Annotated in this window: 103 protein-coding genes, 1 tRNA gene and 2 other RNA genes (2 of these 106 only partly in view); 66 read left to right on the top strand and 40 right to left on the bottom strand. The window is 57.1% G+C overall.

What is annotated here, in order from left to right; translation table 11 throughout:
• Positions 1-1,329: the 5' portion of a putative bifunctional diguanylate cyclase/phosphodiesterase gene (locus tag ACO6TI_RS26815; protein ID WP_082442870.1), read on the bottom strand. The gene continues 843 nt to the left of window position 1, outside the view; the window shows 1,329 of its 2,172 coding nt (coding positions 1-1,329); the start codon lies at positions 1,327-1,329; the stop codon falls past the left edge of the window.
• Between the two features lie 265 nt (positions 1,330-1,594).
• On the opposite strand from ACO6TI_RS26815, the gene ACO6TI_RS26810 reads away from it, so the two are divergent.
• The 3 genes from ACO6TI_RS26810 (at position 1,595) to ACO6TI_RS26800 (ending at position 4,122) form a co-directional block, all read left to right on the top strand.
• The gene (locus tag ACO6TI_RS26810; RefSeq protein ID WP_104703606.1) at positions 1,595-2,287 is read left to right on the top strand and encodes a J domain-containing protein; all 693 of its coding nucleotides are present in this window, start codon (positions 1,595-1,597) and stop codon (positions 2,285-2,287) included.
• Entirely contained in the window at positions 2,284-3,048 is a 765-nt protein-coding gene (locus ACO6TI_RS26805; RefSeq protein WP_104703754.1) for a peptidoglycan recognition protein family protein, read from the top strand. Before ACO6TI_RS26810 ends, ACO6TI_RS26805 begins: the two co-directional genes overlap by 4 nt.
• 480 nt (positions 3,049-3,528) lie before the next feature.
• Complete coding sequence (locus tag ACO6TI_RS26800; RefSeq protein WP_209003698.1) at positions 3,529-4,122, top strand: transglycosylase SLT domain-containing protein; 594 nt, start codon at positions 3,529-3,531, stop codon at positions 4,120-4,122.
• A 111-nt stretch (positions 4,123-4,233) separates the two neighbouring features.
• Here ACO6TI_RS26800 and ACO6TI_RS26795 read toward each other — a convergent pair whose 3' ends face one another.
• A complete protein-coding gene (locus tag ACO6TI_RS26795; protein WP_422383725.1) occupies positions 4,234-4,908 on the bottom strand; it encodes a pyridoxamine 5'-phosphate oxidase family protein in 675 nt (224 codons plus the stop codon).
• Between the two features lie 82 nt (positions 4,909-4,990).
• On the opposite strand from ACO6TI_RS26795, the gene ACO6TI_RS26790 reads away from it, so the two are divergent.
• A complete protein-coding gene (locus ACO6TI_RS26790) occupies positions 4,991-6,472 on the top strand; it encodes a PLP-dependent aminotransferase family protein (RefSeq protein ID WP_422383724.1) in 1,482 nt (493 codons plus the stop codon).
• Here the strand turns inward: ACO6TI_RS26790 and ACO6TI_RS26785 are convergent.
• The 4 genes from ACO6TI_RS26785 to ACO6TI_RS26770 form a co-directional block, all read right to left on the bottom strand.
• Positions 6,461-7,123 carry a 3-oxoacid CoA-transferase subunit B gene (locus tag ACO6TI_RS26785; protein WP_029060913.1) on the bottom strand — a complete coding sequence of 221 codons (663 nt, stop codon included), beginning with the start codon at positions 7,121-7,123 and terminating at the stop codon, positions 6,461-6,463. The two genes, ACO6TI_RS26790 and ACO6TI_RS26785, sit on opposite strands and share 12 nt — an antisense overlap.
• A complete protein-coding gene (locus tag ACO6TI_RS26780; RefSeq protein WP_104703609.1) occupies positions 7,113-7,775 on the bottom strand; it encodes a CoA transferase subunit A in 663 nt (220 codons plus the stop codon). Before ACO6TI_RS26780 ends, ACO6TI_RS26785 begins: the two co-directional genes overlap by 11 nt.
• A gap of 117 nt (positions 7,776-7,892) precedes the next feature.
• On the bottom strand, positions 7,893-8,489 hold the full coding sequence (locus tag ACO6TI_RS26775) for a TetR/AcrR family transcriptional regulator (RefSeq protein ID WP_422383723.1): 597 nt from the start codon (positions 8,487-8,489) through the stop codon (positions 7,893-7,895).
• A gap of 50 nt (positions 8,490-8,539) precedes the next feature.
• Positions 8,540-9,106, bottom strand: a complete 567-nt coding sequence (locus ACO6TI_RS26770) for a carboxymuconolactone decarboxylase family protein (protein ID WP_055118018.1) — start codon at positions 9,104-9,106, stop codon at positions 8,540-8,542.
• 258 nt (positions 9,107-9,364) lie between these two features.
• Between ACO6TI_RS26770 and ACO6TI_RS26765 the strand changes: the two genes are divergently transcribed.
• The 3 genes from ACO6TI_RS26765 to rnpB all read left to right on the top strand — a co-directional run bounded on the left by ACO6TI_RS26765 (position 9,365) and on the right by rnpB (position 11,252).
• Positions 9,365-9,988 (top strand): Crp/Fnr family transcriptional regulator, encoded by a 624-nt coding sequence (locus tag ACO6TI_RS26765; protein ID WP_422383722.1) that lies wholly within the window; start codon positions 9,365-9,367, stop codon positions 9,986-9,988.
• A gap of 68 nt (positions 9,989-10,056) precedes the next feature.
• Positions 10,057-10,782, top strand: a complete 726-nt coding sequence (locus ACO6TI_RS26760) for an SDR family NAD(P)-dependent oxidoreductase (RefSeq protein WP_422383721.1) — start codon at positions 10,057-10,059, stop codon at positions 10,780-10,782.
• Between the two features lie 73 nt (positions 10,783-10,855).
• An RNA gene (gene rnpB / locus ACO6TI_RS26755) (RNase P RNA component class A) lies at positions 10,856-11,252 on the top strand.
• Between the two features lie 11 nt (positions 11,253-11,263).
• On the opposite strand, the gene ACO6TI_RS26750 is transcribed toward rnpB, so the two are convergent.
• A complete protein-coding gene (locus ACO6TI_RS26750; protein WP_281927351.1) occupies positions 11,264-12,751 on the bottom strand; it encodes a flavin-containing monooxygenase in 1,488 nt (495 codons plus the stop codon).
• A 30-nt stretch (positions 12,752-12,781) separates the two neighbouring features.
• A complete protein-coding gene (locus tag ACO6TI_RS26745; protein ID WP_055118016.1) occupies positions 12,782-13,228 on the bottom strand; it encodes a cupin domain-containing protein in 447 nt (148 codons plus the stop codon).
• 162 nt (positions 13,229-13,390) lie between these two features.
• On the opposite strand from ACO6TI_RS26745, the gene ACO6TI_RS26740 reads away from it, so the two are divergent.
• From ACO6TI_RS26740 to ACO6TI_RS26625, 24 genes are all read left to right on the top strand, one after another.
• Positions 13,391-14,386, top strand: a complete 996-nt coding sequence (locus ACO6TI_RS26740; protein ID WP_104703614.1) for an AraC family transcriptional regulator — start codon at positions 13,391-13,393, stop codon at positions 14,384-14,386.
• 238 nt (positions 14,387-14,624) lie between these two features.
• Positions 14,625-17,648 carry a hypothetical protein gene (locus tag ACO6TI_RS26735; protein ID WP_422383720.1) on the top strand — a complete coding sequence of 1,008 codons (3,024 nt, stop codon included), beginning with the start codon at positions 14,625-14,627 and terminating at the stop codon, positions 17,646-17,648.
• Positions 17,649-18,101: 453 nt separating this feature from the next.
• Positions 18,102-18,569, top strand: coding sequence for a division/cell wall cluster transcriptional repressor MraZ (locus ACO6TI_RS26730; protein WP_055117351.1), 468 nt, complete (start codon positions 18,102-18,104; stop codon positions 18,567-18,569).
• Positions 18,566-19,606, top strand: a complete 1,041-nt coding sequence (gene rsmH, locus ACO6TI_RS26725) for a 16S rRNA (cytosine(1402)-N(4))-methyltransferase RsmH (RefSeq protein WP_348314867.1) — start codon at positions 18,566-18,568, stop codon at positions 19,604-19,606. Before ACO6TI_RS26730 ends, rsmH begins: the two co-directional genes overlap by 4 nt.
• A 2-nt stretch (positions 19,607-19,608) precedes the next feature.
• Positions 19,609-19,965, top strand: a complete 357-nt coding sequence (gene ftsL, locus ACO6TI_RS26720; RefSeq protein WP_029060904.1) for a cell division protein FtsL — start codon at positions 19,609-19,611, stop codon at positions 19,963-19,965.
• A gap of 10 nt (positions 19,966-19,975) precedes the next feature.
• The gene (locus ACO6TI_RS26715) at positions 19,976-21,688 is read left to right on the top strand and encodes a peptidoglycan D,D-transpeptidase FtsI family protein (protein ID WP_055117347.1); all 1,713 of its coding nucleotides are present in this window, start codon (positions 19,976-19,978) and stop codon (positions 21,686-21,688) included.
• Between the two features lie 98 nt (positions 21,689-21,786).
• Complete coding sequence (locus tag ACO6TI_RS26710; RefSeq protein WP_196999662.1) at positions 21,787-23,256, top strand: UDP-N-acetylmuramoyl-L-alanyl-D-glutamate--2,6-diaminopimelate ligase; 1,470 nt, start codon at positions 21,787-21,789, stop codon at positions 23,254-23,256.
• A complete protein-coding gene (locus ACO6TI_RS26705; protein WP_422383719.1) occupies positions 23,253-24,683 on the top strand; it encodes a UDP-N-acetylmuramoylalanyl-D-glutamyl-2,6-diaminopimelate--D-alanyl-D-alanine ligase in 1,431 nt (476 codons plus the stop codon). Before ACO6TI_RS26710 ends, ACO6TI_RS26705 begins: the two co-directional genes overlap by 4 nt.
• A 10-nt stretch (positions 24,684-24,693) precedes the next feature.
• Positions 24,694-25,779 (top strand): phospho-N-acetylmuramoyl-pentapeptide-transferase, encoded by a 1,086-nt coding sequence (gene mraY, locus ACO6TI_RS26700; protein WP_055117341.1) that lies wholly within the window; start codon positions 24,694-24,696, stop codon positions 25,777-25,779.
• Between the two features lie 5 nt (positions 25,780-25,784).
• Positions 25,785-27,185: a UDP-N-acetylmuramoyl-L-alanine--D-glutamate ligase gene (gene murD, locus ACO6TI_RS26695; RefSeq protein WP_422383718.1), complete on the top strand. Its 1,401-nt coding sequence runs from the start codon at positions 25,785-25,787 to the stop codon at positions 27,183-27,185.
• Positions 27,185-28,342, top strand: a complete 1,158-nt coding sequence (locus ACO6TI_RS26690) for an FtsW/RodA/SpoVE family cell cycle protein (RefSeq protein ID WP_055117336.1) — start codon at positions 27,185-27,187, stop codon at positions 28,340-28,342. Before murD ends, ACO6TI_RS26690 begins: the two co-directional genes overlap by 1 nt.
• Positions 28,343-28,361: 19 nt before the next feature.
• Positions 28,362-29,468 carry an undecaprenyldiphospho-muramoylpentapeptide beta-N-acetylglucosaminyltransferase gene (murG, locus tag ACO6TI_RS26685; protein WP_282045079.1) on the top strand — a complete coding sequence of 369 codons (1,107 nt, stop codon included), beginning with the start codon at positions 28,362-28,364 and terminating at the stop codon, positions 29,466-29,468.
• The gene (gene murC / locus ACO6TI_RS26680) at positions 29,465-30,865 is read left to right on the top strand and encodes a UDP-N-acetylmuramate--L-alanine ligase (protein ID WP_422383717.1); all 1,401 of its coding nucleotides are present in this window, start codon (positions 29,465-29,467) and stop codon (positions 30,863-30,865) included. The genes murG and murC overlap by 4 nt, the downstream gene beginning before the upstream one ends.
• Before the next feature lie 11 nt (positions 30,866-30,876).
• Positions 30,877-31,848, top strand: a complete 972-nt coding sequence (murB, locus tag ACO6TI_RS26675; protein ID WP_422383716.1) for a UDP-N-acetylmuramate dehydrogenase — start codon at positions 30,877-30,879, stop codon at positions 31,846-31,848.
• Positions 31,849-32,775: a D-alanine--D-alanine ligase gene (locus ACO6TI_RS26670; RefSeq protein ID WP_055117327.1), complete on the top strand. Its 927-nt coding sequence runs from the start codon at positions 31,849-31,851 to the stop codon at positions 32,773-32,775.
• A gap of 23 nt (positions 32,776-32,798) precedes the next feature.
• Positions 32,799-33,677 (top strand): cell division protein FtsQ/DivIB, encoded by an 879-nt coding sequence (locus ACO6TI_RS26665; RefSeq protein ID WP_208992943.1) that lies wholly within the window; start codon positions 32,799-32,801, stop codon positions 33,675-33,677.
• Positions 33,674-34,996, top strand: a complete 1,323-nt coding sequence (gene ftsA / locus ACO6TI_RS26660) for a cell division protein FtsA (protein WP_055117325.1) — start codon at positions 33,674-33,676, stop codon at positions 34,994-34,996. Before ACO6TI_RS26665 ends, ftsA begins: the two co-directional genes overlap by 4 nt.
• A 115-nt stretch (positions 34,997-35,111) precedes the next feature.
• Entirely contained in the window at positions 35,112-36,896 is a 1,785-nt protein-coding gene (ftsZ, locus tag ACO6TI_RS26655; RefSeq protein ID WP_055118014.1) for a cell division protein FtsZ, read from the top strand.
• A gap of 255 nt (positions 36,897-37,151) precedes the next feature.
• Complete coding sequence (gene lpxC / locus ACO6TI_RS26650) at positions 37,152-38,096, top strand: UDP-3-O-acyl-N-acetylglucosamine deacetylase (protein ID WP_055117323.1); 945 nt, start codon at positions 37,152-37,154, stop codon at positions 38,094-38,096.
• Between the two features lie 284 nt (positions 38,097-38,380).
• Entirely contained in the window at positions 38,381-39,175 is a 795-nt protein-coding gene (locus tag ACO6TI_RS26645) for an outer membrane protein assembly factor BamD (protein WP_235808876.1), read from the top strand.
• 69 nt (positions 39,176-39,244) lie between these two features.
• Complete coding sequence (gene recN / locus ACO6TI_RS26640; RefSeq protein WP_055117318.1) at positions 39,245-40,912, top strand: DNA repair protein RecN; 1,668 nt, start codon at positions 39,245-39,247, stop codon at positions 40,910-40,912.
• Between the two features lie 8 nt (positions 40,913-40,920).
• Positions 40,921-43,089: an NAD-dependent DNA ligase LigA gene (gene ligA / locus ACO6TI_RS26635; protein WP_422383715.1), complete on the top strand. Its 2,169-nt coding sequence runs from the start codon at positions 40,921-40,923 to the stop codon at positions 43,087-43,089.
• A gap of 419 nt (positions 43,090-43,508) precedes the next feature.
• Positions 43,509-45,566: a methyl-accepting chemotaxis protein gene (locus ACO6TI_RS26630; protein ID WP_422383714.1), complete on the top strand. Its 2,058-nt coding sequence runs from the start codon at positions 43,509-43,511 to the stop codon at positions 45,564-45,566.
• Between the two features lie 337 nt (positions 45,567-45,903).
• A complete protein-coding gene (locus ACO6TI_RS26625; protein WP_422383713.1) occupies positions 45,904-48,339 on the top strand; it encodes an ATP-dependent helicase in 2,436 nt (811 codons plus the stop codon).
• A gap of 416 nt (positions 48,340-48,755) precedes the next feature.
• Here ACO6TI_RS26625 and ACO6TI_RS26620 read toward each other — a convergent pair whose 3' ends face one another.
• A complete protein-coding gene (locus ACO6TI_RS26620) occupies positions 48,756-49,253 on the bottom strand; it encodes a hypothetical protein (protein WP_422383712.1) in 498 nt (165 codons plus the stop codon).
• A gap of 189 nt (positions 49,254-49,442) precedes the next feature.
• Between ACO6TI_RS26620 and ACO6TI_RS26615 the strand changes: the two genes are divergently transcribed.
• Together ACO6TI_RS26615 and ACO6TI_RS26610 are read left to right on the top strand one after the other, a co-directional pair.
• Positions 49,443-50,171, top strand: coding sequence for a response regulator (locus ACO6TI_RS26615; RefSeq protein WP_055117304.1), 729 nt, complete (start codon positions 49,443-49,445; stop codon positions 50,169-50,171).
• Positions 50,164-51,504 (top strand): ATP-binding protein, encoded by a 1,341-nt coding sequence (locus tag ACO6TI_RS26610; RefSeq protein ID WP_422383711.1) that lies wholly within the window; start codon positions 50,164-50,166, stop codon positions 51,502-51,504. Before ACO6TI_RS26615 ends, ACO6TI_RS26610 begins: the two co-directional genes overlap by 8 nt.
• Here the strand turns inward: ACO6TI_RS26610 and ACO6TI_RS26605 are convergent.
• Positions 51,501-52,067: a tetratricopeptide repeat protein gene (locus ACO6TI_RS26605; RefSeq protein WP_196895372.1), complete on the bottom strand. Its 567-nt coding sequence runs from the start codon at positions 52,065-52,067 to the stop codon at positions 51,501-51,503. The two genes, ACO6TI_RS26610 and ACO6TI_RS26605, sit on opposite strands and share 4 nt — an antisense overlap.
• 134 nt (positions 52,068-52,201) lie before the next feature.
• On the opposite strand from ACO6TI_RS26605, the gene ACO6TI_RS26600 reads away from it, so the two are divergent.
• A complete protein-coding gene (locus ACO6TI_RS26600) occupies positions 52,202-53,092 on the top strand; it encodes a 50S ribosomal protein L11 methyltransferase (protein ID WP_055117298.1) in 891 nt (296 codons plus the stop codon).
• Positions 53,093-53,295: 203 nt separating this feature from the next.
• On the opposite strand, the gene ACO6TI_RS26595 is transcribed toward ACO6TI_RS26600, so the two are convergent.
• Positions 53,296-53,499, bottom strand: coding sequence for a hypothetical protein (locus ACO6TI_RS26595; RefSeq protein ID WP_035898125.1), 204 nt, complete (start codon positions 53,497-53,499; stop codon positions 53,296-53,298).
• A 248-nt stretch (positions 53,500-53,747) separates the two neighbouring features.
• On the opposite strand from ACO6TI_RS26595, the gene ACO6TI_RS26590 reads away from it, so the two are divergent.
• Complete coding sequence (locus tag ACO6TI_RS26590) at positions 53,748-55,562, top strand: aminopeptidase P family protein (RefSeq protein ID WP_350184815.1); 1,815 nt, start codon at positions 53,748-53,750, stop codon at positions 55,560-55,562.
• A gap of 140 nt (positions 55,563-55,702) precedes the next feature.
• On the opposite strand, the gene ACO6TI_RS26585 is transcribed toward ACO6TI_RS26590, so the two are convergent.
• Together ACO6TI_RS26585 and ACO6TI_RS26580 are read right to left on the bottom strand one after the other, a co-directional pair.
• Complete coding sequence (locus ACO6TI_RS26585; protein ID WP_055117295.1) at positions 55,703-57,346, bottom strand: chloride channel protein; 1,644 nt, start codon at positions 57,344-57,346, stop codon at positions 55,703-55,705.
• A 123-nt stretch (positions 57,347-57,469) separates the two neighbouring features.
• The gene (locus ACO6TI_RS26580) at positions 57,470-57,958 is read right to left on the bottom strand and encodes a thioesterase family protein (RefSeq protein WP_422383710.1); all 489 of its coding nucleotides are present in this window, start codon (positions 57,956-57,958) and stop codon (positions 57,470-57,472) included.
• Between the two features lie 141 nt (positions 57,959-58,099).
• On the opposite strand from ACO6TI_RS26580, the gene ACO6TI_RS26575 reads away from it, so the two are divergent.
• Together ACO6TI_RS26575 and ACO6TI_RS26570 are read left to right on the top strand one after the other, a co-directional pair.
• Positions 58,100-59,515 (top strand): FAD-binding oxidoreductase, encoded by a 1,416-nt coding sequence (locus tag ACO6TI_RS26575; protein WP_196895375.1) that lies wholly within the window; start codon positions 58,100-58,102, stop codon positions 59,513-59,515.
• Positions 59,516-59,695: 180 nt separating this feature from the next.
• Positions 59,696-63,511, top strand: coding sequence for an AsmA-like C-terminal region-containing protein (locus ACO6TI_RS26570; protein ID WP_422383709.1), 3,816 nt, complete (start codon positions 59,696-59,698; stop codon positions 63,509-63,511).
• A gap of 12 nt (positions 63,512-63,523) precedes the next feature.
• Here ACO6TI_RS26570 and ACO6TI_RS26565 read toward each other — a convergent pair whose 3' ends face one another.
• From ACO6TI_RS26565 to ssrA, 4 genes are all read right to left on the bottom strand, one after another.
• Complete coding sequence (locus tag ACO6TI_RS26565; protein ID WP_104703633.1) at positions 63,524-63,736, bottom strand: ribbon-helix-helix domain-containing protein; 213 nt, start codon at positions 63,734-63,736, stop codon at positions 63,524-63,526.
• A gap of 5 nt (positions 63,737-63,741) precedes the next feature.
• A complete protein-coding gene (locus ACO6TI_RS26560; RefSeq protein ID WP_104703634.1) occupies positions 63,742-63,951 on the bottom strand; it encodes a DUF4169 family protein in 210 nt (69 codons plus the stop codon).
• Between the two features lie 15 nt (positions 63,952-63,966).
• Positions 63,967-64,545 (bottom strand): SspB family protein, encoded by a 579-nt coding sequence (locus ACO6TI_RS26555; RefSeq protein ID WP_055117282.1) that lies wholly within the window; start codon positions 64,543-64,545, stop codon positions 63,967-63,969.
• Between the two features lie 183 nt (positions 64,546-64,728).
• Positions 64,729-65,098, bottom strand: a transfer-messenger RNA (tmRNA) gene (gene ssrA, locus ACO6TI_RS26550).
• A 122-nt stretch (positions 65,099-65,220) separates the two neighbouring features.
• On the opposite strand from ssrA, the gene ACO6TI_RS26545 reads away from it, so the two are divergent.
• The 4 genes from ACO6TI_RS26545 to ACO6TI_RS26530 all read left to right on the top strand — a co-directional run bounded on the left by ACO6TI_RS26545 (position 65,221) and on the right by ACO6TI_RS26530 (position 67,673).
• Positions 65,221-65,649, top strand: a complete 429-nt coding sequence (locus ACO6TI_RS26545) for a MarR family winged helix-turn-helix transcriptional regulator (RefSeq protein WP_422383708.1) — start codon at positions 65,221-65,223, stop codon at positions 65,647-65,649.
• Positions 65,650-65,723: 74 nt separating this feature from the next.
• Positions 65,724-66,119: a hypothetical protein gene (locus ACO6TI_RS26540; RefSeq protein ID WP_422383707.1), complete on the top strand. Its 396-nt coding sequence runs from the start codon at positions 65,724-65,726 to the stop codon at positions 66,117-66,119.
• A gap of 13 nt (positions 66,120-66,132) precedes the next feature.
• The gene (locus ACO6TI_RS26535) at positions 66,133-66,690 is read left to right on the top strand and encodes a class I SAM-dependent methyltransferase (RefSeq protein ID WP_422383706.1); all 558 of its coding nucleotides are present in this window, start codon (positions 66,133-66,135) and stop codon (positions 66,688-66,690) included.
• Between the two features lie 188 nt (positions 66,691-66,878).
• A complete protein-coding gene (locus tag ACO6TI_RS26530; RefSeq protein ID WP_422383705.1) occupies positions 66,879-67,673 on the top strand; it encodes a thymidylate synthase in 795 nt (264 codons plus the stop codon).
• Positions 67,674-67,715: 42 nt separating this feature from the next.
• Here ACO6TI_RS26530 and ACO6TI_RS26525 read toward each other — a convergent pair whose 3' ends face one another.
• Entirely contained in the window at positions 67,716-68,402 is a 687-nt protein-coding gene (locus ACO6TI_RS26525; protein ID WP_422385337.1) for an alpha/beta fold hydrolase, read from the bottom strand.
• Between the two features lie 90 nt (positions 68,403-68,492).
• Positions 68,493-69,884: a multicopper oxidase domain-containing protein gene (locus ACO6TI_RS26520; protein WP_422383704.1), complete on the bottom strand. Its 1,392-nt coding sequence runs from the start codon at positions 69,882-69,884 to the stop codon at positions 68,493-68,495.
• A gap of 197 nt (positions 69,885-70,081) precedes the next feature.
• Here ACO6TI_RS26520 and ACO6TI_RS26515 point away from each other — a divergent pair, with 197 nt between their 5' ends.
• Positions 70,082-71,155, top strand: coding sequence for a serine hydrolase domain-containing protein (locus tag ACO6TI_RS26515; protein WP_422383703.1), 1,074 nt, complete (start codon positions 70,082-70,084; stop codon positions 71,153-71,155).
• 113 nt (positions 71,156-71,268) lie between these two features.
• Here ACO6TI_RS26515 and ACO6TI_RS26510 read toward each other — a convergent pair whose 3' ends face one another.
• From ACO6TI_RS26510 to ACO6TI_RS26500, 3 genes are all read right to left on the bottom strand, one after another.
• Positions 71,269-72,141, bottom strand: a complete 873-nt coding sequence (locus tag ACO6TI_RS26510; protein WP_422383702.1) for a dienelactone hydrolase family protein — start codon at positions 72,139-72,141, stop codon at positions 71,269-71,271.
• Positions 72,138-72,791, bottom strand: coding sequence for a GntR family transcriptional regulator (locus ACO6TI_RS26505; RefSeq protein ID WP_422383701.1), 654 nt, complete (start codon positions 72,789-72,791; stop codon positions 72,138-72,140). The genes ACO6TI_RS26510 and ACO6TI_RS26505 overlap by 4 nt, the downstream gene beginning before the upstream one ends.
• 202 nt (positions 72,792-72,993) lie before the next feature.
• Positions 72,994-73,467, bottom strand: coding sequence for a hypothetical protein (locus ACO6TI_RS26500; RefSeq protein WP_422383700.1), 474 nt, complete (start codon positions 73,465-73,467; stop codon positions 72,994-72,996).
• Positions 73,468-73,794: 327 nt separating this feature from the next.
• On the opposite strand from ACO6TI_RS26500, the gene ACO6TI_RS26495 reads away from it, so the two are divergent.
• The gene (locus ACO6TI_RS26495) at positions 73,795-75,360 is read left to right on the top strand and encodes a hypothetical protein (protein WP_422383699.1); all 1,566 of its coding nucleotides are present in this window, start codon (positions 73,795-73,797) and stop codon (positions 75,358-75,360) included.
• Positions 75,361-75,382: 22 nt separating this feature from the next.
• Here ACO6TI_RS26495 and ACO6TI_RS26490 read toward each other — a convergent pair whose 3' ends face one another.
• From ACO6TI_RS26490 to gatC, 4 genes are all read right to left on the bottom strand, one after another.
• A complete protein-coding gene (locus ACO6TI_RS26490) occupies positions 75,383-76,480 on the bottom strand; it encodes an NAD(P)/FAD-dependent oxidoreductase (protein ID WP_422383698.1) in 1,098 nt (365 codons plus the stop codon).
• Between the two features lie 82 nt (positions 76,481-76,562).
• Complete coding sequence (gene gatA / locus ACO6TI_RS26485; RefSeq protein WP_422383697.1) at positions 76,563-78,047, bottom strand: Asp-tRNA(Asn)/Glu-tRNA(Gln) amidotransferase subunit GatA; 1,485 nt, start codon at positions 78,045-78,047, stop codon at positions 76,563-76,565.
• A 12-nt stretch (positions 78,048-78,059) separates the two neighbouring features.
• Complete coding sequence (locus ACO6TI_RS26480; RefSeq protein ID WP_108873688.1) at positions 78,060-78,533, bottom strand: GNAT family N-acetyltransferase; 474 nt, start codon at positions 78,531-78,533, stop codon at positions 78,060-78,062.
• Between the two features lie 16 nt (positions 78,534-78,549).
• Entirely contained in the window at positions 78,550-78,837 is a 288-nt protein-coding gene (gene gatC, locus ACO6TI_RS26475) for an Asp-tRNA(Asn)/Glu-tRNA(Gln) amidotransferase subunit GatC (RefSeq protein WP_055117194.1), read from the bottom strand.
• 261 nt (positions 78,838-79,098) lie between these two features.
• Here gatC and ACO6TI_RS26470 point away from each other — a divergent pair, with 261 nt between their 5' ends.
• The 4 genes from ACO6TI_RS26470 (at position 79,099) to ACO6TI_RS26455 (ending at position 82,210) form a co-directional block, all read left to right on the top strand.
• On the top strand, positions 79,099-79,656 hold the full coding sequence (locus tag ACO6TI_RS26470) for a TetR/AcrR family transcriptional regulator (RefSeq protein WP_158705517.1): 558 nt from the start codon (positions 79,099-79,101) through the stop codon (positions 79,654-79,656).
• Positions 79,657-79,822: 166 nt separating this feature from the next.
• Complete coding sequence (locus ACO6TI_RS26465; RefSeq protein ID WP_055118002.1) at positions 79,823-80,317, top strand: YHS domain-containing (seleno)protein; 495 nt, start codon at positions 79,823-79,825, stop codon at positions 80,315-80,317.
• Positions 80,318-80,540: 223 nt separating this feature from the next.
• Complete coding sequence (locus tag ACO6TI_RS26460) at positions 80,541-81,338, top strand: siderophore-interacting protein (protein WP_209003693.1); 798 nt, start codon at positions 80,541-80,543, stop codon at positions 81,336-81,338.
• A gap of 260 nt (positions 81,339-81,598) precedes the next feature.
• On the top strand, positions 81,599-82,210 hold the full coding sequence (locus ACO6TI_RS26455; protein WP_422383696.1) for an MliC family protein: 612 nt from the start codon (positions 81,599-81,601) through the stop codon (positions 82,208-82,210).
• 93 nt (positions 82,211-82,303) lie between these two features.
• Here ACO6TI_RS26455 and ACO6TI_RS26450 read toward each other — a convergent pair whose 3' ends face one another.
• The 4 genes from ACO6TI_RS26450 to ACO6TI_RS26435 all read right to left on the bottom strand — a co-directional run bounded on the left by ACO6TI_RS26450 (position 82,304) and on the right by ACO6TI_RS26435 (position 86,022).
• On the bottom strand, positions 82,304-82,927 hold the full coding sequence (locus ACO6TI_RS26450; RefSeq protein ID WP_196877319.1) for a LysE family translocator: 624 nt from the start codon (positions 82,925-82,927) through the stop codon (positions 82,304-82,306).
• Positions 82,928-82,975: 48 nt separating this feature from the next.
• Positions 82,976-83,725, bottom strand: a complete 750-nt coding sequence (locus ACO6TI_RS26445) for a pyridoxine 5'-phosphate synthase (protein WP_055117185.1) — start codon at positions 83,723-83,725, stop codon at positions 82,976-82,978.
• Positions 83,726-83,915: 190 nt separating this feature from the next.
• Positions 83,916-85,589: a DUF4166 domain-containing protein gene (locus ACO6TI_RS26440; protein ID WP_422383695.1), complete on the bottom strand. Its 1,674-nt coding sequence runs from the start codon at positions 85,587-85,589 to the stop codon at positions 83,916-83,918.
• The gene (locus tag ACO6TI_RS26435) at positions 85,582-86,022 is read right to left on the bottom strand and encodes a thiol-disulfide oxidoreductase DCC family protein (RefSeq protein WP_422383694.1); all 441 of its coding nucleotides are present in this window, start codon (positions 86,020-86,022) and stop codon (positions 85,582-85,584) included. Before ACO6TI_RS26435 ends, ACO6TI_RS26440 begins: the two co-directional genes overlap by 8 nt.
• A 245-nt stretch (positions 86,023-86,267) precedes the next feature.
• Here ACO6TI_RS26435 and ACO6TI_RS26430 point away from each other — a divergent pair, with 245 nt between their 5' ends.
• The 4 genes from ACO6TI_RS26430 (at position 86,268) to ACO6TI_RS26415 (ending at position 90,035) form a co-directional block, all read left to right on the top strand.
• Positions 86,268-87,482, top strand: coding sequence for a GTP-binding protein (locus tag ACO6TI_RS26430; protein ID WP_422383693.1), 1,215 nt, complete (start codon positions 86,268-86,270; stop codon positions 87,480-87,482).
• Positions 87,479-88,102: a DUF1826 domain-containing protein gene (locus tag ACO6TI_RS26425; RefSeq protein WP_108873694.1), complete on the top strand. Its 624-nt coding sequence runs from the start codon at positions 87,479-87,481 to the stop codon at positions 88,100-88,102. Before ACO6TI_RS26430 ends, ACO6TI_RS26425 begins: the two co-directional genes overlap by 4 nt.
• 246 nt (positions 88,103-88,348) lie before the next feature.
• Positions 88,349-89,167 (top strand): VPLPA-CTERM sorting domain-containing protein, encoded by an 819-nt coding sequence (locus tag ACO6TI_RS26420; RefSeq protein WP_422383692.1) that lies wholly within the window; start codon positions 88,349-88,351, stop codon positions 89,165-89,167.
• Positions 89,168-89,582: 415 nt separating this feature from the next.
• Positions 89,583-90,035 carry a hypothetical protein gene (locus tag ACO6TI_RS26415; protein ID WP_422383691.1) on the top strand — a complete coding sequence of 151 codons (453 nt, stop codon included), beginning with the start codon at positions 89,583-89,585 and terminating at the stop codon, positions 90,033-90,035.
• Between the two features lie 57 nt (positions 90,036-90,092).
• Here the strand turns inward: ACO6TI_RS26415 and ACO6TI_RS26410 are convergent, their stop codons facing one another.
• Together ACO6TI_RS26410 and serA are read right to left on the bottom strand one after the other, a co-directional pair.
• Entirely contained in the window at positions 90,093-90,404 is a 312-nt protein-coding gene (locus ACO6TI_RS26410) for a DMT family transporter (protein ID WP_055117173.1), read from the bottom strand.
• 163 nt (positions 90,405-90,567) lie between these two features.
• A complete protein-coding gene (gene serA / locus ACO6TI_RS26405) occupies positions 90,568-91,812 on the bottom strand; it encodes a phosphoglycerate dehydrogenase (RefSeq protein ID WP_055117171.1) in 1,245 nt (414 codons plus the stop codon).
• Between the two features lie 218 nt (positions 91,813-92,030).
• Here serA and ACO6TI_RS26400 point away from each other — a divergent pair, with 218 nt between their 5' ends.
• Positions 92,031-92,774: a hypothetical protein gene (locus ACO6TI_RS26400; RefSeq protein ID WP_422383690.1), complete on the top strand. Its 744-nt coding sequence runs from the start codon at positions 92,031-92,033 to the stop codon at positions 92,772-92,774.
• 22 nt (positions 92,775-92,796) lie between these two features.
• On the opposite strand, the gene ACO6TI_RS26395 is transcribed toward ACO6TI_RS26400, so the two are convergent.
• Entirely contained in the window at positions 92,797-93,132 is a 336-nt protein-coding gene (locus ACO6TI_RS26395; RefSeq protein ID WP_104703685.1) for an ArsR/SmtB family transcription factor, read from the bottom strand.
• Between the two features lie 58 nt (positions 93,133-93,190).
• On the opposite strand from ACO6TI_RS26395, the gene ACO6TI_RS26390 reads away from it, so the two are divergent.
• Together ACO6TI_RS26390 and ACO6TI_RS26385 are read left to right on the top strand one after the other, a co-directional pair.
• A complete protein-coding gene (locus tag ACO6TI_RS26390; RefSeq protein WP_350184783.1) occupies positions 93,191-93,631 on the top strand; it encodes an SRPBCC domain-containing protein in 441 nt (146 codons plus the stop codon).
• Between the two features lie 12 nt (positions 93,632-93,643).
• Entirely contained in the window at positions 93,644-94,126 is a 483-nt protein-coding gene (locus ACO6TI_RS26385; protein ID WP_422383689.1) for an SRPBCC family protein, read from the top strand.
• Between the two features lie 73 nt (positions 94,127-94,199).
• Here ACO6TI_RS26385 and ACO6TI_RS26380 read toward each other — a convergent pair whose 3' ends face one another.
• From ACO6TI_RS26380 to ACO6TI_RS26370, 3 genes are all read right to left on the bottom strand, one after another.
• Positions 94,200-95,015 (bottom strand): arylamine N-acetyltransferase family protein, encoded by an 816-nt coding sequence (locus ACO6TI_RS26380; protein ID WP_281932119.1) that lies wholly within the window; start codon positions 95,013-95,015, stop codon positions 94,200-94,202.
• A 73-nt stretch (positions 95,016-95,088) separates the two neighbouring features.
• Positions 95,089-95,661 carry an acetolactate synthase small subunit gene (ilvN, locus tag ACO6TI_RS26375; RefSeq protein WP_055117159.1) on the bottom strand — a complete coding sequence of 191 codons (573 nt, stop codon included), beginning with the start codon at positions 95,659-95,661 and terminating at the stop codon, positions 95,089-95,091.
• Between the two features lie 27 nt (positions 95,662-95,688).
• On the bottom strand, positions 95,689-97,464 hold the full coding sequence (locus ACO6TI_RS26370; RefSeq protein ID WP_196917284.1) for an acetolactate synthase 3 large subunit: 1,776 nt from the start codon (positions 97,462-97,464) through the stop codon (positions 95,689-95,691).
• A 611-nt stretch (positions 97,465-98,075) separates the two neighbouring features.
• On the opposite strand from ACO6TI_RS26370, the gene ACO6TI_RS26365 reads away from it, so the two are divergent.
• Together ACO6TI_RS26365 and ACO6TI_RS26360 are read left to right on the top strand one after the other, a co-directional pair.
• Positions 98,076-98,151: transfer RNA gene (locus tag ACO6TI_RS26365), tRNA-Lys, on the top strand.
• 54 nt (positions 98,152-98,205) lie between these two features.
• Entirely contained in the window at positions 98,206-98,358 is a 153-nt protein-coding gene (locus ACO6TI_RS26360) for a hypothetical protein (RefSeq protein ID WP_422383688.1), read from the top strand.
• A gap of 68 nt (positions 98,359-98,426) precedes the next feature.
• On the opposite strand, the gene ACO6TI_RS26355 is transcribed toward ACO6TI_RS26360, so the two are convergent.
• Positions 98,427-99,083: a GntR family transcriptional regulator gene (locus ACO6TI_RS26355; protein ID WP_029060841.1), complete on the bottom strand. Its 657-nt coding sequence runs from the start codon at positions 99,081-99,083 to the stop codon at positions 98,427-98,429.
• A gap of 201 nt (positions 99,084-99,284) precedes the next feature.
• Between ACO6TI_RS26355 and ACO6TI_RS26350 the strand changes: the two genes are divergently transcribed.
• From ACO6TI_RS26350 to ACO6TI_RS26310, 9 genes are all read left to right on the top strand, one after another.
• A complete protein-coding gene (locus tag ACO6TI_RS26350) occupies positions 99,285-100,391 on the top strand; it encodes a Gfo/Idh/MocA family protein (RefSeq protein WP_422383687.1) in 1,107 nt (368 codons plus the stop codon).
• A 76-nt stretch (positions 100,392-100,467) separates the two neighbouring features.
• Positions 100,468-101,478 (top strand): TRAP transporter substrate-binding protein DctP, encoded by a 1,011-nt coding sequence (gene dctP / locus ACO6TI_RS26345; RefSeq protein WP_422383686.1) that lies wholly within the window; start codon positions 100,468-100,470, stop codon positions 101,476-101,478.
• Between the two features lie 30 nt (positions 101,479-101,508).
• Entirely contained in the window at positions 101,509-102,069 is a 561-nt protein-coding gene (locus tag ACO6TI_RS26340) for a TRAP transporter small permease (RefSeq protein ID WP_422383685.1), read from the top strand.
• Positions 102,066-103,361, top strand: coding sequence for a TRAP transporter large permease (locus tag ACO6TI_RS26335; RefSeq protein ID WP_422383684.1), 1,296 nt, complete (start codon positions 102,066-102,068; stop codon positions 103,359-103,361). Before ACO6TI_RS26340 ends, ACO6TI_RS26335 begins: the two co-directional genes overlap by 4 nt.
• Before the next feature lie 11 nt (positions 103,362-103,372).
• Complete coding sequence (locus ACO6TI_RS26330) at positions 103,373-105,232, top strand: bifunctional sugar phosphate isomerase/epimerase/4-hydroxyphenylpyruvate dioxygenase family protein (protein WP_422383683.1); 1,860 nt, start codon at positions 103,373-103,375, stop codon at positions 105,230-105,232.
• 108 nt (positions 105,233-105,340) lie between these two features.
• Complete coding sequence (locus ACO6TI_RS26325) at positions 105,341-106,153, top strand: citryl-CoA lyase (RefSeq protein WP_104703767.1); 813 nt, start codon at positions 105,341-105,343, stop codon at positions 106,151-106,153.
• 350 nt (positions 106,154-106,503) lie between these two features.
• Complete coding sequence (locus ACO6TI_RS26320) at positions 106,504-107,418, top strand: sugar phosphate isomerase/epimerase family protein (protein WP_104703694.1); 915 nt, start codon at positions 106,504-106,506, stop codon at positions 107,416-107,418.
• Complete coding sequence (locus ACO6TI_RS26315) at positions 107,399-108,808, top strand: aldehyde dehydrogenase family protein (RefSeq protein WP_422383682.1); 1,410 nt, start codon at positions 107,399-107,401, stop codon at positions 108,806-108,808. The genes ACO6TI_RS26320 and ACO6TI_RS26315 overlap by 20 nt, the downstream gene beginning before the upstream one ends.
• A 14-nt stretch (positions 108,809-108,822) precedes the next feature.
• A complete protein-coding gene (locus ACO6TI_RS26310) occupies positions 108,823-110,589 on the top strand; it encodes a thiamine pyrophosphate-binding protein (protein WP_422383681.1) in 1,767 nt (588 codons plus the stop codon).
• 227 nt (positions 110,590-110,816) lie between these two features.
• Here the strand turns inward: ACO6TI_RS26310 and ACO6TI_RS26305 are convergent, their stop codons facing one another.
• Positions 110,817-111,410, bottom strand: a complete 594-nt coding sequence (locus tag ACO6TI_RS26305) for a hypothetical protein (protein WP_281929414.1) — start codon at positions 111,408-111,410, stop codon at positions 110,817-110,819.
• 239 nt (positions 111,411-111,649) lie between these two features.
• Entirely contained in the window at positions 111,650-112,855 is a 1,206-nt protein-coding gene (locus ACO6TI_RS26300; protein WP_422383680.1) for an N-acetylglucosamine-6-phosphate deacetylase, read from the bottom strand.
• A gap of 87 nt (positions 112,856-112,942) precedes the next feature.
• Here ACO6TI_RS26300 and ACO6TI_RS26295 point away from each other — a divergent pair, with 87 nt between their 5' ends.
• Positions 112,943-113,713, top strand: a complete 771-nt coding sequence (locus ACO6TI_RS26295; protein WP_422383679.1) for a DeoR/GlpR family DNA-binding transcription regulator — start codon at positions 112,943-112,945, stop codon at positions 113,711-113,713.
• A gap of 265 nt (positions 113,714-113,978) precedes the next feature.
• On the opposite strand, the gene ACO6TI_RS26290 is transcribed toward ACO6TI_RS26295, so the two are convergent.
• Positions 113,979-115,343, bottom strand: partial view of a peptidoglycan-binding protein gene (locus ACO6TI_RS26290; protein ID WP_422383678.1) — the 3' portion only. The gene runs 84 nt beyond the window's last position; only the last 1,365 of its 1,449 coding nucleotides appear in the window; the start codon falls outside the window, past its right edge — the gene reads right to left on this strand; its stop codon occupies positions 113,979-113,981.

Raw genomic sequence — 115,343 nt, 5'->3', positions numbered from 1 at the left:
CTGGTAGACGAGCTTGAACTGGTCAAGTTTGAGTGCCTTGGCGAGCCCGTTTTCGACTTCCTGTCGCTTTTGGGCTTCCGCGTCCAGACCGGGCGTATACCAGGAGAATGTGGACCGACCGTTGTGTTTGGCATGATAAAGCGCAAGGTCCGCGCAGTGAAGAAGACGGGAAACCCGCCAGGAACCGTCTGTGGCACGCGCAATGCCAATGGAGAGCGAAAGCTTGATATCCTTGCCATCGATAATGCAGGGTGCGGAAGTCGCTGCAATCATGTCTGTGGCAAGTCGCGTCATGCGTGCCGGATCTGAGATCGATGTCAACAAAACTGCAAACTCGTCACCTGACAGGCGTGCCACAAGGTGTTTGTGGAAGACCGTCTGCAAGCGTTCAGCGACGATCTGCAAAAATACATCTCCAATACCGTGACCGTGCGTATCGTTGATTTCCTTGAACTTGTCGACATCGATCAGCATGACGCCGACATTCGACGCCTTGGCCTGTGCACTACGCAGTGCTCCAGCGAGCCTGGCATTGAACACAGCCCGATTTGGCAGGCCCGTCAGAGTGTCATGATGGGCAAGGTACTGAATGTTACTGTTCGTGCGGACCTGATCATAAAATCGCATCCAGAGCAGAATGGCGGCCAACGCGAAGGAGAGCAGGCACAGCACGCCGATTGCCGCGCTGATTGACCAGATCAATCCTGAAAGGTTTTCCAGAATACCCGTTTGCGTCACCAGCAGAACGAGACTGGGTTCGACGACATCCGCTCGTTTCGGATTGTAGACGACAATGGCATTGGAACCGAACGCTCCGAGCCAGGTCATGTCCGGAACAACGGTCAGGGCCCGGTCCGAATTGAAGGCGGCCCAGGCGTGATTGAGGGTGCGAACAGACGTAAGTTCATTCTTTGCGAGCCAATCTATCTGCGCAAAATCCGGAAGGTTCGGATTTTCGGCGGACGCGCCCGCCGGATAGACAAGCGCCTGGTTCAGAATGATCGAGTCAGCATGATGCCGTGCCAGCATCTTTTGGAATTTTTCGCGTGTTTCACCAGACATCCGGGCGGCAGCGCTGCTTTCGGCAGGTGGTGAAAGGCGTAATCCTTCAAGCTTCTGGCTGGACTGCGGTTCGAGCTCAACAGCGTAAGTTGCCAGAGCGGTCTGGATATCGGTTTGCTGGTCAGCATAGTTCTGCTCCAGACCACTCACCAGGAGCCAGTGAGTGAGCAGGCGATTGCTGACATAAACCCCAAGCGCCAGCGCAAGCACCAGCGACATGGATACCAAAAATATGACAATGTTGCTTCTGACGAGTGGGATTGCCATCCGGCTTGGTACCGTTTTTCGAACACTTGTATCGCGATCGTAAGCAGAAATCCTTTAACCATCATGAATCTGAGGACATTCTCTTTAGGTTTTAACGAACTTGCAGAGAAGCTGTGGAATTCGCTGCCGTTTCAGGAATGCGTGCTTCGTTCAGCCTTGCTTCTAGTCAAAGCTGACAAGTGCCGATAAGAGTGTGAAGAAGCTTTGATTCGCCACGAACCGGCGGGTTTTGTCGCGCCGTTTTGGACATAGTGGGAGCTTGTAGGTGAGCGTCTGGAGCAGTATCGGCAGCATTGTCAGCTCGATCGGAACTGGCGGCGCTCAAATTATCGACCGGCTCGTGCAGCTTGTCCTGGCGCGCCCGGAAGGCACAAACAGTGTCGGCTTCACCGTCGCGATGATCGCACTTTCCGCAAAAATGGCCAAAGCCGACGGTGTCGTCACGACCGACGAGGTTCTTGCGTTCCGCGAACTTTTCGATGTGCCGCCCAGCGAAGAACGCAATGTTTCAAGGCTGTTTAACCTGGCGCAGGAAGATGTCGCCGGCTTTGAAGTCTACGCAAAGAAGCTGGCCGATCTTTTCCCATATGATCACAAGACCTTGCTCGATATACTCGATGGGTTGTTCCACATTGCAAAAGCTGACGGTGTCGTACACGAGAGCGAAGTAGGCTACCTTTCCAAGGTGGCCGAAGTTTTCGGTCTGGATGAGCGGGAGTTTGGCAAGGTTCTGGCCCGGCATGTTCGGAACGACGGTAATCCGTACGTGGTACTCGGATTGGGACCGGAAGCCAGTGACGCGGACTTGAAGTCCCATTACCGGCGGGAAGTCCAGGAGACGCATCCCGACCGTCTCATCGCACGGGGTGTCCCGGAAGAGTTTGTCCGAATTGCAAACGATCGACTGGCAGCCCTCAACGATGCATGGGCAAAAATCCGCGCGGAAAGGGGCATATGAACGTCGTGACGGACACCGGTGTCGATGCAAGGGTGCATCCATCACCAAACCACGGGCCGCGGGCTCAGGATGCGCCGATTGACATGCTCGTTCTTCACTATACCGGCATGGAGAGCGCTGAGTTGGCGTTGCAACGATTGTGCGATCCGCGTACGGAGGTCTCCGCCCACTATTTTGTCTACGAAGATGGGACCATTCTTCAATGCGTTCCAGAAGCAAGGCGTGCATGGCATGCAGGACGCAGTTTCTGGAAAGGCGAGAAAGACATCAATTCTCGGTCGATTGGGATCGAAATCGTCAATCCTGGCCACGAATTCGGCTATCGCCCGTTTCCGGAAAGTCAGATTGAAGCGGTTGTCAGGTTATCGAAGGATGTCTGCCTGCGTCACGACGTGCTTCCCTGGATGGTTCTTGCACATTCGGATATCGCGCCTGACAGGAAAGAGGATCCCGGGGAGAAGTTTCCCTGGAACAGGCTTGCTGAAGCCGGTGTCGGACTTTATGTCGAACCGCACGCGATTGTCGCCGGATTGCTGATGCAGGAAGGCGACAGAGGTCAACCGGTGGAAGCCTTGCAATCGATGCTCGGGCTTTACGGCTATAATGTCGACATCAATGGTGTCTTTGATGAAAAGACACGTCATGCCGTGAAAGCATTTCAGCGTCACTTTCGGCAGGAAAAAGTTGACGGCGTCGCAGATCATTCGACCATCGAAACGCTTAATCTGCTTCTGCGGCGATTGCCGACTTTCTCGGTGTAGGTCGGAAGCCGGTCACACAAGACCGGGAAGGCCAGGCTACCGGATGCCGTTCACAATAGGTGCATCGACCCACCCGTCACCATCGATTTTTCTATTTTGCACCGCAACAAATTAGATAACTTTGCTGCAGTGCGTCATGAATGGTCTTCAGTTTGTCTGCAAATTGCCGGATGCACGGCAAGATTTCGTCACAAACCCCGTTTTTTTCCGATTTGGGCCTGATTTTTTGGTAAATTTCTGTAACAATTTGAAATAAAACGTGATTGGATTGCGCTAAATTTCGTCCCACAGGTCCTGCATTTCTCCGCTCCGAAATTAACCAGAATGAAAACCAAAAGGGCTGGACGAATGTTACGGTCATTCAATAAACTAACTGGGGCGCTTTGCCTTTTCGCCTTTGCAACCACTACGATTGCACCCGTCGCGATGGCAGCCGGTTCGGGGTCGGACCCGATCCTCCACGTCATCGACCCTGAAAAAATGAAGAAGAGTGCCGAGAAGCTGGCATCAAGGGAACAGGTGGGCTCCGGTTCGGACCCGATCCTGCATGTCATTTCTCCGAACACCGAAACTTCCAAGAACAAGAAGGCGACCAAAACCACCGCCAAGAAGTCCAGTCCGAAAAAGACCAAAAAGAAAGCGCAGGTCAAACCAGCTTCTTCCAAGAAGACGGTCAGAGCGGCAAATGCTCCGGCCAAGAAGCAGGAGTTTTCCAGGTTGATCCGCAAGGCAGCAGCGAAACACGGTGTTCCCATCAGAATTGCGAAAGCGGTCGTGGAAGTGGAAAGCAACTTCAACCCGAGAGCACGCGGCCGGGCGGGTGAGGTTGGGCTGATGCAGATCAAACCTGCAACCGCGCGAGGTATCGGCTACCGTGGATCCACGAAAGCTCTTTACGATCCGGCGACAAATATCGAGTGGGGCATGAAGTATCTCGCCGGTGCCCATGAACGGGCCAACGGTGATCTTTGTGGCACGATCCTGCGTTACAATGCGGGTCACTATGCGAAGCGGATGAATCCAGTCAGCCGTCGGTATTGCAGCAAGGTCAAGCGCCTCATGTCGTCCAGCTGATCTTTTGACCAGGTAAGTGAGGTCATTGATTTCTAACAGGATGATTGACCTTACCGGGATATAAAACCCCGCTGCAGAGGCAGCGGGGTTTTTTGTTTGCCACCAGCTATTTCATGCAAACTTTCGTCTGGCTGCCGGGATCGACTCCGGTACAAGAGTGCCTTCCGGGACGTCGTATGCATCGAAAGGCTGCCCGAGTGCAGTTGTGACGGGAACCACACCTGCCCAAAGGTCTGTTCCCAGGTCTTCCGTGTCATCAACCGGCCCGCCTGTCCGGACCTTGGTGCTGACATGCTCCATGTCCATGACAAGGACCCCGGTTGCCTTGTGTTCCTTCGCCATCATTGCGCGGCATTCATCCCAGCGACCGGGTAGAATATGATCCGTGATCGCGGCGAGTGCCTCAATCTGTTTGTCGTGATCCTCCACAAGGTGTGCGGTACCATGCACAATGGCGCAGCGGTAGTTCATCGAGTGGTGGAAAGCAGAGCGCGCGACAACGAGGCCATCTATGAGGGTCACGGTCAGGCTTGCCGGAACACCTTTCGCATTGTCCTTGATGATCCGTGTTGTGCTGGCGCCATGAATATACAGCTTGTCACCAATCCTGGCGTATGCCATCGGAATTACCATTGGCTTGTTTTCGTGTATGAAACCGCAATGGGCCACAAGACCGGCATCAAGGATTTCATTGGCAAGAGCGCGATCATAGCTGCCTCTGTTCATCTGCCTGATCTTTGCATAGCGCGGCAGGTTCGTGGCCTTGCGCTTCTCCAACGTGGACATGGGTATCTCCTGATCCAGGTTTGTCTTGTGCTGCCTGGTTTCTTCGATAAACTGGACTTGTAAAAGATCCGGTTTTTAAAAAATGACAGAACCAGTTTTTCCCGAGGGTATTCTGACGCTAGAACGTTCCGGAAGGGTTCCCCTGGCCGAACAGATTTATCGAGGATTTCGCGATGCAGTGCGCAGTGGCCTTCTTGTCTCGGGAACCAGGTTGCCGTCCACCCGCAGGCTTGCGTCGACGCTCGACGTCGCACGAAACACGGTGAATGCGGCTTACGACCTGCTTCAGGCGGAGGGTATCATTTCGGTGAAGGCCGGCGCCGCTCCCAGGATCACCGAGGGATTTCCCCTGGAAGGAAATACGGGCATTCGAGTTGCGCCGGCTTTCAAGTCAAACCTTTCCGGCCGTGGTCTTGCCATGTCGACGAACGTTCGCGGCGAAGCCTGGGCCTCACGTGATGGTGCGCTGCAACCCGGTGCGCCTGCACTCGATAGCTTTCCCTACGAGGAGTGGGCACGGTGTCTGCGCCGTGCTGCGAGGATGGAACGCAGTCCTGATCTGCAGTATCGGAATTATTCGGGTGTTCCTGTTCTCAAGGAACAGCTTTCGCGTCATTTGGCTGCCGAAAGAGGTGTACGGACCGAGCCCGCGCAGATCCTGATCACCAGCTCGATGCAGGCCAGTCTATCGCTGTTGTCAATGGCTTTGTCGGATCCCGGCGATGAAGCGTGGTTGGAAGAACCCGGTTATCTGGGTGCACGCACTGCATTTCAGGTTGCCGGTTTGAGCATTCGCCAGCTTCCGGTCGATGACCAGGGTGCTGATGCGGAACGCATGCCGGCTACCGGTGTCTCCCCGAAACTGATTTACGTGACACCATCCCACCAGTATCCGCTGGGTGTCCGCATGCCGCTGGGCCGCCGGTTGTCCCTGCTCGAAGCGACCCGGTCGGCAGGCGCCGTCATTCTGGAAGACGACTATGACAGCGAATTCCTGTTTTCAGGGCGCCCGGTCGCCGCTCTTTATGGCCTTGCGGAAGAAGGACAGGTCGTCTACCTCGGCACCTTTTCAAAAAGTCTGATGCCAGGCCTTCGCCTGTCTTACTGCGTTGTTCCACCCCAACTGGTCGAGCCGCTTCAACAACTCATGCGCAACATGGGATGTGCTGCCAGCGTTCAGATTCAGGTAGCGCTGGCACAGTTCATGGATAGCGGCGCCTACAAGAAACACCTGAAACATATCCGGAAGATTTACGCGGAGCGCGGGGCTCTGCTCGTCAGGACGTTGAACGAACGTCTCGGCAACAGGGTTGAAGTGGAAGCGCCAAGCGGAAACGTTCAGGTCGCGATGATGTTTCGCGAACAGGTAGATGACAACGCCCTGGCGACAGCAATGCAGGAAAGGGGTTTTGCGGTGTCCCCGCTTGGCAATTGTTATCAGGGCAAGGAGCGCAAGTCCGGCCTGATCATCGGATTTGCGGATGCCAGCGCAAGACAGATAACTCAGGGTGTCGATACCCTGGGAACGTTGCTCGATAGTCAAGCAACGGTCTCAACTTTCTGAAAACAGGGACATTTTGGGAACGTCCCCTTGAACGATAAGCTTGGCTTCCGTTGCTGAAATGACGTCGTCGACGCTGGCCCCCGGGCCGACTTCCTTCAGAACCAATCCATCTTCGGTCGGTTCTATCACCGCCATTTCGGTCACGATAAGGCTGACGCGGCGCCGGGCAGTCAACGGCAGATTGCATTCGCGCAGGATCTTCGGTTTGCCCCGGGCCGTATGAACCATCGCAACGATCACATGTTTTGCACCGGCAACCAGATCCATCGCCCCGCCCATGCCTGGAACCATCTTGCCCGGGATCATCCAGTTGGCAAGATATCCGCGTTCATCGACCTGAAGTCCGCCGAGCACTGTCATGTCCAGATGCCCTCCACGGATCAGGCCGAAACTCATCGCGCTGTCGATCGATGCAGCGCCGGGAACAGCGGTGACGAAGCCGCCACCGGCATCGGTCAGATCCGGATCTTCCATGCCCTCGGGCGGGCGGGCCCCAAGCCCGATGACCCCGTTTTCCGCCTGAAAGAAGACATGAACCTCTTTGGGAAGATAATTTGCAACCATCGAAGGCAACCCGATACCGAGATTGACCAGTGTGTCCGGCTCGATTTCCTGCGCCACGCGCCGCGCGATGATTTCCTTAGCTTCCATCGGGCTGTCTCTCCAGTAGATGATCGACCAGGATTCCAGGTGTTTTCACGCTGTCAGGTGAAATGACGCCGATCGGGACTATCGTCTGGGGTTCCGCGATAACGGTCTTTCCCGCCAGAGCCATGATGGGATTGAAATTGTGTGCAGTGAGCGAGTATTCCAGATTGCCAACATAATCCGCCTGGTGAGCGGCAATCAGTGCAAAGTCTCCATGGATTGGTTCTTCGAGCAGAAAATCCCTGCCACTGACAGTGACAATCTGCTTGCCTTCTTCAACCAACGTTCCGAGGCCTGTTGGGGTCAGAATCCCGCCCAGGCCGACACCGGCTGCCCTGATCCTCTCCACAAGCGTCCCTTGCGGCACCAATTCAACGTCGATTTCGCCGGAAATCATTTTTTGCTGGGTCTCGGGGTTCAGGCCGATATGTGAGGCAACGACCCTGGTAAGACAGCCTGCCGTGACAAGCTTGCCGATACCGCGCCCAGGCATTGCGGTATCATTGGCAACAATCGTCAGGTCGTTGATGCCTCTGGCAACGATTGCATCTATCAACCTGTGTGGCGATCCAACGCCCATGAAGCCGCCGATCAGCAGCGTTGATCCATCCGGAATTAGCTCAGCAGCTTCCGCTGCCTTGATCGCCTCTTTCATGAGCACGTTCCCACAATCCAACCTGTCATCAGCAGGTTAGCGCTTGTCATGCTGGTTGGACAATGAAAATTGTGCGTCGCGGTAGTCCACGGGATCGCGGCAGTTACAGCACAGGTGTCAGTTTGCGGGCTGCTGCCCTGAGTTTTCGACAGCATTTGCCGCATGATCTGCAGCAGCAAGAATTTTGTCGCTGTCCTGACCGTTTCGGGCGAGCGCATTGAGGCCAAGAAGGCAGGAAAGGGCAAAGGCCGCAAGTTCACGGGCTCTCTTCTCGTCGGGAATACCATTTTGCCGATGGAGCGTGTGGAAAATGCGGTCTTCGAGCACGTTCATCCGCTCGCGCACAAGCGGCGACGTCTGTCCCGTCTCACTTTCTGGACTTCCGGATGAGGTGAGCAACAGGCAACCACGCGGCGTGTTCCGGCTCATGAACAGTCCGACGTGGCGGATGAACTGCGCCACGGCACGGCGTGGATCTGCTTCCGTTTTCAGGTGTGCCAGGCCGAGTTCCGTCGCCTCATTCCAGTATTTGTTCAACACAGTTGCAAAGACATCGTCCTTGCACCCGAAAGCCGCATAGAAGCTGCCGCGTTTTATTCCGGCCACCTGCTGCAGATCGTCGATGGATGTTCCCTGGTATCCTTTTGTCCAGAACACGTCGACGAATGCATTAAGGGCAACGTCCATGTCAAAAGATTTGGGTCGTCCGGCCATTTTCCCTCGTCTGGACTGGCTCCGGCAATTTTTTGCCGGAGCCGATCAGTTTACTCCGCAGCGATGACAGCCGGATTCCATTCGAATTTCCGGAAAGGGGCGTCAACTGGCGTGTCTGCCAAATGGTTCACATAGTTTGACATGACTTTCTGTGCAACGCCAAGAATGACGTCGAGGATCTGTCGCCGGGTATAGCCCGCTGCAAGAAATGCGTTTGTGTCCTCTTCTGAGACCACGCCACGCTGACGAACCACCTTGAGCGTGAACCGGCGCAGCGCCTCGAGTTTTTCATCCTCAAGCGGAGCCCCGTTTCGCAAGGATTCGATGAGACCGGCATTTACCTTCTGCATGTGCGCGATCGCCGTATGCGCCGGGACACAATAGTGACAGGCGTGTTCGACGTTTATGGCCATCCACACGACGGTCTGTTCGACGACCGAGAGGCTTGTCTGCTGAAAAAGTTCGTGCAGTTTCTGATAGGCCTCAAGATGTTGAGGAGAGTCTGCCATCACGGCGTGAAGGTTCGGAATCATTCCGAAGTCCTTGAGGGAATTGTCCAGAAGTGGACGGCTCTCGTCAGGTGCGGATTCCAGCGTGTGAAGTGTGAAATCGGTCATTTGCATCTCCTGTTTCGGCGTCATTCGACGTCGTTACCGTTTGTCGGTAACCGCGATGTAGGTATTCTGTACTTAGTAGTCAAAAATAAAATCGAACTCCGGAATCGCAAGAATCCGCGGTTCTTGGAACTCTTCAAGTAATCGTGAATTTGACGGTGATACGCTTGGCTTCTTGTCGAGTGAGAACGACGAGGGCTAAGCTGAAGACCAAGATCCGACAAAGGACCAAGGGTCGGAGAGCCGGAGGACAAAGCGCGAATGACTGTCATCCAGGAAAGTCAGGAGACACAAACAGCCCTTCGGGATTTCGGCCGCTGGCTGCTGCAGTCCGGTGGTTTGCCCGCCGACAAGACAGAAGATCTGCTGATGAAGTCCAGGGCCTTGCATTGCAGGTCTGGTGAAACCGTCTTTTCGGCTGGAGACACACTGGAAGAGCTGTTTTTCGTCAATTCCGGACTGGTCCGGTATTACTACCTCACACCCGAGGGGAAAGAGTACAACAAGAATTTCGTATCCTCCGGCAGTGTCGTGACAAGTCTGTCTTCCTTTCTGGAGGCAAAACCGGCACCGTTCTTTACGGAGGCTCTTGAGGACACTGTTCTTGTTGCAGTGCCAATCGAACTGGCAAGGAATCTGGCGTCCGATGACATCGACTGGGAACGGCTGGTCGGCCGTTTCGTCAGGGCCCTTGCCATTCAAAAGGAGCAACGGGAGGCATCTTTCCTTTTGAAGAATGCCGAACAGAGATACGAGGCATTTCTGAAAGATTTCAGCGCGTTAGCCATGCGACTGCCACAATATCACATCGCTTCCTATCTCGGCATCACCCCGGTCGCTCTTTCACGAATTCGGTCCCGTCTTGCTTGTCGGCGCGTTTCTTAACCCCGGTTAATGCAGATGGTTTCAGCACTGAACATGATGCCCTCACATTGACCTGAGGACGCATTGGCATGAACAAAACCATCGTTATCACCGGCGGCGCAATCGGATTGGGCCGGGAACTCACGCGACTTTACTGCGAAAGGGGGCATCACGTCGTGATTTGTGGCCGTACGCGATCGGCATTGGAAGAAGTCAGGTCTGCCCATCAGAACGTGACTGCCGTTTGCGCGGATCTCGCGGCACCGGAAGGCAGACGGCACTTTCTGGAGGAGATCCATGCTCTTGAAATCGAAGTCGATCTGCTGATCCACAATGCGGCGCTTCAATTCACGTATGACTTCGTGAAGGGCTGCGTGCCGGTTGAAAGGATTGAAACCGAGCTTCTGGTCAATCTCCTGTCGCCCATGGAATTGACGACGGACCTGCTCCCCTTGTTGAAAACATCAGGGGGCGCCCGTGTCGTCTTCATCTCATCAGCCCTTGCCCGCGTTCCCAAGCGGTCCGCACCGGTTTATTGTGCCAGCAAGGCTGGATTGTCGGTTTTTGCCATGGCGCTGCGGTATCAGCTCGAAGACACCGGGATTCGCGTCTCGGACGTTGTTCCGGATCTGATTGTGACCCGGATGGCACGAGGCCGCGGAGACAAGGCGCTTTCAGCGTTTGAAGCTGCCGGGAAAATAATAGCGGGCCTGGACAAGGGCAAGGATGAAATTCGACTGGGCCGCGTGCCGATATTGTACCTGTTGCACAGGTTTGTGCCAGGCCTTGCCTACAAGGTGTTGAAGGCTGCATAAGCTCCACAAAAACAGCTGCTTGGATCACTCCTTTGCTTGACCTCTGTCTGAAAGCCACTTAAGTCCGCAGGCGCCAGTCGGCCGGACAGCCGCTGCTGCAAGTGTCGAAAGACCGCAGGAGAGGAAAGTCCGGGCTCCAAGGAAACACGGTGCCGGGTAACACCCGGCGAGGGCGACCTCAGGGAAAGTGCCACAGAAAGCAAACCGCCTCGGCTTGCCGGGGTAAGGGTGAAAGGGTGGAGTAAGAGCCCACCGCGCTACTGGCAACAGCAGCGGCACGGTAAACCCCACCGGGAGCAAAACCGAATAGGGGCAGTGCGGTCCGGAAGCAATTCCGGGCCAGGCCGGTTTCCAGGCCAGCTGTCCGGGTTGGTTGCGTGAGACGCCTGGTGACAGGCGTCCCAGATGAATGGCTGTCGCGTCCGCGAAAGCGGGCCTTACAGAACCCGGCTTACAGGCCGGCTGGCAATTCGTTTCTCATTCACCCGGCCGTGTATTGCGGCGCGCTTGCCAGGAACTCACCATAGGACGCTGCATCCGGATAGGAGAATTGTTCTGCTATCGGGTTGGACCGTTTTGTCTTGCCCGCCCCCATGTCAGACAGCAGTTCGTCGAAATGACGGAAGTGGAACGGTGCTGAACAAAGGCCACCGTAAACCTTTGCCGCCGGACGCTCCTTGCGGCGCCAATCAAGCATTTCTTCAATATTGCGGTTCATGTCTTCATCGCTTGGCTGGTTGGCAAGTTTGCCGTCCGCATAGCGAACGAGCCAGTTCGCGATCATTTCGGCGGACAGGATCGTGCAGAAGCTGGAATTGAACCCGACAAACCCCATGTCCGGCATGTCAGGATTTACGGCGAGACGATACACACGGTATTGACCATCATGCTCGATCAGCTTGTCCTGGTACTCCTGAGCCAGGTAGGGCACGCCAAGTTTCCACCCAACCGCTAGAATAGAGAGGTCGCAGGGCACTTTTTCACCGTTCGTCAGAACAATTTGATCCTCCTCATATCGCTCGAATGATCCCCTGACCGGTTTGATCGAACCGTCCTTGAAGCCTTCGAACAGGCCCGGGGTCACGATGGGGAGCGAGCAGGATGCATCCTTTTCAATCGGTGTGTCGGGCACCATGTCCCATTTTTTCAAGCCGAGCTGCAACTTGAGAAGGGTCTCAAGGCCGCGGAAGTTGGCCCAGATCAGCGGCTTGAACGCGGTAAAGAGAGCCTTGCCCAGGGGGGATGGGCTCCACCCGTTGAACTGCTGCTCCTGCGCCCGCATGTACAAAAGGCGCTTGAAATTGATACCGCCGACGAAATACGGCACGCGCCACACGGGTTCCCGATAGACGAGTGTTACGGATTTCGCGCCGTTTGCTGCCGCGTTGACGGCAATATCGGTTGCGGACTTGGAACCTCCCAATACGACGACACTTTTCCCTGTCACCGTGGTCGGATCGGTGTATTCCGAGCTGTGGATGACATCACGACCCGTGGCCTGAAACGCGTCCTGGCCCGGATGGGTGATTATGTTCTTGTCAGAGAACTGTCCGGTGCAGACCGCGACAAAATCAAAGTCCTGCGTCCAGGTTTTGCCGGCCGCTTCCAACGTAAGCGTCCAGCCGGGCAGGCCGTCGTTTCTGCGGTCCATGGATTGAACGTTCGTGTTCAGCTGAAACAGCCTGGCCAGTTTGTGTTTGTCCGCATAGGCATGAAGATAGGCATGGACCTGTGGCCCCTTCGGCCATTCGGGATATTCGTCCGGCATGGCAAGATCGGTGTATCTGTAAAGATCTTTCGGGGACTGGGTCTGGACGCCCGGATAGGAACGGGACAGTTCCCAGACACCGCCAAAATCGTGGCTTCGCTCAAATCCGAACACCCGATGGCCGCGTTCATCGAACGCCTTGGCCGCGGCAAGACCACTCACGCCGCCGCCGATGACAGCGACGTTCTTTCGTTTCGTCATTTTGATCTCCTCGCTGAATTTTCGCGCAGGTCAGGCCTGGTCCGGCGGTGGGAGGAAGTCGACTTCGTGCAGGGCCGACAGTCTGACCAGTTCCTGCGGATCGGTAACGCCATTCAGCGCGCCGAATAGGTCGAAGAGCTTGCGTGTCGGTGCGACTCCGAAGATGCAGGTCGCGGTTTTGCCGGACCGATTGTAAATACCGTGGGCTTCACCCATCGGCATTCTTACCGTGTCTCCGGCCTTTGCCACGTGGGTCTCGCCGCCCATCTCGACCTGCAATTCACCCTCAAGCATGACGATCCATTCATCCTGTGTCGGGTGGATGTGCGGTGGGACGAATGTTTCTGCCGGAACAACAGCGTGCCAGATGAACGCATTGGTGCTGTGCAATTTTGGTGTGTAGGTATGCCCGACGACATTCCAGCTTATGTCGCCCAGGCTTCCGTCAGCGGATGTGATGCCAGCTCCGTTTTGCATTTTGTTCCCCTCCATTGTGCAGTGTGTTGGCGGAAAAATGCTAAACTGACTTCTCGAAATTGTTTTATCCAGATTGCGAAAAAAACTGACCGGATGCAGTAAATTGCCGCATTGTCGGATCCGAATGCTTGAATGAATTTCCTGCTCACGGCATGATTTGTCATGTCCCAGGCCGCGCATAGACCGCCATTGAGTAACTACCGGTGTTTTGAAACGTTTGACGTTGACGAAGCCCGGGAAATCGTTGCGCGCAATTTTTGCAGCCACAGGCTTGATCGAATGTCCTCGGGGGATCGGTTCGATGCCTGCCAGAACAGGGTCGATGGCGAAAGACTCTCGCTGAACTACATTCGCTACGGTGCCGATGTGACCATCGATCCGGGCGAACTTTCGGAATTCTATCTGATACAGATTCCGATCACAGGCACGGCGCAAGTCAGGAACGGAATTCGATCCGTTTACTCAACACGTTCCGTCGGGGTTGTTTTGAACCCGGACCGACATACCACGATGCGTTGGCACGAAGGCTGTGAACAGGTTCTGGTCCAGATCGAAAAATCCTACATGCGGGATATCGCCGTCAGGATGACGGGTGTGGACGTGAACTCGGTCCGTTTCTCGCCAGGGTTGGATTTGAACCATGAATCCATCGCCTCATGGGCATGGCGCCTGCGCGCTTTGTTCGGGGCGGCGGAGGCCGGACAGGCTTTTCACGGGTCTGACCTTCAGCAGCAAAGTCAGCTGGAAGAGGCTTTGGTGATGTCGTTGCTGGAGGTGCAGCCCAGCACTGTTTCGCACTTTCTCGGAGAACGGCGCAGCGGCGCCTCACCTGCGATCCTGAAACGGGCGTTGTCGCTAATCAACGAGCAATTCGGGCAAGACATCAGTCTTCTGGATATCAGCGCTTTCGCCGGAACAACGCCCCGCAATCTGCAGATCCTCTTCAAGCGGGAGTTGGGATGTACGCCAATGGAAAAACTGCGGGACGTTCGGTTGAATTTTGCGCGATACCTGCTGGTATCAAGCGGTAAACATCAATCCGTCGCGGACATTGCCGAAAAGTCCGGGCACCGCCACGCGGGGCGGTTCTCACTGGCATACAAAGCTTGTTTCGGCGAATCTCCAAAGGAAACTCAACGCCGCCGCCCGTTCGGATAGTTCAAGCCGTTCCGTACCTGGGTCATGTATTGCTTCATGAAAACTTTTCTCTGAATTTACGGAAGATTTCGTTCGGTCGCGTGTTTTATGTATTACGCAAAATTTCGTGAGACTAAATATGATAAAATTGTGTCTTCGAGGTCATTTTAAAACCTTTAACATTTAATGTTTTGTCCATGTTGTTGTCTTTGTTCCTTCCTAATCTTGATTCGTTGTATTCAATACAGGTGGGATCGAAATGGAAGGGACGTTCGAGGACTTTTTGGCCGCGTTGTTGGCGTTTGAGTCGGGTTGGGACAGGGGCCGCTACAGCGCCGGCGTCATTCAGGACTGGCAGCTCGACCAATGGGCGGGTGGTGCGGTTGAAACCCATTTTCCGCAATATACGAGCTGGTCGCAGTTGACCGACACGGAATGGGAAACCATGGCGTACCGGTCCATGAATTCGCTCGGGTTTGTCGGTTTTCAGTTCGGCGAAGCGTTGCTCATTGATCTCGGCTATTATGACGATGACGTCTTCTACGGAAACGGGGCAGCTTCCAATACTTGGGACGGAAACTGGACTGGCAAGAATGGCGTGAATTCTCTGGAAGAATTCATGACCAGGGACGCACAGAACGTCGCGATCCAGGAGGCGTTCGGCTACAATCTTCAGGTTCTGGAAACGCAGTTGGCCGGGAGCGGACAGTCGCTGAGCGATTTCATCGGTCAGACGACGAGCTACACCCAGAACGGCCAGACCGTCACAGTCGACCTTACGTTGACCGGTATTCTCGCCGCAGCTCATCTGCGCGGTGCATGGGGGACCGCGACGCTTCTGCAAGGCGGGGCCGTCAGCACGGACGAATACGGCACATCGATCCTGCAATACATAGATCAGTTCGGCGGCTTCGAGGCCCCTTCGATCGGGCAGATGATTGCCTTTTACGAAGATCGCCTGACCGGCGACGAAGGTCTCGGCACACCGGGCGAGACGCCCGGAACCGGTACGCCGGGCCAGCCGGACAGTGACGGCGGCAATGGCGGTGCCGGCGTCACCGAAAGCGATGCGGATGTCGTGATTACCTGGTCCTGGGGGCAGAACGAGGTTGTCACCGGTTTCGACCCGTCATCGGGTACAATCTTTATCGACTGGATCGGCGCCGATGACCTCGAGGTTTCCGAGACGGTTGAGGGTGTCGTGTTTGCAATCCCGTCCAACAACCAGACAACAACCCTCTCGGGTGTCCGGCTGAGTGAGCTGAGCGGGGAAAACTTCACGATCCTTGATACAACCACCGCCGCAGAAGTTCTGGGACTTGTTGGCAACGGATCAGGGATCCCTGATACACCGGATGAGCCTGACACACCTGTCGAGCCGGACACGCCTGTCGAGCCGGACACGCCAGACGAACCGGAAACACCTGACGAGCCGGATACTCCCGATATGCCTGCTCCGCCGGTGACGCCGGACAGCTGGAACGGTACGGCCAGTGTCACGGCGGCCACGGCGACGCTGGCAATCACATGGTCCTGGGGAACAAACAGGAGTGTTGCCGACTTTGATCCGCAAAACGACACGATCTTTATCGACTGGTTTGGACCGGACGCGATCAATGTCGACGAAGTGGGCGGGAATGTTGTCTTCACAATGGCGTCGAACAATCAGACGCTGACACTCGAAGGCCTCGCTCTTAGTGATCTTTCACCGTCGAATTTCACCATCATGAGTGAAGCAACAGGCAGGGAGCTTCTGTCTCTGGTCGGCAGCGATCCCGTTGCTCCAGGCGATCCTGTTGACCCGGGTACGCCTGACGCACCGCAAATGATCATGATCCAAACGGACAGCCCGTCGCGGGTGATCGACAACTTCAATCCGGCAACCGACATGCTTCATCTGGAAGCGGGTGTGATAGCCGAGCGGCTTGAGTTCGCCGGATATCCGACGACGATTGCCGATGTTTCCGCTGGACTGACCGTGCGTGTGCTGACACCGACGGGTGAGATTGCCAGCGAAACGGTTCTGGTCGGTGTTGATGCTTCCGATCTCACCTTGAACAATTTCATGGTCGCCGAGGAATCAGCGTTGAACGAAGTTGCGACGCTTCTGGGACAGTCCGTGGTTACACCTGACACGGGAGGCTTTGACGTCGTATATGACGCCGATGGTTCCAATCCTCCTGTTCCGTCCGGTACAAGCGATTTGGGTGGGGTCAAATGGGCTGCCGACTTCGGGGCAGATGACATAATAGGGTTCAACCCGGCCTCGGACGAGATCGATTTCGGTAATGCTTCCGTGCATGGACTTGTTCTGAACATGACGGCGAACGGCGAGCCGGTTATCGACAATCCATGGGGACCCGACATGCAGATCCTTCAGGGCGTCCAATTGTCGGAATTGTCTATCGAGAACTTCGGTGTCGTCGGGAACGAGCATCTGCGTCAGGACGTAGGAGGTATCTTGTCTTGGGAGGGCAATATCGGACCACGGGATGCGGATACCGTCTATATCCGCTCACATGAATACGTTGCTTCGGAAGTGATCGAAGGTTTCGACCCGGCAACACAGAAAATCAGCTTCCTCTATTTTGGAACCCGCGAACGCCTTAGCGTCGAGGATACGCCTGAAGGAATGGTGATCAGTTCATTGCCGAGCGGTCAAAGCTTTGTTTTCCCGGCAGTTTCGAAAGGGGAACTCATTGCAGGAAATGTCGAGTTCCACCACGATCAGGTGATGGAAGACAACCTTGAAGCGCCGTTCGGCTTCGACCAGAACGATGTTACTCTTGTTTCGCGCACCGCTCTTCTGACCCCTGATGCTCCTCCTGGTGAAACGACGGACGGTCACCAGATCCGAGACGGTGTCGGCGCAGTTCCGGATCAACCCGATGCTCCGGATGATCCTGAAACGCCGGATACACCGGAAACGCCTGTTGTGACCCCGGTAACTGACAGTGACATTGTGCTCGGGGAGGGTTCTGATACGGTGCTCGTGACCTGGGAATGGGGTCGGAAATTCGCTGTAAAGGCCTTCAATCCCGCGGAGGATTCATTAAATTTTACCGGCCTGCCGGCTTCTGATGTCCGGATCGAGGAAGTCGGCGCCGACCTGAAGATCACTGTCGAAAACAATGGCGGTCATAGCTTGTTGCTTGAAGGTCTGCAGGCTGAGGACCTCTCGATTGCCAACCTGGCAGCGGCCGACTGGAACCAGGTTGTCACGGATACGGGTGGCGTCTTGGATCAACTTGAAGCGCTCGGCAACAACGATGTGCTTGCCTGATAACAGAAACGGCTTCTCTGGAGCACAGCGCCGCGCACCTGCGCGGCGTTTTTTGTTCTCCACAGGTCATTCAAAAGCATGGTCTGCTGGGCAGTTCTTGCCGGGTTGCGCGTGACGGGGCATCAAAACCTCCGTAATCCTGCGAATCCGATTCTCGCATTCTGTCAAGGCTTCATTAAGCATGTTTCGACTAACCTCATCCGATGAGGGCGTGTGCGATCAAATCGAGCCAAAATCCAAGAGATTCCATTGACCGCCCATGTTCTCCCATGGTATCCCATAAGGACCCAGAAAGGGGAGGGCGGGCCCATTTCAGCAGGGCCTGGGACATCAAATTTACGGCTCGGCAAGAGCCGGTTTTGCAAAATGCATGTCCTTAGGCCGCACGCTGGCCGTTTCTTCTCAGAGGTGATTAGGGAATTTGACGGTTAGGAACCCGTCTGAAGGGGATTTATGTCCGGTTTTGTTTCTCACTTTACCAACCGGCTGGATGCCAAGGGTCGCGTGTCGATCCCGGCACCCTTCCGCGCGGTGCTGGCGAGAGACGGATTTGAAGGCCTTTATTGCATCACCTCTGCCCATTGCGACGCGGTCGATGCCGGCGGCAACGAACTTCTCGCCGAGATCAACAAGCGTTCGGAGGCATTCGCGAAGCTCTCGCCGGATCATGACGCACTTGCAGTCGCGCTTTTCGGGGCAAGCGAAAATCCCAAGATAGACGGAGATGGACGCATGACCATTTCCGACATGATCCGTGACCACGCGGGTATCACCGACCAGGTCACCTTCGTCGGCATGAACTACAAGTTTCAGATCTGGGAGCCGGCAAAGTTCCGCGAGTACCGTGCAGAGGCCCAAAGGCGCGCGCTCGCGATGCTGTCGGGGCAGGCCCCCGTACCTTCACAAGGAGAGCCGGCATGATGGCGCTCGGCGACAGAAATGCTGCATCTGCCGCTGGCGGACTCGAGCGCCATGTACCGGTTCTCCTGAGTGAAGTCCTCAAGTGGCTTGATCCGCGACCGGGCGAAGTGATCGTCGACGGAACGTTCGGAGCGGGTGGTTACTCGCGTGCGATGCTGGCACGCGGAGCCAGTGTTATCGGGATTGACCGGGATCCAGACGCTATTTCTGCCGGACAGGCTCTGGTCAGTGAGGCAGAGGGCAGCCTGATGCTGGTTTCCGGACAGTTCGCCGATCTGGATGAACTCGCCCGCTCCCAGGGACACGACAGGGTTGACGGCGTTGTTCTCGATCTTGGTGTTTCGTCCATGCAGCTTGATGAGGCCGAACGTGGATTTTCATTCCTGCGTGACGGTCCTCTCGACATGCGCATGGAACAGGCCGGTCCGTCCGCAGCCGATGTCGTCAATGAACTCCCGGTCAGAGACCTGATCCGTGTCGTCGGACTGCTCGGTGAGGAAAAACGGGCGACTTCGGTTGCTCACGCAATCGATACGGCGCGCAAGGAAAAGCCATTCTCCCGCACGTTGGAGCTTGCCGATCTGATCGAGAAAGTGCTCGGCCGCTCACCCAAGAAGGCGCAGATCCACCCTGCGACCCGCACGTTTCAGGCGTTGCGGATCTATGTGAACGGCGAACTTCATCAGGCCGCGACGGCTTTGGGCGCTGCCGAGCGTCTCCTGAAGCCGGGTGGCCGTCTTGTTCTGGTGAGTTTTCATTCCCTGGAGGATCGCATCGTGAAGCGTTTCTTTCAGGACCGGACCCGGACGCGAGGCGGTGGGTCCAGACACATGCCGGAAGAGGAAGTTCCTCCGGCAACATTCGAGCTCATGACCCGCAAGGCGGTTGAGGCTACGAGCCTCGAGAGGGATGAAAACCCGCGTGCGCGCTCGGCAAAGCTCAGGGCAGGGCGGCGCACGGACGCGCCGGCGCGTGAATTGGATATCCATGCTGCGGGCGTGCCGCGTCTTGCAGATTTTCATGGTCTAGGGGGCTGAAGATGGTTCGGACGCTGAACATTTTGTTCATTCTGGCAGTCGTGATCGGCGCGGCAACCGTTTACGACATGAAGCTGGCCGCGACCAAGTCAGCCGAGAAAGTCGCCGAGCTGCAGCGTCAGATCAACGAAGAGCGCAACGCGATCCGGCACCTCAAGGCGGAATGGAGCCTGCTGAACAAGCCGGACCGCCTGCAGGGCCTCGTGGAACGCTACAACGACTATCTCCAACTTGAGGCTCTTGATGTGAAGCAGATCGTGGCTCCGGCCGATCTTCCCGCGCGCCCAGTCATGCTTGAGCCCATTGGTGGCTCCAATCAGATGGGCGGCTATGCCGGCTCATCTGCTGCGATCCAGTGAGGGCTGACGGATGACGATAGTTAGCGAACCGGCAAGCTTCCTGCAGATCAAACGCTCAAACCCGCGGGTCGTACGCGGATCGGTCTCGTCGAGTGCGGTGAAATCGCGGGTCTACGTGGCGATGCTGGCATTTGCCTGTGTCTATGCCGCAATCGCCGGTCGGCTTGTCCTTCTGGCCCAGATGGAGGAAGCGCCTTCACGAGCCTGGATTTCCGCGCAAGATTCCGTGTCCGCGTCCCGTCCGGATCTGATCGACCGGAATGGTGAAATCCTGGCAACGGATATCAAGACCGCTTCTCTGTATGCTGAACCGCGCCGCATTCTGGATGTCGACGAAGCTGTCGAGGGATTGATCCGTGTCTTGCCGGAACTGGATGAAGGATTGGTACGCCGCCGTCTCGAAAGCGGCGCCGGCTTCGTCTGGCTGAAACGAGAAATGACGCCCCACAAGGCCGAAGAGGTGCACAATCTCGGCCTTCCGGGCATTGGCTTCCTTTCCGAGAACCAGCGCTTTTATCCGGGTGGGCCAACTGCCGGGCACATCGTCGGGTCCGTGAATGTCGACAATCAGGGCCTTGCCGGGATCGAAAAATACATCGATGACGAGTGGCTCGCCGATCTGCAGTCGCTCGGGTTCGCCTCCAACAGAACCATGGAACCTGTAAGACTGTCTGTCGATCTTCGAGTTCAGCATGTTGTTCGCGACGAATTGGTCAAGGCGATGGACCGCTACAAGGCGATTGCTGCCGCGGGAATTGTTCTGGATGCCAAGTCCGGCGAAGTGGTCGCCATGTCTTCACTGCCTGACTATGATCCGAATGACAGGTCGCAGGCGCTCCAGAAAGACAGGTTGAACCGTGCGACCGGCGGTGTCTTCGAAATGGGATCGGTTTTCAAGACCTTTACGACTGCCATGGCGCTTGATTCCGGTGCGGTTTCCATCAATGACAGCTTCGATGCGACACGTCCGATCAGGGCTGCCGGTCGGACGATCACGGATTTCCACGGGAAAAACCGCATCCTTTCAGTGCCGGAAATTTTCATCTATTCGTCCAATATCGGCACCGCCAAGATGATGCTTGCGACCGGGGTTGCGCGCCAGAAGGAGTTCCTGGGACGACTGCATCTGACCAGCCGGCTGAAAACGGAACTGCCTGAAAACGCTGCTCCGCTACTTCCGCCGAAGTGGAACGAACTTGCCGCAATGACGATTTCCTTCGGGCACGGACTGTCTGTCACTCCTATGCAGACGGCTGTTGCCGCCGCGGCCGTGGTCAACGGTGGCACCCTGCTGCCGCCAACTTTCCAGCCGAGAAGCGAGGAGGAGGCCCAAGCTCTTGGAAAACAAGTTCTTTCTGCGGATGTCAGCCGCATGATGCGCTATCTGCTCCGCCTCAATGTCCTTTCCGGATCCGGGCGCCGTGCCGACGTTCCCGGCTATACGGTTGGCGGAAAGACCGGCACGGCAGAGAAAATTGAAAACGGCCGTTATGTCAGAAACAAGCGAAGGAATTCATTCCTGTCCGCTTTTCCGATGGACGACCCGAGATACGTGGTTCTGATTGTTATCGACGAACCGAAACCGGAACGCGCAGGGATCGGAGCGACGGCGGGGCTGAACGCGGCACCGACCGTCGCCGCGGTCGTCCGCAGGGCAGCTCCGATGCTGGGTGTGATGCCGCGTTTCGGCAAGGGGGATGAACCGATTGAGATTTCCTATTAAGGAGACAAGGGAGAAGTCGTGATTTCCGGCGGGGTCGCAGCCGCAATCCGGATCCAGGGCTTCTGAATGACGACGCACAAACCGAACGATCAGGTGAGATGGAGCTTGAATATTTGGCCGAGGGCACAAGTTTGCCAGACTCGGCGAGTGGACTAAAAATTTCTGGACTTACGGCGGATAGCCGGAACGTCGAGCCGGGTTTCCTGTTTGCCGCCCTCAAGGGTGCCAGGACAGACGGGAGCCTGTTCGCGCCGGGTGCCGTCGAGGCCGGGGCTGTTGCGTTGTTGTGCGCTAAGGATGCGGAACAACAGCTGCGTGCGGCCATCCCCGAGAATATTGCCGTTATTGCGGCTGAAGAACCGCGGCAAGTGTTTGCGAAAATGGCTGCGAGGTTTTTCGGTGCCCAGCCTGATGTTGTCGTTGCCGTTACCGGAACAGCCGGCAAGACTTCCGTTGCGCATTTCGTACGTCAGATATTCCAGTCTGCGGGTCATCCGGCCGCAAGCCTCGGGACGCTGGGTACGATCAAACCTGATGGCATCAGTTATGGCGGGTTGACGACCCCGGACCCGGTAGCGCTTCACAGGGAGCTTGCCGAACTGGAAGCCGAAGGCATCAACCACGCAGCCCTGGAAGCGTCGTCCCACGGACTTGATCAATTTCGCCTGGATGGAGTGCGGCTGACTGCGGCAGCTTTCACAAATCTGGGCCGCGACCATATGGACTATCACGCGACCATCGAGGACTACCTTTGCGCCAAACTCCGTCTGTTTGAGGATTTGTTGCCGGATGGTGGAACAGTTGTCGTGGATCCCGCTGAAAAATATGCAGACCGGGTCCTGGACGTTGCCGGCCGGCGCGGACTGCCGGCTTTCACGGTAGGTGAGACAGGCCGAGACCTGAAACTGACAGGAATACGTGCGGTCGGAGCCGGACAGGAACTGACGCTGCAGACAGCGCGTGGCGAATACAAGATCACGCTACCGCTGATCGGGCGCTTTCAGGTGTCCAATGCCTTGATTGCAGCCGGATTGGCGATTGCGGCTGGAACCGACAGCGGCTTGGTCCTGCGGTCTCTGGAAAATCTGAAAGGTGCACCGGGTCGACTGGAACTTGCAGGCAGGACGGCTTCCGGCGGACTGGTCTTTGTCGACTATGCCCATAAGCCGGACGCGCTTGACAATGCACTTGCTGCGCTGAAGCCGTTTGCGACCGGAAAATTGTCCGTTGTCGTGGGCGCGGGTGGTGACCGGGATCCGGGCAAACGCGAGCTCATGGGCGCTGCTGCCTCCCGAAACGCGGATCTGGTCATTGTGACTGACGACAATCCACGCTCAGAAGATCCGGCGGTCATCCGCAAAGCCGTCATGTCAGGCGCTCCGCAAGCAATTGAGATCGGCGACCGATTTGACGCTATTGCCGAAGGAATTCATCGGCTCAATGCGGGCGATATCCTGTGCGTTGCAGGAAAAGGTCACGAAACCGGCCAGATTGTTGGCGACACAGTGATTCCCTTTTCCGACCACGAAGCTGTGCAGCGTGCCATCAGCCTTGAAGGAGACACATGAGCGACCCTCTTTGGAAACTGGACTCCTTTGTCGAAGCTGCGGGTGGCAGCCTCAAGGGGGACGTTGGCGAGGAAATCATGGGCGTCTCGATCGACAGCCGGTCGCTTGAGCCGGGAGACGCATTTATCGCCATCAGAGGAGACCGCCTCGATGGGCACGATTATGTCGCGGCCGCTCTGGAAGCTGGAGCGGCACTTGCAGTTGTTGCTGAAAGCCGGATGTCCGACCTGCCGGAAGACGGCCGTTATCTTGTTGTTCCCGATCCGCTGGAGGCGATGCGTCTTCTCGGCATTGCGGCCCGTGAACGTTCACATGCCAAGATTATCGCCGTAACCGGCTCCGTGGGAAAAACCGGAACCAAGGAAGCACTCAGGCTGACGCTCGAGCAATCCGGAAAAGTGCATGCATCCGTTGCGTCGTTCAACAACCATTGGGGTGTGCCGCTGACACTTGCCCGCATGCCTGCAGATACTGAATTCGGCGTCTTTGAGATCGGTATGAACCATGCCGGTGAAATAACGCCGTTGGTCAGGATGGTTCGGCCGCATGTGGTGATCATCACGACCGTGCAGGCGGTGCATCTGGAGTTCTTCGAGTCTGTGGAGAAAATCGCGCAGGCGAAGGCGGAGATATTTGACGGATTGGAACCGGGCGGAATTGCCATCCTGAACAAGGACAATCGGCAATACGATCTCCTGAGATTCCTGGCGGCCGCGGCGGGCGTCTCTCATGTCCAGACCTTCGGTGAAGACCCCGGCGCTGACAGCCATACCGAGAACGTCGTGTGTTATGCCGGTGGATCCAGTGTTGACGCCTCGATTGCCGGGACGGAAATCACCTACAAGATCGGCGCTCCCGGGAGGCATCACATCAAGAACAGTCTGGCGGTTCTGACAGCGGTCCAGGATGTCGGTGCGGACCTTGCGAAAGCGGGGCTTGCGCTGGATGCAATGCGCGCCCCGCGAGGACGCGGCGAAGTCAGCCATCTGAAGATAGATACCGGTGAAATCACGCTGATCGACGAGAGCTACAACGCCAATCCTGCCTCGATGCGCGCTGCGCTCGCGGTGCTGGGTGAGACGCCTGTTTCCCGCCCGGGACGCCGGATTGCCGTTCTTGGGGATATGCGCGAGCTTGGCGTCGATGCCGATCGTTTGCATGCAGGCCTGCTGGGACCCGTTACCGACGCCGGGATCGACGGTGTCTATTGCGCGGGCCCGCATATGCATACGCTCTGGGCACAGCTCCCGCATGAATTGCGTTCGCACTATGCCGAAGATGCAAAAGGTCTGGAAGACGCCATTTTGAGGGACGCGCGACCCGGCGATGTCGTTATGATCAAGGGATCGCTCGGAACTCGCATGGGACCGCTTGTCGAAGCCCTGAAGAAGGAATACCCGCCCGCGGATGACACCGCGGCGGCATAAAGGATAGCTGATGTTTTATTTTTTGGGGCAGTTCGCTGATCAGATTTCCGCGCTGAACGTGTTCAGATACATCACGTTCCGGACCGGTGGCGCCATCATGACGGCGCTCTTTTTTGTTTTTCTGTTCGGTCCGAAGATCATTTCAAGCCTGAGGATCCGACAGGGGCACGGTCAGCCGATCAGAGCCGACGGACCGGAAAGCCACCTTCTGAACAAGAAAGGCACCCCGACCATGGGGGGGCTGATGATCCTTTCCGGAGCGTTGGTTGCAGCGCTTTTGTGGTCGGACCTGTCCAATCCCTATGTGTGGGTCGTCATAGGTGTGACCCTCGGTTTTGGCGGCATCGGTTTTTACGACGATTATCTGAAGGTTTCGAAATCGTCGCACAAGGGTTTCGGCGGCAAGGCGCGTCTGGGCCTTGAATTCCTGATCGCTGCTGTGGCCGCTTTCGTTGTGACTGTCCTGGATACGTCCGAGTTTTCAGAAGCGATCACGTTTCCGTTTCTGAAGGATTTCACGTTGAACCTCGGACTGGTTTTCATTCCGTTTGCTGCTTTTGTAATGGTGGGTGCAGGCAATGCTGTAAACCTGACCGACGGGCTTGATGGCCTCGCGATCGTCCCGGTGATGATCGCCTGTGCATCCTTCGGTCTGATTGCCTACCTGTCCGGCAATGCTGTTTTTGCGAGTTACCTTCAGATCCATCATGTCTCGGGAACCGGAGAGCTTGCCGTCATTTGCGGTGCTGTGATCGGGGCAGGTCTCGGGTTTCTGTGGTTCAATGCACCGCCGGCCGCCATCTTCATGGGTGATACCGGGTCCCTGGCACTTGGTGGCATGATCGGTGCTATCGCGGTCGCCACGAAACATGAAATCGTTCTCGCGATCATCGGTGGCCTTTTTGTTCTGGAGGCGGTGTCGGTCATCGTGCAGGTGATTTCGTTCAAGCTGACCGGCAAACGGGTCTTCCGGATGGCGCCGATCCATCACCATTTTGAAATCATGGGGTGGACGGAAAGCCAGGTCGTGATCCGGTTCTGGATAATCGCGGTTGTTCTCGCCCTGGTCGGGCTTGCCACACTCAAGCTGAGGTAGTCCGAATGATACCCATCACCACATTTGAAGGCAGGAAGGTCGCGTTGTTCGGGCTCGGGGGCTCCGGACTGGCGACTGCCCGTGCCTTGAAAGCGGGTGGTGCGGATGTGGTGTGTTACGACGACAATGATGCGCGCGTGCAGCAGGCAGCCTCCGAGGGGCTGACAACGTTGGATCTTCGCAATTTGGACTGGGATGGCGTTGAGGCGCTCGTGCTTGCTCCCGGTGTCCCGCTGACGAATCCGATTCCCCACTGGAGCGTGGATCTTGCCCGCGATGCCGCTGTTGAGATTGTCGGCGATGTCGAACTGTTCTGCCGCGAGCGGCGCAAGCAATGTGCAACTGCGCCGCTGATCGCAATTACCGGCACCAACGGCAAGTCGACGACGACCGCACTTGTGGCGCATCTGTTGAAGGAGCTCGGGCTGGATGTTCAGGTCGGTGGCAACATCGGCACACCCGTGCTCGATCTGGAACCGCTGCAGCCGGGGCGCCACTACGTCGTCGAGTGCTCCTCCTACCAGATCGACCTGGCACCAACGCTCGACCCGAGCGTCGGGATCCACATGAACCTGTCACCCGATCACCTTGACCGGCACGGCACGATGGAAAATTACGCAGCAATCAAGGAACGGCTTGTTGCGGGTTCCAGGGTGGCTGTCGTCGGTGTCGATGACGGACTGTCGTCTGCGATCGCCGATCGACTTGAACTGGCGCACAAGCCCGTTTGCAGGATCGCCGGAGAACGGGAGTTGACCAGCGGGATCTATGCCCGTTTTGGCAGGCTTTACGAAGCGCACAACGGCAGTCAGTCGGAAGTCGCTTTGCTGGGTGGCATCGACAGTCTGCGCGGTGATCACAATGGTCAAAATGCAGCCGCTGCCTTTGCGACGCTCAGGGCACTGGAACTGCCGGCTGACAGGATTGCTGCGGCCATGAAGACATTCCCCGGCCTTCATCACCGCATGGAAATCGTTGCAAAACGTGGACGGATCCTGTTCGTCAACGATTCGAAAGCGACAAATGCGGAGGCCGCCGGCCGCGCGCTTTCCAGTTTCGACAGGATTTACTGGATCGCCGGCGGCCGCGCCAAAGCGGGTGGGATTGCGGTGCTCGACGAGTATTTCCCGAAGATCGCGAAGACCTTTTTGATTGGAGAAGCAGCGGAAGCGTTCTCAAAGACGCTGGAGGGCCGCGTCCCGTTCAAGATCAGCGGCACGCTGCCCGAGGCGGTGATCGATGCCGCCGGGGAGGCTGCAGAAGATGGCGCGGATGAAATTGCGATCCTGCTTTCACCGGCCTGTGCGAGCTTCGATCAATATCCGAATTTTGAACTGCGGGGCGCTGCTTTTGTAGATGCGGTGCGTGCCTTGCCTGATGCTGGTAACACTCAGGAGGTGGCGTAATGGTATCTCGGGCGGATCGCAGCCGGTTTGCCGAATGGCTCTGGACCGTGGATCACTATCTGCTCGCCGCTTTCGGTCTTCTGATGGTCGGTGGCGTGGTGCTTTCCTTTGCCGCCAGTCCTCCGGTTGCCGAACGGCTTGGTCTTGAAACGTTGTTCTTCGTGAAACGCCAGGCACTGTTTCTTATTCCCGCCGTTGCAGTCATGTTGGCAGGCTCGCTGATGCCACCGCGCCTGGTCCGGCGCGCGGCGTTGATCCTCTTTGTGGTTTCGCTCGTCCTGCTGGTCGCGACGCTGTTTCTCGGATTTGAAGCCAAGGGTGCCAGGCGCTGGATTTACATTGCCGGATTTTCGTTGCAGCCGTCGGAATTCCTGAAACCCGCCTTCGTGGTACTGATCGCGTTTTTGCTTTCAGAAAGCGGCCGCCGCCGTGAAGTTCCAGGCGTCCTGTTTGCATTCGTGCTTTTCGCCGTCTGCGCAGCTTTGCTGATTGCCCAGCCTGATTTCGGACAGACAATGCTGCTTGGTCTCGTCTGGGCAGGGCTTTTCTTCCTGAACGGCATTTCGTGGCTGATCATCGTTGCGCTCGGGCTGATCGGCATTTTAGGTCTTTTGGCGGCCTACGCTTTCCTGCCGCACGTGACCAATCGAGTGGACAGGTTTCTTGATCCCAGTTCGGGCGACACTTTCCAGGTCGATACCGCAATGGATTCCTTTCTTGCAGGTGGCTGGTTCGGTCGCGGACCGGGAGAAGGCACCGTCAAACGAATCTTGCCGGACAGCCATACCGATTTCATCTTTGCGGTTGTCGGCGAGGAATTCGGAGTTGTCATCTGCCTGGTGCTTGTTTCAATCTTTGCCTTCATTGTGCTTCGCGGGCTCAACCATGCAGGCCGGGACCAGGACGCATTCAGCCGTCTGGCGACGGCAGGACTTGTGGTTCTGTTCGGCTTGCAGGCGACAATCAATCTTGCCGTAAATCTGCATCTCATGCCTTCGAAAGGCATGACTTTGCCGTTCATTTCCTATGGTGGGTCATCGTTGTTGTCTTCCGCAATAACCGCCGGCGCCATCCTTGCCCTGACACGCAGAAAACCCCAGCCTTCCAGGGCGGAAACGGTAACGGTGAGCCGGCTTTCACCCTCTTCTTTGATGTAAGGCAGCGTTGCCGGATAGCATGAGCAAAACAGTATTATTGACAGCCGGCGGAACGGGCGGCCATTTGTTTCCCGCACAAGCGCTTGCGTCCGAGCTTGATAGGCGCGGCTGGATTGTCGAGCTTGCGACTGACGAACGGGCGGACAGGTACGGTACCGCCTTTCCCGCCCGCAAGGTTCATATCATCGCATCCGAAACCATCCGGGGGCGCAATCCGATTTCGCTGGCCAGGACCGGTCTGAACCTGTTCCTGGGCACGCTCCAGGCAAGGGCTGTGATAAAATCCTTGAAACCCAGCGTTGTTGCCGGCTTCGGTGGTTATCCGACTTTCCCGCCGATGTACGCCGCACGCCTGACGGGAACACCGTCAATCCTGCATGAGGCCAATGGCGTCATGGGCCGGGCAAACAAGATGCTGGCCAAGGGAGTTACGGCAATAGCGACCAGCATACCGCTGGAAAACCTGCCTTCGGACCTTGCCGCCAAGCAGGTGGAAACCGGTAACCCGGTCCGCGATGCCGTTCTGGAAGCTGCCGGTCAGCCCTATGCAGCGCCAGTTGAAGGTGGAGAATTTAACCTTCTGGTCTTCGGCGGATCACAGGGCGCACGGTTTTTTTCCGATCTCCTGCCGCCGGCAATGGAACTGATGCCGAATGAGGTTCGAAGCCGTCTGACTGTTGTACAGCAATGCCGCGCCGAAGACCTGGAACGCGTCAAGTCGGCCTATGACACGTCGGGAATCAAGGCGGAATGCGCGTCTTTTTTCAAAGATATGCCGAGCCGGATTGCTCAGTCTCATCTCGTTATCTGCCGTTCCGGAGCTTCGTCAGTAAGCGAACTCAGCGTCCTGGGACGTCCATCACTTCTCGTACCCCTTCCTGGAGCGATCGACCAGGATCAGGCTGCAAATGCGAAGGTTCTGGAAGCGGCAGGTGGTGCGTGGCCGATACGTCAGGCAGACCTTGACCCGGCAAGGCTGGCCGACGAAATCACCCGATTGATGAATGCGCCGGACTTGCTGGCAAGGGCCGCAGAAAATGCAAACAGCGTTGCCAGGCCGGATGCCGTCAAGCGCCTCGCGGACCTTGTTGAACAGGTCGCAGACAACCAAGGAGAACGGCCATGAAAATGCCGCACGACATCGGACCGGTTCATTTCGTCGGAATCGGCGGAATAGGTATGAGTGGCATCGCAGAAGTGCTGAAAACACTCGGGTACCAGGTCCAGGGATCCGACATGGCCGAAAACGCCAATGTCCAGCGCCTGAGGTCGCACGGAATTTCTGTCGCGGTAGGGCACGCGCCTGAAAACCTCGGCGATGCGGAAGTGTTGGTGGTTTCCTCCGCGATCAGGAAGGACAACCCCGAACTGGTCTCCGCGCGCGAAAAACTGATCCCTGTCGTACGCCGTGCCGAAATGCTGGCTGAACTGATGCGCTTCAAGCAGGCGATTGCGGTCGGCGGCACGCACGGCAAAACGACGACGACATCCATGGTGGCGGCGCTGCTTGATGCGGGAAGTCTTGACCCGACCGTTATCAACGGTGGCATCATCAACGCATATGGCACCAACGCGCGAATGGGGGGCGGAGACTGGATGGTCGTCGAGGCCGATGAAAGCGACGGAACTTTCGTCAAGCTTCCGGCCGATATTGCAATTGTCACCAATATAGATCCGGAGCATCTCGACCACTATGGGGACTTTGACGGTGTAAAGGCTGCTTTCCGGCAATTCGTTGAAAATGTTCCCTTTTACGGATTCGCGGTGATGTGTCTGGATCATCCGGAGGTTCAGACCATGATCGGAACGATCGAGGATCGACGAGTGGTGACATATGGCACCAATCCGCAAGCAGATGTTCGTTTCACCGACGTATCGATGGATGGTGGCAAGTCCAAATTCTCGGTTGCCATCCGGGACCGCCGAACGGACGAGGTGGTTGAACTGAAAGATCTTGTCCTTCCGATGCCAGGTCTTCACAACGTTTCCAATGCGACGGCGGCAATTGCAGTGGCATCGCAACTGGGGGTCGGATCGGAAGACCTGAAAAAAGGTATTTCGGATTTCGGTGGCGTCAAACGCCGTTTTACGCACACGGGAACTGCCAACGGCGTGCAGATCTTCGATGACTACGCTCACCATCCGGTGGAGATCAAGGCGGTTCTTCACGCCGCTCGCGAGTCAACCACGGGCAAGGTCATTGCGGTGATGCAGCCTCACAGGTACACGCGTCTTCACAGCCTTTTCGATGACTTTTCCAACTGTTTCAACGACGCGGATTCGGTCATCATCGCGCCCGTCTACGAAGCCGGTGAGCAACCGATCGAAGGTGCGAGCCACAGGGATCTGGTCTCTGGCATGAAGACCAGGGGACACCGGCAGGTGCAGTCGATTGACGGGCCGGAAGAACTGCCTGCCTTGATAAAGGAACTGGCCGAGCCAGGAGATTTCGTCATTTGTCTGGGGGCCGGCAACATCACGCAATGGGCCTATGCACTGCCGAAACAGCTTGACGGGAAATAGGGCCGAGATTGATGAACTTTCCCGACCTTCTGGAAGCATATCCGGCTCTTGGCGAAGGGCTGCGCGGCAGACTTACGGCGAACCAGCCGTTGTCGGCCGTTACGTGGTTTCGAACAGGCGGGCCAGCGCAATTGTTGTTCCAGCCGGCAGACGAAAAAGATCTTGCCGCGTTTCTCAGGAAACTGCCTGGTGATGTGCCGGTGCTGCCGGTCGGGCTGGGATCGAATCTCCTGATCCGCGACGGCGGCCTGGAAGGTGTCGTCATACGACTGAGCGCCAAGGGCTTCGGGGAGATCGAGGATCTGGGCCGGAATCGCCTCAGGGCGGGGGCGGCCGTTCCGGACAAGCGGCTTGCGGAGGCTGCAGCCAGGGCGGGTCTCGGCGGCTTTGCGTTTTACACAGGAATTCCGGGTGGTCTCGGCGGCGCCCTTCGCATGAATGCAGGCGCGCATGGCACCGAAACCCGCGAGCGCATGGTGGAATTGACAGCCCTGGACCGAGAGGGAAACAGGCATGTGCTGTCCAACGCGGACATGGGATATGCCTACAGGCACTCCTCGGCGTCCGGGGATCTGATTTTCACATCGGCGACTTTTGAGGGAAATCCGCACGACGAAACGGCAATCAGGCAGGAAATGGCCGACGTTGTCGCACACCGGGAGAAGTCTCAACCGATACGGGAAAAGACCGGGGGGTCAACTTTCAAGAATCCTCCGGGAACATCGGCCTGGAAGGAAATTGATGCAGCTGGCTGCCGCGGACTGCAGGTCGGTGGCGCGCAGATGTCCGAAATGCACTGCAACTTCATGATCAACACCGGCGAGGCAACCGGATACGACCTTGAAATGTTGGGCGAAACCGTGCGTGCACGGGTCTTGAAACACAGTGGTATCCGTCTGGAATGGGAAATCAAGCGGATTGGACGATTCGGAGCCGCTGGAACAGTCGAACCGTTTCTGGGACGGGAAGGGGAAGTCGCGTAAATGACCAAGAAACACGTTGCGGTTCTCATGGGCGGTTGGGTCAATGAACGCCCGGTCAGTCTTAGCAGCGGCAAGGATTGCGCCGATGCGCTCGAAGAAGCCGGTTACAAGGTGACGCGCATTGACGTGAACCGGAATGTCTCCTCGGTCCTTGAGAAGCTGAAACCGGACGTGGCGTTTAACGCGTTGCACGGTCCGTTCGGTGAAGACGGCTGTATCCAGGGAATTTTAGAGTTTCTTAACATTCCCTATACTCACTCAGGTGTGATGGCATCCAGCCTTGCCATGAACAAGGTGAAGGCCAAACCGGTTCTGCAGGCTGCCGGGGTCCCGGTGACGGAAGACATCGTCGTGAATCGCCACGACATCCAGCGCGAACATCCCATGAGACCGCCTTACGTGCTCAAACCGATCAATGAGGGGTCGAGCTTCGGTGTCCTGATTGTCAAGCAAGATCAAGAGTTTCCGCCCCAGGAACTTCACAGGTCGGATTGGCCCTACCCGGATGTCCTGATGTGCGAGAAGTTCATCGATGGCCGTGAGCTGACCTGCGCCGTGATGGACGACAGGTCTCTTGGGGTGATCGACATAGTGCCTATGGGTCACAGCTTCTACGATTATGACGCAAAATATGTAGAAGGCGGTTCAAAACACATTCTTCCTGCAAAAATTTCACCGATTGTTTACCAAACCATAGAGACACTAGCAGTTAAGGCGCATCAGGCTTTGGGATGCCGTGGCGTTTCCCGGGCCGATTTCCGATTCGACGAGCGCGAAGACGGAACCGGTGAACTGATTTGCCTTGAAGTGAACACGCAGCCAGGCATGACGCCAACCTCTCTTGTGCCGGAAATGGCGGCTCATAAGGGGATGAGTTTCAAGGATCTGGTCAGTTGGATGGTTGAGGACGCAAGTTGCTGTCGCTAGGTCGCAAATGGAAAAGGGAAGCATTGACACCGCTGGAGGCCGAGCTGGCCCCGCGCGGGCGTGGTGTTTCGCGTTTGCACCGGCAGCCGGTCTGGCGCTCGGCCGGACGCCTTGCCCATCTTCCGCGCTGGACGGGGTCCGCGGCAGCCCTTGGTTTCTTAACCTTAACGATTGGTTATGGAATAGTCATAGGCGGCCACGGCCGGATTGTCTCCGATGCGCTGCTGTCGGCAGCAGGCTTCGGCATCGAGGCTGTTAAACTTTCCGGTCAGCGTGAAATCAACGAATTCCAGATCCTTGAGGCACTTGAGATTCACGAAGGCACGTCGCTTGCCCTGTTTGATGCGCCCGGTGCGCGTAAGCGGTTGAACGAGATGGCCTGGGTCAAGAGCGCCTCGGTGATGAAACTTTATCCGAGCACGCTGCAGATCAAGATCGAAGAGCGGATACCTTATGCGCTTTGGCAGCGCGGAGACCTGGTTTCAATTGTAAACGAAGCCGGCGACGTGATCACCGACGATGTCGACGGGCGCTACGCCAACCTGCTGCTCGTTGTCAATCATGGTGCACAACGCCGCGCGGCAGAGATCAATGCGGCTCTGGAAAAAGTACCTGAACTGCGTCCACGGGTGCGGGCCGCGTTTCTGGTCAGCAACCGGCGCTGGGATCTACAGCTTGAAAATGGAATTTCTGTGCGCCTTCCGGAACAAAACATTAATGCAGCCCTCACGGATCTCGTGGAGATGGACGAGGACAGCGGTTTGTTGTCGAGAGATATCGTTGCCATCGACATGCGACTGGCGGACAGGGTTACCGTGCGCCTGTCCGACGAGGCTGCAGAGCAGCGCAAGATCATGACCGGAGGCCGCAACCGGTCGGGCAAGAAGGAGCAGGACACATGAGCCGCTCCGACAAGAACCTTTATCTGCCCAAGATGCGGCCTTTGCCGAGCAGACGCTCCGTCATCATGTCGGTCCTCGATGTGGGGTCGACCAAGATCTGCTGCCTGATCGCAAAACTGGTGCCGCAGGAAGAAAACTCGATCCTGTCGAGCCGGTCGCACAAGGTTGAAGTCCTCGGCTATGGCTACCAGCGCTCGCGCGGCATCAAGTCCGGCGTCGTCGTCGACATGGACGCAGCCGAGCAGGCGATCCGGATGGCAGTCGACAGTGCGGAACGCATGGCCGGTGTCACGGTTGAATCGCTGATCGCCAATATCAGCTGCGGACGGCTGCAGAGTGAAATCTACAGCGCCAATGTGCCGCTTGCCGGCGACAGTGTATCGGAAGCGGATATTCAAAGGGTGCTCTCGGCCGGATCGAGCCACTCGGTTACGGACGGGCGGGCTGTCACGCACGCGCTGCCGATATCCTATTCACTGGACGGCAGCCGGGGCATTCGCGATCCGCGCGGCATGATGGGGCACAAGCTCGGTGTCGACATGCAGGTTGTGACCGCTGAAAACCCGCCGGTTCGAAACCTCGAACTGTGCATCAACCGGGGACACCTGCACGTGGAAACGATGGTGGCCACACCATTTGCAAGTGGTCTGTCCACCGTGGTCGACGACGAAGCCGAACTGGGTGTTGCCTGCATCGACATGGGTGGCGGCACCACGACACTGTCGGTCTTTGTTGACGGTCACATGGTTCACCTCGATGCGATTGCAGTCGGCGGCAATCATGTGACAACAGACATTGCCCGTGCTTTTGCAACGCGCCTGCAGGACGCAGAGCGCCTGAAAACACTTTATGGCTCACCGCTGGCATCCAGTTCGGACGACAGGGACCTGCTGACGGTCCCTCCGCTGGAAAGCGATGGTGATCTGCCAAATCAAATCCCCCGCTCGGCGCTGACCAGGGTCATCCGTCCGCGTGTGGAAGAAATCCTTGAACTCGTAAGAGATCGCCTTACCGCGTCCGGCTTTGCAGGCCGGGTCGGCAAGCAGATCGTGCTGACAGGGGGCGCCAGTCAGCTCACGGGTCTTGGAGAGGTTGCGCGTCACATTTTGGGGCGCAACGTCCGTCTTGGCCGGCCTTTAGGCGTTGCCGGTCTTCCCGAGGCTGCCAAAGGTCCGGCTTTTGCCGCGGCCGTCGGCCTCTTGATTTATCCGCAAGTCGCTCAGATCGAACAGTTCGAACACAAGAATCGTCGATCGGGGTGGGGCGGGCAAACTGGTTATCTGGCCCGTGTGGGTCAGTGGATCAGGGAAAGCTTCTGACGACATGAGCCAAGAAGACGACAGCCAGGAAATCGAGCTGCCAGGTGTGGCAGTTGAAATTAGGGAAGAAGAGGAGTCTCCCGTATCGGGGGAGCCAGTGGGTCGCGAGGATAATATGACCATTAACCTGAAGATGCCCGACATTCAGGAGCTGAAACCGCGCATTACGGTCTTCGGCGTCGGCGGTGCGGGCGGAAATGCCGTCAATAACATGATCACAGCAGGCCTCCAGGGGTGCGACTTTGTTTGCGCCAATACGGATGCCCAGGCACTGGCCATGAACCATTCCGACCGGCTCGTCCAGATGGGCGTAGCCGTTACGGAGGGGCTTGGTGCAGGCTCCCAGCCGGAAGTCGGCTCTGCCGCGGCTGAGGAAGTGATCGACGAGATCAACGATCACCTGTCCGGATCGCACATGGTGTTCATTACCGCCGGTATGGGCGGTGGTACCGGCACTGGTGCAGCCCCGGTCATTGCCCGTGCAGCGCGTGAGCAGGGCATCCTGACGGTTGGTGTTGTCACCAAGCCGTTTCAGTTCGAAGGTGCGCGACGCATGCGCATTGCCGATTCCGGCATCGACGAACTGCAGCGGAATGTTGACACGCTGATTGTCATTCCGAACCAGAACCTGTTCCGGATCGCCAACGCACAGACGACATTTGCCGATGCGTTCGCCATGGCCGACCAGGTGCTTTACTCCGGTGTTGCCTGCATCACCGACCTGATGGTCAAGGAAGGTCTCATCAACCTGGACTTTGCCGATGTTCGTTCTGTCATGCGCAGCATGGGCAAGGCGATGATGGGCACGGGTGAGGCCAGCGGCGAGAAGCGGGCACAGCAGGCTGCCGAGGCGGCAATCGCGAACCCTCTTCTGGACGAATCCTCCATGAAGGGTGCGAAGGGTCTGCTGATCTCCATCACGGGCGGCAACGACCTGACACTGTTCGAGGTGGATGAAGCAGCCACGCGGATCCGCGAAGAAGTGGATTCAGATGCCAACATCATACTTGGTGCGACCTTTGACGAGACACTTGATGGCATCATCAGGGTTTCCGTCGTGGCAACGGGGATTGACAAGGAGGAAGGTCTCGACGCCGTTCCGTTTCAGTCAGCGGCAGCACAGACCTTGAATTCTCATGCTCCGGCTTTGGCAAGCACACCGGATATCGCAACCGCCAAGGTTGCGACTGCGGCTGCAAAGACCGGTGCCGCGAACGCTGCCGCGCAAGCGGTTGCAAAGCTTGAAAAAGAGCTTGCGATCCCGGAACCGGCAGCCGTTGCGGTCGCCAGCGACCCTGACGTCGAAATCAAGCGGGTCAAGCCGGCGAGCGCTTCCATGGCGGCAAAGTCCCAGATGATTGATCTGGAAGAGGATACACCGGCTCCTGCCCTGGACGAGAAACCTGTCAGTCAGCCGTACATTCCACCTGTTGCCGAGGAGCACAGCCCGGCACCACGCATGCCGCGCGTTGAGGATTTCCCGCCAATCGCACAGCGTGAAATGCGCGCGCAACAGACCCCTGCAACTCCGTCACAGCAACAGCCTGCTGCTCAGCAGCCAGCGGAACCGGCAACTTCTGCGCCGGTGCATGACGATGTTGAGGAATACGGTGACGAAGACCGCCGGCCAATGGGTCTGCTGCGACGTCTCGCAAGCGGATTGGGTCGCCGGGAGGACGAGGAAGACCAGGAAGTCGAGACAAGCGCACCTGTTGCCCGCAAGGTTCCGCAGATGCAGCCTGCTCCGGTTCCCGTCCCGCGGGCCCCGCAGGCAAGGGCATCTTCAGCTGGCGCGGCAGGCCAACTGGACGAGACAGGCCGTGCTGCGCCCAAGCCGGTCAGTGTCGCAGATGACGATCAATTGGAAATTCCGGCGTTCCTTCGCCGCCAGGCCAACTGATTCGTTTCGCGATCTTCTTCCCTGATCGCAGCAGCCCGGAGCGTATGTTTCGGGCTGCTTCCGTAACGGAAGAAATTCCTCTTTTAATTCAATGTTTTGTCTGCCTGTGAATCGTTACAAACCGTAATAAAGCTTTATTTCGCTCTACAGGGGAACGCGACTATCTTCGCGACCAACTCGTGATCGTTAAAAGTCCGTATGAGCATTGGGGCAAATTTTGGGCTTTGCGGTCGCAAATCGGAAGGGCTGGGTTTAATGACCACACATGTTGACCGACAAACGACGCTTGCCGAGCAGGTAACCCTGACGGGAATCGGCGTTCATTCGGGCAAACCTGCGTCGATTACACTTGTTCCTGCCGATGCCGGTGTCGGTATCGTTTTCATGCGCACCGACCAGGACAGCGCCGCAGAAGTTCCCGCTCTCTGGGACAAGGTTTCTGCGACAGCGCTCTGCACGGTTCTCGGCGATCCGACCAAAGACGGGATTGCGACCGTCGAACACCTCATGGCCGCACTCTTCGGTATGGGTATCGACAATGTCATCGTTGAAATCGACGGCCCGGAAATGCCGATCATGGACGGCAGCAGTTCCGTGTTTGTTGAGACTATCGAGCAGGTTGGGCTGAAGAAGCTTGACCGTGGACGCCGCTATCTCAAGATCAAGAAAAGCGTACGCGTCGACAATGGCGGTGCCTGGTGTGAATTGCATCCGCATGAAGGGACCAAATTCGACATCACCATCGATTTCGAAACACCGGTCATCGGCCGTCAGCAATATGTTTCCGAGATGACGCCCGAAGTCTTCCGTGACGACCTTTCGCGCGCCCGGACGTTCGGGAATGTCAAGGACGTCGAGCAGCTCTGGAAAATGGGATTTGCCCTTGGGTCATCCCTGGAAAACTCCGTGGCGATTTCCGACGACAAGGTTCTGAATCCGGAAGGCACTCGCTGGCCGGATGAGTTCGCCCGTCACAAGGCTCTGGATGCCGTTGGCGATCTTGCGCTGGCTGGTTTGCCTTTTCTCGGGATGTATCGGTCCTACAAGGGTGGCCACAAGATGAACCACTCCATTCTGGTCAAGTTGTTCGAAGACCCGAGTGCCTTCGAGATCGTTGAGGCACCTGCATTCCGGCAGGTCGGTCAGGTCGGCAAGGGTGGTCTTGCGGCAGCTGCTGCTTTCGGGCCCGACGTTTCCTGAATTTCCTGATAAACGGCTGTCTTATTGAGGCGGCCTGTCTGTTTCTTCAGAATTCACTGCAATTTGGGCATGTTGCCATAAAAATGCTCAAAAAAACCGTCAGATGGCCGTTGAGGACGTGACGGGGACAGGGGAATTCCGATAAACACTCCTGTCAATGAATCATAAGGCCGAAAAACCTGCGCGGCCGCATGGGCTGGAAACAGCTCGGGAGTATGGGTGTGAACGGAATTGCAACTGGTTCTGGTTTGAGCGGGACCGATTGGGTGAAATCTTTGCTGAGAATGGCTGTTCTTGCAGCGCCGATTCTTCTTGTCGCCTGTAGCGGAAAGGAAGATCTGGACGAACTTGCGTTGAACGATACGCCGCCGGAAGTTCTCTTTAACGAAGGTCTGGCGTTGCGCGCGCAGGGCAAACTTCGGGATTCGACCGAGAAGTTCGAGGAAATCGACAAGCTTTATCCTTACTCGGAATATTCCAAGAAGTCGCTCGTCAACCTGGCGTTTCTGAATTATTCGCGCGGCAAGTATCCGGAGACCGTTACGGCTGCGCGACGGTTTGTGACCCTTTATCCCGGCGATGAGGATTCAGCCTATATGCTTTATCTCGCCGGGCAGAGCTACTTCCGCCAGATGCCTGATATCACCCGGGATCAGGCGGTTACCCGCAGAGCGGCAGGGGCCTTTACCGAACTTATCCAGCGTTTTCCGGAATCCGAATATACACCGGATGCGGAAGAAAAATTGCGGATCGTTGAAGACCAGCTCGCCGGCAAGGAAATGCAGGTTGGCCGTTACTACCTGAAGCGGCGCAACTATGTTGCCGCGATCAACCGGTTCAGGGCGGTCGTCGTCGAGTTTCAGACCACCCGCCATGTCGAAGAAGCGCTTTTCCGTTTGACGGAAGCCTATTACGCACTCGGTGTGGTCAACGAATCCCAGACCGCTGCGGCCGTGCTCGGTCACAACTATCCGGATACGCAATGGTACAAGGATGCCTATTCGCTTCTGAATAAAGGCGGCTATCAGCCTTCAGAAGATTCTGGCAGCTGGATTAGCCGCGCATTCAGGAGTATCTAACGGGTTCTGGAAAGACGACTCGGCCCACTGTTATGGTGGGCTGCAACAAAGTCCGAGGAGCTCGCCTTCATGCTGGTCACGCTGTCTATTCGAGACATCGTACTCATTGATCGTCTAGACCTTGATTTTGCGGCAGGAATGTCGGTTCTGACCGGCGAAACCGGTGCGGGCAAGTCAATACTCCTGGATTCCCTGTCGCTGGCACTGGGGGCACGCGGCGATGCCGACCTTGTCCGCAACGGTGCGGCTCAGGGTCAGGTTACGGCGGTGTTTGACGTTGCAGGAGATCACCCTGTGCGTCTGTTCCTTCGGGAAAACGAAGTCGATGATGATGGCGACATCATTTTGCGGCGCATTCAGACTGCCGACGGACGAACGAGAGCGTTTGTCAACGATCAGCCCGTCAGTGCAGGTCTCCTGAGACAGGCCGGCGGATTGCTGGTCGAAATTCATGGGCAACATGATGACCGGGCACTTGTGGACCCTGAAAGCCACCGGGCCCTTATCGATGTCTTCGGTGGTTTGACGCGTGACGCTGCCGCCGTTGCCGACGCGCATTCTGCCTTCCGTTCAGCGGAAAGAGCCGTTGTCGAACATGAACGGCGTATCGAGGCCGCCCGCAACGAAGCCGACTATCTTCGATCTTCTTCCGAAGAGCTCTCCCGGCTTAAACCGGAAGCCGGTGAAGAGGAGCATCTGGCTGCCCGGCGAACGGACATGATGCAGGTGGAGAAGATTGCCGGAGATCTCAGCGAGGCTTTCGAGACACTCAACGGATCGGCCTCTCCGATTTCTGAACTTGCCAGCCTTTTGCGGCGCCTCGAGCGCAAGGCGGATCAGGTGCCGCAGTTGCTCGCCCAGCCGGTCCGCACGCTCTCGGAGGCTCTCGACCAGCTCGAGGAAACGCGCAGCGGGCTCGAATCAGCATTGCGCGAGACCGAACACGATCCGCGCGAGTTGGAAAGTGTCGAAGAACGGTTGTTTGCGCTCCGGGCTGCTTCCCGAAAATATTCCGTACCGGTAGACGACCTCAATACCCTGTGTGATCGCATGACGGCGGACCTGGCCGATCTGGATGCCGGAGAGGACAAGCTGACGGCACTCGTCGACGCGGCTGCCAAAGCGCGCGCCGATTATGACCGAAGGGCCGCCGCCCTCTCCACCAAACGCACAAAGACGGCACGTGCGCTGGAAAAGGCGGTGGCGGTCGAATTGCCCGACCTGAAACTTGAGCGTGCCCGGTTCATCGTTGAGATGTCGAGCGATCCGCAATTGCGCGGCCGCACGGGCATCGATCAGGTGGAATTTCATGTCCAGACAAATCCGGGAACGCGTCCCGGACCCATGATGAAGGTCGCATCTGGCGGCGAACTCTCGCGATTTCTCCTTGCGCTGAAAGTGTCGCTCGCGGACAAGGGTTCGGCTCCAACGCTCGTGTTCGACGAGATCGATACCGGTGTAGGGGGTGCCGTTGCCGAGGCAATCGGGGTCCGTCTGGCCAGACTCGCGAGCAAGGTTCAGGTCCTGACCGTCACACATGCGCCGCAGGTGGCAGCCCGCGCCGAAGGACACTTCCTTATCGCCAAGGAAGCGACGGGTGCAGACCGCGTTGCGACCCGCGTCCAAAGGATCGACAAAGATTATCGCAGCGAGGAAATCGCTCGCATGCTGGCGGGTAGTGTGATTACCGAGGAAGCCCGGGCTGCGGCCCGCAGACTTCTGACCGCAGCGGAATAGGGGCGTGCATGAGCGAGAAAACGACCGGCAAACCGGATACGAAAGACATCCGTGTCGAGAACCTGACGGCGGATCAGGCGGCCATGGAACTTGCGCGCCTGGCTGAAGAAATTGCCGAAAACGACCGCCGCTACCATCAGGAAGATGCCCCCACGATCTCCGACGCCGACTATGATGCTCTGCGTCGCCGGAATTCCGCAATAGAGGCCCGGTTTCCGGATCTGGTTCTGGCGGATGGCCCGTCAGTCCATGTGGGTGCAACCCCGGCGTCCGGGTTCGGCAAGATCACCCATAGCGTGCCGATGCTGTCGCTGGACAATGCCTTCAGTGACGAAGATGTCCGGGATTTTGTCGGGCGTGTCCGCCGGTTCCTGAAATTCGACCCGCTGATGGGCGCCCTTGCAGTCACGGCGGAGCCAAAGATCGATGGCCTTTCCCTGTCTCTGCGTTACGAGGGTGGCGAACTTGTCCACGCAGCCACAAGGGGCGACGGAACGACGGGCGAGAATGTGACGGCCAATGCCAGGACGATAAAGGACATTACTGAAAAACTGGCAGGCGATGTTCCGGATATTGTCGAGGTGCGCGGCGAAGTCTACATGGCGCACAAGGACTTTCAGGACCTCAATGCCCGCATGGAGGCGAATGGCGGCAAGGTCTTTGCCAATCCGCGAAACGCGGCGGCCGGGTCTCTCCGGCAACTGAAATCGGAGATCACAGCCTCGCGCCCGCTCAGGTTCTTTGCCTATGCCTGGGGAGAGATGAGCGAGATGCCCGCCGACACGCAGACCGCCATGGTGCAGGCATTCGAAGCCTGGGGCTTCAAGGTCAATCCGCTGATGAAGCGCTGCGAGGCTGTCGAAGAGCTCCTCGGTGTCTATCATGGCATCGAGGAGAGCCGGGCGCGTCTCGACTATGACATTGATGGCGTTGTCTACAAGATCGATCGTCTGGACCTGCAGGAGCGTCTCGGCTTTGTCTCCCGTTCGCCCCGTTGGGCCATTGCGCACAAATTCCCGGCGGAACAGGCCTTCACGGTGCTGAACGACATCGAGATCCAGGTTGGCCGCACAGGCGCATTGACGCCGGTTGCCAAGCTGGAGCCGATCACGGTCGGTGGTGTTGTCGTCTCAAATGCAACGCTTCACAACGAAGATTACATCAAGGGTATCGGCCAGGATGGTGAACCGATCCGCGATGGCAAGGACCTGAGGATCGGTGACACGGTCAAGATCCAGCGCGCGGGAGACGTCATCCCGCAGATCGTCGATATTGACCTGGACAAGCGTCCGGAAGGATCCGAACCGTTCGTGTTTCCGACGGTCTGCCCCGCCTGTGGCAGCCATGCCGTGCGCGAGGAAAACGAAAAGACCGGGCGCAAGGACGCTGTCAGGCGCTGTACGGGTGGTCTGATCTGCCCGGCGCAGGCAACGGAAAAGCTCAAGCACTTCGTTTCCAGAAATGCCTTCGATATCGAGGGCTTCGGCGAAAAGCAGGTTGATGCCTTCTACAAGGACGGTCTTGTGATGGCACCGGCCGATATCTTCACACTTGAAGAACGGGACAAGCGGTCGCTCACCAAGCTGCGCAACCGCGAAGGCTTTGGGGCGGTGTCGGCCAAAAACCTCTTTGAGGCAATCGATGCGCGCCGCAGCATCGAACTTCACCGTTTCATCTTCGCGCTCGGTATTCGCCATGTCGGCGAGGGCAATGCCAAGCTGCTGGCACGCGCCTATGGATCCTGGACAACGTTTTACGCGGCCATGAAAGCGGCTCACGACGAAACGGGCGAGGCCTGGGCCGACCTCAACGACATTGACGGCATTGGTCATATCGTAGCTGACGCACTGATCGAGTTTTTTGCCGAAGAACATAATCGCGATCAGCTTGATGCCCTGTTGGGTGAGGTCTCACCGCAGGATGCGGAGAAGATCCAGGCAACAGGTTCGCCTGTCGCCGGCAAGACGGTGGTCTTTACCGGGTCCCTGGAACGCATGACGCGCGATGAAGCCAAGGCAATGGCCGAGCGTCTGGGAGCCAAGGTTTCGGGGTCTGTCTCGAAGAAGACCGATCTGGTCGTTGCCGGGCCCGGGGCTGGATCCAAGCTCAAGAAGGCCCAGGACCTCGACATAGACGTGGTTTCCGAAGACGGCTGGTTCGATCTCGTCGGTGCCTGAACAGGACGGGCAAGGTCACTGGGTTGGTGTTTCTGTTTCGCGAGCGTTCTGAATTTCCTTGCCCTTTACGACTGGATGAACGCATCCGGGTGCTTGAAGACGACACGCGTTATCACTCGGTGAACAAATGGTCATTTGTTGGTTGTGCCGGAATATTACAGGTGGCTGCGATCAAAGTCAGCCGCGCAAAAAACTTCCCGATGCGTTGAGTTATCCGTGGTCGACTCTCGCCCTGCGATTTGCCGGATGGGCAAAAATACTTAGGTAATTCAAAATAATTATACCACCTGAAATTGATTCATTTGACATTCTGTGAAAAGGCCGTCGTATTTTGTCAAGTTTGTATCTGACGTTAAGTAACAGGTAAGGCGTTCGCGGCAATTTGGGGTCAAGATCTCTGTTCTGGAGGGGACACCAATATGAAACAGATCAAACTGCAGATCGCGGTGCTTGCAGGAGTGCCGATGCTGGCGGTGATCGGCTTTGCGGCGCTCAGCGTTGCTGAAAAGGTCATCGAGCGATCGCACCACGAATTCATGAAGCCGCTTACACGGATCGCCGAGGATTCCGGTAATCTGATTCACGAGCTGCAAAAAGAACGCGGCATGAGCGTGAGCTACATCAAGTCCGACTATGATCCGGCGATCATGGCGAAGCTTGATGAACAGCGCCCGAAATCCGATGCTGCCTTGAAAATATTCGACGATCACCTCGCCGCTCTCGACCTGAATGATCAAGTCTTGCTGGAAGATCTCCAGCATGTGGCCGAAGAGGTTCACAAAACCGAAAAATTCCGCAAGTCCATCGATGCAAGACAGTTCTCTGTTGCCGATGTCCTGAAAGGTTATTCGCACGAGATCGAGGAACTCATTCACGTCGTTGGTATCACGACGGAATCCAGCCCCTCGAAAGAAATCACTGCTGAGCTGCTGCCTTACCTGACGATCGTCGAAGCCATGGAGTCCGGCGGTCTCGAACGTGCCAACGGTGCAGCTTTTCTGAATGTATTCAATACAACGGGCGAGATAGACATGGGCCTCTTCAAGAAGGTCATTGCAAGCTATGGCGGCGAGCATGCCTTTTTGAAGGAATTCAAATCGGTTGCCCTGAAAGAGCAAAAAGCCATGTGGAAAGACATGGTGAAGGGGCCGGATGTCGATAAGGCCCTGGAATGGCGATACATAATTCAGGATCTGCCGGAAACAAAGGATGCCAAGGGCGTCGAAGGTGCTGTCTGGTTCGCCACGGCAACCAAGCGCCTCAACCTGATGAAGGCGTTTTCAGACGAATTGATCCACCGGGCCGAGGCTGCAGCGGACGCTGATACCGCCGCTCTCGATAATCAGATCTTCTGGCTCACGGTTATTGCGGTGGTACTGACAGGCCTCGTCCTTGTACTGGTGTTCTACCAGGTGACGTCGATTACCCGGACGCTCGGCCGCCAGCGCGATACCATCTCAAGTCTCGCGGATGGCAACCTGGACGTGACTGTTTCCGATACGGATCGTCCGGATGAAATCGGCGATATCGCGCGGGCATCCGAAATTTTCCGGGATAATCAGATCCGCCAGAAGGAACTGGAGGAAGAAGCCGAAGCCGGGCGTGTCCAGCGCCGCAGGCGGGCTGAGCAGATGGAAAGTGCGATCCATCATTTCGAGGAATCTGTCTCCGCCATTCAGGCGCAGCTTTCCTCGGAATCGGAAGGCGTTCGCGAAAATGCCTCCGAACTGGTCCAGATTGCATTGCACGCTGACGAAAGTGCGAGTGCTGCAAATTCAGCGACCGAAGAAGCAAGTGCCAATGTGCAGACGGTAGCGTCGGCAGCAGCGGAATTGTCCGCGTCGATCGGCGAAATCTCGCGCCAGGCGGCATCCGCCACTGAAATCTCCTCGGTTGCAGCTGAAACGGCTGTTTCTGCCGACAAGGACATTTCGCTGCTGGCCGAGACGGCGGACAAGATCGGTGAAGTTGTCGAGATCATCCGCGCAATTGCCGAACAGACCAATCTGCTGGCGTTGAATGCCACCATCGAGGCTGCCAGAGCCGGGGAAGCGGGCAAGGGTTTTGCCGTGGTTGCAGCGGAGGTGAAGGAACTCTCCACCCAGACAGCCAAGGCGACTGACGAGATCGCAAGCCAAATTTCCGGTGTTCAGGCTTCCACGCAGAAGTCTGTCGCGGCAATCCGGTCAATCGTCGAGAGAATCGAGGAGGTGCGTTCCGTCAGCGAGACCATCGCGGTGTCGGTAGACGAGCAGAATGCCGCCACCAGCGAGATAACCCAGAGCATCACGTATGCGTCTGACGGGGCCACTGCGGCTGCAACCAATGTCACCGGTGTCTCGGGGTCGATTGACCAGACACGTCAGAAGTCCGAAACGCTCAGCATGTCTGCCGAGCAACTCGGCGAGGTCGCCACGAACCTTTCCGAATCCGTCAATCGCTTCCTGGAAGAGGTCCGTTCCGAGGAGGCTGCATAAAGCTTCATCGGAATACTGGCCGCTTCACCCCAACATGGAAGCGCTGTGATCCCGGTTTGCCGCAAAACGGCAGGCCGGGATTTTATTGCCCCTGAAGACGTCTGATGCCTGTTTGCCGAAATTGAGTGCGGATTGACTGCTCCGGGAAGTCGTTTGCAGATTTCACCGGCTTTTTTGTCCCCACGAAAACTTGGTTTTCTGTCTCGCCAGAGCGAGTTTGTTGCTATATTGTTCTCATTCGAACATCCTGCATTGAATAGAATGCCGAATGATGCTCGAAAAGTTTAGGCACATCCGTCTGACCTTGAGCGCTCTTACGCAACTGGACCAGTAAATCATGGCAGACCCGGGCGGGTATGACGATTCCTTCGACGATCCCTTTCAGCCGAGCGTTGCGCGGCAGGACACGTCGCCTGTACCGCCGCGCCCGCAAGGTGGTATCGCGGCAAGGGCGATGGCAGCCAGGCAGGCCCCGGATTATCTGGCCGGACTGAATCCGGAACAGGCACTTGCCGTTGAAACGACGGAAGGACCGGTTCTTGTGCTGGCCGGTGCGGGAACCGGTAAAACCCGCGTCCTGACAACCCGGATCGCACATATCCTGGCAACCGGCCGTGCGCGTCCGTCCGAGATTCTCGCTGTGACCTTCACCAACAAGGCCGCGCGTGAGATGAAGGAACGTATCGCGGGGTTTGTCGGCGGAAACGTTGAAGGCATGGCGTGGCTGGGAACCTTCCACTCGATCTGCGTGAAGATCCTTCGCAGGCATGCGGAACTTGTCGGACTGAAATCCAGTTTTTCCATCCTCGACACGGACGACCAGATCCGCCTGATCAAACAGATTATCCAGGCGGAAGGTCTCGACGACAAGCGCTGGACCGCCAAGGCCTTTGCCGGAATCCTGGACGGGTGGAAAAACCGGGCGCTGACACCGGACCAGGTTCCGGAAGGCGAAGCGCGCGCATTCGCCAATGGCAAGGGGCGCAGGCTTTACGAGGAATACCAGGAACGCCTTTCGATCCTCAATGCCGCCGATTTCGGTGACCTGCTGCTGCATGTGATCACGCTTTTCAAGACCCAGCCCGATATTCTCAAGGACTACCAGCGCCGCTTCCGCTACATGCTGGTGGATGAATATCAGGACACAAACATTGCCCAGTATCTGTGGCTGCGCCTTCTGGCCCAGGGCAACCCGAATGTCTGCTGTGTTGGCGATGACGACCAGTCGATCTACGGCTGGCGCGGTGCCGAGGTCGACAACATCCTGCGCTTCGAGCACGATTTCAAGGGTGCAACGGTGGTCAGGCTGGAGCGGAATTATCGATCGACCAGCCATATTCTGGCATCAGCGTCACATCTGATTTCCTTCAACGAGGGCCGTCTCGGCAAAACGCTTTTCACCGACTTTGAGGAACCGGACCACGATCTGGTCTCGGTCGCGTCGGTCTGGGATTCCGAAGAGGAAGCGAGGACCATCGGCGACGAGATCGAAGCGCTTCAAGCCAAGGGCCATTCCCTCAACGGCATGGCTGTTCTTGTGCGGGCTTCGTTCCAGATGCGTGAATTCGAGGAACGGTTCGTCACGCTTGGCCTCAATTACCGGGTGATCGGTGGTCCGCGATTTTATGAGCGCATGGAGATACGCGATGCGCTTGCCTATTTCCGCTGTGTTGCGCAGCCCGCAGACGATCTTGCCTTCGAGAGGATCGTCAACACGCCGAAGCGTGGTCTCGGCGATGCGACCCTGAAACTGGTGCACGGCCTGGCAAGAGCGGAGCGAATCCCGCTGACCCAGGCAGCGCAGCAACTCATCGACACCGAGGAACTGAAGCCCAAACCGCGGAATTCTCTCAAGACCGTGCTCGACAATTTCGAGCGCTGGCGGCGGCAGCTGGAGCACCTCAAACACACCGAACTGGCCGAGATCATTCTGGACGAGAGCGGCTATACGGAAATGTGGCGACTGGACAGGTCGGCCGAGGCTCCGGGGCGTCTCGACAATCTGAAGGAACTGATCCGCTCAATGGAAGAATTTGAGTCCTTGGCAGGTTTCCTTGAACATATCTCGCTGGTGATGGACCGGGACAGTGCAGACGCCAGCGATGCCGTCTCGATCATGACGTTGCATTCCGCCAAGGGTCTGGAATTCGATACGGTGTTTCTGCCGGGGTGGGAAGAGGGGCTCTTTCCTCACCAAAGGTCGCTCGATGAAAGTGGCCGGGCAGGCCTCGAAGAAGAGCGCCGGCTTGCCTATGTCGGCATCACGCGGGCCAAACGGCGCGCCAAGCTCTATTTCGCCTCCAACAGAAGAATTCACGGTCTGTGGCAGTCCACGGTTCCTTCGAGGTTTCTTGACGAATTGCCGGCGGACCATGTCGAGATCGCGGAACCATCGTCCAATTACGGCGGATATGCCGGTGGCGGATACGGTCCCTCACGGTTCGATACCAATGACCCGTTCGAACGTGGCAGCTACTCGACGCCCGGCTGGCAGCGCGCGCAACGGGCCAAAAAGTCGAACGACGGTTTTTCGGAAGGCGGACGCGGGTATCAGTCTGCGCGCATGAAACGCCAGGGCCCGTTGACCATCGAGGGCGAACTGGTTGCAAAGTCAGTCAGCGAAACACCTTCGGCCTATTCACTCGGAGAAAGGGTGTTCCACATCAAGTTCGGGTATGGCGCCATCACGGCCATAGAGGGAAACAAGCTGACGGTCGATTTCGAAAAGGCCGGGGTGAAGAAAGTCATCGACAGTTTCGTCGAACGCCACTAGAGCGCATCCATTGAATGTTGGATCATTTGACCGGCGCGCTTTCTTTGGCTGCCCAGGCGGCTTGTGTGCAGCGGTGTACCCCACCACAAGCGCAAGCCAACGCAGTCAGCGGGAGAAAGAGCCCGGCCCTTCGGATGCCGGAAAGCAGCGCATCGGCAGCGTTGCGCCACTTGACCCCGAAGCACCACATCGCCCTTCGTGACGCGCCTTGCCGAGTGACCTGCTTTCCGGCATCAAACGAACCAACATTCAATGGATGCGCTCTAGCGCGCAGCACGAACGGTAAAACCGGCCACCTGACGGTGGCCGGTTTGTCTCCCTCTCGCATTTCTTAAGTCATTTGCGGGTTTGAAACACCCTTTGAGAGAGACTTGACATCGGCCTCGGTGGGAACTCGGCCGAATAGCCTGGTGTCATCAGACCTCAAAATCGGCGAACAGAGGTGATGCACCGGAGAACGCGGTTCTTCCGTTTGCAGCGTAGGGCGACGCATTTCGGGTTTCTTCCAGTATTGCGTTCATGATCTCCCGCATATCGGCATCCATATCATTCCCGGGGTTTTCGGCCGTGCTGCCGCCAGGAGGTGGCGGCGGTGGTCCGATGTCGCCGTTCTCGAACATCGCGCTCAACTGGTCAGCCAGGTCCTGCGTCAGGGCTCCGGTCTCAACCTGGTCGGACAACATGGTGTCGAACCTGGCCTGAATGTCTTCCCCGGACGGCGGAGCGGCGGCGAAATCCGATGCGTCTGCTGTTCTGTGGTCTTCGTGTATCGCATCCAGGGTCGCAAGCATCGCGTCGGCTTCTTCGGTGGTGATTTCACCATCTTCGACCTGTGTATCGAGCGCATTGACCGCCTGGTCTCTCGGGGATGCTCCCGGCGGTGGCAATGCCGGTCCTGCACCAACTGGCATCATTGATCTGCTCCTGAAATGAATGTCCTGCCTTGAGTGAATTCAGGCTGGCATCTTGAGTGTTAACGCGATGTTAACCGTGGAAACGCGTTGTTTTCAGCGTGTTTCCATCGCGTTTTCCGGAAACACGGGGAAACAATTTTCTGAAGTTTCCTGATGAAATTGTCCCCGGAACGCGCTTAAGGTCCAGTGATGAACAGGACGTCCCATATACTCGTTGTTGAAGATGATGCCGAAATCGGACTGCTGATGAAAAGGCATCTGGTGTCGAACGACTTCAAGGTGACCGTGGCGCGCGACGGCTCTGAAATGGATCGTCTGCTGGCAAGCAACCGTATCGATCTCGTTGTTCTCGACATCATGCTTCCTGGTGAAGACGGCGTCAGCATCTGCCGCCGCCTGCGGGCCACAAGCCCGGTTCCCATCATCATCGTGTCTGCAAAAAACGAGGATATCGACCGGGTGATTGGCCTGGAAGTCGGCGCCGACGACTATTTGCCCAAGCCATTCAATCCGCGAGAACTGATTGCGCGTGTCCGGGCCTTGTTCCGCCGCGTCGAACTGGGGGCGCGGGCGGCTCCGGCGGAAGAGGGGAGCCTGTGTTTTGAGGGCTGGCGAATGGATTGCCGTGCCCGGTATCTGTTCAATGCCGACAGGGCGGTGATTTCACTGACGCCGGCGGAATTCAATCTGCTTCAGGTTATGGTGGAACGCAGAGGACGGGTCCTGAGCAGGGATCAGCTGATAGAACTCACCCTCGGGCAGATTGGTGCGTCCAACGGACGAAGCGTGGACATTCTGGTCAGCAGGTTGCGTGGCAAGCTCGAGGCTGGCGGTGCATCCTACCAGTACATCCGAACCGTCCGGTCCGGCGGCTATGAATTCGTGGCCCCGGTCACGCGTGAAGGACGTGATGATTAGGCGCCTTTGGCCCGATACCATGCTGTACCAGCTGCTGTTGCTGATGGTGGTTGCCGGCACCTTCATGACCCTGGCCGGAGTGGTCGCCACGCTCTTTGTGCGGCAGGCGCTCGACGACAATCTTTCGGTGATGAACAGTCATCTTGTCAGCGTGGCGGTGGCAAAGCTCAACGAGACACCGGCAGATTTGCGCAAGGCGGTTCTCGTAGACCTTCAGCGGGAAGCGCCTGGCCTGAACATCAAGCTTGTTGAGGAGAGTGACCTTGCTGCTGCCACTGATGGGGAACGTGGCCGGCGTTTTGGTCCGTTTCGCCTCGGTGACACGCTTCTTGGCATGCGCATCGAACATGTTCTGGGACCGCGGGAACTCGGCAAGGGCGCGCCGCCGCGGCTGTTCATCCGGCTCGAGGACGATAGCCTTGTCCTGGCAGAGTGGGGATTTCGCGGTCCGCCACCGCCATTGCTGGGTTTGCCGTTTTACCTGTTTGCCGGTTTCCTTGCCCTGACATTTTGCGCCCTGCTGACTTGGGCTGCACGATCTTTGGCAAGGCCGATGGCGGAGCTCGCACAGTCAGCGTCTACCTTTGGCGAGTCGGGCACCGAGCCTGTCCCGGTTGCCGAAAAAGGGCCCAGAGAGGTGCGGGCGGCTGCGGCGGCATTCAACCGCATGCAGGTCAGAATCGACAGGTTCGTGGAAAAACGCACCCGTACGCTCGCCGCGATCAGTCATGACCTGCGCACACCGCTGACGCGTCTCCGGTTGCGCCTGGACCTGCTCGAGAACGGCGATATCCGGGACAGGAGCCTTGAAGACCTGAACATCATGGACCAGCAGATAAGTGCGGCGCTGGGATTTCTGAGAGAAGGGGAAAGTTCCGAACCCGTGCTTCGGATCGATGTCCCCAGTCTGCTTCACGCGCTCGTCGATCAATATTGCGACCTGGGATTTCCCATCGAACTTCGCTGCAGCGGGCGATTTTCGATCAACGCCCGAAGAGGGGAGCTGTTGCGGGCGTTGTCAAATCTGGTCGACAATGCCAGGCAATATGGCGACGGTGCCGAAATCGAAGCCGGGGTCCGGGACGGCAAGGTCCAAATCGATATCGTCGACCACGGCCCGGGGATAGCGGAAGAAGAGCGGGATCGACTGCTCGAACCCTTTGAACGGGGGGATGCCGCTCGTCAGATCCGGCAAGGCACCGGATTCGGCCTCGGATTGTCCACCAGCAAGGCGATCGTGGAGGCGGCTTCGGGAAAACTGGACCTCATGGAGACGCAAGGAGGCGGCCTTACCGTCCGTATGACGCTGCCGATGGAACGCGAAAGGACCTAGAGATCCACTCCCTTGGGGGCAATCAGCATCGACCTTTCCTTCAGGTAGGGATGAATTTCGACAGCCTGGCGAAGGGTTTCCTGGCCGAGCTTCACACGCCCCTGCGTTATGAAGATCATCGCCTTTCCCGATAGCGCGCCGAAATGTCGAGGCTCCAGATCGAGCGTCCGGTCGATGTCTTCAAGACTGGCCTCGTAGTTGCCCTGGAGAAACAGCACGAAAGCACGCTGGTTCCAGCCTTCCGAGTAGTCGGGTGCTTCCGCGATGACCTCGTCGAGCAGATCTCTGGCGCCTTGAAAATCGTACTGTCCCCGCAATCGCATGGCCGTCTCCAGTTTCGATTGCAGGTCCGGTGAGGGGGCAGCTTCCAGCCAGGAACGCCAGATTTCGTTTTCTATGACTTCGGCTTCGGCCTCGTTGGGCGCCTTTTTCAAGGCATCGAAAAGCGCGTCCCGGGAGCTGTCTGCATGAGAAATGCCGGTAAGCCAAATCAGGCAGAGCGCGATGCCCAGTAAAAGCCGGTTGACCTGTGCCAGTGAGAATAGCTGCCTTTTTCGTGTCATCGCATGCCTCCGTCCCGAAAAACATGGCGCGGAGAGCGCATTTGACCAGTCAAATGTACTTGACGCTGGCGTGTTGCCTGCCTTGAGGCTATATCGCACGCCTTGACCGACAACTTATCGAGGCGGATACACGCATGAACACCATCCGGGTACGGGTCGTAGCTGACGAACGCGAAGCAAAGCGGTTTGCAGAATTGCTTGAACATGTGTTCGAGGACGATGGCAACCCGGTTACCGTTTTTGAAACGTCAGAAGACGACAGGCTCTGGTCAGCCGAAGTGCTGGTGTTCGACTTGGGAGCTGACGACGCCAGGGATCTGGTCCGCAGCCGGGTCGGTGGTGATGCACTTGCCGGAAAGCTGGAGGCCGAAGAACTCCCGGATATCAACTGGGTGGAAAAAAGTCTTGAAGGCTTGAATCCGGTTCGCGCCGGTCGGTTTGTGGTACATGGCGGTCACGACAAGGACAAGGTTCCGGCCGGGGCGATCGGGCTGGAAATCGAGGCGGCGCTGGCATTTGGGACAGGACATCACGGCACGACGGCCGGATGCCTTGAGGAAATCGACAGGCTTCTTTCCCTGCGTGAATACAACAGCATTCTCGATCTGGGTACCGGAACGGGCGTTCTGGCGATTGCTGCGGCGCTCAAGGCGCGTCAACAGGTTCTGGCAACAGACATCGATCCTGTCGCAACCCGGACGGCGCTGGAAAATGCCCGCCTGAATGGGGCAGCCCACCTCGTCAAGGGGTTCACGGCAAACGGCGTGGAAGACCGGCGGTTTCGACTTTACGGACCGTTTGATCTGGTCATTGCCAATATCCTGGCAAGGCCCTTGATGAAAATGGCCAAGGCGATCGGTTCGCAAATGGCTCAGACCGCCACCCTGGTCCTGTCTGGCCTGAGGGTTGAGGATGGTCCTCGCATCCTGTTCGCATATCGTTGCCAGGGCTTCGTTCTGGACCGACAGCGCGAGAAAGACGGCTGGCTGACACTGACACTGGTGCGCGGCCGCAATTTTGCCTGAGGCTATGATTTCTGCGGTCTTCCGGATACGAAAAGGGCCTGCCGGACAGCCGGCAGGCCCTTTTTCACGTGCACAGTACTTCTTTGCGAGCGCCTGAGCCCCATTTGATCACGGAAGGTCCATTGAAAGACGGACGCCCCGGTATTGATCGCATTTTTTGATGGCTGTGCATCTCATCCGCGTTCAACCGAACGCTGAGTGCATCAGAAGGGGTTAACTGCAGCACCTTCGCGCTCGAGCTGGTCACGGTCATAGCCGTGAGCGGAAAGAGTCGCGTCGTCCAGGGACAGCAGGTAGCCATTGACATAGCGGCGTGCCTGATGCGAACGGGCTTCAACCATACGGTCAAACGCGCGGCGCATGAAGCTGTTGCCGGAGCGGGTAGAAGTCGTGGTTGCGATAGTCATCTCAATCATTCCCATTTGAAGTTGAAGAGCTTCCCTAGGGAGAAACGTCTTTATTTGTTCTTGTCCCTAATATGCAGGTTCACGCGCGGATCCGGTAGGCCTCCAGATGCATGACAGCTTTGCGTCTTTCGCATATGCGAAGAGATTGCTGCGTTGCAAAATGACGTTAAACTGTTTCTGATTCAGCGAGTTTTACGGAAAAATTATCCGTCTTGATCCGCGGCGGCGGTCAAATTACCGTGCCGCTCATGTTCCAGTCCTTCGAAGATCTCAGTGATCCCTCCTGCGGAGCGCCGCATGCAGCGCTTCTCAGGGCCGAACTCGCCCGCCTCGGCCTCGACGGCTTTCTGATCCCGCGCGCGGATGCCCATCAGGGCGAATATGTGCCGCCGCATGACTGCCGCCTGCAATGGCTGACGGGATTTACCGGCTCGGCCGGTGTTGCAGCGGTTCTGGGCGGCAAGGCTGCCATCTTTGTGGATGGGCGCTACACGATCCAGGTGCGCGAGCAGGTGGATATGGAGGTGTTTCCCGCGCAGCATCTGATCAACGCGCCTGTGAGTGAATGGCTGGCGACGCATTTGCAACCGGGACAAAAGCTCGGCATTGACGCCATGCTGCATACCGTGCGTGAGGTTCGGCGTCTGCGAGAAGTCTGCCAGGAAGCGGGCGCAGAACTGGTTACGCTCGATGACAATCCGCTCGACAGTGTCTGGGAAGACCGCCCCGAACCGCCTCTTGGACAGGTCTCGCTGTATCCGGTTGCACTGGCGGGAATGTCCTCTCAGGAAAAAATCTCTGCGCTTCAGTCTGCCCTCAGCGACAAGAAAGCCGATGCCTGTGTTCTGACGCAACCGGATTCCATTGCGTGGCTGCTCAACATTCGCGGGTCGGACGTCACGCACACGCCTCTGCCCCTGTCATTTGCAACCGTCCCTTCCAGCGGAAAACCGTCCCTTTATATCGACGGCCGCAAACTATCCAATTCGGTACGGGACACCTTGAGCGAACTGACGGACCTTGAAGAACCGGGTGACTTCAAGACCGGACTTGCGTCGCTCGGAAAGGCCGGTTCGAAGGTCATGATCGATCCGGCGCTTGCCGGTATCGGGATTGCGGACGCGATAACGGATACAGGCGGCACTCTGATCGAGGCGCAAGATCCTGTTCTGTTGCCGAAGGCGGTCAAGAACGAGACGGAACTCAACGGCGCGCGCGCAGCGCATCTTCGCGATGCAGCGGCATTTGTGAATTTCCTGTGCTGGTTCGATGAAGAGGCCCCAAAAGGCGGCCTGGACGAGATCGGCGTGGCAGAGAAGCTGGAAGAATTCCGGCGGGCAACCGGTGTTTTGAAAGACATTTCCTTCGACACGATCTCCGGTGCCGGACCGAACGGGGCCATTTGCCACTATCGCGTCAGCCGGACAAGCAATCTCCGGATTCCTCAGGGAAAGCCGTTCCTGATCGATTCAGGCGGACAATACGAAGACGGCACGACCGACATCACCAGAACGCTGGCAGTTGGTGATGTGAGCGCGGAGATGAAGAAAAATTTCACGCTTGTTCTCAAGGGGCACATTGCGATCTCGACAGCGCGTTTTCCTCAGGGCACGACAGGTGCGCAACTGGACACGCTTGCCCGGATCGATCTGTGGAAGGCGGGACGGGATTTCGACCACGGAACCGGCCATGGCGTGGGTGCCTATCTGGGTGTCCATGAAGGACCTCAACGGATTGCCAAAACCGGGACGGTGCCCCTAAAGCCGGGCATGATCCTGTCCAATGAACCCGGGTTTTATCCGGCCGGGGAATATGGCATCCGACTGGAGAACCTGGAGATTGTGACGGAAGCTCGGGACATTGCGGGTGGGGAAAGGCCGATGCTCGGCTTCGAGACCATTACGCTGGTTCCCATGGATCTGCGTCTCGTCGACGTGTCCTTGCTGACAGCTTTCGAACGCGATTGGTTGAACCGCTATCACACACGCGTCCGCGCCGAGGTCGGACCTCTGGTCGGGGCAAAGGAACGTATCTGGCTGGAAAAGGCGACGGAGGCGATCTAGCCCGAACGGAGCGCATCGGGTCGAGTACGTGCCACATTCTTGACCCGACTTTCCGTCATCCCGGCCACCGCGGGGATGACAGCGTTTGGCTCGACCTTGCCCGAACTGTCCGGATAACCGCATTTACGACAATCAGCAGCTTAGTGATGCTCTTCCTTGGTGGCCTTGATCAAGGCAGCGTTGAAGTACCGCAGGCCCCTGACATGGCGGGCCAGACCGATAACCTTGGTCGCATCTCCCTTCCGAACGACGGGCAACGTGGCCTTGCCGCAGGAATCGAAGCTTTTCAAGGCGCTTTCCAGGGTATCGGTATCGTGCAGATAGGGCCCATCTTCACCCGGGTTGAAGAGCTGCTCTTCCTCGTTTTCCGGTGGTGGATCCATGAAATCACGGACCTTCACGGTTTCGCTCAGGAATTGATGCGCGCCTTCATTGACGAAACATCCGCGCATGCCAAGCTGCCAGTGGAAATAGGACTTGCCGTGAACGGCCTGTGTCAGTCCCGTTGCGATCGAGACCGCGAGCAGCAGCGCGATCGACAGGGCGTAACCGCCGGTCAGTTCGAAGACAATGACGGTGGTTGAAAACGGCGCTCCAAGCACCGCGGCCGCAACCGCTCCCATGCCAAGAATGGCATAAAGGCCATGGCTCGAAGCCATTTCGGGAAACACGGAGGCTGCGATCAGACCGAACGCACCGCCTGTCATGGCGCCGAGGTAAAGGGATGGCGAAAATATGCCGCCTCCAAACCTCGATGCGAGCGTTATTGCCGTTGCTGCGGTCTTCACCACAAGAAGGGTCAGCATCGTGTTGATGGTCAGTTCGTGTTTCAGCGCAAGATCCGTCGCCTCGTAGCCGACGCCCAGAATCTCCGGATAGAAAACACCGATCGCACCGACAGCCAGACCACCGATAACCGGTCTGAGCCAGAGGGGCATTGTTATATTGCGTGCCGTCCAGTCGCTGCCGATCAATGCAAACTGGAAGATGATGGCGACGGCCGCACACGTCAGTCCAAGGAGCGCAAAAGCGGGGATTTCCAGATAGGACGTGATTTCGTATTGCGGGATTTCGAAGGCTGCAACGTTTCCGAACCACAGGCGGGACAAAAGCGTTCCCATGACCGACGCCAGCACGATGGGCACGAAGGCTGACACCGCGTAGTGCGCCAGCACGACTTCATGGGCAAACAGAACACCGGCGATCGGAGCGTTGAAGGAGGCTGAAACACCGCTGGCCACGGCGCAGGCGAGCAGGATCCGGCGAGCTGAATCGGGAAGCTGGAAGAAACCGCAGACCGCCGTTCCTACCGTTGCTCCAAGGTGAACGACCGGGCCTTCGCGACCTGCGCTGGCACCGCCACCGAGCGAAATAACCGTGACCAGCGCGGACCACAGACCGGCCTTGAAGGGCAGACCGCGGCCTCCATAGGCGCGCGCCTCGATAACGTCGGCAACGCCGCCGGCCCGCTGATAGGGGTGGTACTTGTGCAGGATCCAGCCGACCAGCAATCCGGCAATCGCCGGCGCGAGCATGACAATCCACCAGGGTTGCTGGGTGGCAGCCTGGATCGTGAGTTCAGTCGTTGTGCGCAGCCAGGGCCACTGGATAAGTCCGATGGCGGTGCGGAAGGCAATCGCGGCCAAGGCCACCAGTGCACCGACAAGTAGTGCAAGCAGCCAGACCACGGGCAGTTTGCTTGCCCGGAACTGGCGCACGTTGGGGGTAATCCAGCTGATGAGGATGTCTGGAAGTTGACCGGCGGTTTCTATTATCTTGCGCATTTGTCGGGCCGGAGAAGCGAGGACATTGTCTTGTTGTGCCCATCTTGCCCGAGTCGGTGCGAAAGAACAGGCCTACAATCCCGTCATATGCTCCAAATCACTCCATTTTGTTGTTTGAACCGCTTATTTTGCGATCGCAATGCGCCTGCCGGCTCTTTCGGGCTGCATTAGCGCGGCCTGCGCGTCGCTTAATGACTTCAGATTGGCCAGGATATCTTCCGGCCAGGGGGCAACCTTGCGGGCGGTCATGTCGACGTGAAGGCTCAGTTGTTCGGAGGTTGCCGACAGCCAATGCTCTTCGGCGTGACGCAGTTCCTGAAAGAAATGGGCCCGCTTGGAGTCAAAGTCCACAAGTTGAAGTGTGCCAATCACCGGCATGCCTGCACCAAGTTCGCGAAGATAGCAGACATGTACTTCCGCCGTGAAATAGGAGGCTCCGCGTGTCTTCAGATATTCGGGTCCAAGGCCCAGTCTTTCGAAGACCTGGTCGACCGCCGTGTCAAAGAGAACGTTGTAATAAGCCATGTTCAGGTGGCCGTTATAATCGATCCACTCGTCCTTGACCGTCATGACGTCACTTTCGACCGGTCCTTCACCCCACTCAGCCTTCATGCTGGACTCCTTCAGAATTTTCCTGCAAAGCTCTGCCGCCAAAGCCGGATTTGGCTTTGACCTTTTCCTCATCCGCTAACATATTCAATAACGAAATGCGGGGCCACATCCAGGTTCCGGAAGGAAGGACGGCGGCTCGAAATGGCGATAGAAGCAAAAGCAGACCTGCTGAATGAGCAGCAGCATGACGTTGCAGGTGTTATCAGGGCACTGAAGGAGCGGTTCGCTGATCGCTGCGCGACATCGCATGCCTTGAGAGAGCAGCACGGACACACAACCACCTGGCTCACGAACCAGCCGCCCGACGCTGTCGTATTTGCAGAAACGACCGACGAGGTGGCTGAAATCGTCCGGCTCTGCGCCGCAGAAAATATTCCGGTAATCGCCTTCGGCACAGGGACTTCGCTCGAAGGACATGTCAACGCACCTCGCGGAGGAATTTCGATTGATCTCAGCAGGATGAATCGGGTTCTTGAAGTGAATTCGGACGACCTTGATTGCCGGGTCGAGGCGGGCGTGACCCGCAAGCAGCTCAACAGTTATATCAGGGACACCGGATTATTCTTTCCGATCGATCCCGGTGCTGATGCCAGCCTCGGCGGCATGGCGGCAACCAGGGCATCAGGTACGAATGCCGTTCGCTATGGGACAATGAAAGACGCGGTTCTCGGGTTGACCGTGGTTACGGCTGACGGGAGCATCATCAAGACAGGCGGCCGTGCCAGGAAGTCCTCTGCCGGCTACGATCTGACGCGTCTGTTTGTCGGGTCCGAAGGAACGCTGGGTATCATCACGGAGCTGACCATCCGGCTTCATGGTCAACCGGAGGCAATTTCCGGAGGTGTCTGTCCATTTCCCGATGTGGAGGCTGCCTGCCAGGCCGTGATCATGACGATCCAGATGGGCTTGCCGGTCGCACGGATCGAGCTGCTCGACAGCCTTCAGGTCAAGGCTTGCAATGCCTATTCAAAGCTGGACCTTGCGGAGACGCCGACACTGTTCCTGGAATTCCACGGATCGGAAGCCGGGGTTCAAGAGCAATCGGAGATGTTTTCTGCAATAGCCGATGAACTTGGCGGCGGCCCGTTCAAATGGGCCACGGTGGCAGAAGACCGAACCAGACTCTGGTCGGCACGTCACGATGCCTACTGGGCGGGCAAGGGATTGAGACCGGAAGCTCAGATCGTGGCGACCGATGTTTGCGTGCCGATCTCGCGGCTTGCCGAATGCGTGATCCAAACTGCGCAGGACATTGAGGCCGAAGGACTTCTGGCACCGATTGTGGGTCACGTCGGCGACGGCAATTTCCACGTCCAGATTCTGGTTGATCTCGATGATCCGGAGGAAATGCGAAAATCCGAAGCTTTTGTTGAACGGCTCGCGATCCGTGCCCTCGATATGGGCGGAACCTGTACAGGCGAGCACGGTGTCGGCCAGGGCAAGCAGAAATACATGAGGCGGGAACATGGTGATGCACTCGAAATGATGCAGGCAATCAAGCAAGCGCTCGATCCGCACAATTTGATGAATCCGGGCAAGATCCTGCCGCAATCATGATACTCTATCGAATCAGTTCGATAAGCTCGTTTTAACCGCGGCAGCTTATATGTTAGGCGGCAGGCGTAACTTTCCCTGTTTCTATTTGCGGTGCAGCAAAGATGCGCTACATGTGTCCGGTGAAGGGTCCGGTGACTTTGGAGAACAAGGAGACAAGGCCTGAACTCCGTTTACATCACGTTGGGAATTTCCGTTATTCTGGTGCTGGTTGCGGCACTGGTCGGACCGTTTTTTATTGACTGGACCGTTTACCGCTCCACCTTTGAAACCTATGCAGAACGGGCGTTGGGACACAGGGTAACCGTGCTCGGCGAAGCCGACTTGCGCCTGTTGCCTGCTCCGTCCATCAGTTTTTCCGACGTGCGGGTCGGCGAAGCGGAAGATCCGCTGCTTGTCGTTTCACAATTCAATGTTCGTATTGAGCTGCCGCCGCTTCTGAAGGGCGAGATCCGCGTTATCGACATGGAGCTGGATCGGCCCCACCTGTCGTTGTCGCTTGACGAAGATGGCAGACTGGACTGGCTGACCGCGCGTACGTCGGATGGAGCGCTTGCAAATGTGCCGCCTGAAGATGTCGCATTCGAGAAGATCACCATTCGCGACGGTGCGCTTTCCATCGTCGATGCACGATCAGGTGAAACGCATCGTGTGGATAATGGCAACCTTTCGGTCAGCGCCCGTTCGCTCGCCGGACCTTTCAAGGCGACCGGCAGCCTTACCCTTGAAGGTTCGCCCTACAATCTCTCCATTGCGACCGGTCGCGCCCAACAGGATCTTGGTATTCGCATCAAGGGGGAGATGACACCGGTCGACTGGGCCGTGAACTTTGCCTTTGACGGCATGCTGCAACAGTCCGATGCCGCACCTGCTTTCGACGGCAGGTTCAACATCGCGTCGATTGTTCTGGAGGAAGACGACAGCAACATCTGGACGTCCGAGGGCCGGTTCACGGCTGATATCGCAGAAGTCGCCGTGCCTGAGTTCGAGTTTCGCTACGGGCCTGATGACAAGCGTCTCAGCGTAACCGGCAGCGCAGACCTGGTTTACGCAGGGAACAAACGGTTCGAGATCCGGGCGACGTCCAAGCAGGTCGATCTGGACCGGTTGCTCGGCGGCGGACCGCAAAACCCCGTCGAGCTCAATTCGGCGAGCGGACAATTGATCTCGGCGTTGCGCTCGGTGCCTCTGCCCGCGATTGACGGGTCACTCTCGCTCGATGTTCCTGCCCTCGTTGCCGGTGGTGGCATTGTCCAGAACGTGCGGCTTGATCTGGAGACAATGCTTGGTGGATGGCGTATTGCGCGCCTGGCCGGGCGATTGCCTGGTCGAACAACGGTCGCAACCCAGGGAGATCTCGGTCTTGAGCCCTCGATGAGTTACCGGGGGGCCATTTCAATCAGTTCGGACCAGCCCGGGTCCTTCCTTGGATGGTGGCAGCAAAAGGAAAGCAATGTCTCCGCTATGGAGCCGATTGCTCTGGAAGGGCGCCTGAACCTGCTTCCGGAAGGCGCTGCATTGAACAATCTTCGCCTCACCATGGACGGTTCCGAGGCGCGGGGGGCTCTTTCCTATCGCAAACCGCGGCAAGGCAATGCAGAGTTTTCGCTCAGCCTTGATGCGCAAAGACTGGACCTTGATGCGATCGAAAGCCTCGCGGGTCTTATACGGCCGAGCCCTGGAAAGAACGGCAGTGCGGAAGATCCCAAAGGGCTGAATGTTTCGTTGCGGCTGCGCGCCAAGGAAGTGGTTGCCCGCGGCGTCGATGGCAAGGGCCTTGCCCTGGAAGCTGAATATACCGATGGCGGTGTCCGGATTGATCGGTTGTTTGCCGAAGACCTCGCCGGCGCTCGTCTCGATGTCACGGGGGAAATCAGTAACCTGTTCTCGGCTCCCGAAGGCGCAGTCGCAGGTGAGCTTGATGCGCGTGACCTGTCCGGCCTTGTTGCTCTGGCGGGCAGCATCTTTCCTGATACGGCATTCGCACGCCATCTTGAAAAGGCTGCCGGAAGTCTCGTTCCAGCGACCTTTCAGGGAGAACTCAAAGCCGCAGCAGTCGGTGATGGCACCGACATGACCCTTCGCCTCGATGGTACGGCAGGGGGGGCGGAGGCCGTCGTCAGCGCAAATCTCACGGGACGGGTAGACGATTGGCACGATGCCGGTGTGAATTTTTCTGTCGGGTTGAAGGGACCTGACGGCGGGAGACTTTTGCAGCAGCTTGGCTTCGACATCATTCCGGTGGGTACAAACAGCAGCGGCCAGATCTATCTGATTGCAACAGGTGTTCCTTCAAATGGATTGGCAGTCGAAGTTGCCGCCACCATCGGTGCATCCGACCTGAAGGCGGAAGGAAGCCTTGTTCTCCAAAAAGACATCGATCCGGAATACAGCGCCAGTGTTTCCGCAAAAACGGATGATCTGGCACCTCTTGCACTGATGGCCGGCAGGGTCCTTCCGGTCATGACCGGCACGATCCCGGCTGAAGTCGTCTTCGATCTCAAGGGGCAGGGGAGTGACCTGCAGATCGACAACGCTACAGGTTCTCTCGGTGACACTTCGTTCGAGGGACGGGTTTCGGGAAATCTTGAACCGGCGCCCGGAGAACGGAACCGCCGGTTCAGCGGTGAACTTTTTGCCCGTCAGATTGATCTTCGGGGTTTGACCGAACTTGTGCTCGGGCCCGATCAGTGGTTTTCGGTGGGTGACGGGACGAGCATCTGGCCATCGTCACCATTCGGAGCACCGTTGTTGGATCAACTCGACGTCACGCTTCAGGTCGAAGCGGACCGTTTGCTTGTCGATGAGACAACCGAGATTGCCAACCCGCGTGGCGAACTTCGCCTTTCCCCTTCGCTCATGCGGCTTGACGGTCTGTCAGGTGCTTTTGCCGGTGGCAGCCTGAACGGCAGCCTGTCTGTTCAGCGTTCGGACGCGGAAGCGGCCTTTTCCGGGCGCGTCAAACTGAACAATGCCGACCTTCGCCAGCTGGTCTGGAAACCCGGCAATCGTGCTGTCGCCTCCGGAACGCTGGATCTGTTCCTGGAATTCGAGGGTGCCGGGCGCTCGATTTCCGCGATCGTGGCGGGACTCAACGGGGGCGGCACGTTTTCCATGGGACAGGGCGATTTCCGCAGCCTCAATCCACAGGCGTTTCCATTGGTCACGCGTGCAGCGGACGCCGGTCTGGAATTGCAGGACGACAGGATCCGCGAGGTTTTTGTCAATCATATGAGCGCCGGGAACCTGCCTTTCGAGCGGGTCGACGGAACGCTAACGCTCGTCGGCGGGCGCCTCAGCGCGCGCAATGTCGTCGTGGACTCGGCACGAGCCGAGATTTTCGGGTCTGGCGAAGTCGACCTCAGAACCTATGATCTCGATGCCGATTTTTCCCTGAAGGTCGACCCGGGAGTAGATGCTGTCACCGGAGCGGAACCGCAAGTTGGCCTGTTGTTCGAGGGACCTATTGAGCAGCCCGAACGTCTTGTCGATATTGCACCCTTCACAGCCTACCTGACCTTGCGCGCTTTCGAGCAGGAAGTTGAACGGGTTGAGAAACTGCAAGCTGAAATTCTGGAAAGGGATCGGCTTGTTCGCGAACTGAAACGACAGAGACAGTCAAGGGACCGGCGTGTGCGCGAAGCCGAGGCGGCAGCCCTTGCAGCGGAAGAAGAACGACTGCGGCTTGAAGAAGAGGCACGTGTGCTGGAAGAACTCCGGGAGCAACAGGGCGAGGATAGCCCTGTTCCCGCACCGGGACCGACACCGATACCGCGCCAGCAGAGTGATGCGGAGCCGTCCGGCAGCGATCAGCCGTTTGCCGACCGCATCCGAGCCCTCCTGGGCGAGACAGACGTGCAGACGACACAGTCTATTCCGCAGTCGACACCCACCGCCAAGCCGACGGATGCTCTGCCACCTCTTGATCCACCGATCTCCATCGAGGACCTGATCACGCAGGACGTCGGTGCACCGCTGGTATTGCCCGGGGCGCAGTAGGGCTGATACGAGCTAGACTGGTCTGATCTTGCGGACAACCCACACGCGAACTGCTGAAGACAGCGGATCGTCAGGGTCCCGGTTGTCGTCGATTTCTGCAATCAAGCTGGCAAGGGATCGTTGTTCGGCTGCGACATTTTCATCCACGACTTCCCAGAATTCGGGTTCCAGGGCAAGGCTGGTGCGATGGCCATGCAGGGAGAGGGACCGTTTGACGAACGCCATACGGATCAGTCCGTCTCGGTTTCGCTGGATGAGCCCGGTCCGGGGAGCCGGTGGCTGTCTACCTGATTTTCCAGATGCTCACGCCGTCTGCGCGCGTCATCCCGCTCGGCTTTGGTTCGGCCGAATTTGCGCCGGTTGTCTTCGGCCTGTTTTTCCTTGTCGGTCCGCTTTCTTTGCTTGCGAACCTGGCGCAGATTGACGATTTCCGCGCTCATGCAAACCTCCGGCAATCAGGTTTTCTTGCGGAACGCGTCCAGGGAGACGACTTCGCCGCCGCTATCACCGGCAGGCGTTTTTTCAGCCGGCTTTTCGCTTTCAGCCGCATCCACCGCCGCAACTTCAGCTCCGCCAGTCACAGCCGGGGCATCGCTCTCGCCGTCCGTCTGTTCCTTTTCGGCCTTTGCCAGTTCCTCTACCGCTTCAAGCAATTCTTCCGGCAGTTCTTCGGCGGTTTTGCCCGGATCGAATTCCAGGGCGAACTGGACGGATGGATCGAAAAAGCCCTTGATCGCCGAGAAGGGCACCAGCAGTTTTTCCGGAACGCCACCAAAGGAAAGCCCGACCTCGAACGCATGCTCGCCGATTGCCAGATCCCAGAACTGGTGTTGCAGCACAATGGTCATTTCCTGAGGATAGCGTTCCTTCAGCCTCTGGGATATGCGCACGCCCGGCGCGTTGGTATCGAAGGCGATGTAAAAATGATGGTCACCGGGCAGGCCTGTTCGTCCGACCTCGGCAAGAATCTTCTTGACCGCGCCCCTGAGCGCGTCCTGGATAAGGATATCGTATCGCAGAAGGTCTTCAGACATCAGTTCTCGTCGAATCTCGTTCTAATTAGCTCTATCCGGCCCACATTGACCGTCCGGCGTCAAAAAGAAAAGCCAATTTTCCAAGTGATACCAGAATAATGAGTCTTTCCTGAGAAGGCTAAGCCAATGCATGCACAACGTCCAGAAAAGGGCTGTTTTGGGGAACCCAAAGGGAGGGGATTAGGTGAAGGCTTCTGTTGCCAGGTGCCTTCGAACCCCGCCTGAAGGTGCTAACCTACGGGACTTAGTGGACTACCGGCGCTGCATTACGCGGCGACAGCGTTGTCCATAGCATAGTTGTCGTTTGCAACTATTAGAACAGCCCGATAACGGTGGTACAATGCCGAGCAAAAGCACAGTCTTTACGCCCTCGTCGATCCTATTTCGCCCCCGCCGAAACCCGTGAGATTTCCGATAGATAGCCTCACGGGCTTGGGTGGAGGCGCCGGGTACCGCCCCCGGGTCCGATAGGTTTATTGCACTGACAGTTTATTGCCGTAGCTGGCGAACCAGCAGCCTTGATATAAGCGCTTTGTTACTGAAAGAAAAGGGGATGCAGTGATTTGCCGGGAAAACATGGAAGGAGACTCACACATCTCGAAGACAGGTCGACAGCAGCGTTGACGGCAGGTTGCCTGTGAGTTAGTTAGGGAGACTAACTATATGGATTGAGTTGTGGATCTTACCGAATTTTTCGAACTGGTGCATCGACACGCGCACCGCCGATGGAATGCGCTCGCAGCGGATGCGGGTGTGTCCTACAGCGAATTTGAGTATCTGAGCGCGATCCAGCAGCAGGAATACCAGCAAACGGACAAGAACGATCATGGTCAGCATCTGCAGGATGTGGTTGAGGCGATGGGCGTTCGCAAAGCTTCTGCAAGCGTCATGGTCGTCAAGCTGGAGGAACGTGGCTGGGTGCGCAGGGTTCCTTGCCAGTATGACGCCCGGGCACAGCACATATTGCTGACCGCAGAAGGGAAGTCCCGGCTGGATTGCGGCAAAGGCATTTACGCATCTGCTGCGCGCCAGATAATGCTGGAACTGAGTAGCGAGGAACGGGCCGGACTGTTGCAAGTCTGGAATTTGCCGGATGCGTCATAGTTCACTCTGAAATTTGATCAAATAAGTAAGTTAAACTAACTAACTTTATGGAACGCAATGCGGGGAAGCATGAAATGCGAGTTGATGTTGATGGGCACGGCAATCCACCTTCTTGTATGGGACAAGCAGCCCGAATAGGGAGCCTGGTTCAAGACTCCCCTGGAGAATTTGCCCAGGCCGCTGCAGTCGCTCTGCGACCAGTGGTATTGCCCCTGCTGTGCCGGTTTCTGGATTGCGCTGGTACTGCATGCGTTGACCGGATTCTGGACCCTTCCCGGCCTGAAAAACCTTCCTTCGTTGGTGTCCTCCGGGAGCCCGTCGCGTGGACGCTTGATGCGCTGGCAGCCGCTACCCTGATTTATGCTGCAATTCTGACAATCAAGGCGATCGGCTTGCCTGCCATGAAAGCACACATGATGAAGGCAGAATTCCTGAACTCGGCCTTTCAGGCCCAATTGCAAGACAAGTAGCGAGAAATGACCGATGGCCTATGATTACGACGCACTCTACCGCACAACTCCCGACGCGCTCGGCGCTCCTAACAGGGCATTTTGCGAGTTCTTCGAGACTTATTCAAAGCCGAGTGCACGAATACTGGATGTCGGGTGCGGACAAGGCAGGGACGCCTTGTTTATCGCAAGGCTGGGGCATCTTGTAACCGGCGTGGATTTGTCGTCCTCCGGGATCGCCTGTCTGTTGAAACAGGCTGCGCGAGAAGGGCTGTCGGTCGAAGGAGATGTCGCCGACATTGCCAGCTATGACCCTTGCGGCATGTTTGACGTGATTGTCTTCGACCGTACCCTGCATATGCTGGAGCGTACACCTCGGATGAAGGTCCTTGCGAGGCTCACGGAGAAACTTGCCAAAGATGGATTTCTTCTGATCGCGGACGAACCCTCCAATCTTCCGGATTTTCATGATGTTTTGAATATCACCTCCGGAGCGTGGTCCATTGTCAGGGAGGAAAAAGGCCTCTTGTTTTTGAGACGTGAACCGGAGGCACAATGGCTCGCCGGGCAACGGACCCAAAATTCCCGATAAGTGCAAACAGATCGGAACGCGCATCGCATCCGATTGCAAACCCGGACAGCGAGCGGATTGAGACAACCCGCGGAATTGCCAATCAGGAACCCTGATCGATCTGGGGAAAGTGTGATCGGGGGGCTGCGTTTTTCAGAAAATCTGCGAAGTTATCATCACGCTCTCACCGTGTTTCAAAGGCCGTTGCCGTGCAGCAATATCTCGACCTCCTGGCAAAAATCCTCGACGAAGGTACCGACAGGGGCGACCGAACGGGAACGGGTACTCGCTCAATCTTCGGTCACCAGATGCGCTTCGATCTTGCCGAAGGTTTTCCGGTGGTGACGACCAAGAAGCTGCATCTGAGATCGATCATTCATGAGCTGCTCTGGTTCCTGGACGGCGACACGAATATCCGCTATCTCAATGAAAACGGCGTGAAAATTTGGGATGACTGGGCGGATGAAAATGGCGAACTCGGCCCGGTTTACGGCTACCAGTGGCGGTCCTGGCCGGCACCGGACGGCAGGTCCATCGACCAGATCGAAAAGCTGCTGGAAATGATCCGCACCAGTCCGGAAAGCCGCCGGCTGATCGTTTCCGCCTGGAACCCGGCTCTGGTCGAGGAAATGGCTTTGCCACCGTGTCATTCCCTGTTCCAGTTCTACGTGGCGAACGGCAAGCTGTCGTGCCAGCTCTACCAGCGATCGGCTGATGTCTTCCTTGGTGTGCCTTTCAACATCGCTTCCTATGCGTTGCTGACCCTGATGGTGGCACAGGTCACCGGATTGAAACCCGGCGATTTCGTGCACACGCTCGGCGATGCACATCTTTATTCCAACCACTTCGATCAGGCGCGCGAACAGCTTACCCGGACCCCGCGTCCGTTGCCGCAAATGAAGATCAATCCGGACGTCTCCGATCTCTTTGCCTTCAAATACGAAGATTTCGAGCTGACAGGCTACGATCCGCACCCGCATATCGCGGCACCTATTGCGGTATAGGGTTCCATTTGTTTCTGCTTGTCATTGGTCACATTGAAAAGTTCAGGATCCGCATTCAGCGGGAAAATGAACCAGAAGCTCTTGTCGAAGGATTGCGTTGAAGGCGCTTGTTGCCTCAAGTGGCGCGTAGTGACCGCAATTCGGAATTACGTGACAGCTTCCATCTCTTGCTGTTTTTGCCTGTTTGAATGTCAATTCCGGACCGGGGGCGATATCGTGGCTGCCTGAGATGAAAACTGTCCGGTGAGGGAAGCTTTCCAGAAGATCGAGTCTGCTAGGGCGCATATGGAACGCAACAGTGCCGTCAACGAGTTCGCGAGCGGATCTTTTGTCGAAACTTTCTTTCGCGGCCCTCACAACATCATCATTTGAGGAAACTGAAAAAAGCGGTTTCCAAAAGGCATTCCACGCTGCATTCGGCCCTCGCGTTCGGATGAGATTGACTGCTTGCTCCAAAAAAACTGGATTTGGGTTTTTGTGTGCTTTTGTTCCAGCCAGCACGATGGCTCGAACACGATGTGGTGCCAATTTCGCAATTTCAAGGGCGCACGACCCGCCGATTGAACAACCTATGACAATAATTTCTTCTTCGTGTACTTCTTTAAGCGCAGCGGTTGCCCAGTTCTCGATCGAGTTGCCATGTCGATAGAGGGTCGGCGCATAGCAGGCAGTGGGAAACAGGTCCAACTGACCTAGCCACATTGTGCCGTCCAGCGGCAAGGCGTGCAAAAACAAGATCGCAGGCGGTGTTTCGGCGTTCAAACGCGCTCCCTTATTCTCTCAAGGTGAGTTGGCCATCACCCTAAAGGGATTCGCGTTCTAGCTCACCTCGAACCAAGTCATCATGCCCGAGGCGGCATGGCCGAGCATGTGGCAGTGGATGAGCCATTTGCCGGGATTGTCGGCAACGAAGGCGATCTTTACCGTTTCACGCGGATCCGTCGTGAATGTGTCGCGCCAATCCTGATGCTCCAATGTCTCGCCATCGCGCGCCAGAACACGGAAATGGTGACCGTGAACATGCATTGCATGGGCGAAGCTGGTGTCGTTCCGGCTTTCCAGAACGACGGTTTCACCGCGCCTGGCACTGAACATGGGTTGGTCCTGCATGCCTGGAATGCCGTTGAACGTCCAGAACTGGCCGTCCTGCATCATGCTGCGGACATCTTCCTCCGTCCGGTCCTCCAGCAACGAGCGCATTCCGCCCATGGCACCGCCCTGCATCACGAGCGGCAGTTCCAGCGCGTCCTCCAGGTCCGGTTCCGGCAATCGGTTGACAGGAGGAAGCGTCAGGGGAAGATCGCTGCCCTGGGCCTCCGTCACCTGGAAATTGGCGAAAGTGAATGGCTGCCCGGTCATCATTTCGAGGGGCAACGTTCCGGTTTTCGTAGGGCGCATGACGAGATCCATGCGCTGTGCGGGGGCAAGCCGCACGACACCTGAGACGTCGCGCGGTTCAGAGAAGACCTGACCGTCCAGCGCAATGACGCGTGCACCGAAGCGCTCCGGGGCGAGATCTAGAATACGGGACGCCGAGGCGTTTATCAGACGAACCCGGTGCCAGACACCTGTCCTCATCGCAATGTCGGGCAGGGACACCCCGTTGACCGTCAACCAGTTGCCGAGCCTGCCTGCGTGAAAAAAGTCATGCATTGCGCCGAAGCTTGCAGTGTCGAGGACACCATCTTCATCCAGACGCCAGTCGCTCAGCACCAAAGTGATGTCCGTTTCCGGGGGAAAAAGCTGTTTGTGTTCGTCGACGATCAGCGGTCCGGAAAGACCGCGGGGCACCTGGTTCCAGCTCATGTTGTGTGCGTGGTACCAGTAGGTTCCGGCGTCCGGTACGACGAAATCGTAGTCGAAACTGTCACCGGGTTTGACAGCGGGTTGCGTCAATCCGGCAACGCCGTCCATGGTGTTGTCGATACGGATGCCGTGCCAGTGAATGGACGTGGGTTCGTCGAGTTCATTGATGAACCGGACCCTGACCTTCTCGCCCTGTTTGACCCGGATTTCCGGTCCCGGGAGCCGGTTATTGTAGAGCCAGAGATCGGATGCACCACCCTTGTCACCGTAAAGATGCGCTTTTCCATTGGCTGCCTTGAGTTCCAGGAAACCCTCGGAAGATTTTGCAAGGGCGAGTTGCGGCACAGCTGCTGTCGCGCAGCTCGCAAGCGTGGTTTTCAGGAACGACCTGCGATCCAATTTCATTTCCGGCTCACATTCATCGAGAGAGGCATCTCGATGTTATGGTGTTTCCAGCTACTGGAAGGTCAAGGTCTGGTCAGGCTTCGGCTCTGATGCAATTGGAATGACTTGGTCCGATGCTGGGTCCGACGCACAAATGTTCGCATTTGGTTGTAACCTTGTGTCAGATTGCTCAAACATTGCCGATCGGGACGATCACCATGACCTCTTCAGACTACTCCGTTTCCCTGTCTCCCCATGCCCTTGCTGCCGAAAACAGCGGCTTCGATCCGATGATCGGACGCAAGCTGGTTGCCGGCGTGGAATCCGGCCTGCTGCCGCATCTGCATGTTGTCCTGGCGGAACGGAGTGGCGAAACCATTCTGGAAAGTTACAGCAAGGGACCGGACGAAAGCTGGGGGCAGCCGTTGGGTGAAGTCACGTTCGACGCCGGAACGCTGCATGACCTTCGTTCGGTCACCAAGAGCGTTGTCAGTCTCCTTTACGGTATCGCCCTGGAACGGGGGATGGTCCCGACGCTCGATAAGCCAATTCTGTCGGTTTTCGACGACTACAAGGATCTTTCGTCCGATCCGGCGCGGATGAAGCTTACGGTCGAACATGCTCTTACGATGAGTCTCGGACTGGAATGGGATGAATCGCGACCTTACACGGATCCTGAAAACAGTGAGATCGCGATGGAACTCGCTCCGGATCGCTACCGGTTTATCCTGGAGCGGACGATCGTTGAAGAGCCGGGAACAAAATGGACCTATAGCGGTGGTGCAACGGCGCTCATTGGAGGGATACTCGAGCGCGGTACCGGCAAAAGCCTGCCAGAGTTTGCAAGCGAGGTTCTGTTTGGCCCGCTTGGCATTGAGACATACGAGTGGAAAGCCGGCAAAGACGGCACGCATTCGCCGGCGTCGGGTCTGAGATTGACCGCGCCGGATCTTTTGAAGATCGGGCGCCTTGTATTGAACAACGGTCTGTGGGACGGGAAACGGATTGTTCCGGAAGCCTGGATACGGGCCTCCCAGATGCCTCATATTCAGACCCCGGAAATGCTGAGCTACGGTTATTTCTGGTTTCTCGGCAAGGCACCGGTCAAGGCACTCGGTGGACCGACCGACTGGGCCGCCGGTTTCGGCAATGGTGGCCAGCGGCTCTGGATCTGTCCTAAAGCCGATGTCGCTGCGGTGATCTACTCCGGCAACTATAACAACTGGAATGCCTGGATACCGCCGACACGCATCTGGATCGAGATCATTCTCGCCAATCTGGAAAAGGCCTGACCGGTCTGCAGACATCGGTTGCTTGTACGGCACTCTCCAGGAGAAGGGGACGGGTCGTCTACTTCTGGACGACCTAGACCAATGCGCCCTTGCAGCCAGACGAAGCATGAAGTCTAGGGCTTCATGTTCTTCTCCAAATGATCTTCGACGAAGCTGGCAAGGATGGCTTCGTAGTCAGCGCGGTATTCCAGTGTACCGCCACTTGCCGAGTATTCATCCGGGTTGATTTCCGCCCGGGTTGCTGCATGTCTGGGGCCGAATTTCGGGATATCAAATCCGTGATATGCATCCTCGATCACCCTGAAATCGATCGGGTAGTCATCCTCGCGCGTGGAGGTGCTGATCCTTCCGCAGACAACCGGGTCGACATAGTCGTCCTGTCCTGCGGAAACAATCAGGATCGGTGCGCGATGCGGTCCCCTTGCAAACGAACAAAACGGATAAACGGCTATCGCAGTCCTGAACTGAAGGTCATGAAACTGGGAGAAACCCTCGTAGTTCAGGACGGCCAGTGAAACCATGGCCGGACGGGACCAGCCCATTATCGCAATGCGCGACGGATCGACTTCTTCCAAAGCTGAGAGATATTGCAGGGCGCCAAAGGCGATCGTGGCTCCGCGTTTCCAATCGAACGTACTGTGTGCGGTGTCGTCGGGCTCGCCCGTAGGCGTGCTGCACCGAGAAAAGCTTAGCGTGACATAACCCAGGTCGTTCAGGCGTTCCAGCCAATGCTGATAAAACGATGGTCCATGGCACGTGTGCACCAGAACCACGGCAGGAGCCTTGTCGGCGCCAGTTGGCACACGCAACAACCCCTGGAAGGTGGCTGGCGTGGCTGCGTTGGCCCCTGCCATGCCTCTTTCGACTTCCAGCCTGGTCAGCGGTGAAACGGGAAGGGGGAAAACGACCCTGCCTTCAGTCACGTTGGCCGCATCAACCGGCAATGAGCAAAGCAAAAACAAGCAGAATGGGGCAAGTTTTCTCATATGTGTTCCAGGCCTTTCAATTGGGACGAGAACATTTCGGAAAACGACTGATGAAGACCAGCAAGATGATCGAACATGGCGGCAGATGCACCTGCCGCGTTGCCCGCGCACACTTCTTCAATGACAGACAACAGGCCCTTGTAGTCGGCGACCTCCCGGTAGCCGCGCTCACGATAAAAGTACCAGCATCGTCTCGTGTGAAGCCGCATGAGTGCGATCTGAGACTGCAGAAACGGGTTCAGCGATGCAGAGGCAATCGCATCGTGAACGATGGCGTCGACCTCATAGAACAGGTTTTCATCCTGGTCGCGCTTCGCTTGCTGTATCGTCACGTGATAGTTGGAAAGTTGCTGCCGACCCTCTTCGCCAAGCCGGCTTGCGGCCAGAACAGCGGATGATTTTTCCAACGCGATGCGCATCTCGAAAATCGAAAACACCTGGGACGCATCGAGCGGGGCAACATGTGCGCCCTTGTTGTGTTCAAGGACGACAAATTTCTGGGAAGACAACACGAGCAGGGCGTCCCGGATCTTGGTCCGGCCACAGAATTGCTTTTCTGCCAAGGACACTTCTTGAAGGGGTGATCCCGGAAGAAGCCTGCAGGTGACAATGTCATCTTGAATGTTCTGCAATATTTCGGTATTTTGCATGCATAATGCATACAAAATTACATTATACAGTCAAGCGGCTTGAGGTCAGTTTTCAAATTTTGGTTAGCGTCGTCCTGGCAAAGAACAGCATCAGTCAGAAAGAGCGTCAGCTCCCGAAGTGACCGCTCCTGAAATCCGAATAGACTGTATCGAAACGCCCTGTGTATATCAGCTTGTCGATGGGCGCCTTTCCGTCCAGGACCTAGTTGGTTGTGTTGTCGTCCGCGCGCTTCCAACCCAGATAGGCCCAACCGTGTTCGTGAAGAAAATCATTGAGCTCCATCGTGCGGCGGTCAAAAACGATGGAGCTGATTTTTGCGATCTCGCTGAAAAAAACCGACTGGCCGTCCGCGTCTTCTTCCAACTCATTGAATCGGCCGGAGGTCAGAGCTGATCGAAGTGCGGCGGAATCCGAGGATGTTGAATTGTCCGAGCGTTCTGCAAAGTGCATGATTGCCTGCGGTTGATCCAGATCGAGACCCTGTTTCCTTAGCAGTTCTCTTGCCTCGTCGTTTGCTTCTTTCGATCCCGGCCACCTGTCCTGACCCGCATAGATTTTCTGGAAGTTGTCATCGCGCAGCTCTTCGGTACTGGAAGCAAAGCGGGGAAGTACTTGCCAAATGACAATCGGGCCAATCAAAAGCGCAGCAAGTGCTGCATAAAGAAATACATCCACGGGTGAAATTTCCTGAAGGAGTTCGTCGGGAGGGTTGATTTTTCCATGACCGGTACAGAAAACACTTCCGGTCACAAGGTTGTGTGGCGGCCAGAATACCATTCTGGTGAGCAAATTTCTGGTAGCCAAGGGAATTGGTCCGCGACCTGATGTCAAGTCTATGGGGGCACATGAAACGAAAAATACAGAGCCGGAGCTTCGCGGATCCAGTAGTCTTAAAAGCGCAGGATTTCAGTTCTTGATCCACTACACGTGCACGACGTTTCATGACATGCAAGGAGCTGAGGCTACTACCATGATTTTGTTAGTGAATTGATTGAGCCGACAATGAAATTCAAAAGACTGTCCGACGCTGCATCAGACGCCCTTCAACGCGCGAAGGGACCTGGTCGTGTTTTGGACGCCGCGATTGAGACCAGGACCAGCAAGAGCGCTTCTTCGTCCCCGTTGAGAGAGCTGTTGGACGAACACGATCCTGTCCGTGTGGCCCTGATAGAATCTCAAATTCGCACTCTCGTGCATGACCTGGTGTGGAAATTTTCGCCCGACTATCTCGCACGAACCGATCCTGGGATGGCCCTGGCGCTTTCCACTCACAGTTCCGGTTATGAGCGCGAATGCGCACTGGACAAGATCAGCTCGATCGAGGGATCATTTTCACTTGCCTTGATACTGCGTCGATTGAATGACTGGGTGCCTGAGGTACGGGCCGCAGCCGTCCGGACGATCGAACGGTGTGTTTTTCACTCCCCCGACACCGCTCGGAACTTCGCATGTATTGTCTCCGGATGCCTGGAGTTGCTTTTGCGGTTCAAGGAGATGGGGCGTTCCGAAGCCGTTGAGATGGCAATTGTCGACAGGTTGCTTCTGGAAACCGGCGGGCTGGAAGAACTGAGGAGGATCGTGCATCGCAGCCCGTTGGACAGGGCAGGCGTGCTCATGAAACTCGGCCTCAAGCGTGGGTTATTGTCAGAAATTCTAACCGACCTCGTGAGCGAGGCAAGGCATCCTGCTGTTCGAAGGATGGCATTGAAGACAATCTTCGATAACGGGTTTGCCTGGATGGCCAAGGGGCGCCTGCAAAGAACAATCTACGAGCTTGACTGCGACAAGGATGATCTGGCCGAGATCGGGCTTTCGGACCATTCGGCCGATATACAGCGCGTCGCACTTCAATATGTCGTTTCCAATCCGCACAGCCGCTTGCATCGGGAACGTGTCTTTCGACCCTTCGTTTCATCAAATCACATAAGCCTCGCCGACAGGGCTGCCTTCGGGATGAAGTGTGTTGTCGGGCCGGACAAATTCTTGCATTGCCTGGTGGAAAGGCTGCGGCAGGACGCAACACCTCCCTTCTGGGCTGCGCGACTTGTCGCCAGATATGGTAACTCGCACAACAAAACCGATCTTCGGAATGCCTATGAGAGACTGTCCACGCGACCTGATCTGAATTGGCTTGAATTGCTGGCCGTGATCGAGGATCAGGCCGCGATAGTTGACCTTCTGCATATTGCACTAAACCATCACGACGGTCGCTTTGCCCGAAAAGCCGTTGCGGGCCTGGTCGGCAAGGCCTTCCAACCTGACTTCGAATCGGTGGCAGCAGTCATCAAGCGTGGCAACGGTGAGTTTGAGCAGCGGGGCCTAGAACACATTCTCGACAAGTGCAGCACAGTGGACATCGTACGGGCAATCGTCCAGCTATCGCTCCACGATCCGGATTTCGATCTTGAGCGCCTTTGGCAAATGGCGGGTAGAAAAAGACAGCTCAGGGCATTCATCCCGAAGCGGGACGAAATTGAACGGCTGGAACGCGATTTGAACGATGCAGAACCAGAGATCAAGGCTTTGGCGACAAATATGCTTGGGCTAGACAGCCTTGGCGCGTCCTGACGATGGCGGCTGGCATTGAAAATCAATCGAGCCGCCTTGCCACCTCATCTCCGATTGCCAGTGCTGAGGTCAGACCGGGCGACTCCATGCCGTAGAGCGCGACAAGACCTTCCAGCCCATGTGTCTCGGGGCCGTCGATCCGGAAGTCGGCGGCTGGTTCGCCAGGGCCAACGATCTTGGGACGGAGGCCGGAATAGTCCGGTATCAGCGCGTTGTCGGGCAGGCCCGGCCAGTAGCTGCGGATCGCATTGTAGAAATTTTTGCCGCGGGACGGTTCGACCTCGTAGTCGAAACGCTCCACCCATTCCACGTCCGGTCCGAAGCGGGCCTGGTGCTGGAGATCCAGTGTCAGGTGGACACCTAGACCACCCGGTTCCGGCGCCGGATAGACGAGATGCGAAAACGGCGCCTTGCCCTGGAGTTTGAAGTAGTTGCCCTTTGCCAGAAAGGGTTTTGGTGCATTGGCGGTGGTAAAACTCTCCATCAAACCGGGGGAGCCGTGACCTGCTGACACGATCAGTTCCCGGCAGGTGAGGGAGGCTGATTGTCCATCTCCGGCATCGACTTGCAGCTGGTACCCGTCTGTAACCTGGTCGATCCCGACGACCCTGCTGTTAAGCACCACCTGGCCACCATGCGCTTCAAGTCCGCCCTGCAATGCGAGCATGAAGCCGTGGCTGTCGATGATCCCGGTCGAGGGTGACCAGAGAGCGCTGCAGCAGGCGAGTTCCGGTTCTGTCTGATTCAGTTTCTTCTGGTCGAAAAACACAAGATCATGCAGGCCGTTCTCGATTGCCTTCTTCTGCAGTCGTTCCAGTTCCGGCAGCTGTCCAGGAGAGGAGGCAACGATCAGTTTACCGATCTGTTGATGATCAACGCCGTTGTCGGCGCAGAATTCGTAGAGCCGATGCTTGCCATCAAGGCATAACTTCGCCTTCAGGCTGCCCGTCGGATAATAGATGCCGGCGTGGATGACTTCAGAATTGCGGGCGCTGGTCTCGGAACCGATCAGGCTGTGCTGTTCCAGAACCATGACATCGCGACCCTTCATTGCCAGCGCCCGGGCGATCGCAAGACCGATCACGCCGGCACCAACTACGAGGGTTTCGATGTCATGCATTCACGTCACCTGTGTTCCGATTCCGGATCAGATTCGGGACCGTACATTCCTTTCGCAGCCGCGCGGGTTCAACTTGCTCCTGTCAGCCCCACCATTTGTCCGGTTCGAAGGAGCCGGCCGCATCCTCGATGACCTGACCGACCTGGAAGAGGGTGCTTTCGTCGAACGGTTTGCCGATAAGCTGAAGGCCAAGCGGCAGACCGTCCTTGTCCAGTCCGGCAGGGACCGAGATGCCCGGCAGTCCGGCCATGTTCACGGTCACGGTGAAAATGTCGTTCAGATACATCTTCACCGGATCTGCATGGAGATCCTGGTCTGCAACGCCGAAGGCGGCAGACGGGGTTGCCGGCGTCAGGATCGCGTCGACACCGTTGGCCCAGGCAAGATCGAAGTCGCGCTTGATCAGCGTGCGGACTTTTTGAGCCTTCAGATAATAGGCGTCATAATAGCCGGCAGACAGAACATAGGTGCCGATCAGTATCCTGCGTATGACCTCGTCTCCGAAGCCCTCGGCGCGGGTGTTTTCGTACATTTCGACAATGTCCTTGCCAGGAACGCGCAGGCCGTAGCGGACGCCGTCGTAGCGGGCAAGGTTCGAAGAGGCTTCCGCCGGGGCAACGATATAGTAGGCCGGCAGGGCATATTTCGTGTGCGGCATGGAAATATCGACAATCTCGGCACCGGCATCCTTCAGCCAATCGATGCCTTTCTGCCAGAGCTCCTCGATCTCGCCGGGCATGCCATCCAAGCGGTACTCCGCCGGAATCCCGATCTTCAGGCCCTTGACCGACTTGCCGATGGCGGCTTCGTAGTCCGGTACTTCGATATCGACGGAAGTCGTATCCTTGGGATCGACGGAGGCCATGGACTTCATCAGGATTGCGCTGTCGCGCACCGTGTGTGCAATGGGACCTGCCTGGTCGAGAGAAGAGGCAAACGCAACGATGCCCCAGCGAGAGCAGCGGCCGTATGTCGGCTTGATCCCGACGGTGCCGGTGAAGGCGGCAGGCTGGCGGATGGATCCGCCGGTGTCGGTTGCCGTCGCACCCATGCAAAGTCGTGCGGCAACAGCGGTTGCCGAGCCGCCGGAAGACCCACCCGGCACGAGATCCTGGTTGGACCCCTGTTTGCGCCAGGGGTTGATCACGTCGCCGTAATATGAAGTTTCATTGGAGGACCCCATGGCGAACTCGTCCATGTTGAGCTTGCCCAGCATGACGGCGCCGTCGGCCCACAGATTGGTGGTGACCGTCGACTCATAGGCTGGTTTGAAGCCGTCCAGAATGTGGCTGCAGGCCTGGGTATGGACGCCGTTCGTTGCGAACAGGTCCTTGATCCCGAGTGGGATGCCTTCAAGAGCTCCGCCGTCTCCCTTGGCGAGGGTTTCGTCGGAAGCCTTTGCCATGTTGCGGGCCTTGTCAGCTGTTACGGCAACATAGGCATTGAGCTGCGCGTTGGCGGCCTCGATGTTCGACAGAAATGCATCGGTCAGTTCGAGTGACGTGTAATCCCTGTTTTTCAAGCCCTTGCGGGCTTCGGCGATGGTCAGTTTGGTCAGGTCTGTCATGACTTTGATCTCTCAGCTGGTCGCAAGCGACCGGGAAAAATAAACGGAATAGGGACTGTCGGGATAATCCAGCACGGGACCGCATCGCCTGAAGCCGGCGCGTTCATAGATGCGCCAGGCGGCTGGATGTCTGTCTCCGGTTTCAAGAACCAGCGAAGAAAAGCCTTCCTCGCGTGCGAGGGAAACGATCCGGTCAAGGATACTGCCGCCGAGACCCCGGCCCTGAAAGACAGGGCGGGTATACATTCGCTTGACTTCGGCAACGCCCCGATCGTGCCGGCGAAGGGCTCCACAGGCGGCTGCCTCGCCATCGACACGGGCCACGAAGACGGTTGTCGCGTCGCCTGCCATGTCCTGAGGCGTCATGTGAAAGCAGGCCTCAGGAGGTGACAAGGTGAGCAGCAACTCGTTCAGTTCGTCAATCATCCCGATCATGTCGTCCGTCAGGGGCGATTCAACAGAAATTGTCGGTGCGGCGTGCTTCATCCCGTTGACAGTCGAACTATTCAACGACTTTCGGCACCATGAAGAACTGGTCTTCAGAAGCCGGGGCGTTGCGTGTGATGTCGTCGGCCTTGTTGCCGTCGGTGACACCGTCGACGCGTTTTTTCATGGTCTGCTCGACCACTGAGGTCATGGGTTCGGCACCTTCGATATCGACTTCGTCTAGTTGCTCGACAAATCCGAGAATAGCGTTCAACTCACCGGTCATGCGGGTTGCGTCGTCGTCGCTGACCTTGATGCGTGCCAGCCGGGCAACGCGCTTCACCGTTTGTGTATCAACAGACATTGGATCCTCGTTTTGATATTTCTTCGCGCCCGACTGATCCCGACGGGTCGCGTCGTTTGCAGGTTCGGCACCTGGATGTGCGGTTGTCTTGACTTATAGCCAGAGCAGACGGAACTGGCTGTGAATTCGGTTTGGTTATCACCAAAATCAGAGTTATACGGTTCTCAGTGGAACCGTATTGGAAAGTGCTGGACCAAAAAAATCGTGTCTCCAACCATGGACAAGAAAAGCAAGCTGACGGGCCGGCCAAGGGATGGCCGGGTGAGTGACGCCTTGCTTCGCGTTACTTTGCTGGAACTGGCCGCTGCCGGATATCTCGGAACGACGGTGGCCGGTGTCGCCCGGCGGGCTGCAACGAGCAAACAGGCAATCTACAGACGTTATCGGGACAAGAATGCCCTTGTTGCCGCTGCGCTTGCCCACGGGTTTGAAGCAGTCAGGACTGAGCCGCCACTGCGCGGCAGCGTTGCGGAGGATTTGAGGCGATACCTGTCGGGGCTTGCAACGGCGCTCGCAGAGACACCGCTCGGCGCTGCCGTGCGCGCACTTGCCTCGTATCGGCAGAAGCCGGAGTTTGCCGTTGTTTTTGATGAAGCGGAAACAGGCCAGCGGCTGGCGTTACGACAGATTCTGATCGCGACACCGTTTGAAGCCGACATGGAAACGCGGATTGATCTGCTTCTCGGGCAACTCTATTTCAGTTTGGTGTTTCACGGAGATATTCTTAACGCGGACGATATCGAGACCTCCATTCATCTGGTCCTTGGTCTTGTCGCTCCTCGTGATCCTGCACCTTTTTCCGGGCTTCCGGGGACCTGAGGAGATGTCACCAGAAGGTCAATTCACAATTTTCTAGCGAGGTGCTTTCATCTCTGTGATCAAAGGTTATTGGCCAAACGGGGCGTCAAGAGACATGTTTGCACCAGCACGGTGCACAGACGCGCCGCGCGGAAAACGCCTTCTAATAGCTCCTGTGGAGACGTCCATGCCGCTTTATACTTCCAAATCCGTCCTGTTGGGCCTGACTGCCTTGTTCTCGGCGGTTGCCTTCACTGCCTCCGCCGACGAAATCACAACCTTCACCAAGGGTGGTACAGCCATCGGGGGCACTGATCCGGTTGCCTATTTCACCGAGGGCAAGCCGGTTGCCGGCACCGATGAATTTACTGCCGTCTATGATGACGTGACCTGGAAATTCTCCTCTGCCGAAAACCGTGATCTGTTCGAGGCAGATCCTGCGAAATATGCGCCGCAATATGGTGGCTTTTGTGCCTTTGGAGCCGCAATGGGATTCAAGGTTCCGGTTGTTCCCGAAGCCTGGTCCATAGTTGACGGCAAACTCTATCTGAACAATTCCCTGAAGGTTCAGGAACGCTTCGAAGAAGACGTTCCAGGTCACATCAACAACGCGACATTGAACTGGGAAATCATCAAGGAAAAGAAGCCTGAAGATCTGAAAGAGCCGATCATCAGGAACTGATCCTGAAGCTTCCTTCAATTTGCCATTACCTCTCAACTTGTTTCAGCCCGCCACCCGGCGGGCTTTTTTTGGCATTCGTGTGCCCTCAATTTCCGGATGGCCGATCGTGTAACCAACCGCGCGTGACGGACTGTTTCGGTTTTTCGAACGATGAACCCCTTTTCTTTTCGTCCGGCCATTGCTAAATCTTGAGAAAATTATTCATCTTTTTTCGAGGTGCGAATTGACCAACCGTGCAAAACGCCGTCCGCGTATCCTGACCGTGAAGAAGGTCCGGCAACTTAGCCCGCACATGTTACGGGTGACCTTTGCAGGACCGGAACTGGAAGGCTTCCCGATCGGTCACGAAGGTGCCAATTGCAAGCTCGTGCTGCCGCGTGACGGTGAAGGCAAGGACGAATTCGAGGCATATTTCGCTCCCGATGGACCGTCGGAGAAGGTCCACCCGGTTAGAACCTACACGGTGCGCGCCTTCCGGCAGGACGATCTGGAACTTGATATCGACTTCGTCGCGCATGGGGATGAAGGGCCGGCGACGCGCTGGGCGCAGGAAGCGCAGCAAGGCTCTTATCTTGGCTTTTTCGGTCCCAGCCAACCCAAGATCACCGAATTCTATGCGGATTGGTACCTGATTGCCGCTGACCTGTCGGCCATGCCGGTTGCCGAAGCGACATTGGAGGCCATGCCGCCGGATGCCAGGGGTGTGGCAGTGTTTGAGGTGCCTTCCGAAAGTGATGTCCGGGAGATTGCGGTTCCGAAAGGGATCGAGATCACCTGGCTGGTCCAGGAGGATGTGCATGCCCCTTCAACGGCACAAGTTGATTTCGTGAGTTCGCTTCAGTGGCGGGCGGGGGTCGTGCAGACCTGTATCGCGGGCGAAAGTTCCGTGATCCGTGCGCTGCGTTCCCACCTGCACAAGGAACGCGGAATTCCCAGGAAGGACACCTATATCTCCGGTTACTGGAAAATCGGCCTGGTCGAGGACGAGCATCAGCAGGCGAAGCGGGCAGAGGCTGCCTGACGATCTCTCCCAACGGTCAATCCAAGGTCATCTTTGCCACGTCGGGTATTGCAAACAGAATGTTTGCATTGGTCCACCTGGATCCATATGGGTGTATGTGTGACCTGGAGCGAAGTTTGTCCGACGTGGATCAACAGCAGTTGATGCCCAAAGCGCGTGCTGTGAGTTGCTGGAAGATCATGATTGTCCAAATGTTCACTCAGTCCGCCACGTAGCCGATCCGATAGACAGGAACGCTGTTGCAATTTTTGAGGTTGAGAATGCGGTTTGTGATTTTGCCGGGAGCACTTCTTGTCAGCTGGTTTTGTGCATTAGGATTCTCTTTTGCCGCGGATCCGGCCTTCGATTGCAGTAAGGCGGAAAGCTCGGCCGAAGAGCTGATCTGTTCCAACGATGACCTTGCAGGGCTCGATCAGGACCTGGCACGCGCCTACAAGGATGCCGTCGCCGCGGTTGAGACATATGCCGACAAGGATGAAGCGCTGGCGGACCTGAAGGCATTTCAGAGAGGGTGGGTCAAGGGCCGCGATGACTGCTGGAAAGCGGACAGCGAATTGGCCTGCATCAAGGAAACCTACGAACGCCGTATAGCCGAACTGACGGCGCGCTATGGCCTGATTGAGGGTCAGAAACCGGTATTTTACACGTGCAACGGTAACCCGGCCGACGAGATCGTCGCGACATTTTTCCCGACGACACCTCCCTCCGCGCGTCTTGAAAGAGGTGACACGACAGAGATTGTCGTGGAAGGACCGACCGGATCAGGCGCGCGCTATGTCGGTGATTTCGGAATACTTTTCTGGATCAAGGGTGATGAAGCGATGGTCGAATGGTCGCAAGGTACATCCTTCGACTGTAAAGTTCGTAGCTGACCGATACCCCAGATGCCCTGACCTTTCCCGTTGGTTCAGATACGATCGGGTGTTCTTGAAAATCGCTTTGATCGGTGCAATTCGCAAAAAGGCTTATCTCGAAGCCGTTGCCAACGCCGAGCCGAAGCCGACAAACAGACCACCCGTTACCCGTCTGACCCAACGCATGCGCCGGGCTGATGTCAGGAACCGTCTCAGGTGTCCTCCGGCGAACGCGATCGCTGCATGATTGGCAAAGCACAAGGCCGCATAGGTGAAGGACAAGACGCTGATTTCCAGAAGGTCAACCCGGCCTGAGCGCATGAACTGGGGGAAAAGTGCCGTAATGACAAGTATGGCCTTCGGGTTGGTGACCGATACGAGCAGGGCTTCAAGAAACAGTTTCCAGGCACTTTTTCTGCTGACCTGATTTTCCGCGGAGACCTGGAAACCGGATTTGTCGCGCCAGACCTTCAGCCCGAGGTAAATGAGATAAGCCGCGCCGATGAACTTGAGCACGGTGAACGCGAGCGCAGACGTCGACATCAGCGCTCCGAAGCCGAATGCGACGGCGTAGCCGATCAGCACAAGACCGGCGGCATTGCCCGTCGCGGACGCGAGTGTCGCATTTCGTCCAAACCGCAACGTGTTGCTGATGGCGAGCATGATGCCCGGGCCGGGACTAATGGCGGGCAAAAGGGAAACGGCCACGAAGATGAGCCAGAGATCGAAAGACATTTTGGAAAATCCGGAAAGAGGAAATTAAGGAACGGGTTCCGACGCGGCTCAGAGTTCCCCCATTGCCTTGCGGAACCGGCTGATACTTTCGGCAAACCCGTGAACCAGTGCGTCGGCGGTAAAGCCGTGGCCGATGGACATTTCGCGGATGAAGGGCGCCTTTGCAATGAGCGGCGGAATGTTCTCCACGGTCAGGTCATGGCCTGCATTGACACCAAGGCCACAAGCATTGGCGCTTTCTGCCGTGGCGGCAATCTTGTCGAGTTCCTTTTCGGCCCGGGCCGGCTCGTCGTAACAAGCACCGTATGGTCCCGTGTAGATCTCGATCCGCTCTGCACCAAGACGGGCAGCATGCTCCGGTGCGGCAGGGTCGGGGTCGCAGAATAGTGCGACGCTGACCGCCCATTCCCTTGCCGCGGCAATTGCCGTTTGAAGCGAACCTGTGTCCCTGGAAAAGTCCCAGCCGTGATCGGAGGTTGTCTGGTCCGGGTCGTCGGGCACGAACAGGACCTGCTCCGGTCGTGCCTGCTCGACCAGGCTCATGAAGTCTGGGGAAGGGTACCCTTCAAGGCACAGTTCCTTGTTGGGAAATCTGTCTTCGATCAGCTCGGAAAGGTCGAACACATCCGTCTTGCGGATGTGGCGCTCATCCGGGCGCGGATGAACCGTGACCCCCTTTGCACCGGCTTCCATTGCAATTGCGGCCAGGCCGGTCACACTCGGCCAGGGCAGGTCACGGCGATTGCGCAGCATTGCGACTGCATTGACATTGACGGAAAGGCGCGAGGCGGCAGGCATGGCTGGTCGTCCGGATGAGGCGGTTCACAAACTGATTCAAGGTATTGGGTCAGTTTTGCAAGATTGTTGTAAAAGCTATTGAAGTCAAACGCGAAATTGTCACTAGAGACAATGTTTTTGCAGTTTGATCTTCCCGAAAGAGGAATGGAATGCAGTTACGTGTCGGCTCGATACTTGAGCGATTGTTCTTTCAGGGGGTACCGATTTCCAGCCAGCCCTGATACCGGACGAGCATTCCGATGCCAGGCAGCGAGATCCTGACGTCAAAATTAAACCGCCCGTTTTCCTCGAACTCGAACGCCTCGCTCTCCGGCAGGATCCACTTTGGCAAAGGGCAGCCGAGGAACCTCCCGCGCGCGACGGGAAAACACAGCCTCGTTCCATCGCGGGTCAGGTCGATATCAAATTTCAAGGGACCGAAGCGCTCGCAAACGTGGCCCTTTCCCTGATCATCGCGAAGCGACAAAACCGACCGGAATGTCTTGCCTCCGAAATTTCTACTCCAGAATTCCTTGTCCGCGTGTCTTTCAATCGTCACCGCAACGGGAACGCTGCCAGCTTCAGGCGGAAAACCAATCAGGCGGCAGAGCAGGTTTCCAAGCATCGATTGACCACGCGAAACCCGCGCCGTTCCCGACCAGACATGCCTGTCAAAGACAGTGTGAAGGTTCCTGACCGGGCCGGGCAAAGCGGCAAAATCGTCTCCCATCGCCTGTTGAAACAAGCAGGGGGCAATATCCGTTTCCCCAAACGTTTTCACGCTCAGATGCGATGTTGCTTCGTCAATCTCTTCAAGGCTGAATTCGGCGAGGCAGGACCTTGCGCCCGTCGCAATGGAGCCTGCGGCAAGCCGATTGCACACGATAGTAGCCGCAACGGCCGGAATGCTTGGTCCATCACCGGCCTCCGCGATCAGCGTCCAGTTTGCAGCCTTGGGGAGGCCGTCCTTGTCGAGGCCCGCAACACGAACCTCCATGCCACCCCGGTCGGAGCCGAACGGCGCCAGCCAATCGGCCACCTTTCGAAGCGACCTGGCAAGTGGCTCCAGCGACGTGATCAGCCTTAGGCGGGTAAGCCAGGACAGTGCCCAAAGGCCAAGGTGCATGACGGAGAGTTCCAGTCCGGCTCGAAAGAGCACCGTTCGAGCACCATAGCGCCCGGGAAAAAGCTGAAGATCGGGGGCTCCAATGAAACTCGTCCAGCGAGGGGGCAATCCGCCGTTTCGCGGTCCAATCCGACGTCGTTCGAGACCCGACCAGCCGGGAACTGATGTCAGGGCGCCATCGCGGCATATGGCAATGGGGCGACCCGTCTGTCCAAGGATGGCCCGCATGACCGCCAGGCCGCGCGGCGCGCGATTGCCTGGCAGGATGGCGCTTTCAATGAAATCGAGGCGCAAGAAATCGCTGCGCATGGCTTCCACTGCGACCGAAGAGAGCGCCGGGACGCTGGAAACGCCGGACAGGGCCGTTTTTCCAACCGATCTGGCTTCCTGTTCAAGTTCTGAGATGCCCGACGTGAAGTTGGCATCGTCGGAAAGGTCAAGGTAGTGGCTTCCTGCGGCAAGCGCGGCCATGACGATTGAATAGGTGTCTTCGGCATAGTTCTGAAACGGACCTGAAGCATCGACAACCACGAAGGGCTTGAGCTTAGCAAGGGACGTGCCGAAGGCTGGATCGTGTCGGTCCAGATACACGGGCAAACCGCCATGAACCTCGCAAAAGGCCTGCGCTTTTGTCCGGTTTCTTCCTGCGACAACGACGTCGAACTGCTGATCACGCAGCAGTGCCAGGGCGAGCTTGCCGCCGAAAACGCCATATCCACCAAGAATGACAACCCGCTTTGGAGAGCTTTGGTCAGTCAATGAGTCTGTCCTTCAATTCCCGGGAGGGAAGGCGGCAGGACCGTTTCCCGAAAGCAAACCTGTTCTGGGCGATCCGGTCGTACAGCCAGTTGGAAATGGTCTTCGGCAGGAAATCCACCACGGACAAGAGGGCCCAGGGGCCTCCGGCGCTTTTCATTGCAGCGGCAAACGAGGCCATCTTGGTATAGGACCGCCCGTCGAGAATGACGATGTTTGTTTCCAGAAGGTCAGGGTCGAGGCCATGCTGTTCATAGAGTAATCGCCCGGTATCGGACCGGGCGCTGACAAAACGAAATCCGGCCTTCCTGTCATGCGTTGCCATGAAGCGTGCAAAGCGGGAACAGATGATGCAATCCGCGTCGAAAACGATCAGGTTTTCGCCGAGTGTCGGTGGCGGTTTCGCCTCGCTTACACATCCCTCGCGGTGGGGCATCTGTTCCGATTGTCATTGCAAAAGCACTATGCTGAGACAGCCTACGTATTTTTCCGGTGTGAACGAGTCTTCATTTCGTCGCAGTCCGGCTTATGACTGCGTTTGCAGTTGAGCGCCGCCTTCACAGTGGCCAGGACAATCGGCACTTGTGAATAGTCGGCAAAGCCGGACCGGACATCTTGTCACCATGTGGTGGATCAGATACGTTATGTAATAACATTACGTTTTACACTTCAGGAGCCAGCATGCCCGATACCCGTTTGCCAGTGACTGTTCTCTCCGGATTTCTCGGAGCAGGAAAGACAACCTTGCTCAATCGCGTCCTCAACAATCGTGAGGGCCTCAAGGTCGCCGTCATCGTCAATGACATGTCGGAAGTCAACATCGATGCAGATCTTGTACGAGCCGGGGGCGCGGAGCTCAGCAAGACTGATGAAACTCTCGTTGAAATGTCAAACGGCTGCATCTGCTGCACTTTGCGGGACGACCTTCTGACTGAAGTCAGACGCTTGTCCGAAGAAGGGAGGTTCGACTACCTGCTGATTGAATCGACAGGTATTTCCGAACCCCTGCCGGTGGCAGCAACCTTCGAGTTTCGCGAAGAGAACGGACTGAGTCTTTCGGATGTGTCACGGCTGGACACGATGGTGACCGTCGTCGACGCGGTCAACCTGCTGAATGATTTCTCAAGTCATGACTTTCTGAAAGACCGCGGCGAAACATTGGGAGAAGAAGATGTGCGTACGCTCGTGCACCTTCTGACCGACCAGATTGAATTTGCAGATGTGATCGTTCTGAACAAGGTCGGCGCAGCCTCGCCCGGCCAGGTTGATGCCGCGCGCAAGATCATCCGGAGCCTCAATGCGGATGCGAAGATCCTGCAGACCGACTACAGCGCCATAGAGCCGTCGGAGATCCTCAACACAGGGCTTTTCAACTTTGAAAGGGCTCACGAGCATCCCATGTGGGCAAAGGAACTCTACGGGTTTGCCGATCACGTCCCGGAAACGGAGGAATACGGTGTCACATCCTATGTCTACCGAGCACGCCGTCCCTTCACGCCACAGAAAATCCATGATGTTCTCAACGGTAACCTGCCCGGAGTGATCCGCGCCAAGGGTCATTTCTGGATCGGCAGCCGTCCCGAGTGGGTCATCGAGTTTTCCCTGGCCGGAGCGCTTTCCGGAATCGCGCCGATCGGCACCTGGTGGGCATCGGTCCCCATGAACCGCTGGCCGGATGACGAACAGGCCCGTGCCTATGCCAAATCCCACTGGGTCGACCCCTTCGGAGACCGGCGCCAGGAGATCGTCTTCATCGGGGCCGATATTGACTGGCCCACCCTGAAGCGCAGATTGGACGGCTGCCTGATTCCGGAAGCAGAAGGAAATGATCTGTCGGGTTTTGCGGATCTGCCGGATCCTTTTCCCGGGTTTCGTCGCGCGGAGCAGGCAGCATGAGTATTGCAGAAGCGCACATCGCGACTGCTTCCGATGCCCGCGACGTTTTGATGGGGCGGGAGCCGGACATCTTCGCCGATATCGAGTTGCCGGGGGTTGCAGCGGTGATCTGGAACCGGTCCTGCGACGTTGGTTTTCAACGCTGGATCGACGGTATGCCACCACAAAACCTGCCTGAATTGCGCACAGTCGTCCCGTTTCATCTGGCAGAGGCAGCTGCCATCGCCGCCTGCGAGCAGGTGGGCATTCCTTCAGGCCGCGAAAGAGACATGCTGACCGGTGACATCGGCGCGCTGGCTCTGTTAGTCGCAAAGACACTGAAAACGCGGCAGGTCGGGATCAGGCTCGATGTTTCAGACGAGGTCATGTGTCCGAAGTTCCATGTCGACAACGTTCCGGCTCGTCTGCTGTGCACATATCGCGGCACCGGAACGCAGTATGTTCCTGAAGGATGGGAAGCTGATCCAGAGCGGATAGGGCAGGTGGCGCGCGGCGCAGTCGCGTTGTTCCGCGGCGGTGCCTGGCCAGGGGCCGAGCGCACCGGCTTGCTTCACCGGTCGCCTGCCCCTGACATCGGAGCAGGACCGCGGCTGCTTCTGGTGATCGACCCAATCGGGTGAGAGAAATCGGGCAGTTGGCCCGGGACTGAAAACTGGATTTGGCGTCGGCTGGATGCTTTCCGGTTGCCTCAAGAACGGACAAGTGGTCCCGTTTCAGTTAGCGATTGGCTGAAGACTTCATCAGGCGGCAAGCTTGTGCTTGTTGCGAACTGGTCAGACGCCGGTCTCCGGATTTTCTGCCATTCGCCACCGGGGCATCGATGAGCCGGTGTTTGGCCGATACTTCCTAACAAAATATGTTAAAATTTGATTAAATTGTTTATTTCCGGTAGTATTTATCTCTATTCAATTTGTTTGGAGAATGTCGATCGATCGAAATTGACAAAATCAATTAGTATTCGCTCAGAAAAGGACAGCAAGATGATTAAATCATTCGCGGCAGCACTTTTTCTTGCCGTATTCGCGCCTGTCGCTGCTTTTGGCGCGACGGTGATCAGCGATACCGAATTTGTCGACATCAATTGGTCTGCCACCGAAATTGGAGACACAACACCTAATAACAGCTTCGTCTTCTCAGGTGCACAGGTTTTGAACGGAGGCAATCCTGGCGCCTTTCGCACGATTGTGAGTCAAGTCAACACGTTGGCAGCTTCGAGTGTCCAGGCCGCACATATCTACGAAGCCGCAACGTACGATCCGTCTGGAATGGGGGCGATAGGATCTCTGACTTTCAGCCTGGATCTGAAAGCATTCAGCGGTCCTGCAGGTGCGATGGGAGCCGGGGCTGTCGTTCGCCAGGGCGGGAATTTATTCGCTTTTGGGCTGGGTCAGGTTCTCAATGGATCGGGTTGGGTTGGATTGACAACCGGGCCTCTGAGTTCCGCGCAATTCACCGCGATCAGCGGTGGTACGCTTGATTTCTCGGGGACTGGTGGCGTCATGTCATTCGGCTTTTTGACCAGTAACGGCACCTTCGGCACGCCTTCGACCAACACTGCGGGATTTGATAATTTCCGCGTTGAGATCGCGCAGGTTGGGGCTGTGCCACTGCCTGCCGGAATGTTCCTTCTATTGACTGCGCTGGTCGGCTTCGGCGTCGCGTCGCGGTGGAGCCGTCGCTTCTGATTTTGATCTGGCCCTGCTTGTTTCGGCGCAATTAGTTTGCGACAACGAGTATCTGGCGAAGACCGTGAGATTTACGCAATAACTGGTGGTGCGGCTTTTCACCCGACACTGGGTTCCTGTGGTGTGGGAACAAACACCCCAAGTGGCTTTCTGCGCTGTCTTTCACAGCAGACCCACGGTTGCCTTGCGAGCACGAAGTTTGAAGACTGATGGATCTTCGCCAGAAAAAGGCCAACAACGTCTCTGAAACCCAAATTTCATGAATTCGCAGAAAGCCGATTGTTGGGCTCAAACCGTCGATTGATGAACTCGCCATCGACGCTGGCTCCTTCTCGGAAGTACACTATCGGTCCAAGGTAACCTTGCCGCCAATTGCCATCGCAGCGCGGCAGATCAAAATCCAGAGCGCAAAGTTTTGGAATCTGATAGACTGGTCGACATGTTGCGCGCCTTTGCCATACTATTGTTGAGCACGGCGCCTGCGCTGGCCTGGGAGGTCAGACAGGGCCGGATTTGCGAGTTGGTCCACGATGGTGAGGACGCTTCGGTGCGTGTTACCTACGACCCCGCGCTCCCCGAATACGCCATCGCGATCACGCCGAAGCGGCCCTGGCAGCAGGGCTCGATCTTTGCGATGCGTTTTGACGGGCCGCGCGGCAACACAATCTCGACCGACCGGCACGCACTCTCGGGCGGCGGGGCAACCCTGACCGTCACGGATCGCGGCTTCGGCAATGTTCTGAACGGGCTCGAATTCAACCACACCGCCACGGCACTTCTTGGCGAGCGGACAGTTGTCGTTCCACTCGACGGTGCTGCTCCGGCCGTCCGCGAATTTCGCGCCTGTGCCTCTGGCCTGAACGTCTGAACAAGAAACGGTTTTTCAGCCTTTGATACCGAGCCCGCCGGGACCATGCCTGGTTTCTCAGGCGAGTTTCATCGTGAAAATTCCGGCCACAATGAGAAGGGCGGCAATGATGCGCTGAACACTCACCGCTTCACCCAGGAACCAGACCCCGACCACGAAAGCGCCGACGGCACCTATTCCGGTCCAGATCATGTAGCTGGTTCCCAGCGGAAGCGTTCGCATGGAAAGCGACAGGAGGCCAAATGAAGCCACCATCGCTCCCAGCATGATGAGCGTCGGCACCAGTCGCGTGAAACCTTGCGATTCCTTCATCGCGAAAGCCCAGGCTATTTCAAGAATTCCGGCCAGGAACAGGAAGATCCACGCCATTTCGGTTCTCCATCACGGGTCGTCCCGTTCAAGTGAATGACAATGGAGGTCGTCCCCCGGTCACCTAGGTGGGGAGGCGTCCGGTTGATACAAATGAATTATTTGAAACTTTTGCCAAGAAGGCCCGGTTCCACCGGGCCACCCGGAACGGAAACATCTTTCTTCAGACCCGGTTGAGCAGTCTTGCCCGGATGGTGTTCGGCAGGGCCCGGATTTCTTCGAGGATACCAACCGGTTCCTCGACGGGGCTGTCCACATCCAGAACCACATAGCCGATGTCCTGATGCGACTGCATGAACTGGGCATGGATGTTGAGATCATGACGGGTGAAGAGGTCGTTGAGCGTCCGCATGGCGCCCGGAGCGTTGTGATGAACCTGGATGAAGCGGGTTGCATCCGTTCCCTTCGGTAGCTGTACCTGAGGAAATTCAATGGCGCCGATCGTTGAGCCGACGTCGGAATATTCCACCAGTCGTTTGGAGACTTCCTCACCGATCCGGGCCTGTGCCTCCTCGGTCGATCCGCCGACATGCGGCGTCAGAATGACGTTGTCGAGGCCGCGCAGGGGAGAAGTGAATTCATCCTTGTTGGACTTCGGTTCGACCGGAAATACGTCAATGGCAGCCCCTGCGAGGTGGCCTGACCTGAGCGCATCGGCGAGGGCCTCTATATCAATCACTTTGCCGCGGGCATTGTTGATGAGGAACGCGCCTTTTTTCATCCTGGCTATCTGCTCGGCCCGGAACATGTTTCTGGTCGCGGTTGTGTCGGGCACATGCAAGGAGACAACGTCAGACTCTGACAGCAGCATGTCCAGGCTGTCCGTCGGCAGTACATTGCCGTGCTGCAGCTTATCGACCATGTCGAAATAGATCACGCGCATGCCCATGGCTTCGGCCAGATTCGAAAGCTGCGTGCCGATATTGCCGTAGCCGACGATCCCGAGCGTCTTGCCACGGATCTCGTGGGACCCGGCAGCGCTTTTCAGCCAGCGGCCTTCATGGGCCGCGGAGGATTTGGTGAATACCCCGCGCATCAGCATGACGATTTCGGCAATCGTCAGTTCGGCAACCGAACGGGTGTTGGAAAATGGTGCGTTGAAGACCGGGATGCCGCGGTTCAAGGTGCCGTTCAGATCCACCTGGTTGGTTCCGACCGAAAAACAGCCGACAGCGACAAGGCTCTTGGCCGCATCCAGCACTTCTTCGGTAACCTGTGTGCGCGACCGGATGCCGAGGATCTGAACGTCCTGCAGTTTTTCAATCAGGGCGTCCTTTTCAAGAGCGCCGGGCAGGACCTCCACGTTCGAGTAGCCCGCCCTTTCAAGGATATTTTGCGCGGTCGGGGAGATACCCTCAAGCAGGAGCCATCGGATTTGATTTTTCGGCCGGGACAGACCGTGGATCATGGGCTTGGAGCCTTTTCCTTGAATGAAATGAGTCTTCCGCGCCGGAAACAGCGCGGAACGTCGGTGTCGTATACGCGCTGATCCGTGTCGCGTCTAGGCCGCCAATCCAGGGGTGAGGTCATCGTCCGAATTTGCGTTTCAAATACAGGTTGAATGATTTTCGGTGCCAAAGTACACAAGCTGCGCTTTGTCCGCCGCAACACAGGTATCCCGTGACCATGCTGAACTACGGAAGCGCCGCTTTCGACTACGAACCCTATCCGATCTGCTACATCACGGATGTGCTCGACGAGGACACCTACGGGCGGCTTGTCGAAACGTATCCGGATCGCGAGCTGTTCGAGTACAAACCGGAACTTGGGCACAAGTTTTCGCTTTCCGAAGTCAACAACCGGCAAAATTACGAGAATTTCCTCGCCGGCAGCCCGGTGTGGAAAGCCTTTTACGATCATGTGAAATCTGCCGATTTCGTCGAAAAGGTTCTTGAGATGCTTGCCGCAAACAAGATTGATCTCGGTTTGCGGAGAATTCGGGTTCTTTCTGAAAAAACCGGCCACAAGGCCAGTCTTCTGAGCCGTATTCGCCGTCAGACGGAACTGAGTGCCAGGTTCGAATTCTCCATGATGCCCGCGGACGGCGGCCGGATATTGCCGCACACGGACGCGCCCAACAAGCTCATCACGCTGGTTGTCTCCATGATGAGGCCCGATGAATGGGACATGGCCTGGGGTGGCGGTACATCCGTCTGCCTGCCGACGGACAGAACCCTGGTCTTCAATCACCTCAACAAGTCACTGGCTTTTGAAGACGTGGACACGGTGAAAACATTTCCGTTCGAGCCGAACCAGTGCGTGCTTTTCGTCAAGACCTATAACTCGTGGCATCACGTTGCCCCGATGACCGGGCCAGGCGATGCACCGTTGCGAAAGACATTGACGATCAATATCGAGAGTTGCGTCTAAGCAGCAGGCCTGGACCGGAACCTTACCGGTCTTCCCGTGCCTCGAGGTCGGATTTGAGACTGGCCAACATGGTGACCGCGTTTTCGGCAAATTCACCGATCCAGCGGTCATGAATATCCTTGATAGGAAGCGCATTGAGGTGGTTCCAGCGTTCGCGGCCCTTCCGCTGGACGATGATCAGGTCGGCCGCTTCAAGGACACGCATATGCTGCATGACCGTACAGCGGTCCAGTTCCGGAAACGCCTCGCACAGCGTTCCCGTCGTTTTCGGTGCGTTTTTCAGCAAATCCAGAATTTTCCGGCGACGCCTGTCTGCCAACGCCTTGAAAATTTTGTCCGAATCATCATCGCTTGACATGTTATAATTTTATAACATTAAATGATTGCGAGCAAGTGGTCAAAGGTGAAACCAAGCCATGAGAGACGACGCGATAACGCTGGAACGAAGCTGCGCCGTGCCGGCTGACCGGGTTTGGGAAACGCTGATCAGGCCTGTGCTCTGGTGGGGGGACGATGTCGTGTTGGAGCCATTTGAGGGCGGCCGTTTTCATGAACCCTGGCGTGACAGGGTGGGGCAGCATCACACGCGTGGAAGGGTGGCAAAAATCAACCCTCCACGGCTGTTGCAATTGAGCTGGAAGGACGACGGCTGGTCATTCGAGACAGACGTTGCCGTCCGGTTGCTGGAAAACGGAAACGGCTGCCGGATCGTTCTCACACATCGGGGCTGGAACGGCGCACCGGAAAGTGACCGGGCGCGGTTGGTAGCGGCACATCTGGGCGGCTGGAAACATCACCTCGGCAGTCTGGCAAGCTGCGCTGAAACACGCCATCTGAATGAAACGGGTTCCGGTTAGTTGGAGGAAGAAATGACATTGTCATTCAAGATCGCCGGCAGAATTGACAGGCCGGTCTCGGAGGTGTTCGAGGCCGTCGTCAACCCGGACACCCTGTCAAACTATTTCACGACTGGCGGATCGGATGGGCGGCTTGAGCCCGGTGTGCCGGTGAACTGGGCCTTTGCAGAATTTCCTGGAAGCTTTCCGGTCAAGATCGACCGGGTCGAAAAAGACAGTCTCATCGTCCTGAGATGGGCTGCGCAGGAGAGCGGTGAGGTCAGTTCCACGGGCGAGGCCCCGGAGCCGGTCGGCTACGACACCACGGTTACCATGACGTTCGAGCCACTGGACGGTGACCGGACGCTTGTGACCATCAGCGAGGAAGGCTGGCGCGATAATGCCGGAGGACTGGAGGCGTCATATGGCAATTGCGAAGGCTGGACGCAGATGTTGTGCTGCCTGAAAGCATTTGTCGAACACGGGATCAATCTACGCCAGGGGTTTTACAAATAGACAGGTTTGGCGATTGACGTGTTCAGTGGGTTTTCCGTCAAAATTGCGAATTCGCCCATACAAGCGCTCAGCTTTAAGAGTTTGAAAGTTGCATGGAAGCGAGGCGACTGGCGATTGCCTCGATGTCCGCATCGTCATAGCCGAGCCCAAGGTCTTCCTTCATGAAGGCCGCCAGATCCTCATAAGTACTGATCTGCCATTCGCGTTTTTTGCCGCTTCCGATGTGACGTGCCCGGCCGTCCAGAAAACTCAGGAAGCCGTCCTCTCTCAGCCGATAGAATTTCATGCTCGAAGAAAACGACTGTTTTGGCGATGCCGCGCAAAGGAAGTTGGAAGCCTCGATATCATCACGACGGACTTCGACCCGGTCGAAACCGTAGAGCGGAAACCAGCCGTCTTCGGTGCTCCGCTCCAGAACATGCTCGCCGGATACATCTTCAAAACGGACTCGGTAGACCTGATCACGAACAGGCTGCCCGGTTTCGGCAATCTTCACCGGTTCGGCGGGTGCCTGTCCGCCAAATCCGGTGTCGACCAGCCATTCGTCTCCGTCCAGCGTCACGACGAAGGCCAGGTGGGTTCTCGCACCGCCCTTTGCTTCGCCCATGCGCACACGGGCAAGGACCTGCCGAGCGTCGAAACGCAGCGCAACAAGGGCCTCACCCAGGAGCGAGTTCAGCTCGAAACAATATCCACCGCACCGGTTGAGAACCAGCTTCCGCCAGAGGCTTTCAGGATCAAGATCCGGCACGCGTCCCAGAAAGGGCAGAACATTTTCAAACGGAATTGCACCGATCTGCGCGGTCTGCAGTTGCCTCAAGCCGGCCAGATCCGGAGTGCATGTTTCAAGGCCGATCCGGCGAAGATAAACGTCAAGATCAAAAGGCATGGGACACTCCGGACAAAACAAAGAACCCGCCGCATGTAGGCGGCGGGTCCTGATTGTTAAAGGTCTGCAGGGTCTAAAGCCCCTCAGGACCGCGCTGGACCGCAGCAACGCCGGTTCTGGAAACTTCCACCAGCCCGAGCGGTTTCATGATGGCGATGAACTGTTCGATCTTGGAGGTGCGGCCGGTGATCTCAAAGACGAAATGATCTGTGGTCGCATCGATGACGGTCGCGCGGAAAGCATCGCCGAGGCGGAGAGCTTCCAGGCGCTTGTCGCCATCACCGGCCACCTTGATGAGCGCGAGTTCCCGTTCCAGCGGCTTGTCCTGGTTGGCGCGGCGTGCGCGGACAGTGAGGTCCGTTACCCTGTGGACGGGGACGAGGCGGTCGAGCTGATGGCGGATCTGCTCGATGATCATCGGCGTACCCGTGGTCACGATCGTGATGCGGGACAGATGTTTCTCGTGTTCGGTTTCCGACACGGTCAGGCTGTCGATATTGTAGCCGCGTCCGGAAAACAGACCGATCACACGGGCAAGGACGCCCGGTTCGTTGTCGACAAGAAGCGACAGGGTATGGGTTTCGATTTCGTTGCTGACTTCGGCCAGGAAATAGGCTGAAGGCGCATCCACATTCTGAGCGTTCATATTCAAATAGTCCTTTTTGCCCGGCCCTCAGACGAGGGATTTGCCTTCTGCGCTGATTGCCTTGGCAACCGCTTCGTCGTTGGCCTCATCCGGCAACAGCATTTCATTGTGAGCCTTGCCCGACGGGATCATCGGGAAACAGTTGGCAAGGTTGGCCACCCGGCAATCGAACAGCACCGGCTTGTCGACGGCGATCATTTCCTCGATCGCGCCATCGAGGTCGCCGGGCTTGTCGACACGCAGGCCGACGCCGCCGTATGCATCTGCCAGTTTGACGAAATCGGGCAGGCTGTCGGTGTAGGAATGGGAGAGACGGTTGCCGTGGAGCAGCTGCTGCCACTGGCGGACCATGCCCATATACTGGTTGTTGAGGATGAACACCTTGACCGGCAGGCCGAACTGAACGGCTGTCGACATTTCCTGGATGTTCATCAGGATGGATGCGTCTCCGGCAATGTCGATGCACAGCGCATCGCGGTGAGCAGCCTGGGCACCGATGGCTGCCGGCAGGCCGTAGCCCATTGTGCCAAGGCCACCGGATGTCAGCCAGCGGTTCGGCTCCTCAAAGCCGTAGAACTGCGCAGCCCACATCTGGTGCTGACCGACTTCGGTGGAAATGTAGGTCTTGCGATGCTTGGTCAGTTCATAGAGCCGCTGGATTGCGTATTGCGGCATGATGATGTCCTGGTTCGGCTTGTAAGCCAGCGAATTGCGCGCGCGCCAGGCGTCGATCTGCGCTTGCCAGCTTTTCGTCGCTGCTTCCCCTGATTTCAGCGAGGAGGAGCGCCAGATGCGCACCAGGTCTTCCAGGACGTGACCGACATCGCCGATGATCGGCAGGTCGACATTGATCGTCTTGTTGATCGACGACGGGTCGATATCGATGTGGATCTTGCGGGAGTTCGGTGAGAACGCGTCCGTGCGACCGGTGATGCGGTCATCGAAACGCGCGCCGATACAGACCATCAGATCACAGTCATGCATGGCCATGTTGGCTTCATAGGTGCCGTGCATGCCCAGCATGCCGAGCCAGTTTTCGCCCGAAGCCGGATAGGCGCCGAGGCCCATCAGCGTCGAAGTGATCGGAAAACCGGTCAGCTGGACCAGTTCGCGCAACAGCTGGCAGGCCTGCGGGCCGGAATTGATGACGCCGCCACCGGTATAGAGTACCGGTCTCTTCGCAGCTGCCATCATTTCGGCGGCCTTGCGGATGGACGCCGCATCGCCCTTGACCTGCGGACGATAGCTCTTGTGCGCCGCAGCAGGGTTCGGTGTCGGGCCCTGATAGGTGCCGGTGGCGAACTGGACGTCTTTCGGAATGTCGACAACGACAGGGCCCGGGCGCCCGGAGGTCGCGACATAGAAGGCCTCATGCAGGACACGCGGCAGGTCGTCAACGTCCCGCACCAGCCAGTTGTGCTTGGTGCAGGGCCGGGTGATGCCGACAGTGTCGCATTCCTGGAAGGCGTCGTTGCCGATGAGATGGGTGGGCACCTGGCCGGAGATGCAGACAAGGGGAATGGAGTCGAGCATTGCATCCGTCAGCGCCGTCACCATGTTGGTCGCGCCCGGGCCGGACGTAACGAGGGCAATGCCCGGCTTGCCGGTGGAGCGGGCATAGCCTTCGGCCGCATGGCCGGCGCCCTGTTCGTGGCGCACCAGGATATGCTCAAGTCCTTCCTGCTGAATGATCTCATCATAGATGGGAAGCACTGCACCGCCCGGGTAGCCGAAGATCGTATCAACTCCCTGGTCTTTCAGCGCCTGTATGACCATTTCGGCGCCGGTCATTTCCCGTGTCATTCTTCTTGTCCTTGCTTTACGCGGCCCGATTTGCGGGCCGTGGCTCGTCTGTGTCTGTTTTCGTCTTGCTGCCCTGCGGCAACGAAGACCCGGGGGAGGGAGGTGCTGTCAGGAGGCGGGTACAAAAAAAGGCCCCTTGGGGAGCCTTGGTCGCGCGCCATCCTGTCCGAACGGGGTTATCCCGCCGCGGAGGCGCGCTTTCCTACCACTACTAGAATGAGCGACATCGGCATGTCGTCCCGGTCCTTCGATACTGCAGGTCGTCAAAGACCTTCGCCGGATATGACTGAAAAGGCAATTCTTTTTCGAGACCGCCCCGTCAATCCGGTCATATCCGCCCGGTCTTGACGCGCTGCACACTAGTGAGGCGGTCCTGACCGGTCAACCCCAAATTTCGATTGTTGCGCGAAAGATGCGCAATGTTTTTGAAAATTTCCTTCAGCGACTGAAAGAACCCTGTTTCTTCCGAGGCGCCGTGTTTCTGCCGGAACATGCAAATTCCGCATGGCCGGAATGACGGAAAAATGTCACAATGGCTGTTGCAAGCCGCCGGAGTGCATTATATACGACGCTCATTCCGGCACGCCGACTTGTTGCGGCGCGGTCTTGATGGGTGTGTAGCTCAGTTGGCAGAGCAGCTGACTCTTAATCAGCGGGTCTGGGGTTCGAGCCCCCACTCACCCACCAAACTATCCTCTTGAAATGATTGAGTTAGCTGACGCTATGCGCAATTTGTGCGTCATGAGCAAGGCGGGAACATTCGGGTGTTTCCGTCGGTTGCCCGACGTCGAACGCATTGTTCTGTTGTTGTTTTGTGCCGATGTCACGCTTGGCTCAGGTGTTCGTGGCGTCGTCGATCAGGGAAAGCCTGTGACCGGTTTGCCGGAATGGTGATCCGCAGATGTAACCAACGACTGTTCCGGACAGGTGCCAATTGACAGTTTATGACAGGTGGAATGCTGTCAGGTCATGGCTGCAAGCGTGTGGGCGACACCGCTGCTGATGTGGCGCTCCAGCATTGTCGTGGCTGCCTTCGTGTCGCGGGCGAGCGCTGCCTCGAACATGACGCGGTGTTCCTCGACAGCCTCTTCGCCGCGATATGTGAGCACAAGCATCTGGTAGCGCAAATACTTGTCATACATGATCGCATGCAGGGACAGCAGGTTCCGGTTGTTGCACGCCTCGATCATGGCGAGATGGAATTCCCAGTCATACCGCTTCCAGGCTTCCTTTTCGCTCTCATCCCCGCTGAGCATCTTCTGCTCCATCAGGTGCAGCTTGTGATGCGCGGCGACCAGATTGCCTTCCCAGTCCGTGTCGCCGTTTTCGATCGAGAGGGTCAGGGCGTGACATTCCAGGAGAACACGAAGATTACCGATTTCGATGAGGTCTTCGCTGGAAACGGGTGTCACACGAAATCCGCGCTGTTCAGGTGCCTCGACAAAGCCTTCGCTCGCCAGCCGGCTGAGCGTTTCCCGCAAGGTCGAGGGGCTGGTTGCGTATCGCTGTTTCAGAGAATCGAGCTTGAGTTTCGCCCCCGGCCTGAGTTCACCGAAAATGATGTCCCGCTTGATTTTCTGGTAGGTGCTGGACCCAATGGTGGTTGGTGTTTTCTGCATCGTTTTAACCGGTAAAATCGGAATTATCCTGTATTTATCACAAGGAAAACAACCGCACAAATCGCAATAATATAAGTCAAAAATAAAAATATCAGATATTATTGCAATTGAATGATGCTTTCCCTAACATCGCGGCCAGCCCGAACTGCCATCTGAAACAGGGCGGTGCGGACATCTTCGATTTTTCAAGGGAGCATATCGGTGAATTCTTCTCTCCGGCTTGCCATTTCCGGCCTGGGGCTGGTTGGCAAGCGTCACGCGGACGCAATAGCCCAGGTCCAGGGTGTCGAGCTTGCCGCCGCGGTCGATCCGCAGGAAAGCGGCCGGATGGCAGCCCGCGAGCGGGGTGTCGACTGCTTTGAAACCATTGATGCGCTTCTGGATTCGATCGAGGTTGAGGGTGTTGTACTCGCTACCCCGACCCCGCTGCATGTTGACCAGGCGAGTGCCTGTGTTGAACGCGGTTGTCCGGTGCTCGTCGAAAAACCGATCGGGACCTCGTCGAGGGAAGCCCATGCGCTGGTTGCACTGGCCTTGCAGAAGGGGACACCGCTGCTCGTCGGACATCACAGACGTTACAATCCCCTGATCCAACGCGCCAAAGATGCGATCGAAGACGGGCTGATCGGTGACATAAGGGCGGTGCACGGTACCTGCTGGTTCTACAAACCCGATCAATATTTTGACGAAGCGCCGTGGCGGAAAAGATCCGGTGCCGGTCCGATTTCCGTCAATCTGGTTCATGACATCGACCTCCTTCGATACCTGTGCGGCGAGATCGTCGCCGTGCAGGCCATTTCCGCGGCTTCCGCCAGGGGTTTCGAAAATGAAGACGTCGCCAGCGCATTGCTGGAATTCGGCAATGGTGCCGTCGGGTCGTTCACGGTTTCCGACAGTATCGTCGGCCCCTGGAGCTGGGAATTCACAGCGCGGGAAAATCCGAAATACGCGCCCACGGCCGAGCACTGTTACAAGATTGGCGGGTCTGAAGGGTCCTTGTCGCTGCCTGACTTGCGAATTTGGTCGCACAACGACCGGCAGCGCGACTGGTGGACACCGATTTCCGCGACCTCCCTTGTGCGCGACGCATCCGATCCCCTGGTCAATCAGATCCGGCATTTCTGCGACGTCATAGCCGGCAGCGCCGCGCCGATTGTTTCCGGAGCCGAGGGGGTCAGGACGCTGCAGGTTATCGAGGCCATTCAGGTTTCGGCACAAACGCGCCGGCGTATCGAGATCCCGCCCTTCGAAGCCACCATTGCGCGAACGCTTGGCAACGATATTCCACAAAATATCAGATATTTTTAAAAAAATCTTGCATAAATCAAATAATCAGGCATCCTCCGCAATCGAGGAATGCAGACATAATCTCAGGGAGGAAGAGATGATCGTGAATTTCACTCGCCGTACGGCACTCAAGGCTTTCGTTGCGGCCGGTGTTCTTGCCGGTGCAACTGCGGGCGCCTGGGCGGCCGACAAGGTCCAGCTGCGGCTTGCAACATCCGGATCAGAAACAGACCAGCGTTCTGTCGCCATGCGCGACGTCTTCGGACCCATGGTCGCAGAATTCGCCGACTATTCTCCGAGTTACAACGGGACGATCTTCGCACAGGGAACCGAGCTCGACGCGATCAGCCGGGGGAACCTGGAAATGTCGATCGCCTCGGCCCAGGAACTCGCGCAGTTCTTTCCCGAGTTTTCGATTTTTACCGCCGGATATGTGCATCAGGATGCCGATCATCAGGTCGCCGTCTTCAATGCCCCGCTCATGGATGCCTTCAAGAAAAAGGCTGAAGAGGAACTCGGTGTGAAGCTCCTGTCCGTCATGTATCTCGGCCGCAGGCAGGTCAACCTGCGCCAGAGCAAGGACGAACTGGAAGTCAAGACGCCAGCGGATCTTGCCGGTGTGAACCTGCGGATGCCGGGAACGGATGCCTGGCAGTTCCTGGGCAAGGCCCTTGGAGCCTCGCCGACACCCATGGCTTTTGCCGAGGTCTACACAGCCCTGTCGTCCGGCGCGGTCGACGGACAGGACAATCCGCTGCCGACGGTCGTGGATGCGAAATTCTACGAGGTGACCAACCAGATCATCCTGACGTCGCACCTGGTTGATCTCAATTACATCGCAATGAATGCGGAAGTGTTCAACGCATTGACCCCCGAACAGCAGGTGACCGTGCAAGCGGCTGCTGATGCAGCTGCAGACGCAGGACGCAAGACCCAGCTTCAAAAGGAGCAGGAACTCGTCGCCTTCCTGGAAGAGCAGGGCATGGAAATCTACGAGCCGGATCTGGAGGCGTTCCGCAACCAGGTCCAGTCCATGTACCTGGAAAGCGAGTTTGCCGCCACGTGGCCGGAAGGCGTGCTGGAGCAGATCAACGCACTGGGCAAATAAACGAAAGACCGGCGCCGTGGGGGAACTATCATGAACAGCATTTCAAAATGGTTCATCCGCGGCGCAGAGGGCGCCGCCGCCACCATGCTGGCGGCGATGTTCTTCACTTTTCTTCTGCAGATCTTTTCCCGTTACGTCCTGGTCACACCGTTTGGCTGGACGCTGGAATTCTGCCTGATCCTCTGGGTCTGGATCGTCTTTTTCGGCAATGCGTTTCTTGTTCGTGAAAAAGACCATGTGACCTTCGACATCTTCTATCTCGTGGCCCCCCGGGGCGTGCAGAAGGTGCTTGCCCTGATTTCCGCAGCGGCGATCGTCGCGGGCATGGTCTGGTCGTTTCTGCCGACCTGGGACTACATCGACTGGATGAAAATCCGGAAGACGGCGACGGTCGAAAACCCGTTCACCGACAAGAAGATACCCTTGCGCACGGTGTTCTCGATCTACGCGGTTTTCATGATTGCCGTCATTGTCCGATACGCATGGCGCTTCATTGACATCCAGCAACACGGCCCCCCTGGCGGTGAACATGAAATCCCCGGTCACGAGCATGAAGCTCCGTCCATCCAGCAGGGAGATGAAGCGGTATGAGCATGGAACTCGCTCTCTGTCTGCTGACCCTGTTCGGTCTTGCGGCCATCGGAACCCCAATCGGCTATTCCATCATTCTGGGCTCGCTGGTCTATCTCGGCGCTGCGGGACTGGACATTGCGCTTGCGGGAGAAAAGATACTCCAGGGGCTCTACAACAGTTTCGTGCTGCTGGCCGTGCCGTTGTTCATCGCGGCAGCGAACATCATGAATGCGGGAACAATCTCCGAACGGCTTCTGAACTTTTGCGTTGCCGCAGTTGGCCGGTTCAAGGGCGGTCTCGGACATGTCAATGTTGTCGCATCCCTGATTTTTTCCGGAATGTCCGGTTCTGCCGTTGCCGACGCGGCAGGTATCGGCAAGATCATCATCGGCATGATGACGAAAGATGGCCGCTATTCGCAGGGTTACGCCGCCGCCATCACCGCCGCGTCCGCCACGATTGGCCCGATCATTCCGCCGTCGATCCCCATGGTGCTCTACGCGCTGGTGTCCAATGCCTCCATTGGCGCGCTGTTCCTGGCAGGTATTCTGCCCGGACTGGTCATGGGTGGCGTACTGATGGCGATGAACTACTACCTTGCGAAAAAGCGCGGCTTCGCCATCGAGGAGCCGGTCCCGTTGCGCGAGTTGCCGAGATACACCGCCAATGCGTTCCCCGCGCTGCTGATGCCCGTGATCCTGCTCGTCGGAATATACGGCGGTGTCACGACGCCGACAGAGGCGGCTGCCGTTGCCGCATTTTACGCGCTGCTGCTGGCCGGCCTGTTTTACAGGGCTCTTTCCTGGCACGGTCTTTACAGGATCTTTGTTGAAAGCGCGCGCTCGTCGGCGGCCGTCGGTATTGTCATCGGTGGCGCCCTGATCCTGAATTTTGTGGTCATCTCCGAAAACATCCCCGCAATGATGTCTCAGTTCCTGCAGGGAGTTGATGTGCATCCACTGGTGTTCCTGATCGGTGTCAACATACTCGTTCTGCTGCTGGGATGTATTTTGGACGCGACAACGATCATCCTGGTGATCGTGCCGCTGTTCATCCCGACATGCAGGGATCTCGGCATTGATCTTGTGCATTTCGGTGTTCTTGTCGTGGTCAATTCCATGATCGGCCTGATCACGCCGCCCTATGGAATATTGCTGTTCGTGATCAACGCGGTGACGGGAATTCCGCTGCGCGAGATCATTTCAGAAGTCTGGGCGTTCCTGGGAGTTCTGATCGGCGCTCTGGTCCTGATGATCCTGTTTCCCGAAATCGTTCTGTTTCTTCCGAGGCTTCTTGGATACGGCGGCTGATGACACTTTGCATGGCGACAACATCGGTCCCGGGAGACTTGCCGGACAAACTTCGGGCGATTGCTTCTGCCGGTTTCAAGAGCGCGGAATTGCACGAACCCGATTTCACCGGGTTTTACGGCTCTGCGTCCGACATTCGCGCGATGGCACAGGAACTGGGACTTGGGATCGGGCTGCTACAACCGTTCTGGAATCTGGAAGGGCAGGAAAACCAGGCTGCTGAATTCGATCGTCTGGAGGCGAAATTCGATCTTATGGGAGCTCTGGGCACGGACCTTCTGCTGGTTGGATCCGCCAGGGTCATGAAGGATGGTGTCGAATTTTCAAGGATTGCGGATGACCTGGCCCGGGCAGCGGAGTTGGCTGCAAATCGTGACATTCGGCTTGCCTATCTGGCCTTGCCCTGGGCACAGCGGATCACGCACGACGGCGATGCGCGCAAAATCGTCGATGCAGTCGGGCAGTCGAATTTCGGTCTCGCGCTCAACAGTTACTTCTCCCTGGCGGGGGGGCGGCGGCCTGCGGATTTACGTGACCTCGACGGCGGAAAGATTTTTCACGTCCAGCTGAGCGACGCGCCACGCCTGGATACCGACATCAGGATGTTGAAGCGGCAATTCGGCATGTTGCCGGGTCTTGGACGGCTGAATTTGAATGGTTTTGTCAAGGTGCTCGCACGCGCTGGATATCAGGGAGCCTGGTCTATCGCACGTGTCGGAGAACAGGGGCAGGCAACGAGCGCCGAACAGCTCACCCGTGACGGATACAGAGCGCTTGTGTCCTTGCTGGATGAAGCCTTCGGGTCGGAGCCCGGTATTTCCTTGCCGGCTCCCGGTCTGCCGGCAAAAAGCCGGGTTCGCGGCATCGAGTTTGTCGAATTCGCAGTCGATGAAACCACTCACAAGCAACTGGTGGCTGTTCTGGAATCGATGTGTTTCAGAATGGAGCGGCGGCATATCGCCAAGTCGGTCGAGCTGCTTCGTCAGGGGGCAATCAATATTGTCGTCAATTCCGACGAAAGCGGTTATGCGCGTTCTGCATTTGCCAATCACGGCCCCTGTGTTTGCGACATGGGGATTCGGGTGGACGATTCAAAACTGGCGGTTGAACGTGCGACGGCGCTGGGAACGGAGCTCTATTCTCAACCGGTGGGGACAGGCGAACTGGACATTCCTGCCATTCGTGGCGTTGGCGGGTCGGTCGTTCACTTCATCGATGAAAGGTCCAACCTGCATCGCGTGTGGGACATCGAGTTCGAACCGGTCCAAAAAACAGCAGCCATCCCCCCGGCCGGACTCAGACGCATCGACCACGTTGCCCAGACGATGGCGGATGATGAAATGAGGAGTTGGCTTCTCTATTATGCGACGACGTTCGACATGCGGAAATCGGAGATCGTCAGCGTGGCGGATCCGTCGGGCATCATACATTCTCAGCCCGTTGAATCTCCGGAGGGAGAGTTGAGGCTGAATCTCAATGGTGCTGCCGGGCAGAAAACATTTGCAGCAACCTTCCTCGCGGATCGTATTGGAGCCGGCGTCCAGCACATCGCATTTCTGACGGACGACATATTCGAGACTTCCGCGACGCTTGACGGTCAGGATTTCGCAAGGCTCGAAGTGTCCGAGAATTACTATGAGGACCTGCGTGTCCGATATGCACTGGATCCGGAGCTGGTTGATAGAATGCGAGCCGGGAATATCCTCTATGAACGACTGGGAGACGCCGAGTATTTCCAGATTTACAGTCGGCCAATCTTCAACGGTTTCTTTTTCGAGATTGTCGAGAGACGGGCGGGTTACCAGGGATACGGAGCAACCAATGCGTCGATGCGGTTGGCGGCGCAACTGAAGTGTCAGCGCAAGGCATAAGTGCGCTTTGATGAAGACAGCATTGCAGCGGCGTATTTGTTGATTGAAGATGATTGTCATGTTGATCTGCAGGGCAGACGAAAACCGGAAATGAGAAGGAAGCGAAGCATGAGCACGGATGCGGATGCAATCCGGCACTGGTGGCGCACGTCCATCATAGAGATGGAGCCGGGCAAGATTGCCTTTCGCGGGACACCGATCGAGGAACTCATCGGGAACGTCAGCTTTCCGCAAATGATCTGGTTGATGGTGCGTGGCGGAACGCCAAGCGAGGCGGAGGCGCGCCTGTTCGAGGCGGCTCTCGTTGCTGGAGTCGATCATGGGCCCCAGGCGCCTTCGATCGCGGCCGCCCGGATGGCGTCGACATGTGGAGTGGGCCTGAACAACGCAATTGCAACCGGCGTCAACATGTTGGGCGACGTTCATGGCGGTGCCGGCGAGCAATGCGCCGAACTTTATTATGACATTTCCAGGCGCCTTGATGAGGGAACAGTGCTTATCAATGCCGTCCAGGAAGGCCTCGACAACTGGCGGTCCGAATACGGAAAGATCGTCTCAGGCTTCGGGCATCGTTTTCACAAGCCGACAGATCCACGCGCACCTCGGTTGATGGCCTTGGTCCGGGCGGCGGCCAGCGAGGGAACCGTATCGGGACTTTACGCCGATATCGGAGAAGCCGTACAGGCAGAACTCGGACGTGCGCGCGGCACTCCGATCGCCATGAACATTGACGGAGCCACTGCCGTCATCTTCTGCGAACTCGGGTTTCCCTCTCCACTGTCACGGGGGCTGTTCTGTCTGTCGCGATCCGTCGGCATTCTTGCCCATTCCTGGGAACAGATGAACCAGGGTGGCCGCAACAAGGGGCCGATGCCACCCCGTTTCCTTCCTGAATATGATCCTGAGGATCATTCTGAGTGAGCCTGTTCAGGGCTTTCGACTCGATCTGGCCACACGTAGTCAAATTGATGATAATTCACTGAAAAATATAATGAAATTTACCTGATCGCGTCACCGATTTTGCCGGTCGGGATCTCCATGAGAGTGCGGCCGGTGCCACTTGATGCAGGTGAGGGAATGCTTGCCTGCCCGACGTTGCTGCCGGAAACTCGTTTGGCTCCACATCCGAGTTAATCAGACATTGTGGTCACTGGATCCGGTCAAAATCGGGAAAACTTGGCGGGCGAATAAAAATATTTGATAAATATAAAAATATCAGATATTTTTAAAAATGCAGGATAAATCTGCGAGCCGCGCTACGGAGCCAATTCATGACCGCGAAAGTCCTGGCGATACAGGAAACACCGCTTTATTCGCTCGCCCACCTGACGCTGATCAGCGCCACGGTTCCCGAGCTGATCTATATCGCGGCGCGGGCAGGATATGACGCCGTTTCACCGCGTTTGATCCCGATGCATGTTGACGGTGAATTCACACAGTCACCGGTCAACCGGGCACAGGTACAAGCCGCCAAGACGGCACTTTCAACAACAGGTCTGAAAGTCCTTGATATTGAGTTGGCGCGGATCACAGAAGATTGTGATCCGCGCAGCTTCGAGCGTGCCCTTGAACTTGGAGGGGAACTCGGTGCGAAACGCATGATCATGAGTGCCTGGACGCCGACCCGTGACGACAGGAATTTCCTGGTCGACGTTTATGGCGAAACCTGCGATCTGGCCGAACCGTACGGATTGACGGTGGATCTGGAATTTCCGTCCTTCTCCCGTTTGAGGACGCTCGATGAGGCGCTTGATATCGTCAGGGCCGCCGACAGGCCGAATGGCGGTATTCTGGTGGACACGCTTTATCTCCACCTGAGCCGCGTCGACATAGGTGAACTGCTCCACGTTCCGTCCGACCTTCTGCACTTCCTTCACATTTCCGATTGCCTGCCGGGTATCGCCGATACCAGGGAAGGAATGATCCAGCTTGCGCGCGATGCGCGGCTCTATCCGGGCGAAGGCTGGATCGATTTTGCCGGCATCATCGAACGAATGCCACCCGTCGACTATTCCATAGAACTTCCAAACACGGCGCGCATCGCGGAACTCGGCTACGAGGAACACGCCCGCCGCTGTCTTCAACACGCCAAACAGAAATTCGGGGCCGTGCGGTCGCAACGCCGGGCTGCCGACCTCGTTCACCTGCAATTCAAAGAGGAAAGTTATGGGCAAAGAGCTCACTGAAGAAGACCGGGGCCTGGCCGCGGGCATGCTGGCACGCGCACGCGCGGCAATGGCCGAGATCGAACACTGGAGCCAGGAAGACCTGGACAGGCTGGCACAGGCGATCGGCTGGTATGCCGGCAATGAAAAAACCTTCACACAACTCGCGCAGCAGGGTGTTGACGAAAGCGGCATTGGCGATCGTGCTGGACGGCCTGGAAAACGTTTCAAGATCTATGGGGTCCTGCGGGATGCCCTGCGTCAGAAATCGACTGGCATCGTGGAGGTGGACGAAGCTCGTGGCCTGGTCAAGTACGCAAAGCCCGCTGGCGTAATCGCGTCGCTGATCCCGATGACCAATCCGGCGTTGACGCCGCCGGTCACGGGTATTTATGCCGCCAAGGCACGCAACGCCGTGATCTTCTCACCGCACCCGCGAAGCAGGCAGACAACCGCCCGGATGACGGACGTTCTGCGTTCCGCCTGTAAAGCTGTCGGCGCGCCGCAGGACCTGTTCCAGTGCATCACGCATCCGTCCATTCCGCTGACCCAACATTTGATGGAGATCTGTGACCTGACGCTCGCAACCGGTGGCAAGCCAATGGTCAAGGCGGCCTATTCCAGTGGCAAACCTGCATTCGGTGTGGGGGCGGGGAACTCTTCCATCGTGATTGACGAGACCGCCGATCTCGATATCGCGGCCCGCAACACAAGAATGTCCAAGACGAGCGATTTCGGATCTGGATGCTCGGCGGACGGCAACATCATCATTCAGGCTTCCGTCTACGAAAAGATGGTCAAGGCGCTCGAAGCCGAAGGCGGCTACCTGTGCAGCGATGAAGAAAAGGCGCTGCTTGAGAAGGCAATGTGGGATGAAAAGGGAAATAGAACATTTCCCACCATTGCCTGCCGCCCGCAGCAGACCGCGGAAGTCGCCGGTTTCTCCATACCCGACGACCGGACGTTTCTGATGGTCGAGAACCAGGGCCAGATCGGTCCGCAACACAGGTTCTGCAAGGAAAAGCTCACGACGCTGATGGCGCTTTATCATTTCAGGACCTTCGACGATGCACTCGAAACGGTTAGCCGGATCTACGAGGTCGGGGGCAAGGGGCATTCCTGTGGCATTTACAGCCATGACGATGACCACATCGACCGGCTTGCGCGGCTTGCGCCGGTCAGCCGGATGATGGTGCGTCAGCCGCAGTCCAAAGCCAATGCCGGCAGTTTCACCAACGGCATGCCGATGACAAGTTCGTTGGGGTGCGGCATCTGGGGAGGCAATATCACCAACGAAAACGTCTCCTTGAAGCACATGATGAACTACACGTGGGTCAGTCGGCCGATCCCGGAAGACCGACCTTCGGACGAAGAGCTCTTCGGTGAATTTTACGGTCGGGAGGTTGCGTGATGGATGCCCTCAGCATGCAACACAAAACCGTTGCGGAACACATCGTCGATTTTCTGGAACGCCGCAACGTCTGCCACGTATTCGGTTTGTGCGGGCACACCAATATTGCGGTTCTGGCAGCCTTGTCGGAAAGCCCGATCGACTTCGTGACAGTGCGCCATGAACAGATCGCCAGTCACGCTGCCGACGCGTATGCGCGGGTCACGGGAAAAGCGTCCGTTGTTCTGTCCCACCTGTCTCCAGGTCTGACGAACTGTGCCACGGGCGTTGCCAATGCGGCACTGGACTGCATTCCGATGGTTGTGATCGCCGGGGATATCCCGACCCACTATTACGGCAAGCACCCGCATCAGGAAGTCAACCTGCACGCCGATGCGGCGCAGTGGGAGATCTATCGGCCCTTTGTCAAACGTGCCTGGCGTGTAGACCGGGCGGATCTGATGGCTGAAATCCTGGAGAAAGCCTTTCATCTTGCGGAAAGCGGACAACCCGGACCGGTTCTGGTGAACGTCCCGATGGACATTTTCAGCGAGCGGATTTCCACTGAAAGCTTCGACAGGATCGCCTCCAACACGCGGGCTCTGGTGAAGCCCTCGATCGACGATGAAACCGCGCGAACAATCGTGAAGCGTCTGGCAGAGGCTGCAAACCCGGTGGCCTATGTCGGTGGCGGTGTCCTGCTCGCAGAAGCAAGCGAGGAACTGAGAGACTTCGTCGATCATATGGGGTTGCCGGTCGCCCATTCCCTGATGGGGAAGGGTGCCTTGCGCGACGATCATCCGCTCGTACTTGGCATGACGGGATTTTGGGGAACCAGCCTGGTCAATCAGTCCTGCCTGGAAGCGGACTACATCTTTGCGGTGGGAACACGCTTCAAGGAAGCCGACTGTTCCAGCTGGTATCCCGGTTACACGTTCAACATTCCCGGCACGAAGGTCATTCACATCGACATTGAACCCTCCGAGATCGGTCGCAATTACCCGACGGAGATCGGTGTTGTCGCCGACGCGAAGTCTGCTCTGCGCGTGTTGAGCCGCGTTGCGAAGGAAATGTATCCCGACGGGTTTGAACGACCCGAACTCGTTCGGAAAATCAACGAGTTCAGAAAGGACTTCAAGGCATCCAATCGGGAGATGGCAACCTCTGCTGACTTTCCGATGATGCCGGAGCGCATTCTGGCCGACACACGCAACGCCCTGCCGGACGATGCGATCATCACGACGGATGTGGGCTGGAACAAGAATGGTGTCGGCCAGCAGTTCGACATTCTGACACCCGGGTCCGTCCTGACACCCGGTGGCTTTGCGACGATGGGTTTCGGGCCTCCGGGCGCAATCGGCGCCAAGTTGGCAGCCCCCGATCGTGTCGTTATCAGCCTTGTAGGAGATGGCGGCTTTGGCCAGAATCCATCCATGCTGGCGACGGCGGTTGAACTGGATCTCGGGATCATCTGGCTGGTGATGAACAACAATGCCTTCGGCACCATCGCCGGACTGCAAAAGGCACATTACGGGTTGACCTATGGCACGACTTTCCCGGGATCCGCGGCCGTTCCCGAACATGGACCGGACTACGCCCGGATTGCGCGCGCCTACGGGGCGACAGGCATCAGGATCGACAGCGCCGACGCGCTGTTACCGGCAATCCGGGAAGCGATTGCAAATGGCAAACCGACAGTTCTGGACGTTCCTATGATCAACAACCCGACCCCGACCACAGGTCATTGGAACATCCTGGACATTTATTCTCCGGACAAGAACGTTTCACACGTCTCGACCTAGAGAACAAAATTCCGCTTCAAATGCTTTCGGATAGATGTCGAATATTGGGCGGACAGGGCCCGTCGGCATCAGGGCATTTACACCGAGCCTGAATTGGTCACATAAACCGAACTCTGATCTGCTTACATCCGGCTACCCAATACAAGATCAAGCCGAAAACGGGATCTTGCAGGATGAGCAAATGGTGGGAATGCGGAACAGGCGGCAAATACGGGCCGGGGTGACAGCTAATCCGGAATTGGTTCGAGTTCGATGGCGCGCGCTATACGTGCCTGTGTTTCGGACCTGAAAGCATCTGAGATTTCAGCACAGTCTTCGACGTGCCGGCCATAGGAGAGGACAAGTTCCGCATTGCCGTCTTCCGACGCAATGAGGTGTTGCATCAGCAAGAAAGGCAGCTGAAGTTCGAACCCCTGATCCCTCGCGAACAATGCTTCGCGATTGCCGGCAAGGGAAGCTTCTGCCTCCTTGGGGAGACATTGTTCGCGCAGACCGACCGTGACGCCGTTGATCTCGCCGGCTGGAAGGTGATCGTAATTCAACATGCCGCTCGCATCTTCCAGCGTTTCGGCATGAATCAGGATGATGTCGGATCCGTTCGAAAAGGCTGAAAAAGACACCCGGAACATGTGCCCGTTGCTCTCCTGACGATGGTGCAGTTCTCCCAGTGACCGAAAGGGTTCACTGATCTTGATCTTGTAAGCAGCTTCATGCGTCGTCGTAACCGTGTTCGACAGCCGGTCAATGTAGTCAAACTCCTCTGCAGCCGATTGATTGGCAAGCAGAAGCACAGCGACAACCGTCAGTGTCCTCAGCAACATGATCCGGTCTCCGTGAAGCAACCCTGAACATCTCATTGGCGGGTCACAGCGTAGCCCGCTCCGGAGCAGGCAACCGACCGGCGGTGCCCGCAAACGAAACCATAGGCGCGAGTATCTGCACCTGTCGTGTCGGCAGCAGGTTCCGTCCTGGAGCGGCTTTGGACATCATTGCGTGAACAAGGGCTTAAAGTCCATATTGCATGACCCATGTTACGCCGTGAATGGTCAGGATCCGCAGTTCAGCCTGGAGTTTTGCCGCCATCCTGGAGATCAAACTTCTCGCCACCCAAATAGACATCTTCTATCTCAAGATCGTCTGACAAGAGCAACACGTCAGCGGTCTTGCCGACCTCAAGACTTCCGTGATCTGCAGAAATACCCGCAAGTTCCGCCGGAGTCAGGCTCGCCATCCTTATTGTCGTATGGAGGGGGGCGCTGGTGGCACTGGCCATTGTTCTTACCATGTGATCCATCCCATGCATGGAACTTGCGAGCCCGCCGTTTGGGTCGCTGACCGTATTCCCGTCACTGATAACGATACTTCCTGACCCTTGCGGGCCAAACCGGTATTCACCCGGCGGGCAATCAAGCGCTCGATTGGCGTCGGTCACCAGACAAAGTCGATATTGACCGATCATGTCATAGGCAAATTTCAGAAGTTCGTCGGAGAGATGATATCCGTCCGCGATGACTTCCGTGCTCATGTCCTCGTTGTGCAGGACGTATTGCTCCATGCCTGCGCGCATCGGCGTACCAAATCGGGCTCTCAAAGAGGATACTGAACTCATAGCGCACCAAAAGTGATCGACGTGGCGGACACCTTCGGCAAAACCGCGTTCGAGCTCTCCCCAGTGCGCATTGGAATGCCCGCACGTAATGAAACAGCCAAACCTTTGGGCAAACCGGTAAAAGTCCAAAGCACCTGGCAATTCTGCCGCACAGGTTGCGATCCGCACGATGCTCTTTCTGAGAAAGTACTCATACTCCTCGCGGACAGGGTCACGTCGACCTTCGACCGGATGCACGCCGACCTTGTCTTCAGCAAAATATGGACCGTAGAAATGAACTCCGGCGATCCGCGCACCATCTCTGGATCGCCAGGAATTTTGTACCGCCTGACATGCGGAAATCATTGCATCCAGCTCTTGTCTGGTCCCTGTCGTTGTGGTTGGAAACAGGGTCGTTGTTCCATGGCGTGCATGACACCTGTTGCTGGTCAACACGGCATCGCTGTCACCGTCCATGTAGTCTGCGTTTGCACCGCCGTGAACGTGGATATCGACATACCCCGGAGATATGTATTTCCCCTCTATCGCTTCAACGTTCCTGAACGGGTTTTCGACGCCGACATGGGTGATCCGACCGTTTCTGCATGCAACGTGACCGCCTTCCAGAATTCGATCAGGAAGGACGAGGTCCCCTTTGAAAACCAAAACATCACTCAAGTTTATGCCTCCATTTTGCGTTCGAATATGCATTGCGTATTTATGCCGATTCGTGCATAAAAACGCAATAAACGAGAGGATATGTCGATGCAATCACCTGCTAGCCCGGATGAACGGCGGCGCTACATCCTGAAATCACTACAGGAATCAGGCCGGTTGACGACCACCCAGCTGGCCGCCCGCTTCGACATTTCGGAAGACTCTGCCCGGCGCGATTTCAGGGAGTTGGCAGCTGAGGGGCTCATTCAACGTGTTCATGGAGCAGCTCTGCCGGTCTCTTCAGCGTCGCAGCCATTCAATTCCCGCTACAAGATATCCGCAGGCACCAAGGCGCGGCTTGCCAGGTTGGCCGCGGCTCACGTTCTTGAAGGACAGGTCGTTCTATTTGACGGAGGAACCACCAACCTTGCGATTGCCACGCAAATTCCAAAGACATTGGCATTTTCAGCGATCACCAACAGTCCTCGGATTGCGGCGTCGCTGAGTGAAAATCCGAATGTTGAGATCATTCTGCTCGGTGGAGTGTTTGACCCACGCAGCCAGATGACGACGGGTGCCGCCGTTCTGGATGCCGTCCAGCGTCTTCATGCCGATATCTGTTTTACCGGTGTGCACGGGATTGATGCAGCACTGGGGCTGACGACGCCCTACTACGATGAGGCTCTTTTCAAAGCAGCAATGATTGCGGCGGGACAAAAGGTCATAGCAGTTGCAACAAAGGACAAAATTGGATTCCGGGCCGCCCATCACATCAGCGACTTGGCTTCTCTGAACCTGCTGGTCGCGGAAGGGCACGACGAGATCATGCAGCAAATTTCATTGATAAAAAAAACCGGGCTAGACCTGGAGCTCGGATGACCACTGAAAGCAGGCACCTGCATGATGTTTGTTGCAGCGAACACTATTCGAGAGACCGCCCTCCTGCTCTCAAGCGTTGACCTTGTACTTTCCGGTCTCTTCAGATCCATGTTGGGGTGATGACGGAAAACAGTTCCTGATTATCGAATTCACGCAGGCAATCCGCCCGCTTCAACCGATGCAACGATTGGCAAAAGGCGACGGGGCCCCCGTCAGTGACCCTTGTACGCCCTGCAGACGCCAGAGTGTCTGATGATGTCCCCGGTCACCCGGGAAGCGCTACATTTGTGTTTGTGAGCGCGGGAGCGCTTGCAATGCCCAGCAACGTCGCTTTCTGGTGCATTTTCCGGACTTGGCCTCGGATCAGGGTGAAGTCTGTCTTGATAACGTTGTTGTGCGCATCGACTTCACTGATTGTCGGCATCATCAGGTTCTTGCTACCCACGATCTGCCCAAAATGTGGGTCGATCGGTACGACCATGAAACCGGGCCCTAATGTCGGCAGGTTGATCGCTTCGGGATGGTCCAGACCAAGGGCGTGACCGACTTCGTGAGCCAGGACTTCGCCTGCTGCGAAAGCGCGACGGTACTTGGTTGGATCTCTGATCAGGATGGTTGGCGACGTGCCGCTCGTAACACCGTATGCCACCAGTTTTTTGTTCTGTGCCTCTTCCTTGTAGGTCAGAATGTTATTGACGAAAAATACGTTTATGTCCGCGGTGGGATCCCGGTAGGTGTCGAGGTAGTCCCACTCGTCGGCATCGTCTTCTTTCTTTTCCCTGGCTTCGATGTAGTTGACTGCTTTGCCGAAGATATGATCGACATGGCTGATGTCATGTGCGTGGAGATGAATGTTCGCGTGACCAAAGAGTATGCGGTTCGCAGTTTCCAGACTCGCTGCAACGTCAGCCGCTGACCGTACCGAGCCCCCATGCTCGTCCTGTACGAGGTGGAATGTCACCTTGACGGAAAAGTCGCGAACGATGTCGACGAGGAGTTGCGCCTTGACCTGACCGCTGCCGTCTCGTGCAACGATCCGTCGGTCCTTGAGGCCGACGAGACCTGGCTGACCGGACAGGAGAAACAGCCGGCTTTTGGTGATCGCCCTTGGCCGGATCTCCGTTACGGTGACGGCAGGGTCTAAGGATGTAACCGTGAGGTCCTGCCCGCCGAGGAGTTGAACGATGCGATTTCCGTTCGCGGGCACCATCTGCCAGGGCGGCTCGCTCCTTCCATCAAATCCGTTGAGCGCTCTGCCGGCAACAAAGCGCGGCCGGTGACCGTCCGTCGTAGGTGTCTTGGGGCGGGGCGGTGTGGGAAACGGGTGGACAGGTACCACACGTTTGGGAGCGGGTCTTTGGGGATCCGGGGTCACCGGTGTGGGAACCTTCGGGTGCGGGCCATTCGGCTTGGGTGCCGGGTCGTCGAGAAGTGCCCCACCGAGCTCTGAATTGAGGCGCCCGATTGTTTCCTTTCCTGCGTCACCGTCGACTGCCAGGCCGTGTCTTGATTGAAAATGCCGGGTAACCGCGTCGGTCTCTTTGCCGAAAATCCCGTCCTGTGCACCGTCTGCCCCGGTTGAACCAGGCATTGCGTGGCCGAGTGCTACATATGCGCCTTGGAGCAACGC

This window comes from Roseibium album (genome assembly GCF_965233825.1).
In the GTDB taxonomy this organism is placed as follows: Bacteria; Pseudomonadota; Alphaproteobacteria; order Rhizobiales; family Stappiaceae; genus Roseibium; species Roseibium album.
The sequence above is the reverse complement of the archived record's forward strand: the minus strand, read 5'-3'. Positions and strand labels throughout refer to the sequence as shown.

Bases quoted from the DNA above. Each gene is read 5' to 3' on its own strand.
- ACO6TI_RS26805 (WP_104703754.1), top strand. From the start codon at position 2,284: ATGAACGTCGTGACGGACACCGGTGTCGATGCAAGGGTGCATCCATCA.
- ACO6TI_RS26800 (WP_209003698.1), top strand. From the start codon at position 3,529: ATGAAGAAGAGTGCCGAGAAGCTGGCATCAAGGGAACAGGTGGGCTCC.
- ACO6TI_RS26795 (WP_422383725.1), bottom strand. From the start codon at position 4,908: ATGTCCACGTTGGAGAAGCGCAAGGCCACGAACCTGCCGCGCTATGCA.
- ACO6TI_RS26790 (WP_422383724.1), top strand. From the start codon at position 4,991: ATGACAGAACCAGTTTTTCCCGAGGGTATTCTGACGCTAGAACGTTCC.
- ACO6TI_RS26785 (WP_029060913.1), bottom strand. From the start codon at position 7,123: ATGGAAGCTAAGGAAATCATCGCGCGGCGCGTGGCGCAGGAAATCGAG.
- ACO6TI_RS26780 (WP_104703609.1), bottom strand. From the start codon at position 7,775: ATGAAAGAGGCGATCAAGGCAGCGGAAGCTGCTGAGCTAATTCCGGAT.
- ACO6TI_RS26775 (WP_422383723.1), bottom strand. From the start codon at position 8,489: ATGGCCGGACGACCCAAATCTTTTGACATGGACGTTGCCCTTAATGCA.
- ACO6TI_RS26770 (WP_055118018.1), bottom strand. From the start codon at position 9,106: ATGACCGATTTCACACTTCACACGCTGGAATCCGCACCTGACGAGAGC.
- ACO6TI_RS26765 (WP_422383722.1), top strand. From the start codon at position 9,365: ATGACTGTCATCCAGGAAAGTCAGGAGACACAAACAGCCCTTCGGGAT.
- ACO6TI_RS26760 (WP_422383721.1), top strand. From the start codon at position 10,057: ATGAACAAAACCATCGTTATCACCGGCGGCGCAATCGGATTGGGCCGG.
- ACO6TI_RS26750 (WP_281927351.1), bottom strand. From the start codon at position 12,751: ATGACGAAACGAAAGAACGTCGCTGTCATCGGCGGCGGCGTGAGTGGT.
- ACO6TI_RS26745 (WP_055118016.1), bottom strand. From the start codon at position 13,228: ATGCAAAACGGAGCTGGCATCACATCCGCTGACGGAAGCCTGGGCGAC.
- ACO6TI_RS26740 (WP_104703614.1), top strand. From the start codon at position 13,391: ATGTCCCAGGCCGCGCATAGACCGCCATTGAGTAACTACCGGTGTTTT.
- ACO6TI_RS26735 (WP_422383720.1), top strand. From the start codon at position 14,625: ATGGAAGGGACGTTCGAGGACTTTTTGGCCGCGTTGTTGGCGTTTGAG.
- ACO6TI_RS26730 (WP_055117351.1), top strand. From the start codon at position 18,102: ATGTCCGGTTTTGTTTCTCACTTTACCAACCGGCTGGATGCCAAGGGT.
- rsmH (WP_348314867.1), top strand. From the start codon at position 18,566: ATGATGGCGCTCGGCGACAGAAATGCTGCATCTGCCGCTGGCGGACTC.
- ftsL (WP_029060904.1), top strand. From the start codon at position 19,609: ATGGTTCGGACGCTGAACATTTTGTTCATTCTGGCAGTCGTGATCGGC.
- ACO6TI_RS26715 (WP_055117347.1), top strand. From the start codon at position 19,976: ATGACGATAGTTAGCGAACCGGCAAGCTTCCTGCAGATCAAACGCTCA.
- ACO6TI_RS26710 (WP_196999662.1), top strand. From the start codon at position 21,787: ATGGAGCTTGAATATTTGGCCGAGGGCACAAGTTTGCCAGACTCGGCG.
- ACO6TI_RS26705 (WP_422383719.1), top strand. From the start codon at position 23,253: ATGAGCGACCCTCTTTGGAAACTGGACTCCTTTGTCGAAGCTGCGGGT.
- mraY (WP_055117341.1), top strand. From the start codon at position 24,694: ATGTTTTATTTTTTGGGGCAGTTCGCTGATCAGATTTCCGCGCTGAAC.
- murD (WP_422383718.1), top strand. From the start codon at position 25,785: ATGATACCCATCACCACATTTGAAGGCAGGAAGGTCGCGTTGTTCGGG.
- ACO6TI_RS26690 (WP_055117336.1), top strand. From the start codon at position 27,185: ATGGTATCTCGGGCGGATCGCAGCCGGTTTGCCGAATGGCTCTGGACC.
- murG (WP_282045079.1), top strand. From the start codon at position 28,362: ATGAGCAAAACAGTATTATTGACAGCCGGCGGAACGGGCGGCCATTTG.
- murC (WP_422383717.1), top strand. From the start codon at position 29,465: ATGAAAATGCCGCACGACATCGGACCGGTTCATTTCGTCGGAATCGGC.
- murB (WP_422383716.1), top strand. From the start codon at position 30,877: ATGAACTTTCCCGACCTTCTGGAAGCATATCCGGCTCTTGGCGAAGGG.
- ACO6TI_RS26670 (WP_055117327.1), top strand. From the start codon at position 31,849: ATGACCAAGAAACACGTTGCGGTTCTCATGGGCGGTTGGGTCAATGAA.
- ftsA (WP_055117325.1), top strand. From the start codon at position 33,674: ATGAGCCGCTCCGACAAGAACCTTTATCTGCCCAAGATGCGGCCTTTG.
- ftsZ (WP_055118014.1), top strand. From the start codon at position 35,112: ATGACCATTAACCTGAAGATGCCCGACATTCAGGAGCTGAAACCGCGC.
- lpxC (WP_055117323.1), top strand. From the start codon at position 37,152: ATGACCACACATGTTGACCGACAAACGACGCTTGCCGAGCAGGTAACC.
- ACO6TI_RS26645 (WP_235808876.1), top strand. From the start codon at position 38,381: ATGGCTGTTCTTGCAGCGCCGATTCTTCTTGTCGCCTGTAGCGGAAAG.
- recN (WP_055117318.1), top strand. From the start codon at position 39,245: ATGCTGGTCACGCTGTCTATTCGAGACATCGTACTCATTGATCGTCTA.
- ligA (WP_422383715.1), top strand. From the start codon at position 40,921: ATGAGCGAGAAAACGACCGGCAAACCGGATACGAAAGACATCCGTGTC.
- ACO6TI_RS26630 (WP_422383714.1), top strand. From the start codon at position 43,509: ATGAAACAGATCAAACTGCAGATCGCGGTGCTTGCAGGAGTGCCGATG.
- ACO6TI_RS26625 (WP_422383713.1), top strand. From the start codon at position 45,904: ATGGCAGACCCGGGCGGGTATGACGATTCCTTCGACGATCCCTTTCAG.
- ACO6TI_RS26620 (WP_422383712.1), bottom strand. From the start codon at position 49,253: ATGATGCCAGTTGGTGCAGGACCGGCATTGCCACCGCCGGGAGCATCC.
- ACO6TI_RS26615 (WP_055117304.1), top strand. From the start codon at position 49,443: ATGAACAGGACGTCCCATATACTCGTTGTTGAAGATGATGCCGAAATC.
- ACO6TI_RS26610 (WP_422383711.1), top strand. From the start codon at position 50,164: ATGATTAGGCGCCTTTGGCCCGATACCATGCTGTACCAGCTGCTGTTG.
- ACO6TI_RS26605 (WP_196895372.1), bottom strand. From the start codon at position 52,067: ATGACACGAAAAAGGCAGCTATTCTCACTGGCACAGGTCAACCGGCTT.
- ACO6TI_RS26600 (WP_055117298.1), top strand. From the start codon at position 52,202: ATGAACACCATCCGGGTACGGGTCGTAGCTGACGAACGCGAAGCAAAG.
- ACO6TI_RS26595 (WP_035898125.1), bottom strand. From the start codon at position 53,499: ATGACTATCGCAACCACGACTTCTACCCGCTCCGGCAACAGCTTCATG.
- ACO6TI_RS26590 (WP_350184815.1), top strand. From the start codon at position 53,748: ATGTTCCAGTCCTTCGAAGATCTCAGTGATCCCTCCTGCGGAGCGCCG.
- ACO6TI_RS26585 (WP_055117295.1), bottom strand. From the start codon at position 57,346: ATGCGCAAGATAATAGAAACCGCCGGTCAACTTCCAGACATCCTCATC.
- ACO6TI_RS26580 (WP_422383710.1), bottom strand. From the start codon at position 57,958: ATGAAGGCTGAGTGGGGTGAAGGACCGGTCGAAAGTGACGTCATGACG.
- ACO6TI_RS26575 (WP_196895375.1), top strand. From the start codon at position 58,100: ATGGCGATAGAAGCAAAAGCAGACCTGCTGAATGAGCAGCAGCATGAC.
- ACO6TI_RS26565 (WP_104703633.1), bottom strand. From the start codon at position 63,736: ATGGCGTTCGTCAAACGGTCCCTCTCCCTGCATGGCCATCGCACCAGC.
- ACO6TI_RS26560 (WP_104703634.1), bottom strand. From the start codon at position 63,951: ATGAGCGCGGAAATCGTCAATCTGCGCCAGGTTCGCAAGCAAAGAAAG.
- ACO6TI_RS26555 (WP_055117282.1), bottom strand. From the start codon at position 64,545: ATGTCTGAAGACCTTCTGCGATACGATATCCTTATCCAGGACGCGCTC.
- ACO6TI_RS26540 (WP_422383707.1), top strand. From the start codon at position 65,724: ATGCGAGTTGATGTTGATGGGCACGGCAATCCACCTTCTTGTATGGGA.
- ACO6TI_RS26535 (WP_422383706.1), top strand. From the start codon at position 66,133: ATGGCCTATGATTACGACGCACTCTACCGCACAACTCCCGACGCGCTC.
- ACO6TI_RS26520 (WP_422383704.1), bottom strand. From the start codon at position 69,884: ATGAAATTGGATCGCAGGTCGTTCCTGAAAACCACGCTTGCGAGCTGC.
- ACO6TI_RS26515 (WP_422383703.1), top strand. From the start codon at position 70,082: ATGACCTCTTCAGACTACTCCGTTTCCCTGTCTCCCCATGCCCTTGCT.
- ACO6TI_RS26510 (WP_422383702.1), bottom strand. From the start codon at position 72,141: ATGAGAAAACTTGCCCCATTCTGCTTGTTTTTGCTTTGCTCATTGCCG.
- ACO6TI_RS26505 (WP_422383701.1), bottom strand. From the start codon at position 72,791: ATGCAAAATACCGAAATATTGCAGAACATTCAAGATGACATTGTCACC.
- ACO6TI_RS26495 (WP_422383699.1), top strand. From the start codon at position 73,795: ATGAAATTCAAAAGACTGTCCGACGCTGCATCAGACGCCCTTCAACGC.
- ACO6TI_RS26490 (WP_422383698.1), bottom strand. From the start codon at position 76,480: ATGCATGACATCGAAACCCTCGTAGTTGGTGCCGGCGTGATCGGTCTT.
- gatA (WP_422383697.1), bottom strand. From the start codon at position 78,047: ATGACAGACCTGACCAAACTGACCATCGCCGAAGCCCGCAAGGGCTTG.
- ACO6TI_RS26480 (WP_108873688.1), bottom strand. From the start codon at position 78,533: ATGAAGCACGCCGCACCGACAATTTCTGTTGAATCGCCCCTGACGGAC.
- gatC (WP_055117194.1), bottom strand. From the start codon at position 78,837: ATGTCTGTTGATACACAAACGGTGAAGCGCGTTGCCCGGCTGGCACGC.
- ACO6TI_RS26465 (WP_055118002.1), top strand. From the start codon at position 79,823: ATGCCGCTTTATACTTCCAAATCCGTCCTGTTGGGCCTGACTGCCTTG.
- ACO6TI_RS26455 (WP_422383696.1), top strand. From the start codon at position 81,599: ATGCGGTTTGTGATTTTGCCGGGAGCACTTCTTGTCAGCTGGTTTTGT.
- ACO6TI_RS26450 (WP_196877319.1), bottom strand. From the start codon at position 82,927: ATGTCTTTCGATCTCTGGCTCATCTTCGTGGCCGTTTCCCTTTTGCCC.
- ACO6TI_RS26445 (WP_055117185.1), bottom strand. From the start codon at position 83,725: ATGCCTGCCGCCTCGCGCCTTTCCGTCAATGTCAATGCAGTCGCAATG.
- ACO6TI_RS26435 (WP_422383694.1), bottom strand. From the start codon at position 86,022: ATGCCCCACCGCGAGGGATGTGTAAGCGAGGCGAAACCGCCACCGACA.
- ACO6TI_RS26430 (WP_422383693.1), top strand. From the start codon at position 86,268: ATGCCCGATACCCGTTTGCCAGTGACTGTTCTCTCCGGATTTCTCGGA.
- ACO6TI_RS26425 (WP_108873694.1), top strand. From the start codon at position 87,479: ATGAGTATTGCAGAAGCGCACATCGCGACTGCTTCCGATGCCCGCGAC.
- ACO6TI_RS26410 (WP_055117173.1), bottom strand. From the start codon at position 90,404: ATGGCGTGGATCTTCCTGTTCCTGGCCGGAATTCTTGAAATAGCCTGG.
- serA (WP_055117171.1), bottom strand. From the start codon at position 91,812: ATGATCCACGGTCTGTCCCGGCCGAAAAATCAAATCCGATGGCTCCTG.
- ACO6TI_RS26400 (WP_422383690.1), top strand. From the start codon at position 92,031: ATGCTGAACTACGGAAGCGCCGCTTTCGACTACGAACCCTATCCGATC.
- ACO6TI_RS26395 (WP_104703685.1), bottom strand. From the start codon at position 93,132: ATGTCAAGCGATGATGATTCGGACAAAATTTTCAAGGCGTTGGCAGAC.
- ACO6TI_RS26390 (WP_350184783.1), top strand. From the start codon at position 93,191: ATGAGAGACGACGCGATAACGCTGGAACGAAGCTGCGCCGTGCCGGCT.
- ACO6TI_RS26385 (WP_422383689.1), top strand. From the start codon at position 93,644: ATGACATTGTCATTCAAGATCGCCGGCAGAATTGACAGGCCGGTCTCG.
- ACO6TI_RS26380 (WP_281932119.1), bottom strand. From the start codon at position 95,015: ATGCCTTTTGATCTTGACGTTTATCTTCGCCGGATCGGCCTTGAAACA.
- ilvN (WP_055117159.1), bottom strand. From the start codon at position 95,661: ATGAACGCTCAGAATGTGGATGCGCCTTCAGCCTATTTCCTGGCCGAA.
- ACO6TI_RS26370 (WP_196917284.1), bottom strand. From the start codon at position 97,464: ATGACACGGGAAATGACCGGCGCCGAAATGGTCATACAGGCGCTGAAA.
- ACO6TI_RS26360 (WP_422383688.1), top strand. From the start codon at position 98,206: ATGAGCAAGGCGGGAACATTCGGGTGTTTCCGTCGGTTGCCCGACGTC.
- ACO6TI_RS26355 (WP_029060841.1), bottom strand. From the start codon at position 99,083: ATGCAGAAAACACCAACCACCATTGGGTCCAGCACCTACCAGAAAATC.
- dctP (WP_422383686.1), top strand. From the start codon at position 100,468: ATGATCGTGAATTTCACTCGCCGTACGGCACTCAAGGCTTTCGTTGCG.
- ACO6TI_RS26340 (WP_422383685.1), top strand. From the start codon at position 101,509: ATGAACAGCATTTCAAAATGGTTCATCCGCGGCGCAGAGGGCGCCGCC.
- ACO6TI_RS26335 (WP_422383684.1), top strand. From the start codon at position 102,066: ATGAGCATGGAACTCGCTCTCTGTCTGCTGACCCTGTTCGGTCTTGCG.
- ACO6TI_RS26330 (WP_422383683.1), top strand. From the start codon at position 103,373: ATGGCGACAACATCGGTCCCGGGAGACTTGCCGGACAAACTTCGGGCG.
- ACO6TI_RS26325 (WP_104703767.1), top strand. From the start codon at position 105,341: ATGAGCACGGATGCGGATGCAATCCGGCACTGGTGGCGCACGTCCATC.
- ACO6TI_RS26320 (WP_104703694.1), top strand. From the start codon at position 106,504: ATGACCGCGAAAGTCCTGGCGATACAGGAAACACCGCTTTATTCGCTC.
- ACO6TI_RS26315 (WP_422383682.1), top strand. From the start codon at position 107,399: ATGGGCAAAGAGCTCACTGAAGAAGACCGGGGCCTGGCCGCGGGCATG.
- ACO6TI_RS26310 (WP_422383681.1), top strand. From the start codon at position 108,823: ATGCAACACAAAACCGTTGCGGAACACATCGTCGATTTTCTGGAACGC.
- ACO6TI_RS26305 (WP_281929414.1), bottom strand. From the start codon at position 111,410: ATGTTGCTGAGGACACTGACGGTTGTCGCTGTGCTTCTGCTTGCCAAT.
- ACO6TI_RS26295 (WP_422383679.1), top strand. From the start codon at position 112,943: ATGCAATCACCTGCTAGCCCGGATGAACGGCGGCGCTACATCCTGAAA.